Below are 110,760 nucleotides of genomic sequence, written 5' to 3' on the forward strand. Positions count from 1 at the left end.
GCGCCTCCATCACGGCGGCAGAGACGATGTTTTCCGACGCGATCAGCTCGATCTCGTCGCGCTGACGGCCCAGCTCGGACGTGATCGAGCCAAAAAGCTCAGGATCACGGTCCGACAAAGACTGGGTGAAAAAACCTGTGTCACGGAGATTGGCGTTCATGATAGCTCCAAATGTCTGGGGTATTGCTTGCGGATTTCCTATCGGAAACCCTGCAGAGGCAACAGCTTTAAAGCGACGAATTGCACGGCGTGGGCGTCAACTCTGGCCTATTGGGGAAAGGTATGTTTGTTTCGGAACCAAATGTGCAGCACCGGAAACCGGAAAAAATGAAAAAGAGAATCGCTTTTCTCGCAAGCGAGGCTGAAGTCGCGCAATCAGCCCGCGAGGTCCTGGTCGCCAAATACGGAAATGCCGCGCCACGCGATGCGGATGTGGTGGTGGCGCTGGGCGGCGATGGGTTCATGCTGCGTACGCTCAAGAACATGCAGCACCTTGATGCGCCGGTATACGGGATGAACCGCGGGACCATCGGGTTCCTGATGAACACCTATTCTGATACCGATCTCTTGGAACGTCTCGATGACGCCGAGGTGGAGGTCATCAACCCTCTGGCCATGCGCGCGATGGATCAATCCGGTAAAATGCATGAGGCGCTGGCAATTAACGAGGTCTCTTTGTTGCGTGCAGGTCCGCAAGCGGCGCGTCTTAAGATCAGCGTCGATGGTCGAGAAAGGATGGGAGAGCTGGTCTGTGACGGCGCGCTTCTGTCTACGCCTGCGGGATCGACAGCGTATAACTACTCGGCCCATGGTCCGATTTTGCCGATCGGGGCGGATGTGCTGGCCCTCACCGCGATTGCTGCATTTCGACCCCGTCGGTGGCGCGGAGCCTTGCTGCCCAAAACCGCGAAAGTTCGTCTAGATGTTCTGGATGCAGACAAGCGCCCGGTGATGGCCGATGCCGATTCTATTTCCTTTCCTGACATTGATTGGGTCGAAATCTGCTCGGAATCCGAAATCACCCATCGTATTCTGTTCGATCCCGGACATGGCCTTGAAGAACGTCTGATTTCCGAACAATTCACTTAGAATTTCGTCAGTTTTGGAAATTAATTTAGCCTTGTGTGAACAAGTTCACATGCGGGTGAGCGTAGGACAGATATTGTGATCTTGCCTGGAGAACACGCTTAGGTGGGAGTGAGTGGCCACCAAACAGCGTTTTCGACATACTTGCGCATTTTTTGCGCTGGCGAGGGTGGGTGGTGCCACGCTCGTTATCTGAAATCCAGGCATATTTAAGCAAGCGGACCCCGGGCACAAAAACCCGGGGTCGATTTTTTTGGGATCAGCCGGAGGGTGACATTTGTTCCCAAAGAGGCTTGCACATCTGCCCGACTCGCGCCTCGATCGCCGCCGCCGCATCAACCGCCAGATCTTCACGCCAACGACGCGCTGCGATCTGTACATTTATGGGCTGCAGGCCTTTGGGCAATTCTGCCAGTCTTGCCGGAACGCAGGCCGCGGGCAGGCCAAGGAAGTTCATCGCATAGGAATAGACCGCGCAGCCCAGAACCTCATGCACGCCTTCGGCCCCTTCGGTGTCTCGGTCCGGCTTGAAAAAGGGTTGAGGCAGGAACGGTGATAGGACCAGAGGGTAATCTTCAAGGAAGAGGGACCATTCACGGGCATAGTGGCTGCGTTTGGCGAGCATGCGCAGCAGCTCAGTCTCGACGATGGGCGGGAATTCCTGAAAATAGACCTCGAAGATATCCTGGATGGTTTGGGAACCGGCCGCTTGGATATCGGATTTCAGGAGGGTCAGAACCTCGCCCATCAAGGTGCGGTACCCGATGCGACCACATTCGAAGACATCAGGGGGATCGACCTCGTCGACCTGATAGCCCGCATCGACCAGCGCGTCGCGCGCAGTGTCCAACGCCTTTTCGACCTCTGGGTGCAGAGCGTATCCGAATGTGTTCTTGGTAAAGGCCACTTTGATCGGGGTGTCCAAAGCCTCACACCGCCACGGCAGGGGTACATGAAACGGGTCTCGAGGGTCTGGGGCGATCAGGCTGGGCATCGACAGGGACAGGTCGGCTACGGACCGGGTGATCAGGCCCTGAACGGACATGGATTGGGCGAGTATTCCGCGCTCGGTCGTTTGGCTGGGGTTCCAGGCGGGGACGCGACCAAGGCCGGGTTTGACTGTCACCGCCCCGTTGGCGGCAGCCGGAAACCTGAGGCTTCCGCCAATGTCATTGCCATGCGCCAACGCGCCGATCCCGGCCATGACGGCCGCCCCGGCACCGCCCGATGACCCTCCGGCCGAGATATGTCGACCCCAGGGATTGTGCGTGCGCCCATAAAGCGGATTGTCGGTGTCGGCGCGGAAGGAAAACTCGGGCGTGTTGGTGCGACCGATCACGATAGCCCCGGCATTCTGAAGGTTTGACACAACCGGCGCGTCATTAGGGGCGATGACATCCTTCAGCGCCACGACCCCGTTTGTCGTCGCGTGGCCCTTTTGGTCGACATTTATCTTGATGGTCACCGGCACCCCATGCAGCGGCCCGGTCGGTGCCCCGGCCGCCCGCTCTTGATCCAAGGCGCGCGCGCGTTTCAAGGCCTGCTGGCTCAGATCCTCGACCACAGCATTCAGATCGGGATTGACGGCATTCATGCGACAGATGGAGGAGGCAACGGCGTCTTCAGCGCTTACATCGCCGTTGCGGGTCAGGGTGGTCAGCTCAGTGGCGCTGAGTTTCCAGATTTTGCTTTGAGTCATGGGCCCTCACTGTCTTAGCAAGACAGTAAGGGGCCTGTTTCAGGTTGCAAGAGGGCGCGCGCTACTGAGCGTAACCAATCGTCTGTAACGCGTCCTTGATCTCGTCCAGGATGGCGGGATCGTCGATGGTCGCGGGCATCTTGTACTCTTTGCCATCGGCAATCGACACCATGGTGCCCCGCAGGATCTTGCCCGAGCGGGTCTTGGGCAGGCGGTCCACCACCACGGCCAGCTTAAAGGCAGCCACCGGGCCGATTTTGTCGCGTACCATCTTGACGACTTCGTTCGAAACCTCGGCATGGTCGCGGTCGGCACCGGTATTCAGGCACAGGAAACCCACCGGCATCTGGCCTTTCAACTGGTCCGACACACCGATCACCGCGCACTCGGCTACGTCGGGGTGGGCGGCCAGGACCTCTTCCATCCCACCGGTTGACAGGCGGTGGCCCGCGACGTTGATCACGTCATCGGTGCGCGCCATGATATAAAGGTAACCGTCCTCGTCGATCATGCCCGCATCGCCGGTCTCATAGTAGCCGGGGAAGTGGTTCAGGTACGAGCTTTTGAACCGCTCTTCGGCGTTCCACAGCGTCGGCAAAGTGCCCGGAGGCAGCGGCAGCCTAACCGCAATTGCACCCAGCTCGCCCGGTTTCATCGGATGGCCACCTTCGTCGAGGATCTGCACGTCGTAGCCCGGCATCGGCTTGGCCGGTGACCCCAGCTTGATGGGCAGTTCCTCGATCCCCAGAGGGTTGCCTGCAATGGCCCAACCGGTCTCGGTCTGCCACCAGTGGTCGATGATCGGAACGTTCAGCGCATCCTGCGCCCAGGTGATCGTATCGGGGTCGGCGCGTTCACCTGCGAGATACATGGCGCGCAGACCGGACAGGTCGTATTTCCCAATCAGCTCACCCTTGGGGTCTTCACGCTTGACGGCGCGGATCGCGGTGGGGGCGGTGAAGAAACTGCGCACGTTATGTTCGGAGATCACCCGCCAAAAGGTGCTTGCGTCGGGGGTGCCGACGGGTTTGCCCTCGAACACGATGGTAGTGTTGCCGTGGATCAGCGGGGCGTAGCAGATGTAGGAGTGCCCAACGACCCAACCCACATCCGAGGCGGCCCAGAACACATCGCCCGGATCGACATTGTAGATATTCTTCATCGACCAGTTCAGCGCCACCAGATGCCCGGCGGTCGGACGCACAACGCCTTTGGGCGCTCCCGTGGTGCCCGAGGTGTAAAGGATATAGGCCGGATCATTGCCCGCGACCGGCACGCATTCGGCAGGTTCGACGCCGTATTGGAAGCCATGCCAGTTGAAGTCGCGGCCTTCGATCAGCTGTGCCACTTCCTGTTCGCGCTGGAAGATGACGCAGAACTCGGGCTTGTGGCTGGCCAGGTCGATGGCACCGTCCAGCAGAGGTTTGTAGTGAACCACGCGGCCCGGCTCCAACCCGCAGGAGGCGGCTATGATGGCTTTGGGCTTGGCATCGTCAATCCGCACAGCCAGTTCGTTGCTGGCAAAGCCGCCGAACACCACCGAATGCACCGCGCCTAGACGGGCGCAGGCCAGCATCGCTTCGAGCGCTTCGGGGATCATCGGCATGTAGATGATGACGCGGTCGCCTTTTTCAACGCCCTTGGCGCGCAGCGCACCGGCCAGTGTTGCCACTCGGTTCCGCAACTCGACATACGAGATTTCGCGCTTGGTATGGGTGATTGGGCTGTCATATATGATGGCGGTCTGTTCGCCGCGCCCATTTTCCACGTGGCGGTCGACGGCGTTCCAACAGGTATTGACCTGCGCATCGCTGAACCATTCATACAGAGGGGCGTTGTCGGCAAAAAGGGCTTTGCTGGGGGCCGAGACCCAATCAATGCCTTTGGCGGCATCCATCCAGAACGCCTCGGGGTCGTTTTTCCAGCTATCGTAAACGTTTTGATATGCCATCAGGCCCTCCTCCCAAAATCACTGAAATTGTTGTTAGGCAGCGATAGGGCAGTGGGCAAGCGGCGCGAGTGACGGCGCGTCAGTTTATCGCAAAATATTTGCAGGATGGCCGAAAACAGCCTGCAAATTTTTGCAAACCTCAAGATTTTATGGAATTTAGCAGGTTCAAAATAGGATTTTGCAAACCTGCAAATTTATTGGTGCAAAGGGTATTGGTTGAGTCGGACAGCCGGACACCCACAGGATATCTGGCGTTGATCTAGCCGCTCTAGCCGTAGTGGGTTACGGGCGTGCCGGCGATTGCTGCCATGTTCAGCAAGCCTCTGGAGGTGATCGAAGGGGTCACGATATGTGCCTTGTTGCCCATGCCCATCAGGATCGGACCAACTTCGATTCCGTCGGCTTTCATCTTCAGAACGTTGCGCACGCCACTTGCGGCATCCGCATGCGCGAAGATCAGGACATTCGCGGCACCCTCAAGGCGTGAGGCGGGGAAAATACGCTCGCGAAGTTCGGGGTTGAGGGCCGTGTCCAGGTTCATCTCGCCTTCATAGGTGAAGTCGCGCGGTTCGCTGTCCAGAATGGCAATTGCCTCACGCAGTCGCTTGCCTGAGCCTTCGGCCTGGTTGCCAAATTGCGACTGAGAGCAGAATGCAATCTTGGGCTCAAGCCCGAAACGCCGCACGTGGCGGGCTGCGCCCAGGGTAATCTCGGCCAGTTCCGCCGGATTAGGCAACTGCCGTACATGAGTGTCGGCGATGAATAGAGGGCCGTCCTCGAGAATCATCAGCGACAAAGCCCCATGTGGGCGCAGGTCAGGCGTGCCCAGAACCTGTTCGACGTAATTCAAATGCCAGCGGTACTCACCGAACGTGCCACAGATCATGCTGTCGGCTTCGCCGCGGTGAACCATGATTGCGCCAATCGCGGTGGAATTTGTGCGCATGATCGCCTTGGCCAGATCGGGTGTGACGCCGCGGCGCTGCATGATCTGGTGGTATGAGTTCCAGTAGTCGTAGTAGCGCGGATCGTTTTCCGGGTTCACGATCTGCAGATCCTTGCCAGGACGGACGACCAGACCCAGACGCTCACAACGGGCCTCGATCACGTCGGGGCGGCCAATCAGGATCGGAGTTTCGGTTGTTTCCTCAAGGATGGCCTGCGCGGCGCGCAATACGCGCTCATCCTCGCCCTCGGCGAAGACGATCCGGCGGCTTGAGGCTGCGGCGGCCTCGAACACGGGGCGCATAAGAAGGGCAGATTTGAAGACGGTCTGGTTCAGCTTTTCCTTGTAGGCCTCAAGGTCGTCGATTGGACGTTTGGCAACGCCGCTCTCCATTGCGGCCTTGGCGACCGCCGAAGATACGATCCCCACAAGGCGTGGATCGAAGGGTTTAGGGATCAGGTAGTCCGGGCCAAACGTCAGTTGCTCACCCTTGTAGGCAGCGGCGGCCTCGGCGCTTGTGGTGGCGCGGGCCAATTCGGCAATGCCTTCGACGCAGGCAATCTGCATCTCGTCATTGATCTCGGTTGCGCCGACATCCAATGCGCCGCGGAAGATGAATGGAAAACATAGCACGTTGTTGACTTGATTGGGAAAATCGCTGCGTCCAGTCGCGATGATCGCATCAGGCGCGACTTCACGCGCGGCTTCGGGCAGGATTTCGGGCGTCGGGTTGGCCAGAGCGAAGATGATCGGGCGGTTGGCCATTTTCTCGACCATCTCGGGCGTCAGAACATTCGGGCCGCTTAGGCCAAGGAACAGATCTGCGCCGCCAATCACGTCGTCGAGTGTTCGAAGGTCGGATTTCTGGGCGAACTGATCCTTGTGCGGATTCATATCCTCGGCACGACCCTCATAGACCAACCCGTGAACGTCGCACAGCCAGATATTCTCTCGCTTGACGCCAAGTTTGACAAGCATGTTGAGGCAGGCGATCCCGGCCGCTCCACCACCGGTCGAAACGATTTTTATGTCCTCGAACTTCTTGCCGGCGACGTGCAGAGCATTGCGGGCGGCGGCTCCGACAACAATGGCGGTTCCGTGCTGGTCGTCGTGAAAAACGGGGATGTTCATGCGCTCGCGACAAAGCTTTTCGACAATGAAGCAATCGGGGGCTTTAATGTCCTCAAGGTTGATTGCACCGAAGGTCGGCTCCAGCGCGCAGACGACATCGGCCAGTTTTTCGGGGTCGGGCTGGTCGACCTCGATGTCGAAGCAGTCGATCCCGGCGAATTTCTTGAACAGGACGGCCTTACCCTCCATCACCGGTTTCGAGGCGAGGGCACCGATATTGCCCAGACCCAGAACAGCGGTCCCGTTCGATACCACGGCCACAAGATTGCCGCGCGCCGTATAGTGTTCCGCGTTCGAGGGGTCGGCCTTGATCTCAAGACTGGCCTCGGCCACGCCAGGCGAATAGGCGCGGGCCAGATCCCGGCCGTTTGCCATCGGCTTTGTAGCCTTGATTTCAAGCTTTCCGGGCTTGGGATGGGCGTGATAGTCAAGCGCGGCCTGCCGCAAGCTGGGTGTGTCAGACATCGGCGGTAAAGCTCCCTGCAAAATTTGATTTAGCCTTAAACTATTTTTTTCGACTTGGCTATGCCGCGTCTGAAGCTTGGCAAAACCCGACCGTTTCCTTGATTAATTGTCGCAAAATTTTTACAAACCGCAAACTCCTGCGAATTGCTCTGAGATTCCCAAAATGCCCAACGACCTCAAAATGACATCTTCCGAGGTGTTCACGCCATCCCGTTTCCGCTTTGGGGTGGACCGGTTCTGGTTCTGGGTTGCGCTCGGCGTTGCGGCTTTGATCCTCGGGTGTATTGCCTTGTTCCCGTTGCAGGCTGAGGTGTTCAACCAGGAAGGCGGATTGATCGAGACGATCTCGGCGGCTGGCTTGTTTACAGCTGGGGTAGTGGCCTTGGTCAAATATCGAGGGCTATCACGGCTTTATATCGGCGTGGGGTGCCTGCTTCTGGCGGAGCGTGAGCTTGAGGCGGATATTTATGCGGAAGGCTCTGTGCCATTCGCGGTGCTGAGCGGCTTGGACGGGCTGCTGGACATGACAATGGTGCGTGCCGCCTTAGCGATCGTCGTGCTGGGGGGCGTGCTGTGGCATGGCATTCCCAATGCGTGGCGGGCGATCAGGGTTCAGGCGCCCTTCCTGGCGATCTTCGTGTTGGCCGGGCTGGCTGCAGTTGTGGCGCAGGGACTCGAAGAAATCTCGGGCCTGTATGAGGCCACGATGTCCTCGGTTATGAAGACGCGGCTATTTGTTCTGGAAGAAACGCTCGAGATGTATTTTTCGATTGGCATTCTGGCGTCGGTTCTGATCGGATGGCCGAAAGAACCGACTGACGAGAGCTTGCATGACCCAGACAGCGCACGCGGCGAACACCCGCGCTGAAATCCGTTTGCCGACGCAGGAGCTGCGCGACGATATTCCATTCTACACCAAGGTGTTGGGGATGCAGATGGATATGATCTATCCTGCTGACGATCCTCGAACTGCCGTGTTTTCCGGCCATGGCCTAAGGGTGCGGATCGAGAAGGACGCGCCCGAAACCCCCGGCACCTTGCGCATTCTGACCGAAAACCCTGAGGCGTTTGCCAACGGCGACCGGGTTCTGGTCGCTCCGAACGGCACACGTATCGAAATCGAGGACCTCGACCCCCCGCTAGTGATGCCCGAAACGGTGCATTCCTTTGTCGTGCGCAGGCTCAAGGATCAGGCGCCGTGGATCATCGGGCGGGCCGGGATGCATTATCGCGATCTGGTGCCGGATCGTTTGGGCGGGTCGATCATTGCCAGCCATATCCGCATTCCCGATGGTGGCCCCGTGCCGGATATGGTGCATTTCCATAAGGTCGGGTTCCAGCTGATCTTCTGTATCCATGGCTGGGTCGATGTCGTTTACGAAGATCAGGGCGACAAATTGCGTCTGACCGCCGGGGATTGCTTTATCCAACCGCCGGAAATCCGCCACCGCGTGCTTGAGGCCTCGGACAATGTGCAGGTGATCGAGATCGGCGTGCCAGCCGAACATGTCACCGAAATAGATCACGAGATGGAACTGCCGACGCCGCATCTGCGCCCCGACCGGGAATGGCAGGGGCAACGCTTTGTTTACAACCAGGCGAAAGATGCGGATTGGGTGCCGTTCCGACTGCCGGGTTATATCTGCCGCGACACCACAATTGCTGAGAACACTAAGGGCGTTGCCGGTGTTCAGGTCGTCCGGCGCGGGCAGGGCGAGCCGGTCTGGGCCAGCCACGACACTGACATCCATTTCACCTTCGTCATGAACGGAGAAGTCACTCTGGAGGGCGAAGGCCGTGACCCCTATCAACTGGAGCAGGGGGATGCCTTTGTGATACCACCGGGGATGCGCACACGCTTGTCGCAGCCCTCTGACGATGTTGAACTGCTCGAGGTGACGTTGCCGGGGGTGTTCAAGACGGTTCTGGAATAAATGCGCGGTGGGGCTTCTATTCGCCCCTCGTTTTCCGGTAGGGTCTGAATTTCTGACCAACTGATCAAAAATGGGGAATCGCCATGTCGCTTAAAGATGCCGCCTTGAAGGTCCGCGAAAACGCCCACGCACCTTATTCGAAATTCAAGGTAGGCGCGGCGATCCTCTCGGGATCGGGTACGCTCTATGTTGGATGCAACGTGGAGAACGTGGCCTATCCCGAAGGCACCTGTGCCGAGGCGGGCGCAATTGCCGCCATGGTCGCTTCGGGCGAGACCGAGCTGGCTGAGGTCTATGTCGTTGCTCAAAGCCCGCAACCAGTGCCGCCTTGTGGTGGCTGCCGTCAGAAACTGGCCGAGTTTGGCGCGCGGGATGTAAAGGTCACCTTGGCGACAACCGACGGCGCCGAGTTGGAAACCACGATCGGACAGCTTTTGCCCGGCGCATTTGACGCCTCGCATATGCAGGATAGCTGATCGCATGGATGCCCGTTCGATCATCGTTAAACTGCGCCGAAGCGAAGTGCCCACCGGGCCGGAGCTTGCGTGGTTTGCCCAAGGTCTGGCCGATGGCAGCGTCAGTGACGCGCAGGCTGGCGCCTTTGCTATGGCCGTCTGCATGGGCGGGCTGGGCGCGCAGGGTCGTGCTGACCTGACCGTTGCAATGCGAGACAGTGGTGACGTGTTGCGCTGGGACCTGGATGGCCCGGTGATCGACAAACACTCCACAGGCGGTGTTGGCGATTGCGTCAGCCTGATTTTGGCTCCGGCTCTGGCCGAATGTGGGGCCTATGTGCCCATGATCTCGGGCCGTGGCTTGGGCCATACGGGCGGTACGCTGGACAAGCTTGAGGCGATTCCGGGCGTCACCACTCAGATCGGGCAAGAGCGTCTGGCGCAGGTATTGCGCGACACCGGGGCTGCGATTGTCGGCGCGACGGGGCAGATCGCGCCTGCGGACAAGCGTCTTTATGCGGTGCGGGATGTGACGGCGACGGTGGAAAGCCTCGATCTGATCACGGCCTCGATCCTGTCCAAGAAACTGGCGGCGAGTCCTGATGCACTTGTGCTGGATGTCAAAACCGGCAGTGGCGCGTTCATGAAGACCATTCAAGACGCGCACGAGCTAGCTCAGGCGCTGACCGCAACTGCTAACGCTGCCGGCTGCCGAACCTCGGCCGTTATTACCGATATGAACCAACCACTCGCCTCGGCGCTGGGCAACGCGTTGGAGGTGGCCGAGGTCATGAAGGTTCTGACCGAAGGGGGGGCGTCTCCTCTGGCCGAAATCTCTGCCGAGTTGGGTGGGGTGTTGCTGGCGGATGCGGGTATATCTGAAACGATGGATCAGGGCCGCGCCAAAATTGCGGAGATTATCCGGGATGGCCGCGCCGCAGAACGGTTTGGTCGGATGATGGCCGCCGTTGGAGGCCCAGTGCAATTTGTTGATACGTGGTCAAGATTCCTGCCCGAAGCCAGCGTGATCACCGAGGTGGCAGCCTCGCGTGACGGATACGTCACGGCCATTGACGGCGAAGCTTTGGGGCTGGCCGTGGTGGCGCTTGGCGGAGGGCGTCAAGTGGAAAGCGATGTGATCGACCCGGCGGTGGGTTTGTCAAACATGGTACGGCTAGGCGAGCGGATCACCAAAGGCGCGCCATTGGCCGCTGTTCACGCGGCGCGTGAGGACGCGGCGGCTCAGGCGACCCAGAGCGTATTGGCGGCGTTAACGATCGGAGATACTCCGGTTGCCGTGCCCGATCTGGTGCATGAGAGGATCACTGCATGAGCCGCGCCTTTCTCGTCGTGATGGATTCGGTCGGTATCGGCGGAGCACCTGATGCAGGCGCGTTCTTCAACGGGGAGGTGCCTGACACCGGGGCCAACACCCTGGCCCACATCGCGCAAGCCTGTGCCGAGGGGCGGGCTGAGGACGGGCGCAGCGGCCCGCTTGCGCTGCCTCATCTCGATGCGCTGGGATTGGGTGCTGCGACGCGTTTGGCTTCGGGCGACACAACGCCGGGGTTGGCGGCTCAACCGACTGGCCTGTGGGGATGCGCGCGCGAACTGTCGCCGGGCAAGGATACGCCTTCGGGCCACTGGGAACTGGCGGGGCTGCCGGTGCCGTGGGACTGGCACTATTTTCCCGACACACAGCCCGCATTTCCTCCCGATCTGAGTCAAGCAGCAGCGCAAGCTGCGGGGACCGAGGGTATTCTGGGCAATTGCCACGCATCTGGAACAGCCATCATTGCCGAACTTGGGGCCGAGCATATGCGCACCGGCTGGCCGATCTGCTACACGTCCGCTGACAGCGTGTTTCAGATCGCCGCGCATGAGGGAAGCTTTGGCCTCGATCACCTGCTTGCGATGTGCCGAACGCTCGCGCCGCGTCTGCATGAGATGAAGGTGGGCCGTGTCATCGCGCGGCCCTTCGTCGGCTCGTCTGATGCGGGGTTCACGCGCACAACGAACCGCAAGGACTTTGCCATCTTGCCGCCCGCGCCCGTGCTGACGAACTGGGTTCAGGACGCAGGCCGCCGGGTGCACGCCGTTGGCAAGATCGGAGACATCTTTTCGATGCAGGGCATCGACACGCTGCGCAAAGGCTCCGATGCCGAATTGATGGGGCATCTGTCCGACCTGGTGGATGAGGCCGAGGATGGCAGCCTGACCTTTGCCAATTTCGTCGAGTTCGACAGCCTCTACGGTCATCGTCGCGATATAAGCGGCTATGCTTGTGCACTGGAGTGGTTTGACCGGGAAATCGGAGCCATCCTACCCAAGTTGCGTCCGGATGACATGTTGGTATTGACCGCGGATCACGGCAATGACCCCAGTTGGATCGGCACCGACCACACCCGTGAACAGGTGCCGGTCTTGGTGGCCGGGAAAGGGTCAGGCCAGCTCGGTCAAATCCATTTCGCCGATGTCGCCGCCAGCGTTGCCCATCACCTGAGTGTACCGGCGCAAGGGCCGGGAAAGAGCTTTCTATGAGTGTCGCAGACCTTCCGAAAATCGAATTGCACCTGCACCATGAGGGCGCTGCGCCGCCCGCATTCATCCGGCAATTGGCGCATGAAAAACGCATCGATCTGAGCGGCATCTTCAAGCCCGATGGCAGCTATGACTTCCGCGACTTCGCCCATTTCCTCAGCGTCTATGAGGCCGCGTGTGAAGTTCTGAAATCGCCCGAGGATTTCCGCCGTCTGACCTTGGCGATCCTTGAGGAAAGTGCTGCCAATGGGGTGGTGTATTCCGAGACCTTCCTCAGCCCCGATTTCTGCGGAGGTGGTGATCTTCACGCGTGGCGCGACTATCTGAACGCCATTCAGGATGCCGCCGATGAAGCCGAGCGCAAGTTCGACATCACTCTGCGCGGCGTGGTCACCTGTGTCCGCCATTTCGGCCCGGACCAGGCCAAGATCAGCGCCCGGTGCGCCGCTGAAACCGCAGGCGATTGGATCACCGGTTTCGGTATGGGGGGCAATGAATCCATCGGCACTCAGGGCGATTTCAAATGGGCTTTCGATTGCGCCCGCGAGGCCGGTTTGCGCCTTACCTCTCACGCAGGTGAGTTCGGCGGCCCTGAGAGCGTGCGCGACGCGGTGCGCGAGTTGTCTGTTGAACGTCTCGGCCACGGCGTGCGCGCCATTGAAGACCCCGATATGGTGCATGAACTGATCGACCGGGATGTCACGCTTGAGGTCTGCCCAGGATCAAACGTGGTTCTGGGTCTCTACCCGGATTTCGCTGCGCATCCGATTGCGCGGTTGCGCGACGCCGGGGCGAAAGTCACCGTTTCCACGGATGACCCGCCATTTTTCCATACCACTATGCGGCGTGAATATGAGATGTTGCAGGCAGCCTTTGATTGGGATGCCGAAGACTTCGAAGCCCTGAATGAAACGGCCCTGAACGCCGCCTTTTGCGATGAAGACACCCGTGCGCGGGTCAAGAAAAGACTGGAGAACACATGAGCGAACACCTGACCGTCGTTGACCACCCGCTGGTGCAGCACAAACTGACGCTCATGCGGGACAAAGGGACCTCGACCGCCGAATTCCGTCAGCTGCTGCGGGAAATCACGCTGTTGCTGGCTTATGAGGTGACCCGCGAGCTTAAGCTGACCACCCGCCATATCGAAACCCCGATGGAGGAGATGGACGCGCCCATTCTGGCTGGCAAAAAACTGGCCTTGGTCTCGATCCTGCGCGCCGGGAACGGGATGTTGGACGGGGTGCTGGAACTGATCCCTTCGGCCCGCGTGGGGTTTGTGGGGCTTTACCGCGACGAAGAAACGCTGAAACCCGTTCAGTATTACTTCAAAGCGCCAGAGGGCCTGAAAGACCGGTTGGTCATCGCCGTAGACCCGATGCTGGCCACCGGCAACAGCTCGGCCGCAGCGATTGATCTGCTGAAAGAGGCGGGCGCGACCGAGATCCTGTTCCTCTGCCTGCTGGCGGCACCAGAAGGGGTTGCCCGCATGAAAGAGGCCCATCCAGACGTGCATATCGTTACCGCCGCGCTGGATCGTGAACTGAACTCGAAAGGCTATATCATGCCCGGTCTCGGCGATGCCGGAGACCGTATGTTCGGCACCAAGTAAGCACGATCACGATCACTCGCTGCAGATGTTTTGAAGCTGGACCCAATCGCGGTCAGGCAACACCTGTTCCAGCGTGCGTCCGGCCATTGGGTCGGCCTCGATCAGGCCAAGAACCGTTTCCCCTGTCACATCCCGCGCATAGGCATATGGGGTCGAGGGCAGGGCGGCCTGTGCAAAACCTGCCAGTAGCGCCTCATCTGTCAGAGATGGACGGGGTTCCGACAGGACTTGCTCGGTATAGCTGTCGACGATCTCGGGCGTCAGGCCTCCGGTCGTCAGCAGGCGAAAGGCCGAGGAGGCGCCGGTTCGGTCCAGAACATCATCCAACGGGTCTTGAGCCTCGATACGGGCGCGCTCGGCGATGACATAGCCGGCGGCCACGGCGGGATCTTCATGATCCTCGACCAACGCCCGGTTCAACAAGACCGTCCCGCCCGGCAGGCTGAGGCTGTCCTGCACCCCGGCGGGCAGGATGATGATCTGCCGCACGCCCGTACGCTTGGCCAGCCGGTCCAAAGAGGCCTGCGCATCGCGTGAGGCACAGGCCCGCCCCGAAACCCGCTCGATTCGTTTCAGAATCTCGTCGCCGATGTCCTGCCGTTTGACCTCGGGCACGACCGAGACCACGTGGTTTTGCAGTGCCCCGGGCAACCAAAGCAGTAACACCGCCAAAACAGCGGCGACGACGCCTGCAACGCTGAACCAGCGCAACCGACCGGGATGCGGGCGCGACCGGTCGATGGCGCGTTGCAACCGGTCGATAGCCTCGAGCATCGTCTTTTCGCTTTCGGCCAGTTCCAGCGTTTCGTCCGGGTCGCCGTCAGGGTTGAAAATCGCAGGGAAACTGCCCGGATTCTGCCGCTCCAACGCGGCCAGAGACCAGTGCGTCAGCGCCTGGTCATTGAAATCCGAGATCGTCAGGGTCGCCTCACCAATCGAGACCACAACCTCGCGCCGCTGTTCATCGGGCGAGGAGCGCCACAGACCGGTGGCTTCGATCCGCTGGTACTGTTTCAGGGCCGTCATCTGGATTGGGCTGCTCGTGTTTTTCTTTTGCCAAAGCATAGCATGTCGAAATCACGGGGCGCAAACCTGTTGCGCAGGCTTTCAGAAATATGCTGGATGGCACAAGCGCTGTTGCGCGCATCTAACCCGAGGCAGGACATGCAGCCAGGCAAAGAAACGCTCCCCTTTTTGGCCTCGGTGCTGATGGTCTCGGCGATGGCCATTCTTGGCGTGATCGACAACGTGGTGATCCTGCTGGCCGAAACCATCGGGCTGTGGCAGTTCCATCTTAGCCGTGCTGTTTTGATGTTGCCTCTGATCATCGGACTGTCCCTTTTGGGTTTGGGAAGTCTGCGGCCAATACGGCTGCGGTTTGTCCTGCTGCGCAGCGTTTTGATCGCGACGGGCATGCTGTTCTATTTCGCCTCGCTGGCGTTGATGCCGATTGCGCAGGCCCTGGCGGGCTTGTTCACTTCGCCGATGTTCGTGCTGTTGATTTCTGCATTGGGTCTAAGACAGGTCATCGGACCATGGCGCATCGGCGCGGTCCTGCTGGGGTTTGTGGGCATCCTGTGCGTGTTGCAACCCAACCCGACTGAGTTCGACGTCAGGACCTTTTTGCCGGTTGTCGGCGGGTTCTTCTACGCGCTCAGCGTAATTGTCACGCGGACCTATTGCTCGGATGAAAGCACAGTCGCCCTTCTGGCCAACAACATGCTTGTTCTGGGCGTTGCCGGAGCCATCGGCTTGATCGTTTTCACGGCCTTTCCCGCATCCGGACCCGACGGTCCCGAAGGCTTTGTGACCCGTGGTCTGGTCCTCGATATGCGAGCGGCCTTGCCATGGGTCGCAATACAGGCCGTCGGATCGACCGTGGCCGTCTTCATGATGATCAAGGCTTATCAGGTCGGAGAGCCCTCATTCGTTGCCGTGTTCGAATATTCGATCATGATCTTCGGTCCTCTGTTCGCCTGGGTCGCTCTTGGACAGACGATCGGAGTGATGCAGATCTTTGGCATCGGCCTGATCGCAACAGCCGGGGCAGTTCTGGGCTGGAGAGCCAGGCGCGCGGCCCCCGAGCAGGAGGTCGCATGATCATCTCTCGCGGCCGCCGCTATGTGTTTGTGCACATGCCTAAGACGGGGGGAACTTCACTGGCCTTGGCGCTGGAGCAGCGGGCCATGAAGGATGACATCCTGTTAGGAGACACGCCCAAGGCCCTGAAACGGCGGCGCCGCGCCAAGGAACTGACCGCGCGGGGGAGGCTGCACAAGCACGCGACGCTTGCGGATTTAGACGGGGTGTTGCCGGATGGTGTGCTTGAGGAGATGTTTGCTTTCACGCTGGTCCGCAACCCGTGGGATCGCATGGTCAGCTATTACCACTGGCTGCGATCTCAGAGCTTTGCGCATGAGGCAGTCACCCTGTCGCAGCAATTGGCGTTCGAGCCTTTTGTCGTGCACCCGACCATCCGCCGCTCGTTTCAGGACCATCCGGCACGGCGCTACATGACGCGTGCAGATGGTGTTGAACAGTGCCAGCTGTTCATACGGTTGGAACAGTTCGAACAGGACGCTCAAGCTCTGTTTCGCCATCTGGGGTTTGAGGTGGAATTACCCCATATCAACCCCTCGGACCGGCAAGCAGACTATCGGGCATACTATTCCGACAGGTCCGCACAATCCGTGGCAGAAGCCTGCGCAGAAGACATCGAGAGATTCGGCTACGCTTTTGACGTAACGTCCGGCTCATAGTTTCCGATTGGTTGATAAACCCATTCTTGAGAGGCCGTCTGTTGCAGGAAACCCCTCGTTTTAACCCAAATCGGGCGTAAATACGGCCAAACTAAGACGGAAAACCGCTGCGTCTGCTATTTCTTGAGATATGAGTATTTGTGCCAAAAGGGGGTTCGGCACGTGTTGGAAGTAGTGAGTTTTTCGGGTGTTTCCGAGTATCATGACGATGCGGATCTGCCAGTAGCGCTGGACGCAGTGTCATCGCGCAGAGGAGGGTTCCTGCACGGAACCAAAATCGCGACCACCAGTGGATGGAAGCTGATCGAACGTATCGCCGCCGGAGATCTGGTTCGAACGCTGGATCACGGTTTCAAGGAGGTCCGCAGGGTCTCGACCAGTTGGGTCAATATCCCGGCAGGTGAAAGGCGATCTGCATATCTGCCCATCTTTGTGCCTGCGCGGGCGGCTTACAATGGGCGGGCGGTTTGGTTGATGCCGGAACAGGGTGTCGCGCTGGATCGCGGCAAACTGGACCTGACGGATCAAGGTGTAACGGTGGTGCCTGCGCGGATTCTGGACGGAGCCTGTCGGTTGTCCTCGCAGTCGCCGGGATCGTCGTTCGAGGTCACAACCCTGTTCTTCGATCAGGACGAGGTGATCTATATCGAGGGTGGCTTGCAAGCCTATTGCCCTTCTGGGCGCTTCAGCCGCACGTCTGGTCAGGCAAAAGAGTATGCGGTGGCTGACGAAGACGCTGCGACTGCGTTGGTCGGTTCGCTTGCTGCAAGTGGTGAGATTTCCGCACTTGCAAACCCTTTGGGCGCTTTGCCTGCTCCGATCCCGACGGATCCGATTTTCCCGATCCGCCCCGCGGCGGGTATTCGTAGGCCCGGACGCCCGGGTCGACCAAGTGCGCCGGTTCTGTTTCTCCGGCCTGAATGGCAAACCGCTCCGGCTGTTCAGTAAGGAAGACGCAGGCGCAAGGGGAGTTGCGCCTGCGTCGTTGTTTTAAGCGGCTTTGGCGTCCGGGTTGAACCGGCCGTAAAAGCGCTGACCTTTTTCAGCCATTTCACGCAGCAGCAGCGGGCAGGCGAAACGTTCGCCATAGGCCTCGGCCAGCTGATCGCAACGCTCGGCCGCGTAGGGCGTACCGATGATGTCCAGCCAGCTGAGCGGACCACCGGACCAAGGCGCAAAGCCCCAACCCAGAATTGCGCCTACATCACCTTCACGGATGTCTTCCAGAACGCCTTCTTCCAGCGCACGGACGGCTTCCAGAACCTGTGCGAACATCAGACGCTCCTGTACCTCGATCAGGTCAGGCTGCTCGGCGGCCAGAGGGTACTTATCCTGCAGACCCTTCCAATATTCGACGCGCTTGCCCTTCTCGTCATAGTCGAAGAAGCCTGCATTGGCCTTGCGACCCAGACGGCCCTGTTCCTCCATCCAGAAGATCAGATCGTCCGAGGGGCTTTCGGGGTAAGCGTTGCCCATCGCCGCCTTGGTTGCGCGTGCAATCTTGGCACCCAGATCAATTGAGGTTTCATCGGTCAGTTGGATCGGTCCTACCGGGAAGCCCAACTGACGCGCTGCGTTGTCGATCAGGATCGGGCTGACGCCCTCGGTGATCATGCGCGCGCCTTCGTTGATGTAAGGGATGATGCAGCGGTTGGCGTAGAAGAAGCGCGCATCGTTGACCACGATTGGCGTCTTCCGGATCTGGCGTACGTAGTCCAGAGCCTTGGCGACCGCGCGATCACCGGTTTCCTTGCCTTTGATGATCTCGACCAGGAACATCTTCTCAACGGGTGAGAAGAAGTGGATGCCAATGAACTGCTCGGGCCGGACGGAAGCTTTGGCCAGATCGGTGATCGGCAGGGTCGAGGTGTTTGATGCAAAGATGCAATCCTCGGGGATGATCGCCTCGACCTTTTTGGTCATATCGGCCTTGACGCTTGGGTCTTCGAACACCGCCTCGATGATCAGATCGCAGCCTTTCAGATGCTCCAGATCAGGAGTCGGGGTGATGCGGGCCAGCAGGGCCTCTTTCTTCTCAGCCGTGGCTTTGCCGCGCTTGATGCCCTTGTCCATATAGCTTTCGGAGTAAGCCTTGCCCTTGTCGGCGGCAGCCTGATCACGGTCGACCAGAACAACCTCCATCCCGGCCTGCGCCGAGACCAGAGCGATACCGGCCCCCATCATGCCAGCGCCCAGAACGCCGACCTTTTTCACGCGTTGATCGGCCACATCTTTGGGGCGGACCGCGCCTTTCTCCAAGGCTTCCTTGTTAAGGAACAGCGACCGGATCATGGCCGACGACGAGGGGTTCATCAGGACGTTGGTGAACCAACGCGCTTCGATCTTCAGGGCGGTGTCGAAGTCGACCAGCGCCCCTTCGTAGATCGAGCTCAGCAGAGCCTTAGCCGCTGGGAAAGCACCTTGTGTCTTTCCGTTCACCATCGCGTTGGCACCAACGAAAGTCATGAAGCCGGCAGGGTGGTAGGGCGCGCCTCCGGGCATTTTGTAGCCCTTCGCGTCCCAAGGCTTGACCAGATCGGCGTCCTTGGCGTTCAGAACCCATTCCTTGGCTGCCGCGACCGGATCGTCCGAAACATCGTCGATCAGCTGAGCGCCTTTGGCTTTCTTCGGGTCCATCATCTTGCCTTCCAGCAGGACAGGGGCCGCTGCCATCGCACCTACCATACGGCTATAGCGCATGGTACCGCCGCCGCCTGGAAAGATGCCCAGAAGGATCTCAGGCAGGCCGATCTTGGCCTTGGCGTTCGAGGTCATGACGCGGTGATGGCAGGCCAGAGCGATCTCGGTCCCGATCCCGGCGCAGGTGCCGTTGATGGCACAGGCAATCGGTTTGCCGCCCTTCTTGCTCTTGGGGTCCATGCCCGCCAGTTCCATCTTGCGCAGGATGTGGTGGCCGCCCATGACGAAGTCGAACAGCGCCTGCGCCGGTTCATCACCGGCCTCCTGACGGATGGTGGCGAGGGTATTCAAATCCATGCCACCCGCGAAGGAGCCTTCTTTGCCCGAGGTGATAACGATCCCTTTGATCTCATCATCGCTCAGGGCTTGATCGATCAGCTGGCTGACCTCCTGAAAGGCCTCGCGGGTCAGAACGTTCATGGATTTGCCCTGGGCATCCCAGGTCACAAATGCGACGCCGTCTGCGTCTTTGGTCAGAGTGAAATCAGTCATTGTCATCTCCAATCTGGTCAGCCGTCAGCGGGCTGCCGTCTTTCCGGGTGAAAGAGAATCCGTTCTCATCATCCTTCACCATCATGTCTATGTCGCTGTAATAGCCGGTCTCGGTCGGGGTCCGAGTGCCCACCACCAGAAAGGTCGCGGGCGCATCGGTCTTGTTCACAAGGTGATGGCCGTTGGCCTCACCTGCAGGCCAAGCGGCGCAGTCACCGGGCAGCATCTCATGCTCACCATCGTCATCGATCAGCACGCATTTGCCGCTGAGCATGATGGCAAACTCGTCCTGCTCCATGTGGTAATGGCGCAGCGAAGACAGAGCCTGCGGTTCAAGCCGTACGATGTTGACCCCGAACTGGGTCAACCCGCCTGCATCTCCGACGCCCTGGTTGAAGCGGCCTCCGACCGCCTCGACCAGTTTGCCGGGATAAGACGAGCCACCCTTGAACGGGATCTGAGAGAGATCCAGCTTGGGCATCAGACCCGCTCGATAATGGTTGCTGCACCCATACCGGACGCAATGCAGAGCGTAGCCAGACCGGTTTCCTTGTCCTGACGCTCAAGCTCATCCAGCAGCGTGCCGATGATCATCGCACCGGTTGCACCCAGGGGGTGACCCATCGCGATCGAGCCGCCGTTGACGTTCACCAGCGCAGGATCGACGTCGAATGCCTGCTGGAAACGCAGCACGACCGAGGCGAAAGCTTCGTTCACTTCGAACAGGTCCAGATCGCTGATCTGCATGCCGTTATCGGCAAGGATCTTCTCGGTCACCGGAACCGGGCCAGTCAGCATGATGGTCGGGTCGGTGCCGATCTTCGCGGTTGCCTTGATACGGGCGCGCGGCTTGAGGCCGTATTTCTCACCGAATTCCTTGTTGCCGATCAGAACAGCGGCCGAGCCGTCCACGATGCCCGAGCTGTTGCCCGCGTGGTGGATGTGGTTGATCCGCTCCAGATGCGGGTATTTCAACATCGCGACTTTGTCGAAGCCAGGCATTTGCTCACCCATCATCTGGAAGGACGGGTTCAACGCGCCGAGGCTCTGCATGTCAGTGCCGGGGCGCATATATTCGTCGCGATCCAGGATGGTCAGGCCGTTTTGGTCTTTGATGGTGATGACCGACTTCTCGAACCGGTTGTCTTCCCAAGCCTCTGCCGCGCGTTTCTGAGACTCTACGGCCAGCGCATCGGCATCGTCGCGGGTGAACCCATACTCGGTCGCGATGATGTCGGCCGAGATACCCTGCGGTACAAAATAGGTGTCCATTGCCAGCGTCGGGTCTACGGCAATCGCAGCACCGTCGCTGCCCATGGCCACGCGGCCCATCATCTCAACACCACCAGCGATATAGGCGTCGCCCGCGCCGCCTTTAACCTGGTTCGCGGCCAGGTTCACGGCTTCCATGCCCGAGGCGCAGAAGCGGTTGATCGCCAGTCCGGGGATCGACTGGTCGAGGTCCGAGGCCAGAACCGCCGAGCGCGCAAGACAGCCGCCTTGCTCCATCACCTGCGTAACGTTGCCCCAGATCACATCCTCAACGGCGTGACCTTCAAGGTTGTTGCGTTCCTTGATCGCGTTCAGGGTCAAGGCGGACAGGCGCACCGAGGTTACCTCGTGCAGGCTGCCATCCTTGCGGCCCTTGCCGCGCGGGGTGCGCAGGGCGTCATAAATGTAAGCTTCGGTCATGGGTCTTCTCCTTAAGCTCGATCCGACGGGTTGCCGGGCATCAGGTCATAGGGGTGTTTCCAGCCAGGCTGCTCAGACAAACGAGTCAGCCAGGCGTCGATGTTGGGCCAGTCGGCACGGTCAAAGCCGAATGGTTCGGGATAGTAGAGGTAGCCGCAGCAGCTGAGATCGGCGTTGGTCACGCCGTCACCGACTATCCAGTCGCGGCCCTCAAGATGATTGTTCAGAACATCATAGGCCGCTTTCAGACGGCCTTGGTTGAAGGCAATCACATCGGCATTGCGGTGTTCTTCGGGCAGGAAGTTCATCAGAAACCGCGTCATGCCAGCCATCGAGCTGAGTTTGTGGTTATCCCACAGCACCCAGCGAAGGATCTCGTAATTCTCTTCCCGCGTCTTGCCGCCGAACTTGCCGGATTTTTCGGTTACATAAGCCTGAATCGCACCAGATTGGGAGGTTTTGAAATCACCGTCGATCAGGAAAGGCGCTTCGCCCATTACGTTGACGTCCGAGCGGAACTCGGGGCTGCGGGTGACGCCTTTGAAGAAATCGACAAAGACCGGCTCCCACTCGAGGCCGGACATTTCCAGCGCCAGAGCGGCTTTGTATGAATTGCCGCTTTCACCGAAGCAGTGCAGTTTTATGGTCATGCGGTCGCCCCTCCCGTGGCGTTTTTTGCATCGTCCGCCCAAGTTTTTCGGCCTTGGTGCCTAGCGCTTGCGTGCCTCCAATTCGGAATTGAAGAGGCGCAACCGATGGGTCAGGTTGTCTTCGTCAATGACGCTGTTGAAGTTCTCGAACAGAAAAGACAGCGCTTCGCCTTCATCCAACCCTGCCTCACGGGCGAAGCCGCGGAGTTTGCGATAGCCGTCCTCGGTCATGGCGACCGGGAAACGGCGGGTCAGGCGAAAGCGTTTGGGCATTCTGTCTCCTCCGAATAGTAGGGCCCGAGCTGTGATGCCCGAGCCCAGACTTTGATCAGAAGTTCGCCGCGTCCAGAACCATCACAGTGTCTGCGCCGGTCTGAATGCGGGAAAGATGCATCGCAGTCGCGGGCAGGCGGCGGGCCATATAGAACCGGCCGGTGTTGATCTTGGTCTCGTAGAACTCTTTGTCCGAGGCCCCACCGTCCAGCGCGTCTTGAGCGGCCTTGGCCATCTGCGCCCACATCAGGCCCAGGCAGACATGACCGAACATGTGCATGAAGTCATAAGACCCGGACAGAGCGTTGTTCGGGTTCTTCATGCCTTCCTGCATGAAGTACATGCCAGCGGCCTGCAGATCCTTGGACGCTGCTTTCAGCGGTTCGATGAAGGCTTTGTCATAGGCTTCGTTCTGGCCTGCGTTTTCCTTGCAGAAGGTTTTGACCATTTCGAAGAAGGCCATGACGTGCTTGCCGCCATCCTGCGCCAGCTTACGGCCGACAAGGTCCAGCGCCTGAACACCGTTCGCGCCTTCGTAGATCATGGCGATACGGGCATCGCGGGTGTATTGCGACATACCCCATTCTTCAATGTAACCATGGCCGCCATAGACCTGCTGGGCCTGAACGGTCATGTCGTAACCTTCATCTGTCAGGAAGCCTTTGATGACCGGTGTCAGCAGTGAGATCAGCCCATCGGCGTCCTTGTCACTCGAGCGGTGCGCTTTGTCGATCATGGTCGCGCCCCACAGGATAAACGCGCGTGCGCCCTCGGTGAAGCTTTTCTGATCCATCAGGTTGCGGCGGATGTCGGGGTGAACGATCAGCGGATCGGCAGGGCCATCCGGGTTCTTCACACCTGTTACGTCGCGGCCCTGCAGGCGGTCTTTGGCGTATTCAACAGCGTTTTGATACGCAGCTTCTGCCTGCGACAGGCCTTGCATGCCCACACCCAGACGCGCTTCGTTCATCATGGTGAACATGGCGCGCATGCCTTTGTGTTCGTCACCCAGCAGCCAACCGGTGGCCTCGTCATAGTTCATGACGCAGGTCGAGTTGCCGTGGATTCCCATCTTCTCTTCGATCTTGCCGACCGAAACGCCGTTGCGCTCACCTACAGATCCGTCTTCGTTGACGATGAACTTGGGTACGATGAAAAGCGATACGCCCTTGATGCCCTCGGGGCCACCAGGGATCTTGGCCAGAACCAGGTGGATGATGTTGTCGGCCATGTCGTGATCACCGGCCGAGATAAAGATCTTCTGGCCCGAGATTTTATAGCTGCCGTCGCCCTGAGGTTCCGCCTTGGTGCGCATCAGACCCAGATCGGTACCGCAATGCGGCTCGGTCAGGTTCATGGTGCCGGTCCATTCGCAGCTGATCATGTTCGGCAGGTATTTGTTCTTCTGCTCGTCCGAGCCGTGCGCCAGAATGGCCGAAGCTGCACCGTGGGTCAGCCCCTGATACATCGTAAACGCCTGGTTTGCGCCCGAGAACATCTCGCCTACGGCCGTCCCAATCACATAGGGCATGTTCTGGCCGCCATACTCTTCCGGCATGTCGAGGCCAGTCCAGCCGCCTTCTTTCATCTGCTCGAAGGCATCTTTGAAGCCTGTGGGTGTGTAAACGATACCGTTTTCCAAACGGCACCCTTCAGTGTCGCCGACAACATTCAGCGGGTGAAGAACATTGCTGGCGACCTTGCCAGCTTCTTCCAGAACGGCACCGGTGAATTCGGTCTCAAGTTCGTTGTAACCCGGAATGTCAGAGTCCGAGATTTTCAGGACATCATGCAGGATGAACTGCATATCTTTGGTTGGCGCGTTGTAGACGGGCATGTGAAGCTCCCTTAATTCATATGTCCGGAGGGCAGGGCGAAGTTATTCGGCCGCCTTCTTTTCCTGTTTCATCGAGGCGATGACTTTCTCGCCCCAGCGCAACTGCTCTTTCAGATCGTCGATGGCCTGCGTCAGCTCTTCTCGGCGCAATTCCATATCGGCCAGACGTTCGCACGCGATTTCATAGGTGCGCGACATCTGGGTCACCTGCTGGTCGCCCACGTGATACAGGTCCAGAAGCTGGCGAATCTCCTCGAGGCTGAAACCAAACCGCTTGCCGCGCAGAATCAGCTTTAGCCGCGCGCGGTCGCGTTTGGTGAACAGACGCTTCTGACCCTCGCGGATCGGAAATAGAAGTTCCTTCGCCTCGTAGAACCGCAAGGTGCGGGGCGTGACATCATAGGTCTCGCACATTTCACGGATGGTCATCAGATCTTCGGTCATTCGTCATACTCTCGTCACTGGCGTCGTCCGAATAGAGTTGCGCAGTTGCTGGACGCTTTACAACATGTAGGTGACGTTTACGTAATCCAGACGCTGCGTCATTTCTAAGTTGACGTAACTTCCAGTCGCGTAATGACGGGTTTTGCGAAATTTTCTTTCCCTAGGGGCAAGGGAAATTCGCCCTCAGACTGGTCCTAGGACGCGATTCCAAGGTGTATTGCTTGTTCTCACCAGAACCCTAAAGGGCCGGGGTGTTCTACTTGATGGACTTAGCCGTTTGGTCCCGAAGCTGTTTGAGGGCATCCATCGCCTCGTCAAGCTGCGCGCGCTGCTGGCGCAGCTCTTCCATCTGACGATCGGCCATTTCCACAAAAGTTGCCATCTGCGCTTCGTTGCCTTGATCTTCGTAGATCAACAGCCATTGGCGAATCTCTTCCAAAGGAAACCCGAATTTCCGGCCGCGCATGATCAGGGTCATGCGGGCGCATTCTCTGGGGCCATAGTACCGGGATCGCCCTTCACGATCGGGCTGCAAAAGCTCGATATATTCGTAGTAGCGCAGAGTGCGCGGAGTCACGTCGAACTCGGCACACATCTCTTTGAATGACAAACGGTTGTCGGACATTCGGGGTCTCCTCGGCAGCAACCTAGGACGTCATGCGAACAAGCGCAACAGGTGGGCTTGCCCTTTGATCGGATGGCGGCTCATAAAGGGGCAAGACAACAGGATATGATCATGGTCGACAAAGCAAAGCTAGCCCGCCAGTTTATCGAAGCCATTCCGCATGCGCGCGCGATGGGCCTTCATCTTAGCCAGATTGGGGAAGGTGAAGCCGAGATAACAATGCCTTACAATGAGGATCTGATCGGAGATCCGCGCACGGGCGTGATCCACGGTGGCGCGATTTCGACCATCCTGGATACCTGCTGCGGGGCCGCAGTCATGAGCCACCCGTCTTCACCGGGCGGAACAGCGACGATTGATTTGCGCATCGACTATATGCGCGCCGCCACGCCAGGGCAGAGCATCACCGCGCGGGCCAATTGCTATCACATCACCCGAAATGTGGCCTTCGTGCGTGCAACGGCGATGGATGATGATCTTGACCTGCCAGTGGCGACCGCCTCGGGGTCTTTCACTGTTGAGGGGAAGTAACATGGCTCGTTCCCGTCCCGAACCCATGCAAGTGGTCAAACAACGGCGCGACGCCGCCTTGCGCGCTTTGGTCGATGGCGTGCCCTATATCCGGTTTCTCAATATCAGCTTCGACCGGCGCGGGGATGAGCTGACCGGCGTGCTGAACTTTGACGAGAAACTGATCGGCAACCCGTTTCTTCCAGCCCTTCATGGCGGCGTGACCGCGGCGTTCCTTGAGGTAACGGCCGTGATCACGCTGAGCTGGGAGCATATGTTCTCTGACATCGAAAGTGGTGAAATTGATGCCGAGGCCATTGTTACGGATGAATCGATCCGCTTTCCCAAAACCATCGACTTTACGGTCGACTACCTGCGCTCGGGCCTGCCGCGCGACGCCTATGCGCGCGCCTTTGTGAACCGGGCCGGACGGCGATATGCCTCCGTTCGGGTCGAGGCATGGCAAGATAATCATGCCAAGCTGTTTGCACAGGCGACGGGGCATTTCCTGATGCCGCAACAGCCCCGCGAAAAGGGCTGAGAATGCAGGATGCCTCGGCACCCATAACTCATAAAAGGGTGCTGAAGATCGCGGTTCCCATTGTGCTATCGAACGCGACTGTGCCGATCCTCGGCGCGGTGGATACCGGCGTTGTCGGGCAGATGGGGGCGGCTGCTCCGATTGGCGCGGTGGGCATGGGCGCGGTGATCCTGTCCGCGATCTACTGGATATTCGGCTTTCTTCGCATGGGTACCACGGGCCTCGCCGCGCAGGCGCGCGGGGCCGGAGAGACCGCCGAGATGCGCGCCTTGCTCATTCGTGGGTTGATGCTCGGCGGGGCGGCGGGCCTTGTGTTTATCCTTGCCCAGGCCGCGATCTTCAGTGGCGCGTTTTGGCTATCCCCGGCCAGCCCCGAGGTCGAAACACTCGCGCGCTCGTACCTAGAGATTCGGATCTGGGGGGCACCCGCGACCATTGCCCTATATGCGATCACAGGCTGGCTGATCGCCGTCGAGCGGACACGGGGCGTGTTCCTGCTGCAGATATGGATGAACGGTCTCAACATCGTGCTGGACCTGTGGTTCGTTCTGGGGTTGGGCTGGGGCGTCGAAGGCGTGGCGATTGCAACCCTGATCGCGGAGTGGACCGGTTTGGCACTGGGTCTGTGGCTGTGCCGGGACGGGTTTGCCGGGCAAATCTGGCGCGACTGGCCGCGCATTTTCGATGCCACGCGGCTGCGCCGGATGGTGCAGGTGAACGGAGATATCATGATCCGGTCGGTTCTGCTGACGGGCTCGTTCACCACCTTCCTTTTCGTCGGGTCCGATTTGGGAGACGTCAATCTGGCGGCCAATCAAGTGCTGCTTCAGTTCCTTGAAATCACCGCCTTCGCTCTGGACGGATTCGCCTTCTCCGCCGAGGCACTGGTCGGAGGCGCGGTTGGCGCACGGGACCGATACCAAGTACGGCGCGCCTCGGTCATGGCGTCTCAGTGGGGTGTCGGTGGCGCGGTGCTTCTCAGCGCTGTTTTCTTCTTTGCGGGTCCGGCGCTGATTGATCTGATGTCCACCTCTCCCGAAGTACGCGAGGCGGGCCGCACATTCCTGTTCTGGGCGGCTTTGGCTCCGATCATCGGTGTCGCAAGCTGGATGTTCGACGGTATCTACATCGGAGCCACATGGACCCGCGACATGCGCAATGCGATGCTGCAATCAGTGGCAATCTATGTGGTCGCTTTGTTCATTCTGGTGCCCGCGTTCGGCAACCATGGCCTGTGGGCCGCGCTGATGGTTCTGAACCTTGCGCGCGGCGTGACGATGGGCTGGCGTTATCTGAAGCTTGAAGCTCAGGTGGCCTAGAGCAGGGCGAGCAGATTTTCGGGTGGGCGGCCAATTGCGGCTTTATCGCCCGAGATGGCCAGAGGACGTTCGATCAGGATCGGGTTGTCCGCCATGGCTTGGATCAGCTCCGCATCCGGCGCGTCCTTTGAAAGGCCCAGCTCTTTGAACCGCTTCTCGCCCGTGCGCATCATCTTGATGGCGGGCAGGTCCAGCAGAGATTGCACAGTCCGCAATTCGTCGACCGAGGGGGCGTTTTCTAGGTATTTGCGAACCTCGATCTCTGCACCTCGCTCCTCCAGCAAAGCCAACCCCATGCGGGACTTTGAACAACGCGGGTTGTGCCAATATTCGATCACAGCCAATCCTCTCGTTTGCTGCCCACAGCCTGTGCAACGGTGTCAAACCCATCGCGGGTCAATAAGTCATCAAGACCCTTTGCGATATCGGCAGCCAAGGACAGGCCGCCATAGACCATCGCGGTGTAAAATTGCACCGCCGACGCGCCTGCGCAGATTTTGGCGTAGGCTTGTTCCGCTGAGCTGACACCGCCCACACCGATCAGAGGGATTCTGCCGTTGGTCAGCTTACTCAATCGGGCCAGAACGCGGGTAGACTTCTCAAACAGAGGGGCACCGGACAGGCCGCCTTTTTCGTCCTTGTGCGGGCTGCGCAGCCCGTCGCGCGACAGGGTCGTGTTGGTGGCGATGACCGCATCCACGCCCGTTTCCGAGGCCACTTCGGCGATGTCCTGCAATTCATCCTCGGTCAGGTCAGGCGCGATTTTCAGGAAAATGGGCAGAGGGCGCGGCAGTGCATCGCGCGTCTCGATCACACCACTCAACAAAGCGCCAAGGGCCGCCTTGCCCTGAAGATCGCGCAGTTTTTCGGTGTTTGGGGAGGAGACATTGACCGTCGCGAAATCTAGATGCGCGGCGCAATGGGCCAGCACTTTGGCAAAGTCGCCGGGCCTGTCATCGCTATCCTTGTTGGCACCGAGGTTCAGGCCGATCACCGCATCCTTAGGACGGTTGGCCAACCGTTCGGCCATCACTTCCATACCTTCATTGTTGAAGCCGAAACGGTTGATGGCGGCTTTGTCCTCGGTCAGGCGGAACAGGCGGGGTTTCGGGTTGCCGGGTTGCGGGCGCGGGGTCACCGCTCCGACCTCGATGAACCCAAATCCTGCACGGGAGAGAGGGGCCAGAACCTCTCCGTTCTTGTCGAACCCGGCGGCGAGGCCTATGGGGTTGGGCAGGCGCAGCCCTGCGAGTTCGGTCTGTAGACGCGATGACGTCACCGGTCCGGGCGTCGGGGCCAGACCGGCCTGCAGGGCCTTGATCGACAGACCATGGGCTGTTTCGGGGTCCATACGATGCAGGGCGGCGAGGCCCAGTTTCTCGGTCAGTTTCATCCGAAAGACGCGCCTCCTTGCGCGGTGCCGCAGCGGATCAAGCGAGACGTTGCGACGGCGGCCTGACGGTGAACCACCGCAGACCGGTAAACCGGGTCTGTTACCATTTCAAGAAACGCATGAGCTGTAGGATATCGGGCGATGAACACTTCATCCCAAACCTCGTCTTGCGGTCCGATCAATGTGGTCTGAAACGCCCCGCGCCACAGGATCGACGTCCCGATCCTGGCGATAATCGGAGCGGTCTCAGTCCCGTAGTGGCGATAGGCTGCGGCGCCTGTCAGACCCTGATCCGCCAACGCGTGGCCCACCGGGTAGTCGGCCTTGGTGCGAAACCTGACAAGGTTCAGCATCTCGATGGGTTGATCCCGATCCAATGCCTTGAAGGCTTCGAACTGTTCGCGGTCGGGATCAATATAGGCGGTCATACCATCTCGCTCGGGAATTGGTGGGTTTGGCCATCGAAGGGCAGGGGGCGGGACCAGACCACGTCGCTGAGCCGGATTTGGCGGTAGAGATGCGGAAACAACGCCCCACCACGCGACACTTCCCATTTCAAGTCGTCGCCCATGGCGTCAGCGTTGCAGCCAAGCAGTGTCAGACCTTCAACCCCAGCAAAGTGTTTGGCAGCGGTTTCCGCCGCCTGTTCGGCTGTCGAAAAGTGGACGAACCCGTCAGCGATATCAATTGGCGCGCCATCAGTTGCGCCATTTGCCTGCAACGCGGCCCATTCCTCGGCCCGGAATATCTTGTAGATCAGCATGAGGGTCTGATGCCCCGCATAGCCCGTGGAATCAAGCCGGATTTCCCCCTTTGACTCTTCCGCCGCATCAGCGCACGATCCCGAAAAACAATGACAGGGAGTTTCAACATGGTAAGCCGTCTTTTGACGTCGGTCGCGATCCTGGGCCTGAGCGCAGGCATCGCTGCTGCCGACTACAAGCTGACCATTCTGCACACCAACGACATTCACAGCCGGATCGAGTCGATCAACAAATACGACTCCACTTGCGATGCCGAAGATGAAGCCGAAGGGAAGTGCTTTGGCGGCGTGGCGCGCCTGAAAACAGCCGTTGACGCCAAGCGCGCTGAACTGGCGGATGAGAATGTACTGTTGCTGGACGCAGGCGATCCGTTTCAGGGCTCGCTGTTCTACACGACCTACAAAGGTGCTGCCGAGGCTGAGTTCATGGAAGCGATCGGTTATGACGTGATGGCCGTCGGCAACCACGAATTCGATGACGGCCCCGAAGGTCTGGCAGCCTTCATCGACTCGGTTAGCTTTCCCGTCATCTCGGGCAATCTGGACCTGTCGTCTTCGGCCGAGCTGAAGGACAAGGTGCAAAACCACGTGGTGCTTGAGGTGGGTGGCCAGAAGATCGGCATCATCTCGGCCCTGGCCACGGATACGGTGGACACGTCCAGCCCGGGTAAAGACGTCGTTTTTCAGGATGAGGTCGAAAGCCTGAAGGCCGATGTGGCCGCATTGGAAGCCGAAGGTGTAGACATCATCATCGCGCTGAACCACGTGGGTCTGGCTCAGGATATCAAGATCGCCGAACAGGTGCCCGGCCTTGATCTGGTTGTCGGTGGACACTCGCACACCTTGCTGTCCAACACGGATGAGGACGCGGCAGGCGCGTACCCGGTGATGGTGGGCGAAGTTCCAGTTGTTCAGGCCTATGCCTACTCGAAATACCTGGGCGAAATCACACTGACATTTGATGACGACGGCAATCTGATTTCGGCAGAAGGCGAGCCGATTCTGTTGGATGCCTCGGTCACACAGGACGAGGGCATCGCGGCCCGAGTTGCGGAAATGGGCGCCCCGATTGAAGAGATGAAGGGCCGCGTTGTCGCCAGCTCAGCTGCAACCATCGAGGGCTCACGCGATGTCTGCCGTGTGCAGGAATGTGAGATGGGCAATCTGGTTGCAGATGCCATGCTGGCCCGCGTTGCGGATCAGGGCGCTCAGATCGCGATTGCGAATGCGGGTGGTCTGCGTGCCTCGATCGACGAAGGCGAGGTCACCATGGGCGAAGTCCTGACGGTCCTGCCGTTTCAGAACACCTTGTCGACCTTTGAGATCAACGGGCAGGGCGTGATCGACGCGCTGGAAAATGGCGTCAGCCAGGTTGAAGAGGTCAAAGGCCGGTTCCCGCAAGTCGCAGGTCTGACCTTTACATGGGACCCCTCAGCCGCCCCGAACGAAGGGCGCATCACCGAGGTGATGGTTGCCGACGGTGACGGTTTCGTTCCGATTGATCCCTCGGCCACATATCTGGTTGTGACAAATAACTACGTGCGCAACGGCGGTGACGGTTATAGCGTCTTTGAAGGTGACGACAAGAATGCCTATGACTTCGGCCCGGATCTCGCGGATGTAACGGCGGAATATTTGGCCGAAAACGCGCCCTACCAGCCTTATCTGGATGGTCGCATCAAGCAGAAATAAGACCTGAAAAGCCGTGCCCGTTTGGGTGCGGCTTTTTCTTTTGGCTGAAATCGCATCCCGCAACGATCCGGGATTGGACGACGGACTGATGTGCGGACGGTTTGCAATTACTTTGCCCAATGACGCGATGGCGCAGCTATTTGCCGCGCGCCCCGCCAATGCCTTGCCCAAGGTGCCCAACTATAACGTCTGTCCGACTAATCAGGTGCACGTCGTTCGCGCAGGAGATTCTGGTCGTCGTTTGGATGCGTTGCGTTGGGGTTTTCTGCCCCATTGGTACAAGGCCGAAAATGCAGGCCCCTTGTTGATCAACGCACGGGCAGAGACGTTGGCCGAAAAACCCGCTTTCCGCGACGCCTGCCGATCGCGGCGCTGCCTGATCGTGGCGACAGGGTTTTTTGAATGGACCAAGACCCAACAAGGGACGCGCCTGCCATGGTACATCCACCGCAAGGACGGTGCGCCCATCGCCTTTGCAGGTGTCTGGCAGGATTGGGGGCCGGAAGAGGCGCGGCAATCCACCTGTGCCATCGTGACGACTCAGGCGAACCAGAACCTATCGGCCATTCACCACCGGATGCCCTTGATCTTGGAACCCGACGATTGGCCGCTTTGGTTGGGAGAGGCGGGCAAAGGTGCCGCGCGGTTGATGCAACCGGGCGCCGAAGACGTGCTGGAGTTTCATCGTGTCGACCCCGCCGTCAACTCGAATCGGGCGTCTGGCCCGGACCTGATCGAAGTCATCGAGGACTAGCTGCGAATGCGTTCCCCTTGCATGCGCCCAAAAGACAGGCTTTTGGTATGGCATTGAAATTCACAGATCTACCGCAACTCTACGCGCACGGCTTCGATACAGTTATTGACGTCCGCAGCCCGGCAGAATTTGCTGAAGACCACCTGCCGGGGGCGATTAATCTGCCGGTTCTGGACAATGAAGAACGCGCGCGGGTCGGTACGATCTACAAGCAGCAAAGCCCTTTTCTGGCGCGAAAACTCGGGGCGGCGCTGGTGTTTCGCAATGCGGCCAATCATATCGAACACCGCCTCAGCCATCATGAGGGGAACTGGCGGCCCTTGGTCTATTGCTGGCGCGGCGGGCAACGCTCGGGCTCGTTTACATGGACGTTGCAGCAGATTGGCTGGCAGGCGGATGTCGTCGATGGAGGCTACCGGACCTATCGTCGGCTGGTGAAGGCTTACCTGTATGACCAGCCGCTAGCCTTCCAACTGATCGCGTTGGATGGCTACACCGGAACGGCCAAGACCGAGTTGTTGCACCATCTGGATCAACGCGGCGTACAAGTGGTTGATCTGGAGGGGCTTGCCAATCATCGCGGCTCGTTGCTGGGCGAAAGGCCAGGTGGGCAGCCCAGTCAGAAGGCTTTTGAATCCGCCTTGTCAGCCGCCATTTGCGCCCTGGACCCATCTCGCCCTGTGGTGGTCGAGGCGGAGTCGTCGAAAATAGGCGATCGCATCCTGCCGCCCAGCGTCTGGACAGCGATGTGCGCCGCGCCGCGCATTCATATCGACGCGCCTTTGTCCGCCCGGTCGGCTTACCTAGCGCGGGCCTATGACGACATCCTGTCGGATACTGAGCGCCTTCGGGATCGCTTGTCTCCACTGCGATCTCATCGCGGGCATGAGGTCGTGGACGGGTGGTTGAACCTCATGTCGTCGGGCGACAAACAGGCTTTGACGCGAGCGCTGATGGAACAGCACTATGATCCGGCCTACGCCAAATCCCAGAGTCAACACCCGGCAAAGACTTTGGCGCGGATCGAGATCGCGCAGTTGGATGACAATGACCTGAGGGGCGCGGCGGATCGCATCAAAAACACGCTGGATCAGCTTTGAAGCTTCAACCCCGGAGTGTCGGTCAAATGCCCGATCCGCGCAGCCGGGTAACCCGCCGCTCGCAGATCCTGTAGCAGTTTGTCGGCGATCTCGTGTGCTACCGCAGCCAGCAGCCCGCCCGCTGTTTGCGGGTCGAACAACAGCGCTGCCTTGCCTTCCATTGTCAGCTCAGGCGCTATGGAGCGGTTGTCTGCGAAAAGGGTCGATTGGATGCCTGCGTCACTCAGCTCGACGGCTCCAGGCATCACTGGGACGGCCTCAAGATCAAGCACCGCACCGCAATCTGAAGCCTCGCACAGCCCGTTCAAGTGCCCGGCCAAGCCAAACCCCGTGACGTCAGTCATCGCGTGGGCCTCTGCCAGAATACGGGACGCTGCGCCTTGCGGTAGGGTCATCATCTCATAGGCTTGCGCGACCGTTGCGCCCTCGGCCTTTCCGGCCATTTCTGCAGCCATCACAACGCCGCTGCCGATGGGTTTGGTTAGGACCAACACATCGCCGGGCCTGCCGCCCGCCAGGGTGATCGGGTCTTTGGCGCAAAGCCCCGTCACCGTAAAGCCAATCGTCATCTCATCGCCCATTGAGCTGTGTCCGCCGACGATCTCGGCTCCGGCGTCTTGCATGACGTCGCTTACGGTTTGCATGATCTCGGAAAGCGTCCGTTCTTGCAGATCAGAGGACATGCGCGGCAGGATGAGAGTGGCCGTTGCAGCCTGAGGCGCGGCCCCCATCGCCCAAATGTCCCCCAACGCATGGACCGCAGCGATGCGGGTCATCAGGACGGGGTCGTCGGTGACACTGCGCAGGTGGTCCGTGGTCAAGACCTGCCGCGCATTCCCGGTTGTCAGCAGCGCGGCGTCGTCTCCGGGCAGCGCCGTCACGTCTTGACGCAATGGCTCAGGCAGCGCGGACAGCGCGCCGCGCAGCGCGCCACGACCGAGTTTCGCCCCACAGCCGCCGCACATGGGTTTGTCACCAAGCGCCTCGGCCATACCGGCGGCGTGGGCACGCGGGAGGGTGGGGGTCGCCATGGCAGGGAGATCGCGGAACTTGTTCATGAAGCTTTGGTCGATATGGTCCTTCCAATGCCACATCAGAGCGCCGCTGAACGACGTGCCCAGACGCTCGGCCAATGCAGATTTTCCGCCCAATGAAATCAGCTTGAGATAGTCCTTCTGCGGCACATAGCGCTGCATAGTCCCAGCCCCCAGCGCCGCGCGCAGATTGTTGAACAACACGGGGGCCTCGCGCACCGCGTAGACGCCCGCCTTGGGGCGCGGGTTCTCGGTCAGGTGGGCGCAGTCTCCGGCGGCGAAGACGGCGGGATCGCTGGATTGCAGGTGGCCGTTCACGCGGATGAAACCTTCGTACAGGTCCAGCCCGGTCTGCTGGATCCAGCTATAGGGTCTCGCCCCCGCAGCGCCGGTCACAAACTCGGCAGGGATCTGGTGGCCATCGTCCAGTGCGACATGATCTGCGGTGATCTCTTTTATTGAAACTCCCTCGAGCACGTCGATGCCAAGACCGGCCATAGCCTTGCGGATCGTCGCTGCGGCCTTGGGGCCGGTCGCTGTCAGGGCCGAGGCATTGTCGATCAGCGTGATCCGCGCGGGTCTGCCCTTGGTTTTCAGCGCGTGGGCCATGGCCATCGCCAGCTCGACCCCAGCGACGCCTCCGCCTATCACGGCCACCGAGGCAGAGCCGGTGCTGTCCAGATATGCAGACCAACGCGCGGCAAAGGCGCCCAAGGGTTTGGCCGGAACGGCATGGTCTGAAAAACCTGACAGGGCGGGCATGTCCGAGGTGATCCCGACGTTGACCGAGGCGACATCGAATGCCACCGGAGGCCGTCCCGGTACATGCACATGGCGCTGGTCAGTGTCGATCCACTCAACCGCGCCCAGAATGACCCGTGCGCCCGCGAAACGGGCCAGCCGGACCAGATCAATGTCCAGATCAGAGCGGAAGTAGTGACCGGCGACAAAACCGGGCAGCATCCCTGAATAGGGCGCAGTCGGGCCGGGGTTGATCACCGTCACGCGCGCGCCGGGTAGTGGGTCCATGCCCCATTTGCGCAGCAACAGAGCGTGGGTGTGACCTCCGCCAATCAAAACCAGATCACGGGTCAGGGGCAGCGGAGGGTTATGCATCAGGGTCAGTTCGTGCTGTGGTCAGGGACGTCTTCAACCTGCTCGACCGCGTGGGTGGCCCAAAGCTCATCCTCGCCCGCATCCGGCAGATCCTGTGGCTTTTCATGACGATGAATGTGCCATTTGGCAATGAACAGGGCCGTGATCGGGGCCGTCAGGAACAAAAACAGCGTGATCAGCAGCTCATGCATCGACAGTTTGCCCTCAAGCAGCACGGAATGTGCGATCGAGGCCAACAGAACGCCGCCCACACCCAGCGTTGTCGCTTTGGTCGGCGCGTGCAGGCGCGACATGGGGTCCTTCAGCTTGATCATTCCAAACGACCCAACGAAGCCGAAGATACCCGACATGATCAGGAAGGCGGCGATCAGCAATTCGACGAGAAATGTCATGTCGCCCTCACTCGATAATGTTGCCGCGCAGCATGAACCGCGCATAGGCCACTGTTGAAACAAAACCCAGCATGGCGATGATCATGGCGGCCTCGAAGAAGATCTCGGTGCCTTGATCCAGCCCGTACAGGATCATCAGCGCGATGGTGTTGATCACCATCGTGTCCAGCGCCAGAACGCGGGTGCCGACGCCATCGGCGGTGATAATCCGCCACAGGCACATCATGATGGCGGCTCCGAAGCAGGCGAAGGCGAAGTAGATCGCATAATCAATCATTCGAAAATCTCCTTCAGGCGGCGTTCGTAGCGCTGTTTGATCTGATCGCGCACGGCCTCAGGGTCAGGTGCATCGAGGCAATGGACCAGAAGGTTATGCCCCTGCGCCGAAAGATCACAGCTGACCGTACCGGGCGTCATTGTGATTGTCCCGGCTAGTACGGTGATTGCCTCGGGCGTACGCAGTTCAAGCGGGACGCAAATCCAGTTTGGTTGGCGAGCGTCGTCGCGTTTGAACAGGATGATCCGGGCGACGGTGATATTGGCGATAACGATATCCCACAGCACCACCAGAATGTACTCCGCTACCATGGGCCAGTTGCGCAGTTTGGGGCGATCTGGCCAGTAGGGTTGGGTGATGAAGGGAATGATGATCCCCAGAATCAAACCAAAAACGAGCGAGTTCAACGACCCGTTATTGGCAAGCAGAACCCAGACCAGTGTCAGCAGAAAGCTCAGGTGCGGGTGCGGGAATATGCGATGTAGCAGCTTGATCATTCTGCCTCTCCCAATACGGCCGAGATGTAGTCTTCGGGTGTGAACAATTGCTCGGCGGTTTTGCTGGTGTATTCGAGCGCGGGCCCTGCAAACAAGGTCAGCAGGATCAGACCGCCGACCAGACCGAAGACCGATGTAAATGCCAGACCCGGGTGTGGTTCCGGGGTGGGTCGCGGCTCGGCGTCTTCCCCCTCGGGCTGAGGGTTATGGTCCGCGTCGTGGCTTTTCCAGAAGATCAACGTGCCGGCCCGTGCGAGACCAACGATGGTGACAAAGGATCCGATCAGGATGACCGCCCAGACAGAGGTTGCGTCAGGTGCATCCCTGGCCGCATCCAGAACCAGCAGCTTGCCGATAAAGCCGGACAGCGGAGGCATCCCCGCCATGGCAATCGCACCGACGAAAAACAGCGCTGAGATCAATCCGGTCTGCGCCATTGGCTTCGTGGGCGCGATGGCGCCACCACGGCGTTCCATCACCAGATCGGCGACAAGGAACAACAGGGCCGTCGCAAGCGTCGAATGGAACACATAATAAAGCGCGGCTGCACTGGCATCCGGCGTGAACAGCGAAATCGCAATCAACAGCGTCCCCATCGAGGCGATAGCACAGAAGGCCACCATCCGCGCGATATGTTGCGAGCCGAGGATGCCGATGGCCCCGACGGCAAGGGTAACCAGCGCAGCAGGTTGCAGCCAATTGCCGACCAGACCTTGCGTCGCTTCAACCTCGGGTCCGAAGGCCAGAGTGTACATCCGGATGATCGAATACGCCCCAACCTTGGTCATGATCGCAAATAAGGCCGCCACAGGGAGCGGAGCGTTGGCGTAGCTGGCAGGTAGCCAGAAATGCAACGGCAGAACCGCGGCCTTGATACAGAACACCAACAACAGCAACACGGCACCAACCCGCAGCAGCGCGGTATCCTCAGGCGGTATCTCGGCCACACGCAGAGCGATATCGGCCATGTTGAGCGTGCCAGTCACACCATAGAGCGTGCCCAGGGCAAACAGGAACAGGGTCGATCCCAGCAGGTTATAGGCCACGTATTGCACGCCAGCCTTCAGCCTGACCGCTCCGCCACCATGGGTCATCAGACCGTAGGAGGCGATCAGTAGGACTTCGAAGAACACAAACAGGTTGAAGGCGTCGCCGGTCAGGAAGGCCCCGCACACGCCCATAAGCTGGAAATGAAACAGGGCGTGAAAATGCTTGCCACGCTCGTCCCAACCCGAACCGATGGCGTAGAGCACAATGGGGAGGGCCAGAAGGGCGGTCAGCAGAACCATCATGGCTGAAAGCCGGTCCAGCACCATGACAATCCCGAAGGGGGCGGGCCAGTTGCCCAGCTCATAGACCTGAATGTCGCCTCCCGCGGCCTGAGCGGTGATGGTCAGGGCAATGCCCAGAAGGGCAACAACACCCGCGACCGAGAAAATGCGCTGCAGGTCGAGGTGATAGCGCAGGACCATGATAATGAATGGGGCCAGGATCGCAGGAAGGACGATCGGCGCAACGATCCAATGGTTCATGCGTCTTCTCCCGGCGCGTCCACGCTGTCATGCGGGCTCATGTCGATATGGTCATCCTTCGAGGATAGATAGGCCGAGAGCGAGATCATCACAATCACCGCCGTCATCCCGAATGAGATCACGATGGCCGTCAGCACCAGCGCCTGCGGCAGCGGATCGGTATAAGGGACGTCTTCGTATTTGTTCAGAACGGCAGGCGAATTCAGCGCCAGACGTCCGGTTGCGAACAGGAACACGTTCACCGCATAGGTGATCAGCGACAGGCCAAGAATGACCGGGAATGTTCGGCGGCGCAGGATCAGGAAAATCCCGGCGGCGGTCAGAATACCTACGGCAGAGGCAACGAGCGCTTCCATCAGGCCTGCTCCTTCTCTTGTTCTTCTTCCGGCGGAGCATCCCGCAGCGGGTTGATATCCATCGGGAACTCCTGCGCCATGCCCGGCTGCCATGCAAAGCGGGACAGGCTATCCAGCGCCAGCATCACCGCGCCCAGAACAGCGAGGAAAACTCCGGTGTCGAACAACATGGCGGTGGCCCATTCGAACTCTTCCAGGGGGGGCCAGTTGATGTAGCCGAAATCGCTGGTCAGGAAGGGGCGTTCATTGAACCAAGCGCCCAAACCGGTAGCGGCGGCGATCAGCACGCCCCAGCCGATAGTGCCGTGATAGTAGAACCTCTGCCGTTCGATCGCCCAAGTGTAGCCACTGGCCATGTATTGCATCAGATAGGCGATGGCGACGATCAGGCCGGCGATAAAGCCGCCTCCGGGCTGGTTGTGCCCACGGAAGAAGATGTAGGCGCCCACCATCAGGGCAATCGGCATCATCACGCGGGTCACGACGACCATCATCAGCGGATGGGAGTCGCCCGATTGCGGCCAGTGCGGCTTGCGGTTCAGCAGGTAGCCCCGAACATTGCTGCTCAGGACCGCTTCGGTCAGGGCAAAGATGATCAGCGCTGCGATGCCCAGAACGATGATCTCGCCAAAGGTATCAAAGCCCCTGAAATCCACGAGGATGACGTTCACCACGTTGGTGCCGCCACCACCTTTGTACGAGTTGGCAAGGTGGAATTCGGAAATCGTCGGGAAGGCGAAATCACGCAGCATGATCGCATAGACCAGAGCACCTGTCCCAATCCCGGCCACGACCGAGATCGCGGCATCCCGCCAACGCCGAGCGGCGGTACTGTCCCATGGGGTCTCGGTCGGCAGGAAGTTCAGCGACAGCAGCAACAGGATCATCGTCACCACCTCGACTGAGATCTGCGTCAGTGCCAGATCCGGAGCCGAGAGGTAGTTGAACGCAACCGAAACGATCAGCCCGACAACACCAATCAGAACCAGCGACAACAGGCGGTTACGGTGGAACCACATGATGCCTAGCGTTGCGCCCACCAGACAGATCCAGCCAACGATCGGAATGATCTGCGCAGGCAGCGGCACGCGGGTTTCAACTCCGATCGTCCCGGTGGAATAGGCGTAGTAGCCAAGGCCGACGGTAAAGGCGACAAAGATGATCGCATACCGGCTGAGGACACCATTGTGCAGCTCATCTGTGATCCATTGGCTAAGCCGCGTAAACGCATTGATAATGGCCTCGAAAATCACTTTGGCCTCAGGCCGGGGCAGGGTGTTCCAAAGCTGCTGCGCGCGTTTGTGTTGCGACATCAGGAACAGACCGCCCAACGTCGCGACAACGGACATATACAGCGCAGGGGTAAAGCCGTGCCACAGTTTCAGCGAATAATAGGGCAGCTTTTCGCCACCGATCACGGCGCTGGATACGACGGCCACCAGCGGGCCGACGATGGCCGCTGAATAAAGGCCGATCAGCACGACCAGAACGACCATGAAGGCGGGTGCCAGCCAAAGCCCGACCGGAGGGTCATGCGGATGGGCCGGGTAATCCTCGCGCTTTGGTCCAAGGAAGACATGGCTGACAAAGCGGAAGGAGTAGGCCGCCGAGAACAGCGCTGCCAGCAGGGCCAAACCCGGCACCAGATAGTGAGAGTTCAGCCAAGTGGTGTGGACGGTTTCCTCCAGCATCATCTCTTTTGACAAAAAACCGTTCAGCGGAGGCAGGCCGGCCATGGACAAAGCTGCGATGGTGCCGATGGTGAAGGTGATCGGCATCAGATGACGCAAGCCGCCCAGCCGTTTGACATCGCGCGTTCCGGTTTCGTGATCCACGATCCCGGCGGTCATGAACAGCGCGGCTTTGAACGTCGCGTGGTTGATGATGTGGAACACCGCGGCCACGGCTGCAAACTTGGTGCCAAAGCCCAGCAGCATGGTGATCAGGCCCAGATGTGACACGGTTGAGAACGCCAGCAGCGCCTTCAGATCGTCCTTGAACAGCGCGATCACCGCGCCCAGCAGCATGGTCACCAAACCGGTTGTTGCGACGATATAGAACCACGCCTCCGTCCCCGCCAGAACCGGCCACATCCGCGCCATCAAGAACAACCCGGCCTTCACCATGGTGGCCGAGTGCAGATAGGCGGAAACCGGCGTCGGGGCAGCCATCGCGTGAGGCAGCCAGAAATGGAATGGGAACTGTGCTGATTTGGTAAAACAGCCCAACAGGATCAGGATCAGCGCGGGTAGATAGTAGGGCGAGGCCTGGATCAGCTCTTTGTTCTGCAAAATCACGCTGAGGTCATAGGACCCGACGATATTCCCCAAAATCAGCATCCCGGCAATCATCGCCAAGCCACCGCCTCCGGTAACGGCCAGTGCCATGCGGGCGCCTTGTCGGCCTTCGGGTAGGTGTTTCCAATAGCCGATCAGCAGGAATGAACTGAGTGAGGTCAGCTCCCAGAAAATGAGCAAAAGCAGGATGTTATCGGACAGAACAATCCCAACCATAGCGCCCTGGAACAGCAGCAGATAAGTGTAGAACTGCCCCATCGGGTCTTCGCGCGACAGGTAGAACCGCGCATACAGGATGATCAGCAGGCCGATGCCGAGGATCAGCAGGGCAAACAGAAAACCAAGCCCGTCCAGCATGAAATTCGCGTTCAGCCCCAGCCCCGGTATCCAGTCAAACCGCGCTGTCACGACATCGCCGCGCATCACGCTGGGGATATGGATCAGCAACCCCATCAAGGCGAGGAAAGTGGTCAACCCTGCGGCCGAGGCGGCTGCATTTCGTCCCGCCCGTATCAGGAGGGCTGGGAAAACAGCTCCGAGGAAGGGAAGGGCCGCGATGAGGAATAGGGACAAGTGCGATACTCCGGTCTGGGCGGTCAATATGACAGATTTTGTAGGATAATTTAATGATTGTCCAAAAATTGCAAGGTTTTGACAGATGTTAAAAGGTGTATATCGAACCTATCTTTCTGCGTGATAATGACGCGAACTTGATCCTGCTGCCGGAATTCCCCGGGGCGCGATTGCAACCCTTGTGATAGAACCAAGCCATGAGTGCAGGAGAACGCCATATGGCAGACGGGAAAAGCCGAACGCGACGGTGGGTTTTGATGGGCGGGGCAGGCGCAATTGCCGCAGGATTTGCCATTCGTGAGTACAGCCTGATCCCGCAGGATTACTCGGGCGGCCAGCTGGAGGTAACGCAGGCGCATAAGAAGGCCGTCGCTGGGGACGTGTTGCTGGTGGATATCCGCACACCTCGGGAATGGAGGGCCACAGGCGTCGGACAGGGGGCGCAGCCTCTGGACATGCGGCGCGAGGATTTTATTCCGACCCTTGTGCAAATGGCTGGCGGTGACAAGTCCGCCCCTGTGGCTCTGATCTGCGCGCGTGGGGTCCGTTCGGCACGGTTGAGCAATCAACTGACTGCAGCCGGGTTTACCAATATCATTGACGTGCCTGAGGGTATGTTGGGCTCGGCCGCCGGACCAGGCTGGGTGCGGGCCGGTCTGCCGGTTGAGACCTTTGTCGAGGGAGCGTGATGAAATACAAATACTGGCTATCTTTCTGTCTGGCCGCAGCGGCGCAACCAACCTTGGCCGATTGTGGCCCGGATGAAGGTACCTGCGAGATCGCCTCGGGCGCGTATCACATCGAGCTGCCCGAAGCCGAAAACCCGCCACTGGTCGTGTTTCTGCATGGCTACGGAGGCAGCGGCTCAGGAACGATGAACAATCGCAGCATGGTCGAGCCTCTGCTGGCGCGCGGCTATGCGGTGATGGCGCCGGAGGGGTTGGAGCGGCCGGACCGGGGCGGCATTCAAAGCTGGAACTTCTATCCCGGCTTTGGCGAGCGTGACGAAACGGCCTTTCTCAGCGAAGCGGTGGATGACGCCGCTGAGCGGTTTGGCATTGACGGTGAACGCGTTGTTCTAGGAGGGTTTTCCGCCGGCGGCTTCATGGTGAATTACCTCGCCTGCGATGCGCCTGAGACCTTCTCGGCCTATGTCCCCGTCTCAGGTGGCTTCTGGCGTCCGCATCCCGAATCCTGCGCCGGACCGATCCGCATGTTTCACACCCATGGCTGGATCGACAATGTCGTTCCGCTCGAGGGGCGTTTGCTGGGCGGTGGCCGTTTCCATCAAGGCGATATCTTTGCCGGGCTTGAGATCTGGCGCGAGGCAAATGGCTGTGTTGATACCAAGCCCAGCGGGTTCTCGACCACGGGCCAGTTCATGCGGCGCAACTGGATGGGATGTGCCGAGGGCAGCGCGCTGGAATTCGCGCTGTTCCCCGGCGGTCATACGGTGCCCACCGGGTGGGCGGATATGATCCTGGATTGGTACGAAGGATTGCCCGGCGGTTGATTATTCCGCCGGGGTCATGCTGCCCTTGCCCTCGATCAGGCGCTTCAACTCATTCCGATGACGACGGGCCGAACGGGTGATGGCGGGCTCAGCAAAATCCTCACGCATGCCGACCATACGGCGGGCGGTACCAGCCGACACACCGCTGAGCGCCGACAGCGGGATCGCCAGCGCAAGGCTGATAGCAATCGGGGCCAGCCAGACCGAGACCAGCCCGGCCAGAATACCAACGCTCAGCGCGACGCCACTGACGGTTTCCAGCGCGTGGCACAGGACCAGCGTACGCAAGGAATAGCTACCTCCGTCACGCGCCTGCGGAGACCAGCCTTTCTGGATGCCCAATGCGGTGCGGAACACGGCGATCATCTGCTGCACCATCAGGATTGGTGCGTAGAGGATCGACAGGATGACCTCGAAAAGGAACGAGGTGAAGAACCGCCGCCAGCCGCCGAAATCGGAATAGCGCACACCGCTGAGGGGTAGGGCGGCAACGCCCAGAACCTTGGGGGCCAGCAGCATCGCATACATGACGAGAATGATCAGCACATGGCGCGTCTCAGACATCTCCGGCCATTGTGGGAACAGGGGGTTGTCGGGGCTGAAATAATGCAGGACCGAGGCGTCCTCACCCTGACCAATCAACGCCCACATCAGCAACAGCGCAAACCACAGAGGCGACATCAAATAGCCGACCGCCCCGTGGAACATGTGAAACCGCGAGACGGACCGAAACCCGCGCGAGCCCAGCAGTTTCAGATGTTGCAGGTTCCCCTGACACCAGCGGCGGTCCCGCATGGCGTGGTCGATAAGGGTGGGGGGCGTTTCCTCGTATGAACCCCGAATGCGCGGCAGAAACCGCACGGCCCACCCGGCACGGCGCAGCAGACCGGCCTCGACAAAGTCGTGGCTCATGATCAGCTTTTCCTGCCCGTTGAAGGCGCGAAGCTTGGGCAGTCCGGCACAGGTAGCAAAAGCCTTGGTGCGGATTATGGCGTTGTGGCCCCAATAGTTGCCCTCTTGCCCACACCAGCGGGCCAGACCTTCGGCAAAGGCGATACCGTAGACGCCATTGGCGAATTGCTGCATCCGGGCAAAGACGGACTGTGCGCCAATGAGTTGCGGGTAGCTTTGAATCAAGCCTGCGCTGGGATCACGCGCCAAAGAATCAGTCAGCCGAGCAATCGCGCGGCCCGTCATCAGGCTGTCGGCATCCAGCACCAGCATAGCGTCCCAATCCGCACCCCAGCGGCTGACCCAATCGGCGATATTGCCAACTTTCCGGTCAGTATTCTGTTCGCGACGGCGGTAGTAGAGCTTCAGGTCGGGGGCCAGCGTGGTGCGCAAAGCCTCAATACTGGCTTGTTCTTGCGCGGCAATGTCCGGGTCGCGGGTGTCCGAGAGGATGAACATCGCGTATTCATGCTGCCCGCCCCGGGCGCGCAGTTCTTCCAGCATGGTGCGGGCATTGCCCAGCACGAACCACGGCACCTCATTGTAGGTCGGCATCAGCAGGGCAACCCGCAGCGGTTGCGCGCGGTCTTGTCTGACCGGGCGCTCTTGCCTGGACAAAGAGATCATGCCTAGTAGCACGGTGCAGACGGTGAATGAGATCCAGAAGAAGTTGAACGAGATCAACGTTAGAAGGATGGCTTCGACAAGGTTGATGCCTTCGGAGCCGAACCAGTCGCTCATGACCCATAGCAAACCCAATGTGGCTGCCATTGCGGGCGATAAAGCCAGTGCGCGCCAGAACCCTGCAGAGGGGCGGGCACCCGCGGGGACCTGCGCATCCCGGAATCCTGCGCTGAAATCCTGAGCGGGCATTGTCAGCGGTGCCTCGGGTGGCATGATATGCAGGTCGCGGCTCATGCGGTCCAACGGTACAGCCAGACTTCGGAGGCGGGTTGCTTGCCGACAAGCAATTGCGCGCGAAGCTCCACATGGTCTCGTTCGCCCGGCTGGAACGAGAACGCCAAACGCACACCGCCGGTATCGGGGTTGCGCTGCAACACGCCGTCCGAGGTTTCCGCATGAGGCGAATCCGCGAAAATGCTGACTGCCTCCAGATCGTCGAACAGAGGGCTGGGCTCAAAGTCGATCACGGCCAGACGGCCTTCGCCAAAGGTGTTCTCACCCATCGCCGTGTTGATGACCCGCGGCATCGGCGTGCGCTGAGGTTCCTCACCCCAGATCAGGCGGTAGCTCAGGTCTACCTGGCTGCCTGCGGCATAGGGCTCGGCGGGCCGCCAGTAGGCGACGATATTGTCATAGATCTCCTGATCGGCTGGGATCTCGACCAGTGTCACCGAGCCCTTGCCCCAATCGGAGCCGGGCTCGACCCACAGGCTGGGACGCTTATGATAGTTCGCCTCAAGATCCGCGTAGTCCGAGAATTCGCGCTTGCGCTGCATCAGGCCAAAGCCCTGAGGGTTCATGTCCACGAAAGACGAGATTTGCAGACGGGTCGGATTCGCCAAGGGACGCCAGATCACCTCACCCGCGCCGTTGCGGATTAGCAGCCCGTCGCTGTCATGGACAGCGGGTCGGAAATCGTCGAACCGGCTGTGATTGGTCTGATCGAACAGGAACATCGAGGTGCCGGGCGCGATACCCACATGCGGCAGCTCTTCGCGGGGGAAGAGGGTGGCCTCAATATCCATGATGCAATCGGCACCGGCGGTGACGTTAAAGCGATAGGCACCGGTCACGCTGGGGCTGTCCATCAGGGCGTGGACGACCATGTTGCGCTGACCGGGTTCGGGACGTTCCAGCCAGAAGCGGATGAACTCGGGGAACTCCTCGCCATCCGGGTCGCCGGTTTTCAAGGCCAGACCGCGCGCGGACAGGCCGTAGACCTCGTGCAGACCAATGGCGCGGAAATAGCTGGCACCCTGCCAGACGCAGAACTCATCGGTTTTGCCGGGGCGGTGCATTTCCGTGCGCAGGCGCAGTCCTGAGAACCCAAGCGTTTCGTCGATTGGAAGGGTCGGAACCTCTTCGGCCTTGTCGAACATCTCAAGGTCGAAAGCGACCGGCTTGGCCATCCCGTTCTCGACAGTCGTGACCTTAACCGTGCGCGGGAAATACAGGCCGGGGGTGAAGAAATCGACGTTGAAGGGCGTCTCTGTCTCGTACCACAGGGCGCGGTCCAGCCGGAACCGGATCGAACGGTATTGCGTATAAGTCAGGTCTTGCCATTCCTGCGGCACCATCTCGCGCTCGGCAAAGGGGCGGCTGGCCAGTTCTCGGGCCAGTTCGACCACGTCGTTGCGGTCGAACGGAACCTCTGACCCCGAGGCAAAGGTGGCCGGCGCCAGAAACAGCGCAGAGGTTGAGGCCAGAAATGCGCGGCGAGTCAGATTCATTTCTTTGATTTCCATGGTTGGGATTTGAACCAGGCGGCCAGATAGGCCACCCCGATGATCATGGCAAAGCCAATCATGTTAGCGACAAAGACACTGGCAACATCCCGCTCGGTCTGATCCAGCGCGACCCCGATCAGGCGGGCTGCGGCCATTGAGAAAACAAAGACCGCAAGGGATTGCTGCCCCACTTTGGTGATCAGTTTCAGAACCACCTGCCAGATGCGCGCGCCCAATGAGTGCCCGGTGGCGATCAGACGGTGACCATGCTCACCGGCAACGACCCAGCCCAGATAGGCCAGCGACAGGAAGTGGATGTAGCGGAACAGGCCGAACTCGGTTTTTCCACGCAGTTCTTTCGTCAAAGGCCACAGTTCGCGGATTTGTTCGGCCAGGCCGGGAGCCGCGGATTGAACCCACAGGAAAACCTTCCACGACCCGAAGGGTGCGGACAGAACCAGAAATGCAATGGCCGCCCAGATCAGCGTTTTTGATACCGGAGGCGCCGGAATCCAGCCGCGCATAAAGGCGAACCCGGTAAAGAACAGCAGCTGCCAACCGAACGGGTTGAAGAACCATTGGCGGTCCGACCACGGCTCGGCCGGAAGGGCCAGCACTCCGGTCTGGGCAACAAGCCAGATCGCGACCGACGCAGCTGCCATCAGCCAAAAGCTGACGCGGTAGAGGGCCATGTAGAGCGGCATCATCGCCAGAACGACCAGGTACATCGGCAGGATGTCGAAGTAGTTGGGCACATAGGTCAGGGTGAAAATCCCGACCATTTGCGGCAGCGGGTCATTGAAGAAATGCTGCAGGTTCAGCGACGAGACATAGCTTTTTTCAAACAGGCCGGAATTGTCCAGCGCGGCCATGCTCATGGCCACGAAGAAGAACAGACAGATATGCGCCCAGTAGACCTGCCAGATGCGGAACGCCACGCGAGCGGTCCCCATCCACCAGCCTTTGCGTAGGAAGGCACCGCCGAATGCAATGGCCGAGGCCATGCCCGAACAGAACACAAAGATCTCGGTCGCATCCGAAAACCCGAAACGGGCCGGGATCCATTTGGCCCATGGGTCGTTCGGGATATGGGCGATCAGGATGATGAACATCGCGATGCCGCGATAGAAATCCAGCCGCGGGTCGCGCACACGGGCAGTAGGCGCTGCGGCCGAGGCCGCAACAGTCGCAAAATCAGAAGCGGGCGAAACAGTCGCCATACGTTTTCTGTCCTTCTTGGTCTTTTTGTTATTCGGCCGGAACGCTTTGGGCGTCGCCGTTGTCGCGGGCCGCGTTAATCAGGGCGCGGCGCGCGAGTGCATAATTGTCCTCACCACCGGCGCGTTTGGCACGGCGGTCATCCAGAATACGCTCGACCGCATCCAGGCGCCCGGCGCGCAGGCCGGAATCAATTGTGATGCGCTCGAATACATCACGTTGGGCGTGACTGCCACCGGCCAACTGCATGCCCGAGCGGGCGGTCGACAGGAAATCAAACGCCGCGCCGTAGAGACCGTCCCCAAAGGCCTCAAGCCCCTTGGCGGCGGCTATGCCGGGGTCAGACATGCGGATCGGTGTGTCGCCTTGATTGCGCTGCGCGTCTTTCTGGATGCGCTGCAGCATCTTGCCCGTCGCGTCCGAGCGGTTGTCGCCGGTCAGCGCCAGCAGATAATGCAGGTCGGCGAAAATCAGGCAGCCATCTTCGGTCCGGGCAGCGCTGAGATCGGCCAACTCCTCCCAGCGGTCGCCGACATCAATGCCTTCAAGCTCCATCCTGGACAGTAGCGAGGTTGCGTTCGAGATATCGCGATAATCGTCAGTCTTGTCCTTGCGGATATGCTGGTCATAGAGGTCGATGACCTGATCAACCTGACCCAGATCCAGATGCATCAGCGCCTTGTGCCACCAGACGTGATAGCGGAAGTTGTTGCAATGGGCCCAGGCGTCCTCACGCCCCGCCAGCCAATCCAGGCCGAGCTGAGCATTGCCCGTCATCTCGTGAACATGTGCGACCGCGTGCAGACCCCAGGCATCGTCGGACACCATCCACAGTGCCTGACGACCGGCAATCTCGGCCTTTTCGTAGGATCCGGTCTCTTCCAACGCGAAGGAATGACAGCCCAGTAGATAGCCACGGCCCGCATGATCCGGCTCGTAGGCGGGCATGACGCGTTCGATCGAGCGCCGCATGCCTTCCGCGTCGCCCAGCACAAACCGGGTCGCATGGCTGAGCTTCATCGCCAGCGAGTCTGTCGGATGGGCGCGCAGCACCTCTTCGAATTTCTGCACGGCTTGCGAGGGCAGGTCCGCCAGATAGAGGGACAGGGCCTCAACAAATAGCTGCTCTCGCTTCGAGATGGGCTGGCGTTTCATCGCTTCATTGGCGGCGCTCAGCGCGTCGACGGCTACGGGTAGCATCTCGCGTCGGCCCAGAAGAACCATGAACAGGCCCTTGACCGCGTGGCCCAAAGCGAAGTCGGGCTCAAGCTCCAACACTTTTCCCAGATGCTGAGGGGTAATCGCCGCATGCGCCATGAACCCAAGCAGAACACCGTCCCATGCCTCGACGGCCGCCGGGTGGGTCAGAGTGTTCATCTGTCCAAAAACGTCTTGTTTCATACTTGGGTCCAATCTGGTTGCGGTATTTGACACTGTTCGATTTACCAGAGTCTGCGACGGCCTCGTAACAGTATCGACCCTGCTCTCGAATTGGTGAAATCGCGTGTGTGAAAAAAGTGAAAAAAACCGCCGATTCAAGGGCATGTTTCAGCAAGTTGCTGCCGAAACATGCAAGTGTTTCAATCTTCGAACGGGTTTTCAGCGCTTAAAATATCATCAGTATCGGCCCCGAAGACCGGCGGCGCATGCCGATATGTTACAGGCGTGAGCGACAGGTTGAGCGGATTGCCGATCAGATTCACCTCTCCCGGTTGGGCCTGCATGGCGATCTTCATCTGCCGCGCGGCGACCTGATCGGTGTCAAACACCTGATCCACCGTTTGCACCGGGCCGACGGGCACCTTGAGGGCCTCAAGCTCGGAAATCACAGTCGTCGTCGGGCGCTGTTTCATCGCCGGGCGCAGGATAGTGTTCAGTGCGTCACGGTGCTCTAGTCGCGCCGGATTGGTGGCAAAGCGGTCGTCGTCGGCAAGATCGGCGTGACCGATGAACGCGCAGAACCTGCGGAACTGGCTGTTATTTCCAACAGCCAAAATCACGTGACCATCTGCCGTCTCATACACCTCATACGGGACAATATTTGGATGTCCATTGCCGCGTCGCTGAGGTACCTGGCCCGAGGTCAGGTAGTTTGTGCCCTCATTGATCAACCATGAGATCTGGGCATCCACCAACGCAAGGTCGATCTGTTGCCCTTCACCAGTTAGGTCGCGGTGGCGCAGCGCGGCCAGAATGCCGACGGTTGCGTACATGCCGCACATCACATCGGCGATGCCCACGCCCACCTTCATTGGCGCGCCCTCGGGGTCGCCTGTCAGGGACATGATCCCACCATACCCTTGCGCCATCAGGTCATAACCAGGTTTGCTGGAGTTGGGGCCTGTCTGCCCGTAGCCGGAAATCGAGCAATAGACGAGGCCGGGAAGATCCTGCGACAAGCTGTTGTAATCCAGCCCGTATTTCGCCAGCCCGCCGGGTTTGAAATTCTCGATCAGGATATCAGCATGCGAGGCCAGCCGCTTGATCTCGGCTTGTCCTTCTGGCGTCGCAATGTCGATGGCAACGGATTTCTTGTTCCGGTTGGCCGACATGAAATAGGCGCTCAGATCGGAACGGTTGCCCGCTTCATCCTCAACATACGGAGGGCCCCATTGCCGCGTATCATCCCCACCAGTCGAGGGGTTTTCGATCTTGATGACGCTTGCGCCAAGATCGCCCAGCAGCTGGGTGCAGGTCGGTCCGGCCAGAATCCGCGACAGGTCCAGAACCTTTACGCCTTTGAGCGGCCCATTAGATTCGGCCATCATATCCTCCACGCTCGATCTCGGCAGCGATGACGGTAAAGCGGTCGGCTTTGACCGCCTGATCCAGTGCTGCACGCAGTTCTGCGCGGTTGCGGACCGTGTGTCCATAGCCTCCGAACGCGCGGCCCAGGGCGGCAAAGTCATGGCGGTCGAAATCGACCCCCTTGTTGCCCATCTGCCGTTGGCGTTGTTTCAACTCGATCAGGGCGAGGGAGGCGTCGACAAAGACCAAAAAGATCGGGTTGCCGCCCATTTCGGCGGCGGTCGAAAGCTCTCCGGCGACCATAAGGAACCCGGCATCGCCCGAAAAGCTGATCACCGGTCGGTTCGGTTCCGCCAGTTTCAGCCCGATCGCCATTGGAACAGCGCAGCCCATGGTACAAAGGGCCGAGGACTGGATCAGCCCGCGCGGTTCTGAACACTCCCACATCTGGCTGAGGAGGATGCGATGCGCGCCGCTATCCGCCGTTGCCAGAGTATTTGCGGGCAGTGCAGCGCGCGTCTCGGCAATCACACCAGCGGGACCCCAATCGTCATCTTGCGGGAAGGCTTCCGCCAAAGCGGCTTTGACCTTCACGGGTTCTCCGGCAGGCCATGTGGCGCGGGCGGGGTTGCCTTTGGCGATGGCTTCGAGGGTCTGGCCAGTATCGGCGACAAGGTTTAGCCCAGCCTGATGCATGTAGTGATCATTGACCACGGCCGAGATATCGATCACGCGCGTTTCTTCTGGATCCCAGATCTCACGCCAGCCGGGGCGCATTTCGATAGGGTCATAGCCCAGGCACAGAACCAGATCGGCCTGTTCCACCAGCGGGACAAGGTGTTTGTCGGCCAGAGGGGACAGCCCGGCACCGCCCAAACAGAGCGGATGATCTTCGGGCACCACGCCCTTTGCTTTGTAGGTGGTGACGAAGGGGATGCTGAAATGTTCCAGAAAGGCCTGAACCACGCTGCGCGAGTCGTCATAGAGGACATCCAGCCCGATGATCGCAATCGGACGCTCGGCCTCGGCCACCCAGCGACGGGCTTTGGACAGGCAGTCGCCTTCGGGCGCTACAGGGGCAACCTTGGCCAGACGGCGGCGTTTCGTCGATGAGACACGGGTATCCGCGACCGAGATCGGGACGTCGATATGCACCGGACCGGGGCGGGGCTGGTTGGCGAGCGACACCGCCTTGTCGGCGACGATATCCGCGCCCTCGGCGGTGAGGGTAAAGGTCCCTTTGGTGATTGAGCGATAGACTTGGCTGTGGTCCATGACCTGATGCGTGTAGGTCAGCGCCTCATCCGCGTCGACGCAGCCGGTCAGCACGATCATCGGGACCCGGTCTTGCAGCGCGTTGGCAACCACGTTGATCCCGTTCATCGCGCCGGGGCCGAGGGTTGCGACAAGAATCGCGGGCGCGCCATCGCGGTGATGGACGGCTTCGGCCATGAACCCGGCTGCGTTCTCGTGTTTGGTCAGATGAAAGGTGATGCCTGCCTGTTCCAGCGCGTCCACCAGCGTCAGAACCTCGCCGCCCGGCATGCCGAACGCATGGCGGCACCCTGCCTCATACAATCGTTGAGCCAGTAGATCCGCCGCGCGGGGAGAGAGGTCCTGCATCAGTCATGCTCCGAGAAAAAGATATGTGACAGCAAATGTCTGACACACCGGCAAGAGGCAAGCGGGTTCACATCAGTGTGACTATTTGACGGCTGTTTTCGCGATGGATTGAAACTTTTGGTCCAGTTCTGCGGCAATATCGGACAGGGCCTGCCCGCCCTGATCCGCGTAAGGCGCAAACACAAAGCTGGGGGTTTTGTAGGACAAGCGCGCGGTGCCGTCGTCATTTTCGGTGACATAGAAGCGGATCGGCGCCTCGATCATCGCCGCGGTCGAGGTTTCCAGCACCCGCACCGCATAGTCGTTGTTGAACACGCCGATCACGCGATTGCCCGGAATGGTGATCCCACGGGCCGCCGCCGCTTTGGTCGGCCCGGCCTGAGTGACAACGATCAGCCCGTGTTCCTTGACGGCGGCCTTGGTGTCGGCCACCAGCGCGTCATAGGATTTCCCTGTGTCATGAACGGCCCATCCCGGCAGGGCCTGATCCGCAAGGGCAGGCGAGGCTAGCAAGTAGAACGCAGCGCAGATTGCTCTCATCACAGGGTCTCCGTCTTGTTGGTGCCCAACTAGAGCAGGTTTCACCCATCGCTGCATTCACATTTTCGTATAAGTCTTCAGGGTGACCGTTTTTGCAGCAGGTAGATATCCATGATCCAACCATGATCGGCTCGGGCCTGCGCGCGGGTGGTCAAGATGGTTTCGGCTACCTCATCTAGTGGGCCGTGGATCAGGATCTCTTCCTTCATGCCGACATAGGCGCCCCACCAGATATCGAACGCCTTCATATCCAGCGCTTGGAATGAACACTCGCCGTCTAGCATCACGGCCACCTTGGTGGCGTCCGAGGGCCAGCCTTCATCGCGGATGCGGCGGCCAGTGGTAACAACATAAGGCGCGCCGATATCGTTGATGGGAATGGTATGGGCTGCTGTTAGCGCTTGTAGCGCGGTAATCCCCGGAATCACGCGTTTGCGCGGTTGCGGGTCCAGCCGAGAGGCAATCCGAAGCGAGCTGTCATAAAGCGAGGGATCCCCCCAGATCAATAGGGCGATCTTTGAGGCCTCAGGATGTTCCGCCATCGCTTCTTGCCAGCGCAGTGCAATAGCATCGTGCCACTCGTCGACGCCTTGCAGATATCCGTCGTCCGAGCGGCGCTTGGGGATATCGAAATACGCGATCTGCGGAGGCATCTCAGTGACCTTGGCGATGATCTCCTCCCGCAGTCCGGCCAGATCGGCTTTGTTCTCACCCTTGCGCGGGATCAGGATCAGATCCGCCTCGCGGATTGCCTGCGCGCCTTGCAGGGTTAAGTGATCGGGATTCCCGGTGCCAATTCCGACCAGGGACAGCTCATACATCCTCGAACTCCGCCAAGGGCCCATAGAGGATAAGGGCAGGGGCCGTTCCGATCTCGGATTTCAGCGTGTCGGCCAGCGCGCCAATGGTCGAGCGGTGCAGCTTCTGATCCGGTGTGGAAACGGATTCCGCCATCAGTGCAGGCGTACCCAGTGGCAGGCCGTTGGCGTGCAGGGCCTCGACCAGCAGCGGAAAGGTTCGTTTGCCCATGAACACAACGGTGGTCGCCGCCGCATCCGCCAAAGCGGTCAGGTTCAGATCGGGCGGCAGTTGTCCGCTGACATCGTGGCCGGTGACAAACTGCACCCGCCGGGCCGTCAATCTGCGGGTCAGCGGAATACCGGCAGCGGCAGCGGCAGCGATGGCCGAGGGGATGCCGGGGATGATCTCATAGTCGATCCCGGCAGCACGCAGGGCAACGATCTCTTCCTCAAGCCGTCCGAACATGCCGCCATCGCCGGATTTCAACCGCACGACCCGTTGACCGGTCTGCGCGTATTCCACGAGCAGGCGGCTGACATGATCCTGTTTCGGCGAGGGCCGCCCGGCTCGTTTGCCGACGCCCACAAGATCGGCATCCGGTTGCGCGTGGCTCAGAATGGGCCCGCTGCTCAGATCGTCGAACAGAACGGCGTCGGCCTTCTGCATCCGGTCCACGGCCTTCAGGGTCAGCAATTTCGGGTCTCCCGGACCGGACCCGATGAATGACACAAACCCGCTCATGCCGAGGCCTCGGCGATGAGGTGAAAGAACGTACCGGTGACATTGCCACGGCGCGATCCGGTCTGCGGGCCTTCATCCCCTTCAGCATCGAACACACGCGCCAGCGGTGCATCTGGCTGTTCAATGATCGAGGAATAGTGGAACTCATGCCCCCGCAGCGATGCGCCTTGAGCAAATCCGGGCATCGGAGCCAGCAGTTCGGCCCGTCGGTACCCCAGATTGAATTTGCGCTTCTGGTACGAGGTCTGCAGCCCCAGCAATCCGGCCATCTGGTGCGGCACGCCCTCTTTGTCGATCAGAACCTCACCAAGGGCCATGTAGCCACCGCATTCCCCATGCACCGGCTTGCTCTCCGCGTGATTCCGCAAACCGGTCAGGAACGTGTCCGCGGCGGCCAGAGTGCCTGCGTGCAGCTCCGGATACCCACCCGGCAACCAAACCAGATCGGCATCATCTGCGGGGGCTTCATTGGCCAATGGCGAAAACGGCAGGATCTCGGCCCCCGCCGCGCGCCATCCCTCCAACAGATGCGGATAGGTGAACGAAAACGCTGCATCCCGGGCCAGCGCGATTCGTTGCGCCGGAGGCCGCGGCAGCGCGGCTGACGATGGCCCCTTGGGGGCTGAGGAAACCGCTAGTTTGATTGCCTCAAGGTCCACATGCTCCCGCAGGAATGCCGCATAACCCACAATGGCACTTTCCAGATCGGGATGCTCAACCGCTTGGATCAACCCCAGATGACGTTCCGGCAGAGTCAGGTCTCCGCGACGGGGCAATACGCCCAGAACCGGCAGGCCTGCCCGTTCCATACCCAACCGTGTCAACCGCTCATGCCGAGGGCTGGCGCAGCGGTTCAGGATCACTCCGGCAAAGGGCAGATCGGGGTTGTACATCTTGAACCCCAGCGCGGTCGCCGCTGCCGATTGGGCCTGACCGCCCACGTCCAAAACCAATACAACGGGCCAGCCCATGCGTTGCGCGGTTTCGGCACTGGACCCGTGGCCCAGCTCGCCGGGTTTGGCGACGCCATCGAAAAGACCCATCGAGCCTTCGGCCACCACGATGTCCGCCCCTTCGGCCTGATCCGAGATCGCGCCAAGCAGCCCGTCGCCCATCGCCCAACTATCAAGGTTGAACGAAGCTCGCCCCGCCGCCGCGCGGTGAAAGGCCGGGTCGATATAGTCGGGGCCACTCTTGAACGGCTGCACGATCAGGCCATCCTCGGCCAGCGCCCGCAACAGGCCCAGCATCACGGTGGTTTTGCCGGTCCCTGAAGAGGGCGCGGAGATCAAAATGCCCGGAGGGGTCGTCATCGCGTCATTCATCCTCGGGGCTCCAGCTTGACCACGGGCTGTCCGCGCTCTGTGGGCGGTAGCGGCGGTCGTAGCCTTTCGAATACAGGCAGCTCTCGTCGAATCCTTCACCCGCCAGTGCAGGCCCGACCATGATCAACGCGGTGCGCGAAATGCTTTCATCCAGCGCGTCTTTGAGCGTGGCCAGCGTCGCGCGGATGATCCGCTCATCCGGCCAGCTGGCCCGGTAGACGACCGCTACGGGGCAGTCCGCGCCATAGGTAGGGCTCAGATCGGCAATCACCTTGTCCAGATTGCCGATCGACAAATGAATGGCCAGTGTCGCGCCGGTGCGGGCGAAGTTCTCTAGTGTTTCACCTTCGGGCATCGAGGACGCACGGCCCGGGGTCCGCGTCAGAACTACCGATTGCGCGAGGCCCGGCAAGGTCAATTCCGTGCCCAAAGACGCCGCAGCCGCCGCGAAGGAGGGCACGCCGGGGGTGACGCTGACGGGGATGCCCATATCTTTAAGTCGGCGGATTTGTTCACCCATTGCCGACCAGACCGACAGATCGCCCGAATGCAGGCGTGCTACATCCTGGCCGGCCTTATGCGCCGCATCGATCTCGGCCATGATCTGATCCAGATCCATGGGCGCGGTGTTGATGATCTTCGCGCCTTCGGGGCAGTGGCTCAGAATTTCTTCGGGCACCAGAGATCCCGCATAGAGGCAAACGGGGCAGGACACGATGATATCGCGCCCACGCAGGGTCAGCAGATCGGCGGCGCCCGGTCCGGCGCCAATGAAATGAACGGTCATGAGTGTCCTCCGATGGCAATGGCGCATGTCGCCAGCCCGTCGTCCGAGATATGTCTGGGTGAAAGAAGCCGCGCGCCATTCCCGGCGGCGACCAATGCGGATGCTTCGGCCACGCTGCCGGTGCCATAGGTGGCACGGCTGCGGTTCGAACATGTCAGGGTGCGCTGCCCGGCCAGATCGGCTGCGGCAACGAAATGCAAGGGCAGGGCAAGGCCTTCTGCGAAACTGGCCAGAGCCAGGTGGCCCTCTTTGCCGGCAACGGTTGCCAAGGCTTCAACGTCATGCGCAGCGGCGGCGGCTTTATAGGCCGCGCGCAGGCTGTCCACTGTTGCGCTTGATGAAAAGCCAAGGCCTGCGACGATCATAGCGTCACACTCCATTGCACGACCGGATAGGCTGATTTCCACCCACGCCGAGGGCCGAGTGGAGCGGACTGCGCGAGTTCAATCCGCAAAAGATCTCCGCCCAATTCTTCGTGCCAGCGGGCCAGCAGCGCTTCGCTTTCCAAAGTGACGGCATTGGCGACCAACCGGGTGCCTGAGGGAAGGGCATCGCGGAGCCACGCCAAGAGATCGGCGCTGAGACCGCCTCCAATGAACACAACATCGGGCAGAGGCAGACCTGACAGCGCATCCGGTGCCGTACCGTGAACGACATTCAACCGATCTTGCCCCAACGCATCGGCATTGCGCCGGATGCGTTCGGCGCGATCTACGCGGGGTTCGATGGTTGTGGCCGTCAAGGTCGGATCACACATCAGCCATTCAATGCTGATCGACCCCGTGCCGCCACCGATATCCCACAGATGCTCACCGCGTTGCGGGGCCAACGCCGACAGGGTCAGCGCACGGATCGGGCGTTTGGTAATCTGGCCGTCGGTCTCGAAAATCTCGTCGGGTTTACCCGAGGCCTTGGGGAAAACGCGCCCTTCGCCCGCAACCTCCAGCCCGACGCAGACCGGGTGATCGAACGTGCCCAGAAGCGCTTCGGTCAACGAGACCGAGCGCGCGCGTTCACGCGGGCCGCCCAATGCCTCCATCACGTGCAACTGGGTATCGGCGAACCCGGTCTCAGTCAGATAGGTCGCAAGCTCTGCAACGGCGGCACCATTGCGCAACAGGATGATCGCCCTTAGCCTCGGAGACAGGTGCGGTCGCAAACGCGTCAGAGGAGCGGCGTGAAGGCCAAAGGTCTGGGTACCCTCCAACGGCCACCCCAAACGCGCGGCGGCCAGCGAAAAGGTGGATTGGCCAGGTCGGGCGGTCCACTCGGCGGCTTCGAAATTGCGTGCAATCATCGAACCCGCGCCGAACCAGAACGGATCGCCCGAGGCCAGAACCACCGTCGCACGACCCCGAAGCCCGGTCAGGATCGGCAGACCGTCTGAGAAAGGCACAGGCCATTCGATCCGCTCAGCCCCTGTTTCGGGCACCAGTGACAGGTGCCGAGGCGGGCCCATGATGACCTTGGCCCGATCCAGCACTTGACGGTTTGCGGGCGACAGGCCATCAAGCCCATCTTCACCCAGGCCCAGAACGGTTAGCCACGGAGTATCAGACATGACCAACCCCCTGATCCCCAATGTGCTTATTCTGGGCGGCACGACCGAGGCGAACGCTTTGGCCAAAGCCGTTTCCGAACAGGGGCTTGCGGCGATATACTCCTACGCGGGACGAGTCGAGAATCCGCGCCCGCAACCCTTGCCGGTTCGGGTCGGCGGGTTTGGCGGCGTGCAGGGTCTGGTTGCTTATATCCGCGACAACGGGATCAGCCATGTGATTGACGCGACTCATCCATTCGCCTCGCAAATGAGCCGAAACGCGATTGAGGCCTGCCGTGCAGCGCAAACGCCAATGGCCGCGCTGACGCGACCCGCTTGGCGCGTGCAGCCCGGTGATGACTGGCGACACGTTCCCGATATCCCCGCCGCAGTTGATGCGTTGAACGTCGAGGCGCAGCGCGTGTTCCTTGCAGTTGGTCGGGTGCATCTTGAGGAGTTCTCTGCCCAGCCCCAGCATCACTATCTGCTGCGTCTGGTCGATGCGCCCGAAGAGCTGCCCTTGCTGAATGCCGACGTGGTTGTCGCCCGCGGCCCGTTTGCCGAGGCTGACGACCGCGCGCTGATGCAAAGGCACGGGACGCAGTTGGTTGTGTCCAAGAACGCAGGCGGCACGGGCGCGCGGGCCAAGCTGGACGCGGCGCGGGCGCTGGGCCTGCCAGTACTGATGATCGACCGTCCGGTCCTGCCGGAGCGGACCGAGCTGTCGACGATTGCACAGGTTCTGGACTGGCTGGCTCATTCTGGGGTGAACCTCGGGGTGTAGACGATCGGCGCGCCGTCGCGTTCGATCACGCGGGTGCGCGATGATCCGACAATGACCACCGTCTGCATATCCGCCATCTCGGGCGTGGCCTCGGCCAGCGTGGAGATCCGGATCGCTTCGTCCTCGCGCGACACGGCGCGCGCGAACAGGATCAGGCGCTCAGGTTCACATTCATCGCGCAGGATTTCCAGCGTTTTTACAAACCCTTCTGGCCGCGACTTCGAGCGCGGATTGTAAAAGGCCATGGAGAAGTCCGCCTGCGCCGCCAGACGCAGCCGCTTTTCGATCAGGGACCAGGGCTTTAGATTATCGCTAAGGTTGATGGCGCAGAAATCATGCCCCATGGGCGCGCCAGCACGGGCAGACGCGGCCAGCATCGCAGTGATACCCGGCAGCACATCAATCTGAAGGTTGCGCCATTCTTCAGGGCCGTTCTCCAGCGCCTCGAACACTGCAGCGGCCATCGCAAAGACACCCGGGTCACCCGAGGACACAACGACCACGCGCTTCCCCTCGGTAGCCATCTGCAGCGCGTGTTGCGAACGATCGATCTCAACCCGGTTGTCACTGGCATGCAGAGTCAGGCCGGGGCGTTCGGCCACGCGCGCGACATAGGGGATGTAGCCCACCACATCGGTCGCCTCGGCCAGCGCAGCGGAGACTTCAGGCGTGACCAGGTCTTCATTGCCCGGCCCGAGGCCTGCGATCTTGACCCAGCCGCTCATGGCCGTCGCCCTTGACCGTGCACCAGGATGATCGAGAAATAGGGGGTAATCCCCTCGCAATTTTCGGACAATTTGCAGACGCGTTGGTTCGGCATTTGCGCGTATTCTACGATCCACGCGCGGTCATACATTCCGGCGGTCTTGAGCGCGCGCTTCACCTTGTCGATATTGCGTCCAATCTTCATCACGACCAGCGCGTCAGTCTTCGCCATGCGTTCGGCCAGAACCTCTTCGGGTAGGGTGGCGGCAAGAACGGTCAGGATGTCGTCGCCCCATGTGATCGGATCGCCGGTTGCTGTCCAAGCGCCGGACATGCCGGTAATGGCCGGTACGACCTCGACGGGGGCGATGTCGCGCAAGCGGGTATAGAGATGCATGAACGAGCCGTAGAAAAACGGGTCGCCCTCGCAGAGAACAACGACGTCTTCGCCCTTCTCAGCAAGGGTTTTCAGATGCTGCGCGCAGTCCTCGTAGAACGCCGCCAACAACTCATTGTAGCGCGGATCGTTCAGAGGGATCTCGGTTGTGACGGGGTATTCCATCGGGAACTCCACCGCGCCTTCCGGGATCATACCGTTGACGATCTGTCGGGCCTGACCACTGCGGCCCGGCTTTCGGAAAAACGCCACGTGGCGGGCATTGCGCAGCAGGCGGTCGGCCCGCACGCTCATCAGGTCGGGGTCACCGGGGCCGAGGCCAACGCCATATATCTTGCCGGCGCTCATTCGGCGCGGCTCGCGATGGCGTTGATGGCGGCGACGGTGATGGCGCTGCCGCCCAGACGGCCTTTGACGATGCAGGACGGCACCGGCTGCGCCTCCCATAGGGCGTCCTTGGATTCGACCGCGCCGACAAAGCCCACGGGGCAACCTATGACGGCGGCGGGGCGCGGGCAGTCAGGGTCTTCCAGCATGTTCAGCAGGTGAAACAGAGCCGTCGGCGCATTGCCGATAGCGACCACAGCGCCCTCAAGATGCGGGCGCCACAGCTCAAGCGCCGCCGCAGAGCGGGTGTTGCTCATCTCTGCAGCCAGAGGGCGCACGCGCTCGTCATGCAGGGTGCAGATCACCTCATTCTCGGCGGGCAGGCGGAACCGGGTCACGCCTTCGCTGACCATACGTGCGTCACACAGGATCGGTGCGCCGTTTTCCAGCGCGGTACGCGCGGAGGATACAAAACCGGGTGAGAAATGGACGAACTCTTCCAGCCCGACCATGCCAGCGGCGTGAATCATCCGAACGGCGACCTGCTCTTCATCGGCCTCGAACCGGGCCAGATCGGCCTCGGACCGGATGGTTGCAAAGCTTTCCTTGTAGATCGCCGCGCCGTCGGTTTCGTAAGTGTAGGGCATCAGGTGAAGTCCATCGTCATCAGTGTTTCGGGGTCCAGCCCGCGCAGGATTGGCTCATCCTCCGCACGGCCCTGTTTGACAAGATCAAATCGTCCGTTCTGGCCGACTAAAGTCACATCCGCAGGGCCCATCCGAGCGCACCCTTTGGAACAACCCGAGACATGAAGGGTGCCGGGTACAAGCGGGGCCAGTTCGCGCGCGATAATGCGGGTTTCCACTTGCGCCTGCGGGCAGAGCGGTGCCCCGGGGCAAGCATCGGCGGTCATAAGCGGGTTGGTGCCATCCGTGACAAATCCCGGGGCGGGTATCGCCGCCCCGCCTTCCAGCAGGATCAGCCGCCAAGGAGTGACACGCAGGGCAGAGGCGCCGCTGTCGCGGATCAGCGCGTGCAGCTTATTTGCGGGCAATTGCCCAAAGGCCGCACCGTAGAGGCTACCTAGATCGCAAGCGCCTGGTTGTAACGACGCGCCAATTGGTCCGGGGTCGCGGCCCTGCCATTCCGCAGGCAGACCAAAAGCCGCCACGACCCGCGCCATGCGGCGTGTGTCGGACGTGAAGACCTTCGCAAACCACGTGGCCAGAGCAATCAAGTGATCAATGGCCTCGGCCTCGGAGACGACGCGTCCCGTCTGTGCCCCATCTGCGCGCAGGATCAGCCCATCGGCGGAACGCTCCACCCGGATATCGGCCGAGTCCGCCGCCAGCAAGCGCTCCGGTCCCGTGTCGATGGCAAAGCCGAACTTGGCCGGTAGCGCGGGCAACTCGTTCAGGCGGTCGATCAATTCCTGCGTCAGCCGCGCGGTCAGATCGCCCGGCTGGTAGAGCGGTGAGACCAGAATGTTGCGCCGGACCTCAATACCCGGCTCCGCGTCCAACAGCCCAAGCGCGGATAGCTCGGACAGAAATGCCTGGTGTTCACTTTCCTGCACGCCACGCAACTGCAGGTTCGCACGGTTGGTCAGGTCGATTGTGCCGTTGCCGAATTGCTGGGCCAGTTCACACAGACCAAGCGCTTGTGGCGCGGTCAGCCGCGCCAGCCGAGGGCGCACGCGCACCACCAGCCCATCTCCAGACATCATCGGTCGGTGGGCGCCGGGGCACCAACCTTGGACGACTGGTTTTGGGGTGGGCGCGCTCATCCCAGCCCCCCCAGGTCCGCCCGGATCGAGTTGCGCCGGGTGTTCCACAAGCCGGCATCCAGCAGCGCGCGGAACCGGTCCTGCATGGCCTGATGGGCCTGCGGATTGGCCTGTTGCAGGAAAGCATCCACATCTTCATCGCCCAGCGTGGCATCGTGGTAGATGTCGAATAGATGCGGCGCAACGGTACCCGACAGATGCGCAAACGAGGCCATGTGATCCAATGTCGCGGCGATCTCGGCCGCGCCGCGGAAGCCGTGGCGTTGCATCCCGGCGATCCAGTCAGGATTGGCAGCGCGGGCATGGACAACGCGGCTGATCTCTTCCGGCAGGGTACGGGCGCGTGGATTTTCGGGATTGGTGTTGTCCAGGTGATACAGCTGCGCGGTGCCACCCGTGGCCTTCTTGGCGGCGGCAAAACCGGCCTCATGCGTGGCGTAGTCATTGGCCAGCAGCAGGTCTGTTTCGGTCAGGTCCTGCAGGTGAACAAAACTGTCAGCATGCGCCACGCGTTGGGTGATGCCCGCCTTGTCCTGAACGATATTCTCGCCCTCCAGCGCAAAAGAGCTGGCCTCAAGCCATGCCTCACCTGCCTGTGCGCGGGCCTCGTCGGTATAGACCTCGGATAGTTGGGTCATGTTGACGCCATAGCTGCCGGGGGCGGGGCCGAATACGCGGGCCGACGGGGCCTGACCGGCATAGGGGTTCCAGTCGGTCGCCTCATCCCGCGCCGCCAACGCGCGGATGGCCTGACAGTAAAGCGCCGAGAGGGTTGGGAAGACGTCCCGGAACAGGCCCGAGACGCGCAGCGTCACATCCAGGCGCGGGCGGCTGAGGTCGGTTATCGGCAGCACTTCGATCCCCGAGACCCGTTCCGAGCCCTTATCCCAGACCGGTTTCACGCCCAGCAAGTGCAAAGCCATGGCGAATTCCTCGCCCGCCGTGCGCATGGTGGCCGAGCCCCATAGGTCAACGATCAGCCCCTTGGGATAGTCGCCTTCTTCCTGAAGGTGACGGCGGACCAGTTCCTCGGCCAGCTTGACGCCTTGGGTGTAGGCCGCCCGCGTCGGCACCGAGCGGGGGTCGGTGGTATAAAGGTTCCGCCCTGTTGGCAGAACATCCGAGCGACCGCGATAAGGGGAACCGGACGGCCCGGCCTCGATCCGTTTCCCGGCCAGCGCGTCGATAAGAGCGGTCCGTTCCGCATGGGCCGAAGGCGAAGGGTCGAAAGTGCTGGAAACCTCAGGCGCGCGGCCATAGATATGCAGTCCGTCGCCAAACTGGCTTTCTTTGATGTCGCAAACAAAGCGGTCGATTCGGGTTACCGCCTCGGCAGTGCAGGTGGCCTGATCGAGGCCCAGATCGCTCTCCAACCCGATGGCCTGTGCCTCGTCGCGGATATCTTCCTGAAGGCGGTCGCGGCGTTTGGGATCAAGTCCGTCGGCATTCGAGAACTCATCGAGCAGAGATTCCAGCCGCACCATGCGATCCGGAGTGCCGCTTTCCTTCATCGGGGGCGGGATATGGCCCAGCGTTACGGCTCCGATCCGGCGCTTGGCTTGCGCGGCCTCGCCTGGGTCGTTGACGATGAAGGGGTAGATCACTGGCAAGTCGCGGATCAGCGCCTCGGGCCAGCAATTCGCCGACAGAGCAACGGACTTGCCCGGAAGCCATTCCAGAGTGCCATGTGCGCCGATATGGATCAGCGCGTCTGCGCCCAGCCCTTTGCGGAGCCACAAATAAAACGCGACGTAGCTATGGCGCGGGGTGCGAGACAGGTCGTGGTAGTCGTCATCGCGCAGCTCGGGCGTGCCGCGTTCGGGTTGTAGTGCAACCAGCGCGTTGCCGCGACGCAAGGCGGTGAAGTGGAACGCGCCCTCGGTAAAGATCGGGTCGTCCTCGGGCTTACCCCAAACGGTTTGGAGATCGGCGCGCAGTGGCTCGGGCAGGTCTGCCAAGGCTACCTGGTAGTCTTCCAGAGGCCATGAGATGCGCGCGTCTAGCAGGGTTTCAGCAATCGGCTCGGCCGGTGCGGTGCTGTAGCCCTCGGCCTGAAGATCGGTCAGCATCGCCTCGGCCGAGGCCAGAGCGTCCAGACCCACCGCGTGCGCCATTTGCCAGTCTTTGCCAGGATAGGTCGACAGCACCAGCGCGGGCACCTGATCCGCCTTGGGTTTGTCATGCAGGGTCAGCCAGCCGGTGACACGGTCGATAATCGCTTCGATCCGCTCTTGCTCAGCCCGGTGGGCAAAGCGGGAATATTCCAGATGCGGGTCACGTTTGCCCGGTTCTTTGAACGAGGCAATGCCCGCCGAAATGCGCCCGTCCACTTCGGGCAGCACCACATGCATGGCGAGATCAGCGGGGGAAAGGCCCCGTTCGGCCTCGGCCCAAGCCTTGCGGCGGGACGTGGCGAGGGCCATCTGAAACACGGGCACGCCCGCCGCGTCCAAAGGGGATGTACCCGACGCGCCTTTGCCCGAGAAGGAGGTGGCATTGATGATCGCCGAAGGTTTCAGCGTGACGATGTTGTCACGCAGCCATTCAGCGGCAGCAGGAGCTTTGAGGGAGGGGGCGAAGAGGCCCACCGCCTCGAACCCGCGACCCCGCAAGCTGCGGATCACGGTGGCGACAGGGGCCGTGTCCACCGAGGTCAAATAGGCGCGATAGAAGGTGACGACGATACGTTTTGCGTCGCCCGCAAAGGCAGTCTCAACCGGGATCACGCCGCGATCAGGACACCACGCGCCGGATTCGGGCAGAGTTTTGGCCCCCATAACCGGGCCGGCATAAAGCCCCGCCGCCAATGCCATCTGCGCCAAGGCGGCCTGTGCCGCGACTTCGCCGCCTGTGTCGCAGAGATGTGCCAGACGGCGCAGGGTCGAGACGGGCAGGGTGGAATAGTCATCCAGCCGCGGGTCCTCACGCCCGTCGGCGGGTAGGACGGCCAACGCGATGCCCTTGGCCTTCGCCAGCGACAGCACTTGCTGCAGCCCGTAAGCCCAGTAAGGCACGCCGCCAATCAGGCGGATCAGAATGCCCTTGGCGCCCTCCAGCGTCTGCTCCACGTAGGTGTCGACGGACAGAGGATGTTTCAACGCCGTCAGGTTCGCCAACCGCATCGTGGGCATACGCCCATCCGGCCCGCCACCGCGATGCCAGCCCGCCGCGAAAGCGCCAAGGTCGCTGTCCGAGAAGGACAGCACCACCAAATCCGCCGGGCTCTGGCCCAGATCGGTTGGGGTTTCCGTTTCTTCTAACCCGTGGCTTTCGCGGAAGACGACGTGCATAGGTCTTACTCGGCGGCCTCGGTTACACCCGCGAGGATATCGCGGATTTCTCCTTCTTTGATGTCGTCATGCTCGGCGATCACCACCATGCGCGAGCGGCGGTCTTCACCGGGCTCCCACGGACGGTCATACTGGTGACGCACACGAGCACCCACGGCCTGCACCAGCAGGCGCATCGGTTTGCCTTGAACGGCGGCATAGCCTTTGACGCGCAGGATGTTCAGCTCATTGGCCAGACGCTCGATCTTGGCGACCAGATCGGCAGGATCGGATTGTTCCGGCAGATCAACGATGATGCTTTCGAAATCGTCATGTTCGTGATCGTGGTGACCATCGTGATGGCTGGGCCGCGCGTCCATGTCGTCTTCTGCAGCCGCTTCCAGCCCCAGAACGACACGTACATCCACGGCGCCTTCGGCCACTTCGACAACGGGCAGCGGGCGAGGGGCCTCGGCGGCGATGATCTCTTTGGCTTTTGCAACGCCTTCGGGACCGGCCAGATCGGGCTTGGTCAGCAGGATGATGTCGGCGCAGGAAATCTGATCCTCAAACACCTCGGAAAGGGGCGTTTCATGGTCGATCGAATCGTCGGCCAGGCGCTGAGCGTCCACGGCTTCGACATTCGGCGCAAAGCGACCGGCGGCGACGGCCTCGGCATCGGCCAGCGCGATCACGCCATCAACGGTGATTTTGGAACGGATATCGGGCCAGTCGAACGCCTTCAGCAACGGCTTGGGCAGGGCGAGGCCAGAAGTTTCGATCAGGATGTGATCGGGGCGCGGCTCCAGCGCCATCAGGGCTTCGATAGTCGGGATGAAATCATCGGCCACGGTGCAGCAGATGCAACCGTTCGCCAGTTCCATGATGTTTTCCGCCGGACAATCCGGGATCGCGCAGGATTTCAGGATATCGCCGTCGACGCCAACATCGCCGAACTCATTGACCACAACGGCCAGACGCTTGCCCTGCGGGTTCTGCATAAGGTGCTTGACGAGAGTTGTTTTGCCCGAGCCCAAAAAGCCAGTGATCACAGTGACGGGGAGTTTCTCAAGATTGCTCATTTCAGGGCTCCAATCGGGGGAATGCGGGCTGCGCAGTTTTTGCGGAAATGTTCGGGGCGTTCGCGCCATTTGACCAAGCCGTCTTCGGTCGCGAGGTACTTGGTGGCACCGTCAACGATCACGTCGACATGGTCTGTTTCGTTCAGGTGCTCATAGACGAAGGTCCAGCGATCCGGGCCGCCGCGCAGCACGATGGAACAGCCCTCGTTGCAGTTCGACAAGCATTCCACGGCTTTAAGGGTAATCCCTTCCGGCAGCTCCGCCTGTTCAAGCGCCTTGTGCAACAGGGTGCCGGGGCGTTTCTCATCGTCTTCAACGGGCAGCCCGCGACGACAGGTTGTGCAAACCAGCAATTCGACCGGAGCGGTCTCGGTCATGTCTCTCATCCCCCCAAATCCTCATCGTGGGGGACGGGGTTTCATGCGGGTCCCTTGACCCGACACCGGAACACCCCGTCCGGTTTCATCTTCGGGCGCTGGCAGGTCTCCCGGCTTGCGGATGTCAGAGTTGTCCTCTGTCGGATGTCCCGCCTTCCCGGCTTTGCGCCAGTGGCTTGGGCACCCTCTCCGGTCACGGTCGCGGGGGCGGCTGCGTTTGGCGGAAAACCCGTTGACGCATTCCCTTTTCATCTGTTCTCACAGACACCAACATGAGGCTCATGCGGCACGCACCCGCAGCTTGTCAAGCGCGATGCAGCTCAGACCGCTGCGGCACGTTGAAAAGCGACCTGCCAGCGTCGCTAGGCGGCATGAACAGGGCGCTGATGCATGGTCGCATGGCCTCAAATCGCAAACGGAGGCGAAATCCATGAAAGTAGGTTTTATCGGGCTTGGGAATGTGGGCGGCAAGCTGTCAGGGTCATTGCTGCGCAATGGAATCGACCTGACGGTTCATGACCTAAGTTCCGATTTGGTTGAGGCCTTTGTCGCGCAAGGGGCCAAAGCGGCTGAAAGCCCGGCACAGATGATGCGCGATTGCGATGCCGTGATCACCTGCCTGCCTTCGCCTGCGGCCTCGGACGCGGTGATGCAAGAGATGCTGCCTGAGGTCGGCCCCGGTAAAATCTGGATGGAGATGTCCACCACTGACGAGGCCGAGGTCAAGCGGTTGGGTGCATTGGTTCTGGAGCGCGGAGGGGCCGCCGTCGATTGCCCTGTTTCGGGTGGCTGTCACCGCGCAGCGACGGGCAATATCTCGATCTTCGCTGGCTGCGATCGCGACACCTTCGAACGCATTCTGCCCTTCCTTACGACCATGGGGCGGCGCGTTCTGCACACCGGAGAGCTCGGCTCGGCCTCGGTTCTGAAGGTGTTGACCAACTATCTGGCGACGGCCAATCTGATCACCTGTGCCGAAGCGCTGGTCACCGCCAAGGCCGCCGGGATGGATTTGAACACCACCTATGAGGCCATCAAAATCTCGTCGGGGACATCGTTCGTGCACGAAACCGAAAGCCAGGTGATCCTGAACGGTTCGCGCGATATTTCGTTTACGATGGATTTGGTGAAAAAGGATATCGGCCTCTTTCAGGACGTCGCCGACCGCGCCGGTGTTCCGCTGGAAATCAATCCGGTGATGATCAAGATCTTTGAGGATGGCATCGCCCGGTTTGGCGAGCGTGAGCTGTCGCCAAACATCATAAAACGTCTGGAAGAGGCCACAGGCCTGGACATCCGCGCACCGGGTTTTCCTACGGAAATGCAGGACGATGAGCCGGAAGAACCAGGTTACGAGGTTGTGCCTCAGGGGCGTTCCTCGTGAAAACTGAATTCCGGAGCCGGTATTTAGAGGAGGGGGATGTGGAGGCGAGTACCGGAATCGAACCGGTGTACACGGATTTGCAATCCGCTGCGTCACCACTCCGCCAACTCGCCTTTTCAAGTAAAATCAAATACTTGCCGTGGTGTGGTGGGCGTTTTAGCAGCTTTCATCGGGGGCGTCCAGAGGATTGCCGTCGATTTTGGGCCGCAAATCAATATTTGTAAGACCCGGTCTAAACGGATCGTGAACCAGGCTTGCGGCATCTGGGCCGTTGTCGAGTCAGGTCGAGTATGGCACAAGCCAATTACCCAAGGGATTGAAAAGAGAGATCAGATGTCAGATTTCGCAGCCCGGCGCCGCACCATGGTTGATACGCAGGTAAGACCCTCGGATGTGACCAAGTTTCCAATCATCGACGCGATGCTGTCCGTTCCGCGTGAAAGCTTTGTGCCAACGGCGCAGCGCGAAGCGGCCTATGTCGAAGGGTTGATCGATCTGGGCAACAACCGCTGCATTCTTGAGCCGCGCACTCTAGCCAAGATGTTGGATGCGCTGAATATCTCGAATGACGAAATGGTCCTCGATATCGCGTCGGCCTACGGTTATTCGACCGCAATCGCCGCGCGGATGGCGCAGTTGGTGGTGGGCGTCGAATCCGACGAACATCTTGCCTCTGAGGCGCAAAGCGTGCTGACCGAAGAAAACGTCGACAATGCCGTTATTCATGTCGGACCTCTGGAAGAGGGAGCGGCCGAGCATGGCCCTTATGACGTGATTATGATACAAGGCGGTGTCGAACAGGTGCCCGACACGGTACTGGACCAATTGAAGGATCAGGGCCGGATCGCCTGTCTGTTTATGGATGGGCAACTGGGTACGGTTCGCATAGGTCGCAAGGCCGGTGATGTGGTCAGTTGGCGGGATGCTTTCAACGCCAGTGCGCTGGTTTTGGACGGTTTTTCCCAAGAGTGTGCATTTTCGCTATAGTCCGCTGACTGTTGTTTCCACAACCTTGATTAGTTGAACATAAAGACGCAAACTGCCGGAGAGGCAGCGTAATTTCGATTTGAGAGGATTTGGTATGCGTGGAAAGACAGCGGGAAAGCTGGTCAAAGCGCTTGCAGTGACTGCGGCCATTGCCCTGAGTACTGTTCCCGGACGGGTCGTCTGGGCTGACAATCTGACAGATGCGTTCATCGGAGCGTATAACACCAGCGGTCTACTGGAACAGAACCGAGCCCTGTTGCGGGCAGCGGACGAAGACGTGGCAATTGCGCTTTCCGCGCTGCGCCCGATCATCAACTGGACGGTTCAGGTCAGTCAGGATTACACGAGAACAAGAACTGACTCCGTCAGAACAAGCACTGACCCGTCGCGATTCTTCTCGGGTCTCACCCTCAGCCAGCTTCTATATGATGGCGGGGCATCGGTGCTGGGCAAGCAGTCCGCACAGGAAACGGTTCTGTCGACGCGCCAGTCGCTGATTGATATCGAACAGCAGGTTCTTTTCCGGGCCGCAACCGCGTATCTGAGCGTCCTGTTGCAAGAAGAAACGGTCCAGATTCGGCAAAACAACGTCGATCTGTCGAGCGAGGAACTTCGGGCCTCGAACGACCGCTTCGAAGTGGGTGAAGTCACGCGGACTGACGTGGCTCTTTCCGAGGCGCAGCTGGCCAGTTCGCGCGCGGATCTTGCGGATGCCAGAGGGGATCTCAGCACCGCTCAGGCCGAGTATGTTAATGCGGTCGGCAAGTTGCCGGGGCGTACGGCTGGGCAGCCGGGGCTTCCGAATCTCCCACGCTCGCAATCCGAGGCAATCAGCCTCGCGCAGCGCAATCACCCGGCGATTCTATCGGCTCAGCACCAGGTGCGGGCGCTGGATTTGATCGTGCAGCAGCAACGTGCCAACCTTGGGCCCAATGTCAGCCTGAACGCGGATGCGGGTGTGACGCAGCGATATGACAATGATGACTACATCAACGACGCCACGGTTTCGCTGAACTTCAACCAGCCGATCTATGCAGGCGGTCGTCTTGCGGCCAACGTGCGCCGGGCGATGGCAACCCGGGATTCGTCGCGGGCCAATCTGCTGAACGTGCAGAAGAACATCACTCAGGGTGTGACAGATGCCTTTGTCCGGTTCCAAACGGCAACGGCTAGCCTGACGGCCTCAACCGAGCGGGTTCGCGCCTCGCAGGTGGCGTTCGACGGGATTCGCGAAGAAGCAACGTTAGGCGCGCGGACCACGCTGGACGTGCTGACCGCTCAGCAAGATCTTCTGGATGCGCAATTGGCCGAGGTGGCCTCGCGCACCGAACGGTCCTTGGCGGCATACCAGCTGCTGCAGGCGCAAGGCCTTCTGACGGCTGAACGTCTGGGGCTTGCGGTGCAGATCTATGACCCGACGCTGTACTACAATCTGGTCAAAAAGGCTCCGGCGCAGGTCAGCAAGCAAAGCAAGGATCTGGATCGCGTTCTCAAAGCGTTGCGGCGGGACTGATCTATACTACTGGTTGTGACGCCCGACGTGTTTGGCTACACTTGGTCTCAAGAATAGAGCGGTAGAGAACAATGTCGGATAGCGTCATGACCTCAGGTATCGAGGATGTACTGTCGTCGGTAAAACGACTGGTGAGCGAAGACGGTCGCAAAGTGTCGGATGCCGATACTGCGACCGCTCCACGAAAGCCGGGCCGATTGGTCTTGACGGACGCGCTGCGCGTTGGTGACGCGCCAAAATCCGAACCCCTGAAACTGGAACCCAAATACAGTCCCGAGGATTCGGCAAAGCCGATGCTCCTGCGGGCCTGTGATATTGTTCAGCCGGGTGAAGCAGCCAATCACGATGGTGCTGAGGAGGTCGGCGACGAGACCCCGTCGGAAAACCTATCTGGCAGCCTGAGTGCCAAGATTGAAGCCCTTGAGGCCGCCATCGCGCGAACCGAGGACCAATGGGAGCCGGACGGAGACAGCGACGACGCGTATTCCGGCACGCCCTCGAAGGCGCTGCATTGGATACCTGCGCCCACCTTTGAAGAAGAGGATACCGAGGGTGTGGATGCGACTTCAGGCGAGGCGGGTGCCCCAAAAGAAGAGCCGGCGACATTTGTTCGGCATGGGGACACTCCTAAAGTAGACCCAGTCGAAGACGACGCTCCTGGGGAAACGATCGAGGACGAGATCGGGCTGTCTGCGTCCGAGGAGGAGGCCTTGCGTGAGATGATCGCCGAAGTTGTTCGGTCCGAGCTTCAGGGCGCGCTGGGTGAACGCATCACCCGCAATGTCCGCAAGATGGTCCGGCGCGAGATTCACCGCGCGCTGACCGCCAAAGAGCTGGAATAATCGCTCAGGCCTGTTGCGGCGTCTGAGCAAGCTCCAGCAGCAGATCCAGATCCATATGTAGTTCAAGATGGTCTGCCAGATCATCCAGCGCCTGTTCGACTCCGTCTTCATAGGCGTTCTCGGATGTGACACCCAAACGCGATAGGTATTGCGCGCGGAAGGCATCGGATGAGAAAATCCCATGCAGATAGCTGCCCAGAATGCGCCCATTGGCACTGGCTGCTCCTTCAGGGCGTCCTTGCACCTCAAGCCAGGCACGTGCGCAATCTGGCCCTTCGGTGCGGCCCATGTGAATCTCGTAGCCGCTGACGGGTTCGCGATTTGGCAGGGCGCAAGCCTCGGTCAGGGTCACGTGTTTCTTGCCCGCCATGACCGTGTCAACGTCCAGTAGCCCTAGGCCCTCAACCGTGCCGGGGCGGCCATCCACGCCTTCGGGGTCTGAGATCGTTTTCCCTAGCATCTGATATCCGCCACACAGACCTAAAACGTGACCACCACGGCGCACATGTGCGTAGAGGTCGATATCCCAGCCCTGCTTCCGGAAATAGGTCAGATCACCGATGGTCGATTTGCTGCCGGGCAACAGCACCAGATCGACGTCTCCGGGAAGGGGGCGGCCTGCGGGAATGATCTCGACACTGACGCCGGGCTCAGCCGAAAGCGGGTCCAGATCGTCGAAATTGGCCATGCGCTCCAACTGAGGCACCACAACCTTGCAGGCCCCACCGGTATGAGAGCGGATGTCCATCATATCTTCGGCGGGTAGTTTCCATGCGTCGTGGAACCAGGGAACAACACCCAGGCAAGGCCAGCCGGTCCGCGCGGCGATATCATCGCGCCCTTCATCAAACAGAGATACATCGCCTTTGAAGCGGTTGACGGCAAAGCCACGGATCATCGCCAGATCGCCCTCGTCCAGCACGGCCTGAGTGCCCACGATCTGCGCAATCACGCCACCCCGGTGGATGTCGCCCACCAGCACCACAGGAACCCCGGCGGCGCAGGCAAAGCCCATATTGGCGATGTCTCCTTTGCGCAGGTTGGTCTCAGCCGGGCTGCCCGCGCCCTCAATCAGGACCAGATCAGCGTCGCCACAAAGCCGGTCAAAGCTTTCCAGCGCGACCCCCAGCAGTTTGGATTTGTCCTTGCGGTAATCGCCGGCCTTCATCGTGCCTGCGCGCTGGCCCTGAACGATGATCTGCGCGCCGGTATCCGTTTCGGGTTTTAGCAGGATCGGGTTCATATCCGTATGCGTCGGGCGTTTGGCTGCGCGCGCTTGCAGGGCCTGCGCGCGTCCGATCTCGCCTCCGTTTTCTGTCACAGCTGCGTTGTTCGACATGTTCTGCGGCTTGAACGGAGCGACCTTCAGACCGCGCCGCGTGAATGCCCGCGCCAGCCCGGCAACCAGAACCGATTTGCCGACATTGCTGCCGGTGCCTTGAATCATGATGGCGCGAACCATTGGCGTCTCCTATACGTTGGGGGCAAATGACCTGATTTGACGCCAAAGGGAAAGCCCCAGATGAACACGCCTGCGCATCTTTTGATCGGCGCAGCCGCCTTTGCGCGGCCTGCACGCGGGCGCATACTTTGGGCGGCCGTGCTGGGGTCGCTGTTGCCGGATCTGTCGCTGTACCTGATGGCAGGAGTATCGCTGCATATTCTGAACATTCCACCCCATGTGGTGTTCGATGAACTCTATTTTTCACCGCAATGGCAGACGGTTTTCGCAATCGACAACTCGTTCATCCTGTGGGGGCTGGCACTGGCGCTGGGGCTCTGGCGGGGATGGCGGGTCCTGACGGTTGCGGCGTCGGCCGGATTATTGCATCTGCTGATGGATTTCGGTCTGCATGCGGGGGACGGGCGCCCTCATTTCTGGCCGCTGAGCGATTGGGTCTTTCACAGTCCGGTCAGCTATTGGGACACGTCGCATCACTCGATTTGGGTCATGCCGGTGTCAATTGCGCTTTGCGTCGGCTCTTATGTCGTGCTTTGGAGCAGGGGGCTTTCGTTGTCCGCAAAGCTCTTCTTCGCGCTGCTGCTGGCGGCCGAGATCTGGGTCGCACGGCAATGGGTTCTGTTTTTCTAAAGCGTTTCGGGTTTTCCTGAAGCGTCATGTGACATGAATATCCCGAGAACGCTGAAAGCGTGGCAGGGTATTCGTGTCACAGGTGTAACCCGGAACGCTATAGACAGAGCCAAAGAAAAACGCGCCCCAAAGTCTGGAGGCGCGCTTTTTCGTAGTGAAATCGCCTTGGATCAGGCGGCTTCGGCTTGTTGGGCGGCGTTGCGACGCTCGCTTTCTTCGCGTGACAGGGCGACGGAAGTCCGCACACCACGGCCAACGAAGTCCATCAGTCCGCTAACAACCCGCTCGTTCGGGTCAATACCCGCGCAGGACAGCACCTCGCGACCATCGCGCGAGCGGGCCCAGCGGGCGATTTGTTCGGGGCCGTTGCCGTATTTCTTATCATCGGCGATGGCATCATCCAGTGCGGCCAGCACAACAGCCGCGAAAAGTTTACGCGCACGATTGCCTTGCTCATTGTTAAAGGCAGTGCCGTCAACGAAATCTCTCATCTCGTCTTCCTTGTTGTTCTTGCTCTTGCATTTTCGGCGTGACGGTCCTTATGACCTATTAGCTCCGATTCGGATACAGCTAAAATGCATAGTTGCGTTGCGTCATTTGCATGGCTTGCTGCATGTGCAGCACTAGGTGTCGTTGTCTTGTCAGGGATGGTCCTGCCAGATATAGGGACGACAACTGACGCATCAACCGTTTGTGAAGGAATTATGTCATGCCCAAGATCAATGGGAACGAAATTCGCCCCGGCAACGTGCTTGAGCATAATGACGGGCTGTGGGCGGCTGTAAAAGTAGACCACGTAAAGCCCGGTAAAGGCGGTGCTTTTGCACAGGTCGAATTGCGCAACCTGCGCAACGGGTCTAAATTGAACGAGCGGTTCCGGTCGGCGGACAAGGTCGAGCGTGTGCGGCTGGAACAGAAGGATCAGCAGTTCCTGTACGAATCCGACGGCATGCTGGTGTTCATGGATGCAGAGACCTATGAGCAGATCGAACTGCCTGCCGACCTACTGGGCGAGCGTCGCCCGTTTCTGCAGGACGGCATGACCATCGTGGTCGAGTTCTACGAATCCGAGGCGCTGAACGCCACGCTGCCCCAAAAGGTCACCTGCCAGATCGTTGAGACCGAACCGGTGGTCAAAGGTCAGACTGCTGCGAACTCGTTCAAACCGGCGGTTCTGGACAATGGCGTCAAGGTCATGGTGCCTCCTTTCGTGGGGCAGGATGAGATGATCGTGGTGAACACCGAAACCATGGAATATTCCGAGCGCGCCTGATCGCCGCCATATGCATTCGCAAAAGACCGCGCCAGCCTGCCGCTGCGCGGTCTCTTCATGCGCGGTGGCGATAGCGTGTCGGGTCGGGGCCAAACAGCTCTAACATTAGCTCATATTTGATCCGGTTGGCGCTGACTTGCCGGTAGAAGGCGATCAGGAAGGCCGTCGGCCCCTGAATGCGGCCGAGGCCACTGGTGGCGGCAACAACGGTCCCCACATCGGTTTTGCCTTCAAGCACCAGCCAGCCGCCCAACATTAATATTCCAACGGTGCCCGCGCCGTTGATCACGCTCAGCAAGAACTTGGCCGAAAGCTTCCACAGAAACATTCGTTTGCGGGTTTCATAGATGTCGTCGAAGAGGGCGTTGATATCCTGCTCAACCGCTTCAAGGTCCTCTGTCGTTAGCTGATCTGTCGCACTGCGCAGGATGCGGACACGTTCGGCCACGAACACATTCACTTTGCGCTGCGAGACCAGAACGATGATGATCTGCGGCACGATCATCGAAAAGGCGATCAGGCCCAGCCCGGGTTGCGTGGATGAGATGTAACCGATCACACTGATCAACGTGCCAATCTGAACCACCGGGTCCGAGAATGCGCCGCCTGCGAATTTGCCCAACTCCTCCGCTTCGGCCGAGATTGCGGTGGTCATGGTGCCCTTGCGCACGCTCTCGCCGGTTTCGTTGATGTCTGAGGACCGCCAAAGCAGACGTTGGCGGATCAGGCGGATCATGTCCTCACCCAAAGTACCGGCGCGGTAGCCCAGAACCCATTTCAACGCGAGGCTCAGCAAGATCACCCCCATCATGCCAAGCCCCAGATAGACCAGGCGTTCCGCCCCAACATCGAGCGAGGTCAGATGGTTAACGATTGCGCGTTGAAACTCCAGCGGAACAGCGGCCAGAGCGGCCACGGCCACCGAGAGTAGGATCAGTAGGATCTGACGCCCGGCGCTTGCGCGCCAGATTGCGGAATAAAGTCTGAGCATGCGGGTATCCGGTTCATTCGAATAGCCGCACTGTGGCAGGGCAGGGACCGGGGTTCAAAGGGTCAGCGTTGAGACCGTTTTGGTCACGTGCCGATTGGGCAACAAGTATCAGTCGATCAGACGGATCGTGGCAGCGTCGGCCTGCAAGTCACCGGTTGCCCGATCAAAGCGCAGATAGGCTATGGCGTGGCCGCCAGATTGCGTGAACAGCGTGCCCACCGGCTTGCCATTGGCTTCAATTGCGCTGCCCACAGGGGCTGCCCCGTCGATGGCGACGCGACACAGTCCTTTGCGCAGCTCAGTCTTGTGTTTCATGCGCGCGGTCACTTCCTGACCAACATAGCAGCCCTTTTTGAAGTCGACGCCTCGCAGCGGCTCAAATCGGGATTCGAGGATATAGCTGTCGGGGTGCAATTCGATGCCGGTTTCGGGGATGCAATGGCGCACGCGGATTGCTTCCCAATCGGTACCATCATCGCTTTCCGTCGACGCGATGTAAGCCCGCCAACCCAAGTCAGGATGGCGCGGGTCAGGCAAGGCGCCCTCTGGCGCAGGCCCGGTGCCGCGCTGCAGGTTCAGATCCGAGACCTCGATCGCCACATCCGCCCGCAGCTTGTACATGCTCAGCCGTTTGATCAGGCCATCCGCCAACGACTCGGCCACGTCCAGCAACACCGCGTCGCCGTCGCGTTTCAGGAAGAAATCGGCCAGGTATTTGCCCTGCGGCGTCAATAGCGCGGCATAGACCAGCCCTTCATCCAGCCCGCTGATGTCATTGGTGATCAGGTCCTGCAAAAAGCTCTCGGTATCCGAGCCGGTCAGGCGCAGTATGCGACGGGTTGGCATGGCGTGGTCCTTATCATCTGCCTCGGCCCCGAGATATAGGGAGTTTTGCGGTCAAGACCAGTGGGTTTCGGCGCTTTGCAACGCCCGAACTAGCTGTCTGTCTGCGGTTTTCTTGGGCTGTCAGGCGCTGTTTCGGCCACCTCCTGCGCCGCGTCGGGATGCAGCGTTGTGCGCAGCTCGACAATGGATTTCCCCAATCGGAAGGGCGCGGCAAAGCTGACAAGACACAGCGCCACGATCTGCAGAACAAGAATGTGGGCGTTGGCCTGCAGATACTCCCATTCATCTTTCAGCTTGCTGACCTGCTCGATCAATTCGTCGTAGCTTTGGGCGAGGATCAAATAGTCCCCAGCAATCGCGGGGACTTTGCGGCGCATATTGTCGATGGCGGTTTGGGTTTCGTCATCCAGCGAGGTGAAGACCAGAAATTGTTCGATATCGAAGGCGTTGGCTTTGGCGGCCATCTCCTCCATCTCGTCCTTGTCTTGCCGGCCGAACAAGAAGTGCAAACCCTGCAGGGGGGCGACCTCATTCGTGACGGCGATGAAAAGAGGCAGATCGGTATTGCTGGCGGTTGAGGCCGACAGAAACTCGACCTTTTCGCACAAGACGCCGGTGTCGGGGTCATAGGCCGGGTCGCAAAACCGCAACCGGAAACGCGCCGCATCGCGGTCAAAGGCCGAGGACGCCGCGTATGCCACATCTATCTGCCGATCCAGCCGCGAGCTGTCGGATGTATAAAGCCCTGCCAGGACGGCCACCAAGGCACCGATCCCCCCGAGGACGACCCAAACCAGATCGGCCAGCTTCCACGCCCTGTGCCCGGCCGGTTTGCGAAACAGAAAGCCCGTTCCAACCGATCCGATCAGGAAGAACAGGATCAGCAGAGGCAATTGGTTTTCGGTCACAAATGTCATGAGACAAGTTTAAGTGGTCCGCCCCCTCACGCAACAGCGATCACGCGCAGTTGTTTCGTCTTTCAGGATGATCATACTGGGTGGAAAGAGGTGGGAGGTTTTGATGACAAAGCATATTGTCCTGATCCACGGCGCGTTTGCCGGCCCTTGGTGCATGGAGGACTACGCCGGTTTCTTCCGTGACCGCGGTTGGACGGTTCACACCCCGGCGCTGCGGTATCACGATGCCGACCCTAAGGTTGAGCCAGACCCGGGGCTGACCGATACAAGCGTCATGGACTATGCGGATGATATCGCTGCGTTGGTTGAAGGGCTCGACAGCAAACCCGTGCTGCTGGGCCACGCTATAGCCGGTGTCGTGGCGCAACAGGTCGCCGCGCGTGGCCTGGCCAGCGCAATCGTTCTGATCAACCCCAACGCCGCCTGGGGCACTCTGCCCGCGACCGACGATGAACGCGCCGTGCCGCGTGCGTTGATGGAGGGTGGGGCCTTCTGGAAGCAGCCCATGCGGGTCGATTTCGATCTCATGGCCCCGTTCGCGCTGAACAAGCTGCCCGAGGCGCAACAACACGCGGTCTTCGATCGGCTTGGTCCGGAAAGCGGGCGGGTGATGTTCGAGATGTTCTTCTGGATGTTCGACGACCACCACGCGATGAAAGTGGATATCGACAAGGTCGAATGCCCCGTGCTGATCGTGTCCGGCACCGAGGACCGGGCCGTGAACCCCAACACCTGCCGCGCCTTAGCGGACCTCTACGGAGACCTTGCGACCTTTTTGCCTGCCGAAAACCACGCACATTTCCTGTTCATGGAACCGGGATGGGAGGGGCCAGCCGCACAGATCGCGGACTGGCTGGATCAAAAGGTGGGGTAGGGCGGCAGGCTCGTTAGTTATTGGTAGAGAATGTACTCTGTGGTCGCCATTTCAGGGTACCGTCGCTGTCGCGGTGGCATCGTAACAGGCGTTCCTGCACGGTGGAAATTGTGTCGGTGACGGTGTTGTCGCCGACCAGCAGGACAAAGGCGTCTTCGGAATAGGCCAAGCCTTCGTAGTAGCAGAACCGGCTCTCGGCCCCATCCGGTATGGGCGATGCAAGGCTAAGCGTTTGCTGCGCGGCGGCGGTCGAGGCCAGTACGGCCAGCGCCAGACCTAGGGTAAGTGTTTTCATGTCGTCCTCCCGTTCGAAACTCTGTTCGTGGTTAGATTGGGTCTTGGACGCTCGGAACCTCAAATGTCGTTCTTGGATGACGGTTTGAGGGTAAGTGTGAACGGGATCAACGGGTTAGGCAAGGGGGTTGCGGTGTGCCGGGCTGAAGCCCGGCCTACGGGGATATCGCTGAGATCGGACGCCGGGATTGTGGTGGTGTAGGATGGGTGTTTACACCCATCTGGAGGCGGGAAATTTGATGGGTTGGAAACCCATCCTACGCTTGCTTCGGGGGGCGAAGATGCCGCGCGTTATCGACTTACATGGGCGAGAAGGATTGCTTGGGAATAGTTAGGCAGACTCACTAAGAGGGCCAAAATAGCTTTCGTAAGCTATGTTCAGCATATTCTGATAGTGAAATGAGGCTTCGTATGAAATCGTGCTGACAGCAATGTTAGGTCGATCGCCAAGCCAGATTGAGAAATCCCCGTCGTGTGTTTTGGATATTGGCGAGAACTCAAGGTGCGCGACTAACCCATCTACGTAAACTCTAGCGAAAGGTACCTGCTTCTCGTTTTTGCCATCTGAACTTGGTTGTAATTTCGTATCAATGATGGGGGAATGATTGTGTGCTTCTCCCTTGGTAGACAACTGGATAAGTGACACTGGAAGTTCCAAGCATGAGGTTCTCTGCTTCAAGATGGCATCTCGCGCCATTACCTCAACTTCCTCGGGAAGCTGAAAGTACTTCATATCAGCTATTTGGGAAACACTAGCTCGCCATGCGATACTCCAAAAAAACCTCCAGATGGCTTCCTGATTGATTTTTTTGACGGTACGTAGGCCATGGTCTGGCAGGTACGGGCCAATCGGCTCGAAAACCGGTGGCACGATTCCCCAACCTGACCACACCAATTTCGCTCGTCTCAGTTCCTTTATAGCTACGTCATCGATCGCGCTTAGAATGTCTTCGCCGGCACGTGTCACTAGTGAAGCGTCATACCAACTCGTCCAACGCCTTCTATGGCCTTCACCTTTTGTCGACTGAAGAAGCGGCTCACCGTTTATTGCAGGACGAGTGAAGGCTTGCGGTAAAATATGGCATTTGACGAGCTTGTCGGTCTTCCCAGTGAGGAGGCAGGTGCCGATTTTCTTGTTAGCCACTAAACATCCAACTCTTCCACAAACCGCGCGTTCTCTTGAATATATTGGAACCGCAGTTCGGGCTTCTTACCCATCAGACGCTCAACCAGGTCGCCGGTCTCGCCGGGTTCGTCCTCGTCGATGGTAACGCGGATCAGTTTGCGGGAGGCCGGGTCCATTGTGGTTTCTTTCAGGTCCTTGGCGTCCATCTCGCCCAGACCCTTGAAGCGCGAGACGTCGATTTTGCCTTTGCCGCCCAGACCTTTCTCAAGCCACTCATCCCGCTCGGCTTCGTCTAGGCAATAAACGCGTTTCGCGCCTTGGGTCAGGCGATAGAGAGGCGGGCAGGCGAGGTAGAGGTGGCCCGCGTCGATCATTGGCCGCATTTGGGTGAAGAAAAACGTCATCAGCAGTGAGGCGATATGCGCCCCGTCCACATCAGCGTCGGTCATGATGATGATCTTGTCATAGCGCAGGTCGTCGACGTTGAACTTGGTGCCAAGGCCCACACCCAGAGCTTGGGTCAGGTCGTTGATCTCGGCATTGGTGCCCAGTTTCGAACTGGCCGCGCCCAGCACATTCAGGATTTTGCCGCGCAGGGGCAAAAGGGCCTGTGTCTTGCGATCGCGACCCATTTTGGCAGAACCGCCCGCCGAGTCGCCCTCGACGATGAATAACTCGGTGCCGTCGCGTGTTGAACTAGAGCAATCCACCAGCTTGCCGGGGAGACGAAGTTTCTTAGTGGCGGATTTGCGTTGTGTTTCCTTCTCGGCCCGTCGGCGCAGACGTTCCTCAGCCCTCAGGATGAGGAAGTCCAGAATCGCGCCGGCAGATTTCGTGTCAGCCGCCAACCAGTTGTCGAAATGGTCACGGACCGAGTTTTCGACCAGCCGCTGTGCCTCGACCGTTGCAAGACGATCCTTGGTCTGGCCGACGAATTCGGGCTCGGAGATGAAACACGACACCAGCGCGCAACCGCCGGTGATCAGGTCGTCGCGGGTGATCTGACCGGCTTTCTTGTTGTTGATCAGCTCACCGTAGGCCTTGATCCCCTTGAGAACCGCCGCCCAGAATCCGGCCACATGGGTGCCGCCTTCGGGCGTAGGGACGGTGTTACAGTAGGATTGAATGAACCCGTCGCGCGAGGGCGTCCAGTTGATCGCCCATTCGACCTTGCCGGGGGTTCCGAATTTCTCGTTAAAGTCCACGGTGCCGGCAAAGGGCTGCTCAGCATAGGTCGAGGAGCCGTTCATCGTCTCCTTCAGATAGTCCGACAGGCCGCCGGGGAAGTGAAAGGTGGCTTCGGTCGGGGTCTCGCCGTCGTCGATGGCGGATTTCCAGCGGATTTCCACGCCCGAGAATAGGTAAGCCTTGGAGCGGATGGATTTGAACAGCCGCGCAGGTTTGAACTTGTGGTGACCGAAGATCTCGGCATCCGCATGGAAGGTTACGGTCGTACCGCGCCGGTTCGGCGCCGCGCCGACCTTTTCGACTGGACCCAGAGGGATCCCACGCGAGAATCGCTGCTCGAACAGCGTTTTGTCTCGCGCCACCTGCACGACCATCGAATCCGACAAGGCGTTCACAACCGATGCACCCACGCCGTGCAGACCGCCCGAGGTCTGATAGGCCTTGCCCGAGAATTTACCACCCGCGTGCAGGGTGCACAGGATGACCTCAAGCGCGGATTTTTCGGGGAATTTGGGGTGCGGGTCGATCGGAATACCGCGCCCGTTGTCGCGTACCGTCAGGGCGTAGTCCGCGTGCAACTCAACCTCGATCCGGTTGGCGTGACCAGCGACCGCCTCGTCCATGGAGTTGTCGAGGATCTCAGCGACCATGTGGTGCAAAGCGCGCTCATCCGTGCCGCCGATATACATACCGGGGCGTTTTCGGACCGGCTCCAACCCTTCAAGCACCTCGATCGAGGAGGCGTCGTAGGTGGCGGTCGCGCTGGGCGTCAACAGATCGTCGGGCATCGGTGCTGCTCTTGTTTTTGAGTTTCCCCCATTATGGCAGGTGATGTGGGTCGGGGGAAGAGGGACCCGAGGTGTTGTGGATGGATTGCCTAAATGCCGGCGATTGACATCCTACAAAGACAGCCAAAGCGTCCCATCCCTGTATCCGCCACGCACGGAGTATTCCGGTTGCAAAACCGCGCCAAACTCCTCGGCCCAGTCGCGGAAGCGGTCGTTTGATACGACGATTGCCCCATAATCTTTAGCAACTTGCAGCACCAGGGGGTCGGCGGGCGTGCCGCTTTGGGCCACCGTGACGCGATCCTCGGGCAGGTTTAGAAGATCGGCAAGGGCGTTGTGGTGCAAGTAGCGGCCCTTGATCTTGTAGCCCACGTTAGCGTCGAAGACTACGCGGGGCGTTAGACCGGCGCCGGTCAGTTTCTCGACTACTTCTCGCACCGTTTCTATGCGAGGCTCGCCATCCTTCCAATGCATGACATTCGATCCATCAACAACAGCCCAGCTGCGAGGCTTGCGTTTGAGCCATCGTGGCAGGATCAAAAGCGCACTGGCTATGGCGCAAGGGGCAGCTAGCAAAAGCCAATCGGTAGAAATCAGAGAAAGGACGGCAAAGGCAGTAGCGGCGGAGGATAGAAGAAAAGCAAAAATGAGAATACGCACAGTGGCCTCTGAAAATGAATCGCGTTTAAGGTGAGAAATCTGGACGGAGTTCAATCCTTTTGGCATCTGTTTTCAATTCCGATTGATTGTTCGCCTCAAATGTAGCCAAGCTGTGTGTGACCTAAAGTGTTCAAGGAAAAAGGGGCCTCGTTTCAATGAGCTGGATCAAGACCGTGCCATTTCAGGAAGCGACCGGTAAGCTAAAAAAGTTGTATGATCGGGTAACTGGGCCCGACAATAACGTGGACAACATCATGATGGCGCATTCCTTGCGTCCGCATTCGATGGAAGGCCACATGACGCTGTACAAGAATGTGCTGCACCATTCGGCCAACACGATCCCCAAATGGTTTCTGGAGACGCTTGGCGTTTGGGTTAGCGCGTTGAACACCTGTTCCTATTGCGTCGAGCATCACTTCAACGGTCTGCAACGGCTACTGACCGATCCGCCAAGGGGGGATGCGATCCGCGCGGCGATTGAGGTGGGCGATCCAAAGGCCGCGCCTTTGAACGAGGCGCAGATCGCAGCGATGCACTATGCGCGCAAGTTGACCGAAGCACCTGGCGACATGGTCGAGGCGGATGTCACAGCCCTGCGCGACGCTGGGTGGGACGACGGAGAAATCCTCGAGATCAATCAGGTCTGCGCCTATTTCAACTATGCCAACCGGACGGTCTTGGGGCTTGGCTGTTCGACAAAGGGGGACGTTCTGGGGCTGTCGCCTAGCAACTCGGACAATCCCGATGATTGGGGACACCGCTAGTCTGGTCATCTCGGAAACCCCGGTTTTTTCGTCGAAATTCGCTCCAATTTGATCCCAATCAACGCAGGATCTTGCGCTTTCTGCTAGCTCGTTCTCAAGACAAGAACAACAAGAGGACAGCCGAATGGAAACGACCGCCCAGAAGAAACCCGAAGCCGTTAACATCAAGGTAGTGCCCACACCTGCACCCGAACCGGCCGTACCCAGCGCCGAGAAAATTCGGCACGCGTTCGAAAGCGGGAAGTACCCTTATGGTCGCAAGATGGCGCGCAAGGATTACGAGGCGCAGAAGGCCAAGTTGCAGGCCGAGTTGCTGAAGGTTCAGCATTGGGCTCAGGATACGGGTCAGCGTTTCGTGCTGTTGTTCGAGGGTCGCGACGCTGCGGGTAAGGGCGGTACGATCAAGCGCTTCATGGAACACCTCAACCCGCGTCAGGCGCGTGTCGTCGCGCTGAACAAGCCGACGTGGGAGGAGAAAGGCCAGTGGTACTACCAGCGCTACATTCAGGAGTTGCCCACCGTTGGCGAAATGGTGTTCTACGACCGCTCCTGGTACAACCGTGCGGGCGTTGAGCGGGTGATGGGCTTTTGCGATCCCAACGAGTATCTGGAATTCATGCGTCAAACCCCGGATTTGGAACGGATGCTGGTGCGCTCGGGCATCAATCTCTACAAATACTGGTTCTCGGTCACGCAGGAAGAGCAACAGCGCCGCTTCAAGAGCCGTGAAACCGATCCGTTGAAACAGTGGAAGCTGTCGCCCATCGACAAAGCGAGCCTGGACAAGTGGGACGATTATACCGAGGCGAAAGAGGCGATGTTCTTCTACACCGACACCGCTGACGCGCCATGGACCGTCGTCAAATCTAACGACAAGAAACGCGCGCGCCTGAACTGCATGCGCCATTTCCTGTCGACGCTGGATTATCCGGACAAGGACGCCTCGGTCGTCGGCGAACCTGATCCGCTGATCGTCGGTCAGGCGCATCATGTGATTCACCGCTCGGATCATATTCTGGGAACGGCGCTGCACCCGGACGCCAAATCCAACTAAAACGCAAAGTGGAAAGAAGCCGTTGAGTGAAAACATTCAACGGCTTCTTCATTTGGTTGGCATCTCTCTGAAGTATCACCTTGAGTTTTTAACTTCTGCCTTGATTTTGGGCAGGGCGCGGGCCTATGGCTGGCGAGATGACGAAAGTGATGACATATCCCGCCCATTTCCGGGCGATTGCTGTGCTTGGACTGCCGCTGGTTGGCGGGCATTTGGCGCAGTTCGCAATCGGCCTGACCGATACAGTGATGCTCGGCTGGTACGGGGTTGAGGCCCTGGCCGCAGTGACACTGGCAAGCAGCTACTACTTTGTGTTGTTCCTATTTGGGGCCGGATTTGGCTGGGCCGTTATGCCCATGGTGGCGACGGCCGCCGCAGAAGAGGGCGAGACCAACATCCGCCGCTCGACCCGCATGGGCTTGTGGCTGTCACTGCTCTATGCCGCGCTGATGATGCCGCTGCTGTGGTGGTCCTATCCAATCCTGATTGCCCTGAAACAGGAGCCGCAGGTGGCGCAGACCGCCTCGGAATATCTTCGCGTTGCAGGATGGGGGTTGTTTCCTGCGCTGCTGGTGATGGTGCTGAAGTCTTATCTGGCCGCGTTAGAGCGTACTCAGATCGTGCTATGGATCACCGTGATCGCTGCGGTCGTGAATGGCGTCACGAATTATGCATTGATCTTCGGCAATTGGGGTGCGCCCGAGCTTGGGGTCATGGGGGCAGCGATTGCGTCCGTGGTGACACAGATCGTGTCTCTGGTTGCGGTTATCATCTATGCGGTTCGGGTTCTGCCGGAGCATAGTTTGTTTCAACGCTTCTGGCGCCCGGACTGGGATATGTTTGGCCGGGTTCTGCGGCTGGGCGTTCCGATTGGCTTGACCACACTGGCCGAAGTCACGCTGTTTGCGACCTCAGCGATAATGATGGGGTGGCTGGGGCAGGTGCCGCTGGCGGCGCATGGGATTGCGCTCAACCTCGCTTCGGCGACTTTCATGGTGCATCTGGGCCTGTCAAATGCGGCGACCATTCGCGCGGGCAATGCGCTGGGCCGCCGCGACCGCGCGCATCTGGAGCGTGGCGCGATTGCGGTTACCGGCATGTCTCTGGTCGTGTCCGTGCTGACGATCATACTGTTCCTGACTTGTGCCGAGCCTCTGATCTCATTGTTTATGGAGGCCGACAACGCGCAGCGCGGCGAGATTTTGGCGATTGGCACAGGCCTTTTGGCCATGGCAGCCCTGTTTCAGCTGGTCGATGGTGCGCAGGTTATAGCGCTGGGCCTGCTGCGCGGGTTGCAGGATGCACAAGTGCCGATGATCATGGCGGCACTCAGCTATTGGGTGATCGGAATCCCGGCCTCTTACTATTTCGGCTTCGTGCAGGGCATGGACGGAATCGGCGTCTGGATGGGTCTCGTGCTTGGGCTGGCCTTTGCAGCCGTCCTGCTGATGGCACGGTTCTGGATGCGATCTGTCCGCGAGGTTGGCGTACCGGCCGAGTAGCCCTCAGCCGCCCTTCAGCCGGTCCGCTTTCTTGCGCACCAGAACCGAGCGCAGATCGTGCATCGCCATCAACAGCCGGTCGGTCACTTCTTCAAGCTGTTCTTCCGACGCTTTGGACTGCGCCCATTGCGTGGTCAGGTTTAGGTAGTCGACGGCTCGAAAAATATCATCGATATCGCGCTGGGCCAGCAGGGACTTGCGCGCGTCCATCCAGCGGGCGATCTCGGCCTTGTCAGCCTCGGTCAGGCTGCGTTGACCATGTGGCTTGACCTCTCCGTTGCGGATGTTGATGACCGCGATCTGATCCATCTCGATCCGCTGCTGCCGGTTCTCGGTGTCAATCTTGAACACCACGGCCCCGTTTTCTCTGACGCGGAAATAATACTCTGGCAGCTCTGCGGTCATGCGTGGCTCCGGCTTAGGTCAAAGAGGCACAGAAACGCTGGATACGCGTGCAGGCTTCGATCAAGGCCTCATCCGAGGTTGCGTAGCTGACTCGGAAGTTCGGCGACAGGCCAAAGGCTGCACCGAAGACGACGGCAACGTCATGTTCTTCCAATAGGGCGGTGGCAAATGCCTCATCCGAGTCGATCACCCTACCTTGCGGCGTGGTTTTGCCAATCAGCCCCGCGATTGAGGGGTAGACGTAAAACGCGCCCTCGGGCGTTGGGCAGGTGATTCCGTCGATGGCGTTCAACATGCCGACGACCAGATCGCGGCGGCGTTTGAATGTCTCATTGTTGGGGGCCAGAAAGTCCTGCGTGCCGTTCAACGCCTCTACCGCTGCCCATTGGCTGACCGAGCAAGGGTTAGACGTAGACTGGGACTGGATTTTGCGCATAGCGGCAATGATCTCGACCGGACCGGCGGCATAGCCGATCCGCCAGCCGGTCATCGCATAGGCTTTGGAGACGCCGTTGCAGGTCAGCGTGCGATCATAGAGGCCGGGTTCAACCTCGGCTGGGGTGCAGAATTCGAATCCGTCATAGGCGAGGTGTTCGTACATATCGTCCGACATGATCCAGACATGCGGGTGGCGCATCAGAACGTCGGTCAGCGCTTTCAACTCGTCCCGGCTGTAGCCCGCGCCTGTGGGATTCGAGGGCGAGTTGAAAATGAACCACTTGGTCTTGGGGGTGATCGCGGCTTCAAGTTGTTCGGCCGTCAGTTTGAAGCTGTTTTCCAACGTGGTCTCGACCACAACAGGCGTTCCGCCTGCCAGCAGAACCATATCGGGATAGCTGACCCAATAGGGCGCCGGGATCAGAACCTCATCGCCTTCGTTCATCGTTGCCATCAGCGCGTTGTAGAGCGTCTGCTTACCGCCCGTTCCGACCGAGATCTGCGCGGGCGTATAGTCCAGCCCGTGATCGCGTTTCATCTTGGCGCAGGCCGCCTGTTTCAGCTCGGCAATGCCATCGGGCGCGGTGTATTTGGTCTTGCCCGCAGCGATGGCTGCGACAGCTGCATCCTTGATGTTCTGCGGCGTATCGAAATCCGGCTCACCCGCGCTGAGGGCGATGATATCGCGCCCGGCGGCTTTCAACTCGGCCGCTTTTGCGGTCATCGCGACGGTCGGAGAGGGTTTTACGCGTGACAATGTCGCAGACAGGAAACTCATGAGCGGCCTCGGTTTGTATGTTCAACTTGTCTGTCATAGGGTGCGCCCGATTGACGATCAAGCTGTATGACACACCAGAATTGGAGACCCCGATGAACGACGAAACCGACTGGTACGGACCGGATGCTGCAACGTTCGGAGACAGACTGGCCGGGGCGCGCGAAGCGGCGGGGATGACGCAGTCACAATTAGCACGCCGTCTGGGGGTCAAGAAGGCGACGATCGCGGCCTGGGAAAACGACCTGTCCGAACCGCGCGCCAATCGCTTGTCGATGATGGCGGGCATGATCAATGTCTCGATCATGTGGCTGCTGACCGGGGAAGGCGAGGGCATGGAGGCCCCGGTAGAAGAGGGCGAAGCCAGTCTGGAACTGGCGGGCGCGGTTGCCGAATTGCGTGCCATTCGTGGCGAGATGCGGGCCAGCGCGGAGCGGGCCGCCCGGTTGGAAAAGAAACTGCGTTTGATGCTGGAGCAGGACAAGAATGACTGAAACACGCGAGGTTCGGATCAAACGCCTGCAGATGCGCTCCATGCGGCGGGGGATCAAAGAGATGGATCTGATCCTGTCGGCATATGCCGAGCGCAATCTGAACGCGATGGATGCGGCCGGGCTGGACTTGTATGACGCGCTTCTAAAGGAAAACGATCAGGACCTGTATCAATGGGTCACAGGGCAGGTGAATACGCCTGATCCTTTTGCTGAACTGATCTCGGATATCGCGCAAACGTTTCAAAAATAAAGAAAATCAGACTTAACCGATTTTTCGGAAATTCAGGTCATCGTGTCTGAAACGACACGACTGAATCGGAGGGTCGGATGAGTATGGAAATGCAGGTCTCTGCGTCTGGGGCCAAAGGCTTCATGACCAGTTATCTTGAGGCGCTCGCGCTGGTCGAGCGTCTGCATCGTCTGTTGCTGGATGTCATCAAGGATGAGTTCGAACGGGTGGGCGTGCTTGAAATCAATGCGGTTCAGGCGCTTTTGCTGTTTAACATCGGCGATCATGAGGTGACCGCCGGCGAATTGAAAAGCCGCGGCTACTATCAGGGTAGCAATGTCAGCTACAACCTCAAGAAACTGGTCGAGATGGGGTATATGCACCACCAGCGCTGCGAGATTGACCGGCGCTCGGTCCGGGTCCGTCTGACACCTAAAGGCCGCGAGATTCGCGATATCGTGTCCGAGCTGTTCCTGCGCCATGCCGAAGGGTTACAGAACCGCGGCGTTCTGGGGTCGGAAGGGATTGAAGATATCACCACTTCACTGCGTCGGGTCGAACGCTATTGGACGGACCAGATCCGCTATATTTACTGATCAGAGGCTTGGGATAGGATGATCCCTTGCAGCTCTCGGATCAGTTTGCGGGTCATGGCGTCCTCATAGGCCTCAAAACCCAGTGCAACCTCGACAAACGCATCAGGGCCGAGGATGACCCAAGCGTTGTAGTAGGCGGACAGCTCTCCAATCTGGACATCCCTTTGGTCGCCATAGTTGGAGTCGTCGACACCGATCACCAAACCGTTGATGGTGATGCCGTTGTCCTGCAGCAGCGCCTTGGCTGCGCGTGGGTGGAGGCCGAGATTGTGTTTCCCATCTCCGGACAAATCCAGAGTGCGCTTCCAACACTCCGGTTGTTGGTTCAGGAGGTCCGCGCCAAACAGCATCGCATCGCCCACGGCTGTGCCTTGCGGCGCGGCGCTGCGGGTCACGTCGCCCAGTCTTGCCGCGATCCTGCCTAGATCAGATTCGGTGCGGATTTCGGTCCATTTTACAAGCACGCGCTGATGGCCGGGTTCGCTCCACTCGAACACGGCCAGGCGAACGGGATATGCCGGGTTTGCCAAAAGGATTTTGCGGATTTCAGGGCGTCGCAACGCAGCGGCCAAACCATCGATCTGCAACCTGTACTCGTGAACGTCCACAGAGCCGGACACATCCAACCCAAGCGCCAGAGCTTGACGGCATTGCGCCGAAACGGATCCTGCTAAAAGGCAAACAACAAGCGCGAGCAACCTTGTCATCTATGGCCTGTTTCTTGCAGAGATCCCAATTGCAGGCCGCTCAATTCTCGTTCCAGCTTGCGGCGCATGGCACGCTCAAAGTCTTCAAACCCCTGCGCGATTTCAAGAAAAGCACCCGGTCCGTGCAGGACGTTTTCTTCGAAGAAAGGAACCAGAAATAACTCGCCCTCGAAATCGGCGGCATTGATCACCAACCCGTTCACCGTGACAGCGTCGAAAGGGAAATGCTTGTAGGCGATTTTGGGGCCATAACCATCATTGTTCGCCCCGTCGCCGGACAGATCGATGGTTTGAAACAGACAGTCCGGACCATCCTTTAGCATAGTGGCCCCGTAAGCCAGCGCATGCCCCATTGCGGTGGCAGACCCGGAATCTGACCGCTCGGACTGGCTGATCCGGGTTGCCGCGGCCAGCAGGTCGCCTTCGTTTTCGATCAACTTCCAGGGTAAGACAACGTGCTGGGTGGATCGGCCGCTCCATTCATAAACGGCCAGCGCAACAGGGGCGGGAGACGAGAAAAAAGCGGCCTGAACCTCGGGCGCGAGCATCGCGGCGGCAAGGCCCTGACGTTGCAGCGCATCCTCGGCCTGATCTACGGAGACCGAGATATCCAACGCCAGCAAAAGGGCCAACCGGCAGTCTTCGGCCTGCGCGGGGCTGGCCAACGCGGCCAGCCCCAGTGCTGTCAGAGTGCGGATCACCAGTGCCCGGTACTCTCCATGCTGCTCCATGGCTCGGCGGGCTCAAGTGCGTCACCGTTCTGCAGCAGTTCGACCGAGATATTGTCGGGCGAGCGAATGAACGCCATCCGACCATCGCGAGGAGGACGGTTGATCACGACGCCATTGTCCTGCAGGTGCTGGCAGGTCTCGTAGATGTTGTCGACGCCATAGGCGAGATGACCGAAATGACGACTGTCACTCGGCAGCGCATCGTCACCGTCCCAGTTATAGGTCAGCTCGAGCGGGCGATCCTCCTGCCCGGGAGGGGCCATGAAGATCAGCGTGAACCGGCCTTGTTCACTTTCGTGGCGGCGCGTTTCCTTCAGGCCCAGCAGCTCGTAGAACGCCATAGATTTCTCAAGATCCTTCACGCGGACCATGGTGTGCAAATATCTAAGCCCCATCTTGGCCTTCCTCCTTTTCTTCGCTTGATGCGCAGCTTAGCGCGGTTGCGCGAGGTGTCGAGAGGGGCCGGGAACACGATTTCGAACTTCGCGCGGTTTACGGCAGATATCGCGGTTCCAGTGGTGGAGTTGACGATATATAGTGGGCATCGACTCATTCTTGGAAAGGATAATTTCATGCCTCTGTCTGCCGACCAACTGGCCGAGATCGAAGCGCAGCGCGCGCAATCGCATCCAACTCGCCGCGTTGTTGCACCGGGCATGGAAGACCATCTGTACACGGCCCATCAGGTGTTGGACCACGGTTTTGTCCGGGTCATCGACTATATGGGCGACGATGCAGCCATTTGTCAGGCGGCGCGCGTGTCCTACGGCAAGGGCACCAAATCCGTGCAAAATGATGAGGGCCTGATCCGCTATCTGATGCGTCACTGGCATTCGACGCCGTTTGAGATGTGCGAGATCAAGCTGCATGTAAAGCTGCCGGTTTTCGTCGCGCGCCAGTGGATTCGCCACCGGACCGCCAATGTGAACGAATACTCGGCGCGCTATTCGATTCTCGACCGTGAGTTCTATATTCCCACCCCTGACCACGTGGCCGCGCAGTCCGAGGTCAACAACCAGGGTCGAGGGTCCGCCTTGGAAGGGGAAGAGGCCGCGCGCGTGCTGGAAATCCTAAAGGCCGACAGCGCCCGCTGCTATGACAATTATGAGGCGATGATCAATCAGGACGGGCAACAAGGTTTGGCGCGCGAACTGGCGCGGATGAACCTGCCCGCAAACATCTATACGCAGTGGTATTGGAAGGTGGACCTGCACAATCTGTTCCACTTCCTGCGTCTGCGCGCTGACCCGCATGCCCAATACGAGATCCGGGTCTATGCCGATATGATGTGCAAGATCGTCGCCGATTGGGTGCCTTTCGCCTATAGGGCGTTCGAGGATTATCGGCTGGGTGCCGTTAACCTCTCGGCCCAAATGGTCGACAGTCTGCGTCGGATGTTGGCAGGTGAGACTGTGACCCAGGAGAACTCGGGCATGACGGCGCGGGAATGGCGTGAGTTCGAGGGCGTAATCCGCAAGGATTGAGGCTCAGAAGCATATCTTTTGTATATACGTTTTGTCATGAAGCTGTTACATTGGCTTCATGACTTATCTGTTTCGCCTGATCCCATTGTGTCTTGTGCTGGCGTCACCGACGCAGGCCAAATCGCCCATAGCCGAAATCCTGTGTGAAGCGACCCCTCGGCTGCAAGAGAAACTGACCCACCAATTCGGCGCCGAACGCGTCGCGACCGGAATGCGCGGGCCCGAGCAGATCATGGAGGTCTGGAGCAGCGACCGCGGCGACTGGACCATGGTCGTTACTTACGCGACAGGAACGTCCTGCATCGTGGCAATGGGCGAAGACTGGCATGCCCGCACCAAAGAAAAATCGACACGTGGGTAACGCCGATTGCTAGGGAATATTTGGCTGACGGCCTGAAATTGGCCGTCAGCCTTGATTGGAAACACCCCACATCTGGCGGGGTGGAAGTTACAACGGCTTCAAATCAGCTGCCATCTGGCGGCCGTCACGCCCGTCCTGCAACTCGTACGAGACTTTCTGATTGTCTGCGAGTCCGGTGAGGCCGGATCGTTCTACGGCCGAGATATGAACAAACACATCTTTGCCCCCCTCATCAGGGGCAATAAACCCATAGCCTTTTGTAGTGTTAAACCATTTCACGGTGCCGGTTGGCATGTCCCGTGTCTCCTTCTACTTGCGCATTGTCCCACAAATTGGTGGGGGCTGTGTCGACGTCATGGCGTACCGGGCTGATTTCTGGGTCAGATACAGTCCGAAACGCACGTTTCGTCTTTTTCAACATTGCACGGTAAAGTAAAAAATCAAGAATTACCGCTGGAAACCAACCAGTTTGCATAAAAAAGTTACAAATGCAGGAGCAGCTCAAAAATGCGCCTTTATGGTTTGAAAAACTGCGATACGTGCCGTAAGGCGCTGAAATCGCTGCCAGAAGCGAATCTCGTGGATGTAAGAGCAGACGGAGTTCCGGCTGAGACCCTTTCGCAAGCTTTTGCCGCGTTCGGCGAGGCTTTGCTCAATACACGGTCAACAACCTGGCGTGGATTGGACGATACCGAGCGCGCGCGGCCACCGTTGGAGTTGCTGGCCGATCACCCAACGCTGATGAAGCGCCCTCTGATCGAAAAGGACGGAGAGTTGTTTCTGGGTTGGACCGCTGAAACGCGGTCCTCTCTTGGTGTTGCGTAGCCGCGTACCTATCTGCTGATACGAACTGTAAGGGAAGTTACATGCGAAACGCTGCCATGATTTTGGGCGTCATCGCCGGTTTGATCGGTATGATTGTCGGGTTTTTCGGATATGGCTATGTCGAAGCCATCAAGCATTTTGGCGATATCGAAGGGATTGCCGAGCAGGTGGATAACCCCGACCTGATTCAGGCGGCCTCGATCCTTGCGCCTCTGTTGGCGATCGCGGGCGGGGCCATGGCCCATGCGCGGGCGTTGATTGCTGGGATCCTGCTATTGGCCTCGGCTGCTGGGATGTACTACGCGTTCGGTTTCGGCGTTTTCACCATGTTCCCAATCGCTTTTGCCGCAGTGGCCGGGGTGCTCGGGCTCGTCGCGGGAAAACCGGACGAACCCAAGGCTCATTTCTGAGTTATTTCAGGCGCAGGATGCGATCCAGCGACAGCGGGCCTGCGCCATTGATGACCATCACCAAGAACAGGAAAGTCCACATAGTGCGCTGATCCACCAAATCAGGCGCCGCATTGAACAGGCTTCCGAGTTTCACGCCATGGCCGGTCACGTCGACAATGGTCTGCACCCAGACAAACCCGATCATTGCGACCGCGGCCAGACGCGTGAAAAGACCAACCAGCAGCAGTGCGGGCAGGACAAACTCGGCTACGGTGCCAAGGAAGATTACGATCCGCTGGAAGAACGTCATCTGCGTGACGTCCCACAGCACGGCTTCGGCAGCTTTCGGAAAGATCTGCCCAAATGCACCACTGGAGGGCGAGAAGATCGACCCATCAATCTTTAGCATCGCCGAGTTCCAGTAATAGACGAGCAATACAGCGATAAACACGAGCCGGGCGAGGGTTGGCGTCAGCCAACCGGACGTATGGTCCACCTTTCCCAAAACGGAGTTGTGGATTGAGATGAGCGCAGTCATGACTCCAGCCTTTCGATAGTCACAGAGGTTATTGCACCGCCTTGCAAAAGCAGTGCCAGAGTGGTTCCAAGATCAAAGTCGGGCGTGTCAGCAGCGGTTTTTTCGAACGCGCTGCCGATGGTGTCGCCCGCTTGCATATGTGCGATCCAGTCTGCGCCGCCTTTTGGCAATAGATGCGGGGCGGGATCATATTCGGGGCGGGTGACTAGAACGTCCTCAGCCTGAGCCACCGGTTTTGGGGCGTCCGCTTCCGAATTGTAGCGCCAGATCGCGTTGATCGGCCAATCCGACCGGATCACCCGCATCGCCGGGGCAAAACTCAGCCGCGCGCGCATCACGTCTTCGGGGGGAACGTCCAGCGCATCGGCGGGCGCAGGCGTGCTGTCTGCCGCGTGGTAAGAGTGGCGCAAGGCAAGTTCCAGCCGCGCCATATCGGCAAGGTAGCCCAGATGGGACAGCTGAGGCATTCCGGCGACAAAGGTGGGAAACTCCTCACCATAGAACATCATCAACGGGGATGTAGGCGGGTGCTGGCGTAGGAAAATGCCCGAAAGGCCATCCATATTCTGCGGCCCCAGCAGCTTGGTGATCACGGGAAAGGCCTGCTGCATAGCCTCGGTCAGTGAGACAGCAACATTGTTGCGATAGACGCTGAACCGACAGCCAGCGGGTTGGTTTTCGGAATCCAGCAACCCTTCCGGGACTGGGGTAGAGGCGTCCAGAAGCGCGGCGCGGAACTGGGTTTGCGACACGCTCATGCCGGGATCCGCTCCAGTGCCGCCTGGGCGCGCACGGCCTCGTCCCGCAGGACCGGCCAGTCGGGGACATCCGTGTCCCACTCGACCAGAAGCGGCTTTGGCCCCGACCGATCCAGAACATAGTCCAAAAGCGCCCAGACCGGATCAACGACCTCACGTCCGTGGCTGTCGATCAGCAGAGGTTTACCGTGGTCGTCTTCGCCTTCATCGTGACCGCCGAGGTGAATCTCACCAACCTTTTCAAGCGGATAGGCATCGATATAGCCTTGGGGCGAGAAGTCCAGATTGGTGGCGGAGACAAAGACGTTGTTCACGTCCAGCAACAGCCCGCATCCGGTTCGGTTCGAAACTTCGCGCAGGAAATCGGGCTCGGACCAGGTGCTTTCCTCAAACGCCAAATAGCTGGAGGGGTTTTCGAGCAGCATTTGCCGTCCAACCACCTCTTGTACATGGTCGATATGATCGCAGATGCGGGTCAATGTGGCATCGGTATAGGGCAGGGGCAGAAGATCGTTCAGGAAGTGGCTGTCATGGGTCGACCAGGCCAAATGCTCAGAGAAGCTGGCCGGGTTCAACCAGCCGACTAGATGTTTCAATCGCGCCAGATGGTCGGCATCCAGCGGGCCTTCGCCGCCGATGGACAGGCCAACACCGTGGACCGAGATTGGGAATTGTTCTGACAGATGGCGCAGTTGCGCCAGCGGACGACCGCCGTCTCCCATGTAATTCTCGGCATGGATTTCCAGCCATGCGACAGGCTGTGCGTGTTCAAGGATCTGTGCAAAGTGCTGCGGTTTATACCCAACACCCGGCGCTGCGGGCAGTCGGTTCGACCTGAGTGCGTCGTCCAGCATGAGGCAGTTCCTTATGATCACGTGAAAAGGGGCGGGCGAATTGGCCCGCCCCTTGGATCTCGTATGGCAGATATTATGCCGGCAGGTCGCGGTTCAGTTCTTCCAGCGAACCTTTGCGCGGGGTGCCGTCTGCCTGTGCAGGCAGTTCGATATCGGCGCAGGTGCCTGCATCAACCAGAGTCCAGGCGTTGCCCTGATAGTCAACGGTCGAGGTGCCCGCGCATGTGGTGCCGGGGCCTGCGGCGCAATCGTTCTGACCGGCCAGCGAAACGCCATAGCATTTCTCTTTCGCTTGTGCGGAGGCGGTGGTTGCTGCGCCCGAAACGGCGGCTGCGACTGCTGTTGCGATAACCAGGGATTTGGCTGTGTTCGACATCTCGGTAATCCTTTTGATGACTGCGTATGTCTGCTTGTGACAATGACAAAGGTAACGACTAGTGAGCCACAGTTAAATTCACGAGGCCGTGTCTCACAAGCGCGTCAGGCATTGTCATGCCCTCTTGCAGGTTAACAAATTGTTTTTGAATTGAAAAATGGAAAATGTTTCAATCCGGCCCCGTTTTCAGGGCCGGATGAGGGGTCAGAAACTGACTTATGTTACAGCAGGTCTGGCGGGGTGGCTGCCTTGGACAGCTCATTTGTTACAGTCTCAAGAGATTGAACCTGTGTTTGTTTTTGGCCCAGACGGCGGACACTGACGGTGCGCTCATCCACTTCGCGGTGACCCACGGCCAGAATGACCGGAACCTTGCCGACCGAGTGCTCGCGGACCTTGTAGTTGATCTTTTCGTTGCGGATATCTGCCTCAGCCCGGACACCAGCGGCGCGGAGCGTTTCAACAACTTCGGCGACGTAATCATCAGCATCCGACGTGATTGAGGCCACAACGACCTGTCGTGGCGCCAGCCAGAACGGCAACTTACCCGCGTGTTCTTCGATCAGAATGCCGATGAACCGTTCGAACGACCCAAGGCAGGCCCGGTGCAGCATGTAGGGGCGATGCTTGGACCCGTCCGCGCCTATAAAGTTCGCATCCAGTCGCTCGGGCAAGTTGGGGTCGACCTGAAGCGTGCCGCATTGCCAGTTCCGGCCGATGGCATCTGTCAGAGTGAACTCCAGCTTCGGACCGTAGAACGCGCCTTCGCCTTCGAGGACCTCATACTCATACCCAGCGGCCTTGCAGGCATCGCCCAAGGCTTTCTCGACGAAATCCCAGCTTTCATCGCTGCCGATCCGCTTTTCCGGACGGGTGGACAGTTTGATAGTCCAGTCGTGGAAGCCAAGGTCGGCATAGACCTTCGACAGGAAGGCGATGAACTTCGCGGTCTCGGATTCGATCTGATCCTCTGCGCAGAAGATGTGACCATCGTCCTGAGTGAAGCCGCGCACCCGCATGATTCCGTGCAGCGCGCCCGAGGGCTCATAGCGCGCGCAGGAGCCGAACTCGGCCATGCGCAGCGGCAGGTCGCGATAGGATTTCAGGCCCTGATTGAACACCTGCACGTGGCAAGGGCAGTTCATCGGCTTCAAAGCGTTGATCGCCTTTTCGCGGGCATGCTCTTCGTCGACTTCAACGATGAACATGTTTTCCTGGTACTTGTCCCAGTGGCCCGAAGCCTCCCACAGTTTGCGGTCTACGACCTGTGGGGTGTTGACCTCGACATAGCCGTCACGGTCCTGCATCCGGCGCATGTAGTCCTGCAGGGTGGTGTAGATTTTCCAGCCGTTGGGATGCCAGAACACCTGACCCGGAGCCTCTTCCTGCATGTGATACAGGTTCATCTCTCGGCCCAGCTTGCGGTGGTCGCGCTTGGCGGCCTCCTCCAGCATGTTCAGGTGCGCTTTGAGCTTTTCCTTTCCGGTGAAGGCTACGCCATAGATGCGCTGCAACATCGCGCGGTCGCTGTCGCCACGCCAATAGGCGCCCGCAATGCTCATTAGCTTGAAGGCGTCGCCCGGCAGTTGACCGGTGTGCTGCAGGTGCGGGCCGCGGCATAGATCCTGCCAATGGCCGTGCCAATACATGCGCAGAGGCTCATCACCCGGAATGGCTTCGATCAGCTCGACCTTATAGGGCTCGTTGTTGGCCTTGTAGAATTCGATCGCACGGTCACGCTCCCAGACCTCGGTTGTGACGGGGTCTCGCTTGTTGATGATCTCTTTCATCTTTTTCTCGATGAGGCCGAGATCTTCGGGCGTGAATGGCTCTTCGCGGTCAAAGTCATAGTACCAGCCGTTTTCGATAACGGGTCCGATGGTGACTTTGGTCGCGGGCCAGATTTCTTGCACCGCGCGGGCCATGACATGCGCCAGATCGTGGCGGATCAACTCATTGGCCTGCGCTTCATCCTTCATGGTGTGGATGGCGATTTGGGCATCTGCATCTATGGGCCATTGCAGGTCCCAGTGCTGACCATTCACTGTGGCTGAGATGGCCTTTTTCGCCAGCGAAGTTGAGATATCGGAAGCCACCTGCGCAGGCGTTACACCTGCGTCATAGGAACGTGCATTGCCATCGGGAAAGGTGAGAGAGACGGATTTTGAATCCAGGGCCATATCGGCTCTCCTCGTCGGTTTGGCGCCCACTGAACGCCCGGTTGCGGGTATCGCCAATTAAGGTTCTGAAAACAGTAATTTTTCTGGACGTTTCGGCGTCACTCGTCACTGTTTTGTGGCTTTTGGCGACAATAAAGCCACGAGGCGTCTCATATAGCGATTGTCAGGGCGGTGCAATCACTGTCATGCACCGTATGGCCCGCCCTCCTGTAAGTCGCCGAACACTGCCCATGCCTCGTGGCAGGCGTTTGCTAGTAGTTTGTCATCCTCGGGAATGCTGTTCTTGAAATTGGGGTAGGACATGCGGTCGCCCAAGTTCATCAGCACGGTCACAAGGTGGTTACGCGGTATGAATGCCCGGTAGCGATAGTCGCCGTCCGGTGTTTCGATAACGCGGCCATCCATGCCGTATGGGCGCAGAAGTTCGGCGTCCTGAGCGCGGCGGAACCGAAGACAGACGCGAGACCCCATGTTCAGCCCACTAGTTTTGCCGTCCTCATCCTTTGCAACGGCAGAGAAAAAGCCCGATCCCTCGGGCGTCGAGAATGCTACCCACATATGCAGGTCCTCCTAATTTTTTGGAAAAGGGCGCATTTTTTATCAAATACAATTAGGGTCGTCAACTCGAGGGGGCTTACGTGCGCGGGCGCATGGCCTGTAGGCACAAACCCAAACCTCTACACCTGGCAGGAGCTAGGTGATGGTTGGAGACTATTCGTCGTCATCCAGTTTTGCCTCAATCACCTTCTGTTGAGCCAATCTTTCTGGAAGGCGGTCGCTGATGTCTTTGAGCCGCTGTGTTGGATTGACGCTCATACCTACAGTTCCGCTGTGGGTGTGCGTGATGCTAACGCCATCAGCGCGTCCGAATGCTTGGTCCTGAGCTAGGGCCAGCAAGGCAATTTGTTCTTTGCCCGAAAGTTTTCCTGATACAAATTCACCATTCTCATCTCGGCGATTGAAGAGTTCGTCCATCGACAACAGATCGTTCATGCGTTTCACAGCGATCTCGCCGTTCGACTGGATCAACTTTCTTGTCTCGGGGTCCAGCTTGGGTCGCCCACCCGGATTACCGGACTGACCGGGCTTGAAGAGCGGTGTTGGCATAGTGGACTCCTCTGTTCTCAGAAGGTGAAGGCACCAAGAGATAAGTATATCTTTTGTATAGCATAATGGATGCCAAATTGCGATCATTTGCGCACTCTATAGGCGCACCAGATAAGGCCGCATTTATGTCTCTCTCTCAAATTTCCTAGGGATGCTGTACAAATGCATTCAGGATTAGCGTAGCCGTGGCTTTCGTCATCGTGGGCTGAACTGTTGTTCGCCACCTATCTATCCGAGAGGTTGAGGTAAGTGAGGCAGATTAATGTGTAACCTCTATTCGAATACGACCCCGGCAGATGCGATGCGGCAGCTATTCGACGTCGCTTTAGAAAAAGACAGGCTCGGAAACGCGGAACCGCTTCCAGCAATCTACCCAAAGCACATGGCGCCTATCGTCAGGAAAGACGAAGACGGGGCGCGTGAACTCGTGTCTCTGTCCTGGGGGTTTCGAACGACCAAGAAATCAAAAAAGACTGGCGCCATCCTGCAACCTCATGCCTGGAACAATGCGCGGGACGACAAGGTCCTGAAGAGCGGGCTGTGGAAGAACAGCTTCGAAGAGCGCCGTTGTCTCGTACCTGCAAGTTCGTTCTGCGAGGCGCAAGGGCGCGATCCAGCCACATACCACTGGTTCGCGCTCAAGGGCTCCGGGGCTCGCCCACCATTTGCGTTTGCCGGGATGTGGCAAGTATCGCGATACGAAGGCAAAGAAGGGCGAGAAGAGGTTCCAGCGTACACAGTGATAACCACCTCAGCGAATGACATTGTGCGTCCGATACATCCGCAGAGAATGCCAGTCATTCTCCGTTCTAGTGACTATGAGGTCTGGTTGGATGGCAGCGCGGCGCAGGCCTTTGAACTGCTAAAGCCCTATGCCTCAGATGAGATGGATATCGTCAGATCGGGCGTAGGAGAAAAGTCTGACACTAGTCTTTGAACTGGATGGTGTTTGAGAGAGTTCCCGTCAATGAATGTCCGCTTACAATCTCGCCTCAGACATCCGACGATTTTTGTGAGATGACTGCTTCGAGCCCAATGCGGAAGTGACACGGCGCTGACCCTCGCAGCTGCGGCAACGCTACGGTTGAAGCCGATAGCCGCATCGCAGAAGGAAAAGCTGCCGTTCGTCCCAACCGCAGCAGGTTTTTGGCGGCCAATGTCTCACTTGCGGACAAAACGAACCTTCAATCGAAGATTCTGAACGTCCGCTCTCCTATTCCTGAGCGTGTAAGTGTTTCGCCCATTCCTTACTGAAGTTGCCGAGTGGGCAGAGATGATCATAGAGGTGTTGTCCCAGATCAGTCGACGCATATCCTTCGGCAACGCGATGAACAAATCCCGCCGCTTGAAGCTCCTTCAGTCGGGTGTTGAGTGCCGCAGGTGAGATTGTTTCGCATTCTTCTTGCAGCTTTCGGAATGTGCATGGGCCAGCCTCGCTCAACGTCCAAAGGACTCCCATAGCCCAATGCCGTCCAAGCAGGTCGAACAGAGCCATAATGGGCGCGCCGCTTTTTGAGCCACGAACAGGCTGACCTGGTATCGGTATCTTAGTCACTTGCTATACTTTCTGTAGCAACCTATATTGCTATGCAATTTGTAGCAACCCCAGCCGGTATTGCCAATGATCAAGACACACACTTACGAAATCCGTGATGATCGGTTCAAACGCAGCATCAAACTGGATGAGCCGATCGATCAAATCTGGACAGGCGGCAAATGGACAGAAGGACCGGTGTATTCTCCGGCGTTCAGATGCCTGATTTGGAGCGACATTCCTAATGATCGACGGCTCCGGTGGGACGAACTAACCGGAGCAGTCGGAGACATCCGCTCAGGCCTCCGATGCTACACGAATGGCTCAACGCTCGACCGGCAAGGGCGGATCGTGGCTTGCGAGCATGGGACGCGCAGTGTCACCCGGATTGAGCATGATGGGTCGGTTACGACTCTGGCCAGTCATTTCGAGGGAAAGCGGTTCAACAGCCCCAACGATGTTGTGGTGCGATCAGATGACACGATCTGGTTCAGTGACCCGGCCTACGGGATCGAGTCTGACTACGAAGGGTTTCAGGCAGACCCAGAGCTTGACGGTGAACATGTCTATCGTCTCGATCCGGCCACCGGCGATGTCACACAAGTGACTACTGACTTCGCCTGTCCAAATGGACTTGCATTTTCGCTAGACGAGCAAACGCTGTATATTGCTGACAGTGGTGGCACGCGTTACGCAAGCGGAGAGCATCATATCCGCGCGTTCTCCGTGGGTGCAGACGGCAAGCTCTCAGGCGGGGATGTCTTTGCTGAATGCGAAGAAGGCGTCTTTGACGGATTTCGGCTCGATAACCAAGGCCGTATCTGGACGAGCGCAAAGGACGGCGTTCATTGTTACCACCCGGATGGCACACTGCTGGGCAAGATTTTCGTCCCAGAAGAGGTCTCGAATGTTTGCTTTGGCGGGCCGAAACGCAATCGCCTGTTCATTACCGCCTCCACAAGCGTATATGCAGTCCTCCTGCCAACAACTGGCGCTTTTCTGTTCTGATGGCAGAGGCAACTATGCTGAAGACCTTAACGGGCCGCGCGTTTCGTCTTGTCCAAGGCGCACAATTGAGAGTTACCAATACCTTCGGCTCTCAGGTAATCGACGCGCGGGCGTTCATGGCTGATGACATCGACTTAACCGCGTTCTGGGCCAGCAAGGCAATACGGTATCAGTCCCGTGCAAACCTGCGGGCAACCGATGCTCCGGTTCCGTCTCCGACAGCTGTAATCAGACAGACTTTATCGTTCCCGGCAGCTCTCCTTTGGGAAAGCGCAGCTCGTATCAAGCTGCTCTAAATCAAAGATTTCATATCCGCAGCGAATGTCGGAAACGCATAAAGCGAGGACTTGAGATCGCTGGCAGAGATGCTGTGACGCATGGCCATGGCAAAGAGATGGATCAGTTCGTCACCGTGATGGCCCAGAATATGAGCACCCAGAACTTGATCGGTACTCTTGTCGACTAAAACCTTGGACCAGGCTGCCGTTTCCGCATAGGTCTTGGTGGAAAACCAACCGGACATATCAGAATCCGTAACTGAGACATCGAGACCCTTTTCCCGCGCTTCGGCTTCGTTCAGGCCAACGGTGCTGAGCGCTGGAACGGTGTAGACGGCGCTGGGGATCACGCTGTAATCCGGCCTTTTTGTTGGTCCATGCACGATGTTGTGGCCGACAATCTGACCCTCATACGTTGCGATGGGAGAAAGTTGAGCGGAGCTGATGACAGCATCGCCCGCAACCCAGACTGAAGAGTTGGAGGTGGACCGCATCGTATCGTCGATCAGAATGCGCAGTCCGTCATGCTCGACACCGGCGGCATCGAGGTTAAGCCCGTCGATATTGGCGACGCGGCCTGCGCCGTTGACGGCGCGCTCGGCCAAAAGACTTTGATTTCTCCCGTCATGTTCGAATTCAACGCGCAACCCGTCGGCAGTCTTCTCGATTGCCGTCACCGATACTCCGGTTTTGACCGCTACGCCCAGCCGTTCGGTTTCCGCTTGCAGAGCCGAGACGGCGTCGCTGTCCATACGTGGCAGCAACTGTGGCAACGCTTCAAGGATTATCACCCGCACACCGGCTCGTGCGAAGACGTGACCGAACTCCATGGCAATGACGCCGCCGCCAATGAAGACAACTTCTTTCGGTAGTGTCGCATCGGACAGAACCTCGTCGGACGTGATCATGTGCTCGCTGCCGGGAATAGGCAGAGGCCTTGGCTTCGATCCTGTTGCGATAACGATGTCCTTGCCATGTATAATCTGACCGTCGACCTCAACCTCGTTCGGCCCGACAAAACGCGCAGTGCCTCGAAAGACATCCCCGCGTTTTTCGGCCAGCGCCTGCATGGCTTCAGGGATGAAACCAATCAGATTCTTCTCTCGCTCGATCAGTTTCGCCCAATTGAGCTTTGGCTTGCTGACTTCGATCCCGTGGATGGGCGCTTGTTCGATCTCGTGCATTGCATGGGCAGCTGCCACAAGAACTTTTTTTGGCGTGCAGCCGCGATTGGGGCAGGTCCCGCCAAAATCGCGCGCTTCGATAAAGGCAATGGATTTTCCGGCTTCATGTGCCACGGATGAAACACCGAACCCGGCATTGCCCCCACCAATAATGATCACATCATATGACTCGCGCATATTGTTACTCCTCTCGTTCTAATTTCCGATTGCGGATCTTTGTCTATGGAGATCACGTGGCGGAACCGAAACTTTCGGTGTGGCTCTGCTCGGCGGGAACGCCTTGGCTTTCCAGGTCAGCCTGCACGTCGCCCATGAAACTGACTGGTACGCACAAAAAGTAATGCGCGTCAGGTTTTTCGATCAGTCGAGCAAGCAACGCTCCGGTGACGCGTCCCCGGGAATTGTATTCGTGGCCATAGACATCTCCAGTTGCCGGTCTGCTAACGGTTAGGCAAGCTCACGCGCGATATGACGTGCCTGGGCCTGAGCTGAGGCAACCGAAGCTTTGTGACGCTCATCGGCAAATTCCTGATACTCGGCCGCAGCTTCGAACATGCGTTCTGCGCCCAGGTACTTGCGCAATGTGCTGATATGCGCAGAAAGGTGGCCCGAGTCATTGCGAATCCCACCGTTCTCAAAGCCGAATTCGCCAGCCGATGTCAGCAGCACCAGTGTTTTTCCGGACATGATCGGTTCCAGAGGGAAGTCACCGCGCGCCAAGTCAAACGTAAATGTCTTGTTGATCCGGATGATCTGATCAAACCAAGCCTTCAGGGCTGCGGGCATGCCGTAGTTGTACATGGGCGTCGAAATCAAAAGGATGTCGGAGCGGTCGATCTCGTCGATCAGCGTATCAGACAAGCTGATCAAAGCGCTCTGTTCAGGAGTGCGTTCCTCTTCTGCTGTAAAGACGGACGCGATCCAATCGTTGGAAATGAAATCCGGCGGGGTCATTCCGACGTCACGCACAATAATTTCGACGTCCGGATCAACCGTTTTCCATTCTTCCACGAAACTGTCCGCCAAAGCGCGGGAAATGGAGTTATAGGCCGCAACAGGGTTATCGGTGCGGCGCACGCTGGCGTCAATTCTCAGTATTGTGGTCATCTTGTCACCTAGTCAGTTTGCAATGAACCATTCAAAGGTGAAGCCAGAGACGCGTAGGTACAAATGAAGAGAATTCTGAATAGAGTGAACTGACCTCAGCCATCTCTAATCGCTAAAAAAATCTTCTCCAGATAAGACGCCGTCGCTAGTACATCCGCGTCCCTGTTTGCGCCGCCGCTCAAGGATAGGCTAACCCCCGGTCTCCGTTCTCCAAATGGAATGGAAATTGTTGGCGCATTGAGGAAAGCGGCTTTCATCGATACCGACAGGATACGGGCGTTTTCCCGTGCAAAGACCCCTTTATCGCGGGTCACGGCTTGAACAGACGGCGGGTACGACGGCAATGTCGGGTAAAGCAGCATCTTCCCTGCCAGTTCCCTGCCAAAGTCTGAGATGAGTGCCCGCCGGATTTCCAGCAATGCCTGCAGATCTGTGTCAAGGATTGAAGCCGCCTGAGTAAGGCGATCCTGCACATTTGGGTCCAGTCTGGCCTGCTGATCTCCGACCAGATTTGACAGAAGACGAAAGGCTTCGGCACTCACCAGCGTTCCATAGGTTTGGAAGACCTCCGTGACACGAGTAAAACTTCGGATATCAACCCTTTCCAATTCGACGCCATACTCGGACAAATGCTGCTGGGCCTGTTCGTACATAGCCTTAATTTCCGGGGTAAATCCCACCAGGGCGTCTTCCCTCAGGCACAGAATATGACGGCAGGCGTGCCCGGTTTCTTTGCAATCCGACAAAACGCGATCTACAGCGCAAATCTGACTGACGTTAAAAGCGAGTGAGCCTGGCATATCCAGAGAAGGCGCCAGTGGTAAAATCCCGGCGCTTTCATAGCGGCCCATAGTTGGGCGAAACCCCACAAGGCCCTGACAGGCGGCCGGAATGCGCACGGAGCCGGAGGTGTCTGTGCCCAAGGCGATGTCGGCCAAGCCTAAGGCAACGGCTGACGCCGACCCGCTCGAGGATCCTCCGGGTACCATTGTGCTATCCAACGCATTCAGAGGGGTACCGAAATGCGGATTAACTCCGAGCCCGGAGAAGGCGAACTCCGACATGTTCACATGGCCCATAATGATCGCGCCCGCAGAACGGAGCCTGGCCACGATTGGGGCGTCGTTGTCTGCTGGTTGAGGATCGATGGCCAAAGATCCCGCATGGCTTCGGAGCGCTTGCACGTCGATATTGGCCTTCACCGCAAGAAACTGGCCGTCCAACGGGCCAAGCAGACTCCCTGCGGCCTGCCGCGCGGCGGCAGATCGGGCATCCTGCAACAGTCTATCTGGCGCAACGCTAAGGAATACCTCGCGCTGCGTATCGAGCGAAGCCAGGAAGTCGCGCGCCCGTTGAAGGATATTCATGTCGTCAGGACCGGAGCCTTATAATAAGGCAGTTCTTCAACCCGTACGCTTTGCCGGTCTGCCTCATATTGCGCGCGCACGTGCTGCGCGATCTCTCCGAGAGTGGCGAACCAGACGTCACCCCTGTTCAAGATGGTTTCCATCCATTCTTCCACCTGCCGCCACCGCGCCAAACGCCCGGTCAAGAAGGGATGCCAAATACCGATCCAGAAGCCACCTTCTTCGTACTGGGCTTCGAATTCCTCCCAAAATGGGGTCAGCCCGGCGCGTGGCCCGGCGACGGGCATCATGTAGCCAATCTCCTCAAAATGGGCGAATTGCGGCCAGTCGTCGGTCCCCCAATGCGGTGGAAGTTCGACCAAAGTCCGCCCGCCGGATCGCATGAGATATGGCACATCATCCGCCATCAGCGAACTGTCATAGTCGAATTCATGCTTGTTCAGCAGGTCGATGACGGCTTGCGTCACATTGTAAACCGGTGCGCGATAACCTTTTGGCACATTGCCCAAAACCCGCTTATGCGACTCCAGCGCGCGTTCAAACCAATAGGCTTGTTCGGACGGGCTGTGGTTTGTCGGGTCTTCGTGCAAATAGCCATGATGACCGATTTCATGACCATCTTTCAGGATGGCTTGCATAGCATCTGGATATTGCTCCACGACCCATCCTGGGGCGAAGAAGGACTGTTTCAGCCCGAGACGTTTGTAAGTTTCTAGAATCCGAGGGATGGCAACCGTCGGCCCGTAGCGCCCCATGGAGATCGGATAGAGGCGATCATGCCCGTCGACCGGCTTTGCGATATGGATCAGGCTGTCCGCATCGATATCAAAGGTGATCGCACAGGCGCATCGCGCGCCGTTTGGCCAGATTATTTTCTTCTGCATGGTTTTGCTCCTCTGTCACAATTGCGGGGCGTTGTTCGTCAGCCAATCGTCATACCAGCGCTGCAATGCGGATTTGACGGCGGCATATTCACTGTCGCTCAGCCTTTGATCAGCGGCGCGCTGCATGCAGTCGGCGATGTTTTGAAGAATTGTCTTTTCGTCGCACTTTTTGGCTTCGCCGTGCGAAACGGCCAGTTGTCCGCCGGTGAAGACGCTATGGATATCCGTGGATTTTGCCGAGCTGACCAACAGCTCAACCGGATCAATGCCAGGGTTTAACCAGGGACCTTCAAGACGGTCCAGGCGCAGGATCACAAAGTCGGCGCGTTTGCCGACGGACAGGCTTCCGATGCTGTGATCCATACCCATCAAACGCGCGCCACCTAAAGTGGCCATGTCGAAAACATCCTTCGCGGTCAGGCTAGGGTTCGCCCGATCACTTGACCAATAAAGGCTTTGCGCTAGACGCATTTCGGCGAACATATCGTCATCGCCTGCCAGGCTGGTCCCATCCATCCCCAGTGCGAGGTTAATGCCCATCCGGTTCATCAATGCCGCGGGTGCAATGCCGGACCGCAGCCGCAAATTGGAGCTGGGATTGCAGACAATATGCGCGTGTACCTCGGCCACTCGCGCCAGATCTTTTTCGTCCGCCCAGACCATATGCGCCAAGGACAAGCCGTCAGTGAGCAGGCCAGCTTCGCCCAATTCTGCGATGGCACCCTGAAAACTCCAGGCTGTAGCCGACAGGTGTTGCAGCCGAGACTCCTCGGCATGGGTGTGTATGCGCTGGCCGCTTTCGCGAACTTCCCTGGCGATGTCGCGCAGGGTCTCTTGGCCCGTCCAATGCGGTGCCGTGGGGCCAAACCATACATCAGCGCATTCAGAAGCCGCGTATTCGCCATGCATCCGGGACAGAAGTCGTACAAAGTTTTGCGGTTCAATACGTGCGCGCGCAACGTGCTGGCGTTGCAGTTTGCATCGCAGAACTTCGGGCAAGGTGGTCAGAAACGACTGGCTTTGCCCATATGGATGCACAAGCTGGTTGTGCCATCTCTCGCCCGGCGCGATGGCACAGGACAGGCCAAGCCCATTATATACGGCGATTTTGCCCCTTATCTTCGCTTCGGCAATGGCCGCTGTCTGACCCGCGGTGCAGGCATCCACAACAGCCGTTACCCCATTCTTCAGCAAGCGCATTGCCGCGTATTCGGTGGCGAGGCGCGGCGCAACGTCAGCTGCGCCAGCGGAGGCGAAAATCCAAGGCTCTAAGAGGTCATCCCGTATCCCTTGGTTGATCAGGTTCACCCCATAGCAATGGTGATGCGCATTCACAAACCCGGGCAGGATCGCCGTGTTTGTGTCTGAGTGCACCCTTGCACTGGGATAACGTGACTTTAATACTGCCTGAGGCGCCAAGCCACCTATTCTGCCGTCTAGAACATAAAGAGCGAAGTCGTTGTGACTGTGGAAGGCATCTTCGATGATCCAACGGGCAGAAAATATGTCGCCGCCATCATCCGTCATGAACAACAAATTCCAGCGCGCTGGGTTTGCCTTCGTCTCCGTTGACTGGAGTGATATCTTGCGGGCAGGCCGACATCACGGCGTAGACTGGCATCTCAGCTTTGAATGTCATGTTATCCCCCGCCTTTGACACTGGCGCAGCCCAGGCAAGGCTGCCATCAGGATGAACTGGGACGTTCATCCACAGATTGAAGGGAGCTGGCACATGCGGTGCTTTTTTCCCGATAGCAAGCAAGGCCTGCCTCAAGTTGTCGGCGCAATTGTCGTGGTAATCAGTGACGCCTAATTGCTTGTACCGGTTGGGATCGCAAGCGGCGACCGTTGTGTCATGAACACCCGGTGATGTGTCTTGGGTCAGCGTCAGAAGAGGATTGCGCAGATTGCTGACCAACGTGTCACCGACCTTTGGGAAAACAGACAGAAGATCCGTATGCACATGCGGCATAGACAAATATTCTTGCAGCTCTGCCGCATTGAACGCCCAGAAATCGCAGACTTGCCAGCCGGTCGGATTGGTGATGGTCAATGTCTGCCCGGCTGTCAAATGCACCGCGACACCGCAACGTGCTGGCACTGTATACCGTTTTGCAATGACCGGGACGCCGTCGGCAGAGACCGTGCTGTCCAGAGTTTGATTGAAACCATCGGGTTGGGAAGGGTCAAAACTTTGCATGCGCAAAAACTCCTGATTAGGGGTTTAGAAACGCATGCTTCTCGGCAATTTAGAAATGACAAAAATTCAAGCGACGGATTAGATCGTTGCGGACGCGCTAATCTTCAAAAAATCTTTGACCGACAGCGCTGTCGCGAAACTCATCTGCTTGGTCCAATAGCCATTCCCGGAACACACGAACGCGTGCACGATTGGCGTAAGTTTCCGGGCAGACGAGAAAATAGCTCTTGTTCTTCAATGCAGTGTCAAAGGGGGCGACCAGCATATTGCGTTCCAGAAAACGCGCGGCGGCCAAAAGGCTGACCAGGGCCACACCATGACCATCGCTTGCCGTTAGCAAGCAGATGTGTTCCTCGGAATAGGTAACATAGGGCTCGACATCACCAGTCTGCAAGCCAGCCGCGTCCATCCAGCGCTCCCAACTCGGATCCGCATCGGAAAACCCGCTCCATTGGTATTCGATCAGACGAGACTTCAGAACATCTTCGGGAGAGCTCAGTGACTTCGCCTTTTCAACGCTGCAGACAGGGGCTACCCAGTCATTCAAGACCCAAGCCACATTGCTGTCAGGATAATCGCCAAAGCCATACCGAATGGCCACATCCACATCGCTGGACTTGAAATCCACCAGCTGATCGCTTGACAGAACCCTTACCGAAATCTCCGGGTATTTCTCGTAAAAGCCTCGCAGCCGTGGGCTAAGCCAGTTGGCGGCAAAAGACCCGGTGGTTGAGATTGTCAATGTGCCCGCAAGGTCGTCTTCCTCCAGCGCGAGAGAGGCGGCTTCGATGTTCTTGAAGGCCTCAATGATGTGGGGCGCGTAGTTGGCCCCATCCTCCGTCAGTTTCAAGGCGCGGGTCAGCCGGTGAAACAGGAGCACCCCAAGTTGATCCTCCAGCGATTTGATCTGATGGGAAATTGCAGTCGGAGTGACGCACAATTCATCTGCGGCATCCTTGAAACTCAGATGCCGGCAGGCCGCTTCGAAGGCCTGAATGCTTTTCAACGACGGTATCTTCGCCATGACGCGCGGCTTTGCCCTCCTGATGCGATGCTATTTCGTCGCTCTACTCTAACCCGATTGCCAGTTCACATGTGGGCGAAATTCTCAGCCGTGAGGTGAAAACATCTAATTTGAGAAGATAGGACATTCTCTCTTGAATTTGCGTGAAAGTTGGGAGGTTGTCTTGGATCCATTTTTGAAAGTCACCGGCATCGACAAGTCGTTTGGCGCCGTTCGCGCATTGCACAACGTCAATCTACTGGCCTCGAAGGGCGAGTGCATCGCGATTTTGGGCGAGAACGGAGCGGGGAAAACCACGTTCGCAAGCGTTTTGATCGGTCTGTATCAGCCCGATAGCGGTGAAATCAAATTGGGCGGAACACCTATTTCGGTGACCAGCCCAGCAAAAGCTATTGAGCATGGGATCGGCATGATCCACCAGCATTTCAGCCTGGTCGGCGCAATGACTGCCGAAGAGAACATTCTGATCGGCTTGCCCCGCACAAAGAGGGGGGCCCAAGCGCGGGCGCGCATCCGGCAGCTTTGCAGCGACTTTGACTTTAACGTCGATTTCGACATCCGCGTCACGGAAATGCCTGTGGGCATGAAGCAAAGGGTGGAAATCCTTAAGGCGCTGTTTCGCGATGTATCGATCCTGATCCTGGATGAACCCACCAGCGTTCTTGCCCCGACCGAAGTCGCGCCGTTTCTCAAAGGGGTGCGCAAGCTGGTCGCCAACGGCTGCCTCGTCTTTTTCATCAGCCACAAGCTCGATGAAATCCGCGAAATTGCCGATCGCGTCATGGTAATGCGCCATGGGCGTGTCGAGGGTGTTCTTCCGGTTGCGACCACGCCCATGGCCCAGATGTCAGCGCTTATGATGGGAGAAACGTCGACCAGCGAAACGGTCGGGATGCCCAAGGCCAAAAAGGCGCGCAACGACACCAGCTCAGCACCGGACGCTCTGGTTGTCTCTGATGTCTGCCTGACCGATCCAGGCGGCGCGGAAATCCTGCAGAATGTGACGCTCTCCGTAAAGGCTGGCGAAATCCTTGGAATCGCCGGGATCGACGGCAATGGCCAGACGGAGTTGAGCGAGGTGATCACCGGCCTCAAAAGGCAAACCAGCGGCGCCATCCATCTTAGTGGCACGGAGATATCAAGCGCCTCCATCGCTTCGCGCATTGCAGATGGCATAGGCTTCGTGCCCGAGGACCGCCATGCCGAAGGCTTGGTCCTGTCGCTCAGTGTCGAAGAAAATATGGCCTTTCGATCCATTGGCGAAGACAGCTTCATGTCTGGCGGTCTGATTTCCCGGCGCGCGATGCACGAGATCGCAAGCGACGTGGTTGCGGCCTTTGACATTAGGCCCCCTGACCCAAAATTGAACGCCTCGGCTTTATCCGGTGGCAATCAACAAAAAATTGTTCTGGCCCGTGAAGTGGCCCGGGCGCGCAATCTCTTGGTCGTCGTACAACCAACGAAAG

General features: G+C 59.2%; 114 protein-coding genes, 1 tRNA gene, 1 pseudogene and 1 riboswitch (1 of these 117 only partly in view). Of the genes and pseudogenes, 41 read left to right on the forward strand and 75 right to left on the reverse strand.

What is annotated here, in order from left to right; translation table 11 throughout:
* A pseudogene (gene glyA / locus ACXAH8_RS00005) lies at window positions 1-160 on the reverse strand (serine hydroxymethyltransferase); the annotation flags it as partial.
* A gap of 122 nt (window positions 161-282) precedes the next feature.
* On the opposite strand from glyA, the gene ACXAH8_RS00010 reads away from it, so the two are divergent.
* Window positions 283-1,089 (forward strand): NAD kinase, encoded by an 807-nt coding sequence (locus ACXAH8_RS00010; protein ID WP_475215113.1) that lies wholly within the window; start codon window positions 283-285, stop codon window positions 1,087-1,089.
* Between the two features lie 256 nt (window positions 1,090-1,345).
* Here ACXAH8_RS00010 and ACXAH8_RS00015 read toward each other — a convergent pair whose 3' ends face one another.
* From ACXAH8_RS00015 to ACXAH8_RS00025, 3 genes are all read right to left on the reverse strand, one after another.
* A complete protein-coding gene (locus ACXAH8_RS00015) occupies window positions 1,346-2,785 on the reverse strand; it encodes an amidase family protein (protein ID WP_475215115.1) in 1,440 nt (479 codons plus the stop codon).
* Between the two features lie 61 nt (window positions 2,786-2,846).
* Complete coding sequence (gene prpE / locus ACXAH8_RS00020) at window positions 2,847-4,736, reverse strand: propionate-CoA ligase PrpE (protein ID WP_475215117.1); 1,890 nt, start codon at window positions 4,734-4,736, stop codon at window positions 2,847-2,849.
* Between the two features lie 268 nt (window positions 4,737-5,004).
* Window positions 5,005-7,278 (reverse strand): NADP-dependent malic enzyme, encoded by a 2,274-nt coding sequence (locus tag ACXAH8_RS00025; RefSeq protein ID WP_475215119.1) that lies wholly within the window; start codon window positions 7,276-7,278, stop codon window positions 5,005-5,007.
* 181 nt (window positions 7,279-7,459) lie between these two features.
* Between ACXAH8_RS00025 and ACXAH8_RS00030 the strand changes: the two genes are divergently transcribed.
* The 7 genes from ACXAH8_RS00030 to upp all read left to right on the forward strand — a co-directional run bounded on the left by ACXAH8_RS00030 (window position 7,460) and on the right by upp (window position 13,820).
* Entirely contained in the window at window positions 7,460-8,146 is a 687-nt protein-coding gene (locus ACXAH8_RS00030; protein WP_475215120.1) for a hypothetical protein, read from the forward strand.
* Complete coding sequence (locus tag ACXAH8_RS00035) at window positions 8,109-9,212, forward strand: cupin domain-containing protein (protein WP_475215122.1); 1,104 nt, start codon at window positions 8,109-8,111, stop codon at window positions 9,210-9,212. The genes ACXAH8_RS00030 and ACXAH8_RS00035 overlap by 38 nt, the downstream gene beginning before the upstream one ends.
* A gap of 83 nt (window positions 9,213-9,295) precedes the next feature.
* Window positions 9,296-9,688, forward strand: a complete 393-nt coding sequence (locus tag ACXAH8_RS00040) for a cytidine deaminase (RefSeq protein ID WP_475215124.1) — start codon at window positions 9,296-9,298, stop codon at window positions 9,686-9,688.
* 4 nt (window positions 9,689-9,692) lie between these two features.
* Entirely contained in the window at window positions 9,693-11,000 is a 1,308-nt protein-coding gene (locus ACXAH8_RS00045; protein WP_475215125.1) for a thymidine phosphorylase, read from the forward strand.
* A complete protein-coding gene (locus tag ACXAH8_RS00050; protein ID WP_475215127.1) occupies window positions 10,997-12,208 on the forward strand; it encodes a phosphopentomutase in 1,212 nt (403 codons plus the stop codon). Before ACXAH8_RS00045 ends, ACXAH8_RS00050 begins: the two co-directional genes overlap by 4 nt.
* Window positions 12,205-13,191 carry an adenosine deaminase gene (locus ACXAH8_RS00055; protein ID WP_170676674.1) on the forward strand — a complete coding sequence of 329 codons (987 nt, stop codon included), beginning with the start codon at window positions 12,205-12,207 and terminating at the stop codon, window positions 13,189-13,191. Before ACXAH8_RS00050 ends, ACXAH8_RS00055 begins: the two co-directional genes overlap by 4 nt.
* Window positions 13,188-13,820, forward strand: coding sequence for a uracil phosphoribosyltransferase (gene upp / locus ACXAH8_RS00060; RefSeq protein ID WP_170374268.1), 633 nt, complete (start codon window positions 13,188-13,190; stop codon window positions 13,818-13,820). Before ACXAH8_RS00055 ends, upp begins: the two co-directional genes overlap by 4 nt.
* A gap of 12 nt (window positions 13,821-13,832) precedes the next feature.
* Here upp and ACXAH8_RS00065 read toward each other — a convergent pair whose 3' ends face one another.
* Window positions 13,833-14,846, reverse strand: a complete 1,014-nt coding sequence (locus tag ACXAH8_RS00065; RefSeq protein ID WP_475215129.1) for a hypothetical protein — start codon at window positions 14,844-14,846, stop codon at window positions 13,833-13,835.
* Window positions 14,847-14,984: 138 nt separating this feature from the next.
* Between ACXAH8_RS00065 and ACXAH8_RS00070 the strand changes: the two genes are divergently transcribed.
* The 3 genes from ACXAH8_RS00070 to ACXAH8_RS00080 all read left to right on the forward strand — a co-directional run bounded on the left by ACXAH8_RS00070 (window position 14,985) and on the right by ACXAH8_RS00080 (window position 17,527).
* Window positions 14,985-15,920: a DMT family transporter gene (locus tag ACXAH8_RS00070; protein ID WP_475215130.1), complete on the forward strand. Its 936-nt coding sequence runs from the start codon at window positions 14,985-14,987 to the stop codon at window positions 15,918-15,920.
* Window positions 15,917-16,579, forward strand: coding sequence for a sulfotransferase family 2 domain-containing protein (locus ACXAH8_RS00075; RefSeq protein ID WP_475215132.1), 663 nt, complete (start codon window positions 15,917-15,919; stop codon window positions 16,577-16,579). Before ACXAH8_RS00070 ends, ACXAH8_RS00075 begins: the two co-directional genes overlap by 4 nt.
* 162 nt (window positions 16,580-16,741) lie before the next feature.
* Window positions 16,742-17,527, forward strand: a complete 786-nt coding sequence (locus ACXAH8_RS00080; protein ID WP_475215134.1) for a Hint domain-containing protein — start codon at window positions 16,742-16,744, stop codon at window positions 17,525-17,527.
* A 42-nt stretch (window positions 17,528-17,569) separates the two neighbouring features.
* On the opposite strand, the gene ACXAH8_RS00085 is transcribed toward ACXAH8_RS00080, so the two are convergent.
* The 8 genes from ACXAH8_RS00085 to ACXAH8_RS00120 all read right to left on the reverse strand — a co-directional run bounded on the left by ACXAH8_RS00085 (window position 17,570) and on the right by ACXAH8_RS00120 (window position 25,292).
* A complete protein-coding gene (locus ACXAH8_RS00085; RefSeq protein WP_475215136.1) occupies window positions 17,570-19,771 on the reverse strand; it encodes a 3-hydroxyacyl-CoA dehydrogenase NAD-binding domain-containing protein in 2,202 nt (733 codons plus the stop codon).
* Window positions 19,764-20,252, reverse strand: coding sequence for a cupin domain-containing protein (locus tag ACXAH8_RS00090; RefSeq protein ID WP_475215137.1), 489 nt, complete (start codon window positions 20,250-20,252; stop codon window positions 19,764-19,766). The genes ACXAH8_RS00085 and ACXAH8_RS00090 overlap by 8 nt, the downstream gene beginning before the upstream one ends.
* Entirely contained in the window at window positions 20,252-21,463 is a 1,212-nt protein-coding gene (locus ACXAH8_RS00095) for an acetyl-CoA C-acetyltransferase (protein WP_170488591.1), read from the reverse strand. The genes ACXAH8_RS00090 and ACXAH8_RS00095 overlap by 1 nt, the downstream gene beginning before the upstream one ends.
* An 11-nt stretch (window positions 21,464-21,474) precedes the next feature.
* Window positions 21,475-22,113 (reverse strand): glutathione S-transferase family protein, encoded by a 639-nt coding sequence (locus ACXAH8_RS00100; RefSeq protein ID WP_170552697.1) that lies wholly within the window; start codon window positions 22,111-22,113, stop codon window positions 21,475-21,477.
* 60 nt (window positions 22,114-22,173) lie between these two features.
* Complete coding sequence (locus ACXAH8_RS00105; protein WP_170374251.1) at window positions 22,174-22,386, reverse strand: hypothetical protein; 213 nt, start codon at window positions 22,384-22,386, stop codon at window positions 22,174-22,176.
* 55 nt (window positions 22,387-22,441) lie between these two features.
* The gene (locus ACXAH8_RS00110; RefSeq protein ID WP_475215139.1) at window positions 22,442-24,223 is read right to left on the reverse strand and encodes an acyl-CoA dehydrogenase C-terminal domain-containing protein; all 1,782 of its coding nucleotides are present in this window, start codon (window positions 24,221-24,223) and stop codon (window positions 22,442-22,444) included.
* Between the two features lie 42 nt (window positions 24,224-24,265).
* Complete coding sequence (locus ACXAH8_RS00115; RefSeq protein ID WP_475215140.1) at window positions 24,266-24,667, reverse strand: MerR family transcriptional regulator; 402 nt, start codon at window positions 24,665-24,667, stop codon at window positions 24,266-24,268.
* Between the two features lie 256 nt (window positions 24,668-24,923).
* Window positions 24,924-25,292 carry a MerR family transcriptional regulator gene (locus ACXAH8_RS00120; protein ID WP_170374244.1) on the reverse strand — a complete coding sequence of 123 codons (369 nt, stop codon included), beginning with the start codon at window positions 25,290-25,292 and terminating at the stop codon, window positions 24,924-24,926.
* Window positions 25,293-25,403: 111 nt separating this feature from the next.
* Here ACXAH8_RS00120 and ACXAH8_RS00125 point away from each other — a divergent pair, with 111 nt between their 5' ends.
* From ACXAH8_RS00125 to ACXAH8_RS00135, 3 genes are read left to right on the forward strand one after another with little or no spacing between them, the layout of a single operon-like run.
* Window positions 25,404-25,823 carry a PaaI family thioesterase gene (locus ACXAH8_RS00125; protein WP_170465671.1) on the forward strand — a complete coding sequence of 140 codons (420 nt, stop codon included), beginning with the start codon at window positions 25,404-25,406 and terminating at the stop codon, window positions 25,821-25,823.
* Window position 25,824: 1 nt separating this feature from the next.
* A complete protein-coding gene (locus ACXAH8_RS00130; protein WP_475215142.1) occupies window positions 25,825-26,343 on the forward strand; it encodes a PaaI family thioesterase in 519 nt (172 codons plus the stop codon).
* Between the two features lie 2 nt (window positions 26,344-26,345).
* Window positions 26,346-27,662 (forward strand): MATE family efflux transporter, encoded by a 1,317-nt coding sequence (locus ACXAH8_RS00135; RefSeq protein WP_475215143.1) that lies wholly within the window; start codon window positions 26,346-26,348, stop codon window positions 27,660-27,662.
* On the opposite strand, the gene arsC is transcribed toward ACXAH8_RS00135, so the two are convergent.
* From arsC to ACXAH8_RS00155, 4 genes are read right to left on the reverse strand one after another with little or no spacing between them, the layout of a single operon-like run.
* Window positions 27,659-28,000, reverse strand: a complete 342-nt coding sequence (gene arsC, locus ACXAH8_RS00140) for an arsenate reductase (glutaredoxin) (protein ID WP_475215145.1) — start codon at window positions 27,998-28,000, stop codon at window positions 27,659-27,661. The genes ACXAH8_RS00135 and arsC overlap by 4 nt on opposite strands.
* Window positions 27,997-29,055: a quinone-dependent dihydroorotate dehydrogenase gene (locus ACXAH8_RS00145; RefSeq protein ID WP_475215146.1), complete on the reverse strand. Its 1,059-nt coding sequence runs from the start codon at window positions 29,053-29,055 to the stop codon at window positions 27,997-27,999. The genes arsC and ACXAH8_RS00145 overlap by 4 nt, the downstream gene beginning before the upstream one ends.
* Window positions 29,052-29,483 (reverse strand): DUF1330 domain-containing protein, encoded by a 432-nt coding sequence (locus ACXAH8_RS00150; protein WP_475215148.1) that lies wholly within the window; start codon window positions 29,481-29,483, stop codon window positions 29,052-29,054. Before ACXAH8_RS00150 ends, ACXAH8_RS00145 begins: the two co-directional genes overlap by 4 nt.
* The gene (locus ACXAH8_RS00155; protein WP_170374228.1) at window positions 29,480-29,818 is read right to left on the reverse strand and encodes a DUF952 domain-containing protein; all 339 of its coding nucleotides are present in this window, start codon (window positions 29,816-29,818) and stop codon (window positions 29,480-29,482) included. Before ACXAH8_RS00155 ends, ACXAH8_RS00150 begins: the two co-directional genes overlap by 4 nt.
* A 108-nt stretch (window positions 29,819-29,926) precedes the next feature.
* Here ACXAH8_RS00155 and ACXAH8_RS00160 point away from each other — a divergent pair, with 108 nt between their 5' ends.
* The 3 genes from ACXAH8_RS00160 to mnmH all read left to right on the forward strand — a co-directional run bounded on the left by ACXAH8_RS00160 (window position 29,927) and on the right by mnmH (window position 33,364).
* On the forward strand, window positions 29,927-31,510 hold the full coding sequence (locus tag ACXAH8_RS00160) for a bifunctional metallophosphatase/5'-nucleotidase (protein ID WP_475215149.1): 1,584 nt from the start codon (window positions 29,927-29,929) through the stop codon (window positions 31,508-31,510).
* An 88-nt stretch (window positions 31,511-31,598) separates the two neighbouring features.
* Entirely contained in the window at window positions 31,599-32,264 is a 666-nt protein-coding gene (locus ACXAH8_RS00165; RefSeq protein ID WP_475216250.1) for an SOS response-associated peptidase, read from the forward strand.
* 47 nt (window positions 32,265-32,311) lie between these two features.
* The gene (gene mnmH / locus ACXAH8_RS00170) at window positions 32,312-33,364 is read left to right on the forward strand and encodes a tRNA 2-selenouridine(34) synthase MnmH (RefSeq protein ID WP_475215150.1); all 1,053 of its coding nucleotides are present in this window, start codon (window positions 32,312-32,314) and stop codon (window positions 33,362-33,364) included.
* On the opposite strand, the gene selD is transcribed toward mnmH, so the two are convergent.
* From selD to ACXAH8_RS00205, 7 genes are read right to left on the reverse strand one after another with little or no spacing between them, the layout of a single operon-like run.
* On the reverse strand, window positions 33,355-35,514 hold the full coding sequence (gene selD, locus ACXAH8_RS00175; protein ID WP_475215152.1) for a selenide, water dikinase SelD: 2,160 nt from the start codon (window positions 35,512-35,514) through the stop codon (window positions 33,355-33,357). The genes mnmH and selD overlap by 10 nt on opposite strands.
* A 5-nt stretch (window positions 35,515-35,519) precedes the next feature.
* Complete coding sequence (locus ACXAH8_RS00180; protein WP_170374220.1) at window positions 35,520-35,906, reverse strand: Na+/H+ antiporter subunit G; 387 nt, start codon at window positions 35,904-35,906, stop codon at window positions 35,520-35,522.
* 7 nt (window positions 35,907-35,913) lie between these two features.
* Entirely contained in the window at window positions 35,914-36,183 is a 270-nt protein-coding gene (locus ACXAH8_RS00185; RefSeq protein WP_152457439.1) for a K+/H+ antiporter subunit F, read from the reverse strand.
* Complete coding sequence (locus ACXAH8_RS00190) at window positions 36,180-36,677, reverse strand: Na+/H+ antiporter subunit E (protein ID WP_170467657.1); 498 nt, start codon at window positions 36,675-36,677, stop codon at window positions 36,180-36,182. Before ACXAH8_RS00190 ends, ACXAH8_RS00185 begins: the two co-directional genes overlap by 4 nt.
* Complete coding sequence (locus tag ACXAH8_RS00195; RefSeq protein WP_475215153.1) at window positions 36,677-38,212, reverse strand: monovalent cation/H+ antiporter subunit D; 1,536 nt, start codon at window positions 38,210-38,212, stop codon at window positions 36,677-36,679. Before ACXAH8_RS00195 ends, ACXAH8_RS00190 begins: the two co-directional genes overlap by 1 nt.
* The gene (locus tag ACXAH8_RS00200) at window positions 38,209-38,568 is read right to left on the reverse strand and encodes a Na+/H+ antiporter subunit C (protein WP_170374216.1); all 360 of its coding nucleotides are present in this window, start codon (window positions 38,566-38,568) and stop codon (window positions 38,209-38,211) included. Before ACXAH8_RS00200 ends, ACXAH8_RS00195 begins: the two co-directional genes overlap by 4 nt.
* Window positions 38,568-41,438, reverse strand: a complete 2,871-nt coding sequence (locus ACXAH8_RS00205; RefSeq protein ID WP_170767037.1) for a monovalent cation/H+ antiporter subunit A — start codon at window positions 41,436-41,438, stop codon at window positions 38,568-38,570. Before ACXAH8_RS00205 ends, ACXAH8_RS00200 begins: the two co-directional genes overlap by 1 nt.
* A gap of 218 nt (window positions 41,439-41,656) precedes the next feature.
* On the opposite strand from ACXAH8_RS00205, the gene ACXAH8_RS00210 reads away from it, so the two are divergent.
* Both ACXAH8_RS00210 and ACXAH8_RS00215 read left to right on the forward strand, forming a co-directional pair.
* Window positions 41,657-42,127, forward strand: coding sequence for a rhodanese-like domain-containing protein (locus ACXAH8_RS00210; RefSeq protein ID WP_475215155.1), 471 nt, complete (start codon window positions 41,657-41,659; stop codon window positions 42,125-42,127).
* Entirely contained in the window at window positions 42,127-42,951 is an 825-nt protein-coding gene (locus ACXAH8_RS00215; protein WP_170688950.1) for an alpha/beta fold hydrolase, read from the forward strand. The genes ACXAH8_RS00210 and ACXAH8_RS00215 overlap by 1 nt, the downstream gene beginning before the upstream one ends.
* Here the strand turns inward: ACXAH8_RS00215 and mdoH are convergent, their stop codons facing one another.
* The 13 genes from mdoH to cbiE all read right to left on the reverse strand — a co-directional run bounded on the left by mdoH (window position 42,952) and on the right by cbiE (window position 57,657).
* Window positions 42,952-44,820, reverse strand: coding sequence for a glucans biosynthesis glucosyltransferase MdoH (mdoH, locus tag ACXAH8_RS00220; RefSeq protein ID WP_170374208.1), 1,869 nt, complete (start codon window positions 44,818-44,820; stop codon window positions 42,952-42,954).
* Window positions 44,817-46,316: an OpgD/OpgG family glucan biosynthesis protein gene (locus tag ACXAH8_RS00225; RefSeq protein ID WP_475215157.1), complete on the reverse strand. Its 1,500-nt coding sequence runs from the start codon at window positions 46,314-46,316 to the stop codon at window positions 44,817-44,819. Before ACXAH8_RS00225 ends, mdoH begins: the two co-directional genes overlap by 4 nt.
* A complete protein-coding gene (locus ACXAH8_RS00230; RefSeq protein ID WP_475215158.1) occupies window positions 46,313-47,533 on the reverse strand; it encodes an OpgC family protein in 1,221 nt (406 codons plus the stop codon). Before ACXAH8_RS00230 ends, ACXAH8_RS00225 begins: the two co-directional genes overlap by 4 nt.
* A 28-nt stretch (window positions 47,534-47,561) precedes the next feature.
* Window positions 47,562-48,932 (reverse strand): tetratricopeptide repeat protein, encoded by a 1,371-nt coding sequence (locus tag ACXAH8_RS00235; protein WP_475215160.1) that lies wholly within the window; start codon window positions 48,930-48,932, stop codon window positions 47,562-47,564.
* A 179-nt stretch (window positions 48,933-49,111) separates the two neighbouring features.
* A complete protein-coding gene (locus ACXAH8_RS00240) occupies window positions 49,112-50,296 on the reverse strand; it encodes a CaiB/BaiF CoA transferase family protein (protein WP_475215161.1) in 1,185 nt (394 codons plus the stop codon).
* Window positions 50,283-51,902 (reverse strand): thiamine pyrophosphate-binding protein, encoded by a 1,620-nt coding sequence (locus ACXAH8_RS00245; protein ID WP_475215163.1) that lies wholly within the window; start codon window positions 51,900-51,902, stop codon window positions 50,283-50,285. Before ACXAH8_RS00245 ends, ACXAH8_RS00240 begins: the two co-directional genes overlap by 14 nt.
* Before the next feature lie 81 nt (window positions 51,903-51,983).
* A complete protein-coding gene (locus ACXAH8_RS00250; RefSeq protein ID WP_475215164.1) occupies window positions 51,984-52,442 on the reverse strand; it encodes a DUF302 domain-containing protein in 459 nt (152 codons plus the stop codon).
* 77 nt (window positions 52,443-52,519) lie between these two features.
* A complete protein-coding gene (gene cobF / locus ACXAH8_RS00255) occupies window positions 52,520-53,263 on the reverse strand; it encodes a precorrin-6A synthase (deacetylating) (RefSeq protein ID WP_475215166.1) in 744 nt (247 codons plus the stop codon).
* Complete coding sequence (cobA, locus tag ACXAH8_RS00260) at window positions 53,256-53,984, reverse strand: uroporphyrinogen-III C-methyltransferase (RefSeq protein WP_475215168.1); 729 nt, start codon at window positions 53,982-53,984, stop codon at window positions 53,256-53,258. Before cobA ends, cobF begins: the two co-directional genes overlap by 8 nt.
* Window positions 53,981-55,309, reverse strand: coding sequence for a cobyrinate a,c-diamide synthase (locus tag ACXAH8_RS00265; RefSeq protein ID WP_475215169.1), 1,329 nt, complete (start codon window positions 55,307-55,309; stop codon window positions 53,981-53,983). Before ACXAH8_RS00265 ends, cobA begins: the two co-directional genes overlap by 4 nt.
* Entirely contained in the window at window positions 55,302-56,096 is a 795-nt protein-coding gene (gene cobM / locus ACXAH8_RS00270) for a precorrin-4 C(11)-methyltransferase (protein ID WP_475215171.1), read from the reverse strand. Before cobM ends, ACXAH8_RS00265 begins: the two co-directional genes overlap by 8 nt.
* On the reverse strand, window positions 56,093-56,461 hold the full coding sequence (locus ACXAH8_RS00275; protein WP_475215172.1) for a cobalamin biosynthesis protein: 369 nt from the start codon (window positions 56,459-56,461) through the stop codon (window positions 56,093-56,095). Before ACXAH8_RS00275 ends, cobM begins: the two co-directional genes overlap by 4 nt.
* Complete coding sequence (gene cbiE, locus ACXAH8_RS00280; protein ID WP_475215173.1) at window positions 56,458-57,657, reverse strand: precorrin-6y C5,15-methyltransferase (decarboxylating) subunit CbiE; 1,200 nt, start codon at window positions 57,655-57,657, stop codon at window positions 56,458-56,460. The genes ACXAH8_RS00275 and cbiE overlap by 4 nt, the downstream gene beginning before the upstream one ends.
* Here cbiE and ACXAH8_RS00285 point away from each other — a divergent pair.
* Window positions 57,656-58,420, forward strand: coding sequence for a cobalt-precorrin-6A reductase (locus ACXAH8_RS00285; RefSeq protein WP_475215174.1), 765 nt, complete (start codon window positions 57,656-57,658; stop codon window positions 58,418-58,420). The genes cbiE and ACXAH8_RS00285 overlap by 2 nt on opposite strands.
* Here ACXAH8_RS00285 and cobJ read toward each other — a convergent pair.
* From cobJ to ACXAH8_RS00320, 7 genes are read right to left on the reverse strand one after another with little or no spacing between them, the layout of a single operon-like run.
* Window positions 58,393-59,145: a precorrin-3B C(17)-methyltransferase gene (gene cobJ, locus ACXAH8_RS00290; RefSeq protein WP_170688937.1), complete on the reverse strand. Its 753-nt coding sequence runs from the start codon at window positions 59,143-59,145 to the stop codon at window positions 58,393-58,395. The two genes, ACXAH8_RS00285 and cobJ, sit on opposite strands and share 28 nt — an antisense overlap.
* Window positions 59,142-59,870: a precorrin-2 C(20)-methyltransferase gene (locus ACXAH8_RS00295; RefSeq protein WP_170688936.1), complete on the reverse strand. Its 729-nt coding sequence runs from the start codon at window positions 59,868-59,870 to the stop codon at window positions 59,142-59,144. The genes cobJ and ACXAH8_RS00295 overlap by 4 nt, the downstream gene beginning before the upstream one ends.
* Window positions 59,867-60,496: a precorrin-8X methylmutase gene (locus ACXAH8_RS00300; protein WP_170374179.1), complete on the reverse strand. Its 630-nt coding sequence runs from the start codon at window positions 60,494-60,496 to the stop codon at window positions 59,867-59,869. The genes ACXAH8_RS00295 and ACXAH8_RS00300 overlap by 4 nt, the downstream gene beginning before the upstream one ends.
* Entirely contained in the window at window positions 60,496-61,635 is a 1,140-nt protein-coding gene (gene cobG / locus ACXAH8_RS00305; RefSeq protein WP_475215176.1) for a precorrin-3B synthase, read from the reverse strand. Before cobG ends, ACXAH8_RS00300 begins: the two co-directional genes overlap by 1 nt.
* Complete coding sequence (gene cobN / locus ACXAH8_RS00310; RefSeq protein WP_475215178.1) at window positions 61,632-64,925, reverse strand: cobaltochelatase subunit CobN; 3,294 nt, start codon at window positions 64,923-64,925, stop codon at window positions 61,632-61,634. The genes cobG and cobN overlap by 4 nt, the downstream gene beginning before the upstream one ends.
* A gap of 5 nt (window positions 64,926-64,930) precedes the next feature.
* On the reverse strand, window positions 64,931-65,986 hold the full coding sequence (gene cobW / locus ACXAH8_RS00315; protein WP_475215179.1) for a cobalamin biosynthesis protein CobW: 1,056 nt from the start codon (window positions 65,984-65,986) through the stop codon (window positions 64,931-64,933).
* Entirely contained in the window at window positions 65,983-66,363 is a 381-nt protein-coding gene (locus ACXAH8_RS00320; protein WP_475215180.1) for a DUF1636 family protein, read from the reverse strand. Before ACXAH8_RS00320 ends, cobW begins: the two co-directional genes overlap by 4 nt.
* Before the next feature lie 83 nt (window positions 66,364-66,446).
* Window positions 66,447-66,650, reverse strand: a riboswitch (cobalamin riboswitch).
* Window positions 66,651-66,676: 26 nt separating this feature from the next.
* Here ACXAH8_RS00320 and ACXAH8_RS00325 point away from each other — a divergent pair.
* A complete protein-coding gene (locus ACXAH8_RS00325) occupies window positions 66,677-67,747 on the forward strand; it encodes an NAD(P)-dependent oxidoreductase (protein WP_475215182.1) in 1,071 nt (356 codons plus the stop codon).
* A 39-nt stretch (window positions 67,748-67,786) separates the two neighbouring features.
* Here ACXAH8_RS00325 and ACXAH8_RS00330 read toward each other — a convergent pair.
* A tRNA-Cys gene (locus tag ACXAH8_RS00330) sits at window positions 67,787-67,860 on the reverse strand.
* Window positions 67,861-68,080: 220 nt separating this feature from the next.
* Here ACXAH8_RS00330 and ACXAH8_RS00335 point away from each other — a divergent pair.
* From ACXAH8_RS00335 to ACXAH8_RS00345, 3 genes are all read left to right on the forward strand, one after another.
* Entirely contained in the window at window positions 68,081-68,734 is a 654-nt protein-coding gene (locus tag ACXAH8_RS00335; RefSeq protein WP_475215183.1) for a protein-L-isoaspartate O-methyltransferase family protein, read from the forward strand.
* A gap of 94 nt (window positions 68,735-68,828) precedes the next feature.
* Window positions 68,829-70,247 (forward strand): TolC family outer membrane protein, encoded by a 1,419-nt coding sequence (locus tag ACXAH8_RS00340; RefSeq protein WP_170666384.1) that lies wholly within the window; start codon window positions 68,829-68,831, stop codon window positions 70,245-70,247.
* 71 nt (window positions 70,248-70,318) lie between these two features.
* Window positions 70,319-71,089: a hypothetical protein gene (locus ACXAH8_RS00345; RefSeq protein ID WP_475215185.1), complete on the forward strand. Its 771-nt coding sequence runs from the start codon at window positions 70,319-70,321 to the stop codon at window positions 71,087-71,089.
* Between the two features lie 4 nt (window positions 71,090-71,093).
* Here ACXAH8_RS00345 and ACXAH8_RS00350 read toward each other — a convergent pair whose 3' ends face one another.
* Window positions 71,094-72,551: a cobyric acid synthase gene (locus ACXAH8_RS00350; RefSeq protein WP_475215186.1), complete on the reverse strand. Its 1,458-nt coding sequence runs from the start codon at window positions 72,549-72,551 to the stop codon at window positions 71,094-71,096.
* 60 nt (window positions 72,552-72,611) lie between these two features.
* Here ACXAH8_RS00350 and ACXAH8_RS00355 point away from each other — a divergent pair, with 60 nt between their 5' ends.
* The gene (locus ACXAH8_RS00355) at window positions 72,612-73,181 is read left to right on the forward strand and encodes a cobalamin biosynthesis protein CobQ (RefSeq protein ID WP_475215187.1); all 570 of its coding nucleotides are present in this window, start codon (window positions 72,612-72,614) and stop codon (window positions 73,179-73,181) included.
* Window positions 73,182-73,351: 170 nt separating this feature from the next.
* On the opposite strand, the gene ACXAH8_RS00360 is transcribed toward ACXAH8_RS00355, so the two are convergent.
* Complete coding sequence (locus tag ACXAH8_RS00360; RefSeq protein WP_108785849.1) at window positions 73,352-73,672, reverse strand: DUF6280 family protein; 321 nt, start codon at window positions 73,670-73,672, stop codon at window positions 73,352-73,354.
* 218 nt (window positions 73,673-73,890) lie between these two features.
* On the opposite strand from ACXAH8_RS00360, the gene efp reads away from it, so the two are divergent.
* On the forward strand, window positions 73,891-74,454 hold the full coding sequence (gene efp, locus ACXAH8_RS00365) for an elongation factor P (RefSeq protein WP_170700249.1): 564 nt from the start codon (window positions 73,891-73,893) through the stop codon (window positions 74,452-74,454).
* A gap of 55 nt (window positions 74,455-74,509) precedes the next feature.
* Here the strand turns inward: efp and ACXAH8_RS00370 are convergent, their stop codons facing one another.
* The 3 genes from ACXAH8_RS00370 to ACXAH8_RS00380 all read right to left on the reverse strand — a co-directional run bounded on the left by ACXAH8_RS00370 (window position 74,510) and on the right by ACXAH8_RS00380 (window position 77,208).
* The gene (locus ACXAH8_RS00370) at window positions 74,510-75,445 is read right to left on the reverse strand and encodes an ABC transporter transmembrane domain-containing protein (RefSeq protein WP_475215189.1); all 936 of its coding nucleotides are present in this window, start codon (window positions 75,443-75,445) and stop codon (window positions 74,510-74,512) included.
* A 108-nt stretch (window positions 75,446-75,553) separates the two neighbouring features.
* Complete coding sequence (ygfZ, locus tag ACXAH8_RS00375) at window positions 75,554-76,291, reverse strand: CAF17-like 4Fe-4S cluster assembly/insertion protein YgfZ (protein WP_475215190.1); 738 nt, start codon at window positions 76,289-76,291, stop codon at window positions 75,554-75,556.
* An 89-nt stretch (window positions 76,292-76,380) separates the two neighbouring features.
* Entirely contained in the window at window positions 76,381-77,208 is an 828-nt protein-coding gene (locus ACXAH8_RS00380) for a hypothetical protein (protein WP_475215191.1), read from the reverse strand.
* A 103-nt stretch (window positions 77,209-77,311) separates the two neighbouring features.
* Here ACXAH8_RS00380 and ACXAH8_RS00385 point away from each other — a divergent pair, with 103 nt between their 5' ends.
* Window positions 77,312-78,082 (forward strand): alpha/beta hydrolase, encoded by a 771-nt coding sequence (locus ACXAH8_RS00385; RefSeq protein ID WP_475215193.1) that lies wholly within the window; start codon window positions 77,312-77,314, stop codon window positions 78,080-78,082.
* A gap of 13 nt (window positions 78,083-78,095) precedes the next feature.
* Here the strand turns inward: ACXAH8_RS00385 and ACXAH8_RS00390 are convergent, their stop codons facing one another.
* From ACXAH8_RS00390 to ACXAH8_RS00405, 4 genes are all read right to left on the reverse strand, one after another.
* Window positions 78,096-78,377, reverse strand: a complete 282-nt coding sequence (locus ACXAH8_RS00390) for a DUF1496 domain-containing protein (protein WP_170676585.1) — start codon at window positions 78,375-78,377, stop codon at window positions 78,096-78,098.
* A 330-nt stretch (window positions 78,378-78,707) separates the two neighbouring features.
* Entirely contained in the window at window positions 78,708-79,520 is an 813-nt protein-coding gene (locus ACXAH8_RS00395; protein WP_475215195.1) for a hypothetical protein, read from the reverse strand.
* Window positions 79,520-81,478, reverse strand: coding sequence for a DNA topoisomerase IV subunit B (gene parE, locus ACXAH8_RS00400; protein ID WP_170639495.1), 1,959 nt, complete (start codon window positions 81,476-81,478; stop codon window positions 79,520-79,522). Before parE ends, ACXAH8_RS00395 begins: the two co-directional genes overlap by 1 nt.
* Before the next feature lie 111 nt (window positions 81,479-81,589).
* On the reverse strand, window positions 81,590-82,204 hold the full coding sequence (locus ACXAH8_RS00405; protein ID WP_475215198.1) for an NYN domain-containing protein: 615 nt from the start codon (window positions 82,202-82,204) through the stop codon (window positions 81,590-81,592).
* 89 nt (window positions 82,205-82,293) lie between these two features.
* Between ACXAH8_RS00405 and ACXAH8_RS00410 the strand changes: the two genes are divergently transcribed.
* The 3 genes from ACXAH8_RS00410 (at window position 82,294) to ACXAH8_RS00420 (ending at window position 85,458) form a co-directional block, all read left to right on the forward strand.
* Entirely contained in the window at window positions 82,294-82,902 is a 609-nt protein-coding gene (locus ACXAH8_RS00410; RefSeq protein WP_475215200.1) for a carboxymuconolactone decarboxylase family protein, read from the forward strand.
* Between the two features lie 124 nt (window positions 82,903-83,026).
* Entirely contained in the window at window positions 83,027-83,956 is a 930-nt protein-coding gene (ppk2, locus tag ACXAH8_RS00415; protein ID WP_170639497.1) for a polyphosphate kinase 2, read from the forward strand.
* 149 nt (window positions 83,957-84,105) lie between these two features.
* Complete coding sequence (locus tag ACXAH8_RS00420) at window positions 84,106-85,458, forward strand: MATE family efflux transporter (protein ID WP_475215202.1); 1,353 nt, start codon at window positions 84,106-84,108, stop codon at window positions 85,456-85,458.
* Between the two features lie 3 nt (window positions 85,459-85,461).
* Here the strand turns inward: ACXAH8_RS00420 and ACXAH8_RS00425 are convergent, their stop codons facing one another.
* Window positions 85,462-85,863 carry a hypothetical protein gene (locus tag ACXAH8_RS00425; RefSeq protein WP_475215203.1) on the reverse strand — a complete coding sequence of 134 codons (402 nt, stop codon included), beginning with the start codon at window positions 85,861-85,863 and terminating at the stop codon, window positions 85,462-85,464.
* Window positions 85,864-85,876: 13 nt separating this feature from the next.
* Window positions 85,877-87,079, reverse strand: coding sequence for a pyridoxal phosphate-dependent aminotransferase (locus ACXAH8_RS00430; protein WP_475215204.1), 1,203 nt, complete (start codon window positions 87,077-87,079; stop codon window positions 85,877-85,879).
* Window positions 87,080-87,171: 92 nt separating this feature from the next.
* Between ACXAH8_RS00430 and ACXAH8_RS00435 the strand changes: the two genes are divergently transcribed.
* From ACXAH8_RS00435 to ACXAH8_RS00445, 3 genes are all read left to right on the forward strand, one after another.
* On the forward strand, window positions 87,172-87,570 hold the full coding sequence (locus tag ACXAH8_RS00435; RefSeq protein ID WP_170459087.1) for a helix-turn-helix transcriptional regulator: 399 nt from the start codon (window positions 87,172-87,174) through the stop codon (window positions 87,568-87,570).
* Window positions 87,563-87,820 (forward strand): succinate dehydrogenase assembly factor 2, encoded by a 258-nt coding sequence (locus tag ACXAH8_RS00440; RefSeq protein WP_170721662.1) that lies wholly within the window; start codon window positions 87,563-87,565, stop codon window positions 87,818-87,820. Before ACXAH8_RS00435 ends, ACXAH8_RS00440 begins: the two co-directional genes overlap by 8 nt.
* A 77-nt stretch (window positions 87,821-87,897) precedes the next feature.
* A complete protein-coding gene (locus ACXAH8_RS00445; protein WP_475215206.1) occupies window positions 87,898-88,395 on the forward strand; it encodes a MarR family winged helix-turn-helix transcriptional regulator in 498 nt (165 codons plus the stop codon).
* Here ACXAH8_RS00445 and ACXAH8_RS00450 read toward each other — a convergent pair.
* From ACXAH8_RS00450 to ACXAH8_RS00460, 3 genes are read right to left on the reverse strand one after another with little or no spacing between them, the layout of a single operon-like run.
* Complete coding sequence (locus ACXAH8_RS00450; protein ID WP_475215208.1) at window positions 88,389-89,102, reverse strand: DUF1194 domain-containing protein; 714 nt, start codon at window positions 89,100-89,102, stop codon at window positions 88,389-88,391. The genes ACXAH8_RS00445 and ACXAH8_RS00450 overlap by 7 nt on opposite strands.
* Window positions 89,099-89,833 carry a DUF1194 domain-containing protein gene (locus tag ACXAH8_RS00455; RefSeq protein WP_475215209.1) on the reverse strand — a complete coding sequence of 245 codons (735 nt, stop codon included), beginning with the start codon at window positions 89,831-89,833 and terminating at the stop codon, window positions 89,099-89,101. Before ACXAH8_RS00455 ends, ACXAH8_RS00450 begins: the two co-directional genes overlap by 4 nt.
* Window positions 89,800-90,228: a VOC family protein gene (locus ACXAH8_RS00460; RefSeq protein WP_170374130.1), complete on the reverse strand. Its 429-nt coding sequence runs from the start codon at window positions 90,226-90,228 to the stop codon at window positions 89,800-89,802. The genes ACXAH8_RS00455 and ACXAH8_RS00460 overlap by 34 nt, the downstream gene beginning before the upstream one ends.
* 177 nt (window positions 90,229-90,405) lie before the next feature.
* Between ACXAH8_RS00460 and thyX the strand changes: the two genes are divergently transcribed.
* Window positions 90,406-91,317, forward strand: coding sequence for an FAD-dependent thymidylate synthase (gene thyX / locus ACXAH8_RS00465; protein WP_475215211.1), 912 nt, complete (start codon window positions 90,406-90,408; stop codon window positions 91,315-91,317).
* A 58-nt stretch (window positions 91,318-91,375) separates the two neighbouring features.
* Window positions 91,376-91,678, forward strand: coding sequence for a hypothetical protein (locus tag ACXAH8_RS00470; RefSeq protein WP_475215213.1), 303 nt, complete (start codon window positions 91,376-91,378; stop codon window positions 91,676-91,678).
* Window positions 91,679-91,765: 87 nt separating this feature from the next.
* Here the strand turns inward: ACXAH8_RS00470 and ACXAH8_RS00475 are convergent, their stop codons facing one another.
* Window positions 91,766-91,972 (reverse strand): cold-shock protein, encoded by a 207-nt coding sequence (locus ACXAH8_RS00475; protein WP_008758035.1) that lies wholly within the window; start codon window positions 91,970-91,972, stop codon window positions 91,766-91,768.
* A 213-nt stretch (window positions 91,973-92,185) separates the two neighbouring features.
* Between ACXAH8_RS00475 and ACXAH8_RS00480 the strand changes: the two genes are divergently transcribed.
* Window positions 92,186-92,503, forward strand: a complete 318-nt coding sequence (locus ACXAH8_RS00480) for an ArsC/Spx/MgsR family protein (protein ID WP_475215214.1) — start codon at window positions 92,186-92,188, stop codon at window positions 92,501-92,503.
* A 41-nt stretch (window positions 92,504-92,544) separates the two neighbouring features.
* The gene (locus ACXAH8_RS00485) at window positions 92,545-92,913 is read left to right on the forward strand and encodes a hypothetical protein (protein WP_475215215.1); all 369 of its coding nucleotides are present in this window, start codon (window positions 92,545-92,547) and stop codon (window positions 92,911-92,913) included.
* A 1-nt stretch (window position 92,914) separates the two neighbouring features.
* Here the strand turns inward: ACXAH8_RS00485 and ACXAH8_RS00490 are convergent, their stop codons facing one another.
* The 7 genes from ACXAH8_RS00490 to ACXAH8_RS00520 all read right to left on the reverse strand — a co-directional run bounded on the left by ACXAH8_RS00490 (window position 92,915) and on the right by ACXAH8_RS00520 (window position 98,708).
* Window positions 92,915-93,433, reverse strand: a complete 519-nt coding sequence (locus tag ACXAH8_RS00490) for a DoxX family protein (protein WP_475215217.1) — start codon at window positions 93,431-93,433, stop codon at window positions 92,915-92,917.
* Window positions 93,430-94,191 (reverse strand): HvfC/BufC family peptide modification chaperone, encoded by a 762-nt coding sequence (locus tag ACXAH8_RS00495; protein ID WP_475215218.1) that lies wholly within the window; start codon window positions 94,189-94,191, stop codon window positions 93,430-93,432. Before ACXAH8_RS00495 ends, ACXAH8_RS00490 begins: the two co-directional genes overlap by 4 nt.
* Window positions 94,188-95,045 (reverse strand): MNIO family bufferin maturase, encoded by an 858-nt coding sequence (gene bufB, locus ACXAH8_RS00500; protein ID WP_475215220.1) that lies wholly within the window; start codon window positions 95,043-95,045, stop codon window positions 94,188-94,190. Before bufB ends, ACXAH8_RS00495 begins: the two co-directional genes overlap by 4 nt.
* Before the next feature lie 73 nt (window positions 95,046-95,118).
* Entirely contained in the window at window positions 95,119-95,421 is a 303-nt protein-coding gene (locus ACXAH8_RS00505; RefSeq protein WP_170374122.1) for a BufA1 family periplasmic bufferin-type metallophore, read from the reverse strand.
* A gap of 221 nt (window positions 95,422-95,642) precedes the next feature.
* Window positions 95,643-97,601 carry a threonine--tRNA ligase gene (gene thrS / locus ACXAH8_RS00510; RefSeq protein ID WP_475215222.1) on the reverse strand — a complete coding sequence of 653 codons (1,959 nt, stop codon included), beginning with the start codon at window positions 97,599-97,601 and terminating at the stop codon, window positions 95,643-95,645.
* A 183-nt stretch (window positions 97,602-97,784) separates the two neighbouring features.
* The gene (locus tag ACXAH8_RS00515) at window positions 97,785-98,159 is read right to left on the reverse strand and encodes a hypothetical protein (protein ID WP_475215223.1); all 375 of its coding nucleotides are present in this window, start codon (window positions 98,157-98,159) and stop codon (window positions 97,785-97,787) included.
* 153 nt (window positions 98,160-98,312) lie between these two features.
* Entirely contained in the window at window positions 98,313-98,708 is a 396-nt protein-coding gene (locus ACXAH8_RS00520) for a hypothetical protein (protein ID WP_475215225.1), read from the reverse strand.
* 262 nt (window positions 98,709-98,970) lie between these two features.
* Between ACXAH8_RS00520 and ACXAH8_RS00525 the strand changes: the two genes are divergently transcribed.
* Entirely contained in the window at window positions 98,971-99,645 is a 675-nt protein-coding gene (locus ACXAH8_RS00525; protein WP_475215227.1) for an SOS response-associated peptidase, read from the forward strand.
* 276 nt (window positions 99,646-99,921) lie between these two features.
* Here ACXAH8_RS00525 and ACXAH8_RS00530 read toward each other — a convergent pair whose 3' ends face one another.
* Window positions 99,922-100,203 carry a winged helix-turn-helix transcriptional regulator gene (locus tag ACXAH8_RS00530; RefSeq protein WP_353392144.1) on the reverse strand — a complete coding sequence of 94 codons (282 nt, stop codon included), beginning with the start codon at window positions 100,201-100,203 and terminating at the stop codon, window positions 99,922-99,924.
* Between the two features lie 126 nt (window positions 100,204-100,329).
* On the opposite strand from ACXAH8_RS00530, the gene ACXAH8_RS00535 reads away from it, so the two are divergent.
* Entirely contained in the window at window positions 100,330-101,250 is a 921-nt protein-coding gene (locus tag ACXAH8_RS00535; RefSeq protein WP_475215228.1) for an SMP-30/gluconolactonase/LRE family protein, read from the forward strand.
* Window positions 101,250-101,546 carry a DUF1989 domain-containing protein gene (locus ACXAH8_RS00540; RefSeq protein ID WP_475215230.1) on the forward strand — a complete coding sequence of 99 codons (297 nt, stop codon included), beginning with the start codon at window positions 101,250-101,252 and terminating at the stop codon, window positions 101,544-101,546. The genes ACXAH8_RS00535 and ACXAH8_RS00540 overlap by 1 nt, the downstream gene beginning before the upstream one ends.
* Here the strand turns inward: ACXAH8_RS00540 and ACXAH8_RS00545 are convergent.
* The 7 genes from ACXAH8_RS00545 to gcvA form a co-directional block, all read right to left on the reverse strand.
* Complete coding sequence (locus ACXAH8_RS00545) at window positions 101,543-102,889, reverse strand: dihydrolipoyl dehydrogenase family protein (RefSeq protein ID WP_475215231.1); 1,347 nt, start codon at window positions 102,887-102,889, stop codon at window positions 101,543-101,545. The two genes, ACXAH8_RS00540 and ACXAH8_RS00545, sit on opposite strands and share 4 nt — an antisense overlap.
* 270 nt (window positions 102,890-103,159) lie before the next feature.
* Window positions 103,160-103,819 carry an FMN-dependent NADH-azoreductase gene (locus tag ACXAH8_RS00550; protein ID WP_353392153.1) on the reverse strand — a complete coding sequence of 220 codons (660 nt, stop codon included), beginning with the start codon at window positions 103,817-103,819 and terminating at the stop codon, window positions 103,160-103,162.
* Window positions 103,820-103,914: 95 nt separating this feature from the next.
* On the reverse strand, window positions 103,915-105,186 hold the full coding sequence (locus tag ACXAH8_RS00555) for an amidase family protein (RefSeq protein ID WP_475215233.1): 1,272 nt from the start codon (window positions 105,184-105,186) through the stop codon (window positions 103,915-103,917).
* The gene (locus ACXAH8_RS00560; RefSeq protein WP_353392157.1) at window positions 105,183-106,070 is read right to left on the reverse strand and encodes a polysaccharide deacetylase family protein; all 888 of its coding nucleotides are present in this window, start codon (window positions 106,068-106,070) and stop codon (window positions 105,183-105,185) included. The genes ACXAH8_RS00555 and ACXAH8_RS00560 overlap by 4 nt, the downstream gene beginning before the upstream one ends.
* Window positions 106,071-106,085: 15 nt before the next feature.
* The gene (locus ACXAH8_RS00565) at window positions 106,086-107,444 is read right to left on the reverse strand and encodes an amidohydrolase family protein (RefSeq protein WP_475215237.1); all 1,359 of its coding nucleotides are present in this window, start codon (window positions 107,442-107,444) and stop codon (window positions 106,086-106,088) included.
* A gap of 142 nt (window positions 107,445-107,586) precedes the next feature.
* Entirely contained in the window at window positions 107,587-108,270 is a 684-nt protein-coding gene (locus ACXAH8_RS00570; RefSeq protein WP_475215239.1) for a DUF1989 domain-containing protein, read from the reverse strand.
* 97 nt (window positions 108,271-108,367) lie between these two features.
* Window positions 108,368-109,294 carry a transcriptional regulator GcvA gene (gene gcvA / locus ACXAH8_RS00575; protein WP_475215241.1) on the reverse strand — a complete coding sequence of 309 codons (927 nt, stop codon included), beginning with the start codon at window positions 109,292-109,294 and terminating at the stop codon, window positions 108,368-108,370.
* Between the two features lie 163 nt (window positions 109,295-109,457).
* Between gcvA and ACXAH8_RS00580 the strand changes: the two genes are divergently transcribed.
* Window positions 109,458-110,760, forward strand: the 5' portion of a protein-coding gene (locus ACXAH8_RS00580) for an ABC transporter ATP-binding protein (RefSeq protein WP_475215242.1). It continues 227 nt past the right edge of the window; only the first 1,303 of its 1,530 coding nucleotides appear in the window; its start codon is at window positions 109,458-109,460; the stop codon falls past the right edge of the window.

Source organism: Ruegeria sp. ABV3_008, from assembly GCF_056161185.1.

Coding starts and splice junctions, on each gene's coding strand:
- ACXAH8_RS00235 (WP_475215160.1), bottom strand. CDS start 48,932: ATGAAACAAGACGTTTTTGGACAGATGAACACTCTGACCCACCCGGCG.
- ACXAH8_RS00505 (WP_170374122.1), bottom strand. CDS start 95,421: ATGTCGAACACAGCCAAATCCCTGGTTATCGCAACAGCAGTCGCAGCC.
- ACXAH8_RS00335 (WP_475215183.1), top strand. CDS start 68,081: ATGTCAGATTTCGCAGCCCGGCGCCGCACCATGGTTGATACGCAGGTA.
- ACXAH8_RS00030 (WP_475215120.1), top strand. CDS start 7,460: ATGACATCTTCCGAGGTGTTCACGCCATCCCGTTTCCGCTTTGGGGTG.
- ACXAH8_RS00405 (WP_475215198.1), bottom strand. CDS start 82,204: ATGCCAAAAGGATTGAACTCCGTCCAGATTTCTCACCTTAAACGCGAT.
- mnmH (WP_475215150.1), top strand. CDS start 32,312: ATGGCATTGAAATTCACAGATCTACCGCAACTCTACGCGCACGGCTTC.
- cobF (WP_475215166.1), bottom strand. CDS start 53,263: ATGTATGAGCTGTCCCTGGTCGGAATTGGCACCGGGAATCCCGATCAC.
- ACXAH8_RS00515 (WP_475215223.1), bottom strand. CDS start 98,159: ATGTGGGTAGCATTCTCGACGCCCGAGGGATCGGGCTTTTTCTCTGCC.
- ACXAH8_RS00540 (WP_475215230.1), top strand. CDS start 101,250: ATGGCAGAGGCAACTATGCTGAAGACCTTAACGGGCCGCGCGTTTCGT.
- ACXAH8_RS00485 (WP_475215215.1), top strand. CDS start 92,545: ATGCGAAACGCTGCCATGATTTTGGGCGTCATCGCCGGTTTGATCGGT.
- ACXAH8_RS00550 (WP_353392153.1), bottom strand. CDS start 103,819: ATGACCACAATACTGAGAATTGACGCCAGCGTGCGCCGCACCGATAAC.
- cobN (WP_475215178.1), bottom strand. CDS start 64,925: ATGCACGTCGTCTTCCGCGAAAGCCACGGGTTAGAAGAAACGGAAACC.
- ACXAH8_RS00195 (WP_475215153.1), bottom strand. CDS start 38,212: ATGAACCATTGGATCGTTGCGCCGATCGTCCTTCCTGCGATCCTGGCC.
- ACXAH8_RS00320 (WP_475215180.1), bottom strand. CDS start 66,363: ATGACCGAGACCGCTCCGGTCGAATTGCTGGTTTGCACAACCTGTCGT.
- ACXAH8_RS00475 (WP_008758035.1), bottom strand. CDS start 91,972: ATGCCAACCGGCACCGTGAAATGGTTTAACACTACAAAAGGCTATGGG.
- ACXAH8_RS00120 (WP_170374244.1), bottom strand. CDS start 25,292: ATGTCCGACAACCGTTTGTCATTCAAAGAGATGTGTGCCGAGTTCGAC.
- ACXAH8_RS00340 (WP_170666384.1), top strand. CDS start 68,829: ATGCGTGGAAAGACAGCGGGAAAGCTGGTCAAAGCGCTTGCAGTGACT.
- ACXAH8_RS00530 (WP_353392144.1), bottom strand. CDS start 100,203: ATGGCTCTGTTCGACCTGCTTGGACGGCATTGGGCTATGGGAGTCCTT.
- ACXAH8_RS00410 (WP_475215200.1), top strand. CDS start 82,294: ATGAGCTGGATCAAGACCGTGCCATTTCAGGAAGCGACCGGTAAGCTA.
- cobJ (WP_170688937.1), bottom strand. CDS start 59,145: ATGAGCGGCTGGGTCAAGATCGCAGGCCTCGGGCCGGGCAATGAAGAC.
- ACXAH8_RS00370 (WP_475215189.1), bottom strand. CDS start 75,445: ATGCTCAGACTTTATTCCGCAATCTGGCGCGCAAGCGCCGGGCGTCAG.
- ACXAH8_RS00385 (WP_475215193.1), top strand. CDS start 77,312: ATGACAAAGCATATTGTCCTGATCCACGGCGCGTTTGCCGGCCCTTGG.
- ACXAH8_RS00440 (WP_170721662.1), top strand. CDS start 87,563: ATGACTGAAACACGCGAGGTTCGGATCAAACGCCTGCAGATGCGCTCC.
- ACXAH8_RS00215 (WP_170688950.1), top strand. CDS start 42,127: ATGAAATACAAATACTGGCTATCTTTCTGTCTGGCCGCAGCGGCGCAA.
- ACXAH8_RS00420 (WP_475215202.1), top strand. CDS start 84,106: ATGACATATCCCGCCCATTTCCGGGCGATTGCTGTGCTTGGACTGCCG.
- upp (WP_170374268.1), top strand. CDS start 13,188: ATGAGCGAACACCTGACCGTCGTTGACCACCCGCTGGTGCAGCACAAA.
- thyX (WP_475215211.1), top strand. CDS start 90,406: ATGCCTCTGTCTGCCGACCAACTGGCCGAGATCGAAGCGCAGCGCGCG.
- ACXAH8_RS00015 (WP_475215115.1), bottom strand. CDS start 2,785: ATGACTCAAAGCAAAATCTGGAAACTCAGCGCCACTGAGCTGACCACC.
- ppk2 (WP_170639497.1), top strand. CDS start 83,027: ATGGAAACGACCGCCCAGAAGAAACCCGAAGCCGTTAACATCAAGGTA.
- ACXAH8_RS00155 (WP_170374228.1), bottom strand. CDS start 29,818: ATGCTGATCTACAAGATATTCCGGGCCGAGGAATGGGCCGCGTTGCAG.
- gcvA (WP_475215241.1), bottom strand. CDS start 109,294: ATGGCGAAGATACCGTCGTTGAAAAGCATTCAGGCCTTCGAAGCGGCC.
- ACXAH8_RS00425 (WP_475215203.1), bottom strand. CDS start 85,863: ATGACCGCAGAGCTGCCAGAGTATTATTTCCGCGTCAGAGAAAACGGG.
- ACXAH8_RS00285 (WP_475215174.1), top strand. CDS start 57,656: ATGACCAACCCCCTGATCCCCAATGTGCTTATTCTGGGCGGCACGACC.
- ACXAH8_RS00355 (WP_475215187.1), top strand. CDS start 72,612: ATGAACACGCCTGCGCATCTTTTGATCGGCGCAGCCGCCTTTGCGCGG.
- ACXAH8_RS00115 (WP_475215140.1), bottom strand. CDS start 24,667: ATGACCGAAGATCTGATGACCATCCGTGAAATGTGCGAGACCTATGAT.
- ACXAH8_RS00045 (WP_475215125.1), top strand. CDS start 9,693: ATGGATGCCCGTTCGATCATCGTTAAACTGCGCCGAAGCGAAGTGCCC.
- ACXAH8_RS00050 (WP_475215127.1), top strand. CDS start 10,997: ATGAGCCGCGCCTTTCTCGTCGTGATGGATTCGGTCGGTATCGGCGGA.
- ACXAH8_RS00265 (WP_475215169.1), bottom strand. CDS start 55,309: ATGAATGACGCGATGACGACCCCTCCGGGCATTTTGATCTCCGCGCCC.
- ACXAH8_RS00535 (WP_475215228.1), top strand. CDS start 100,330: ATGATCAAGACACACACTTACGAAATCCGTGATGATCGGTTCAAACGC.
- cobG (WP_475215176.1), bottom strand. CDS start 61,635: ATGAGCGCGCCCACCCCAAAACCAGTCGTCCAAGGTTGGTGCCCCGGC.
- ACXAH8_RS00055 (WP_170676674.1), top strand. CDS start 12,205: ATGAGTGTCGCAGACCTTCCGAAAATCGAATTGCACCTGCACCATGAG.
- ACXAH8_RS00430 (WP_475215204.1), bottom strand. CDS start 87,079: ATGAGTTTCCTGTCTGCGACATTGTCACGCGTAAAACCCTCTCCGACC.
- ACXAH8_RS00025 (WP_475215119.1), bottom strand. CDS start 7,278: ATGTCTGACACACCCAGCTTGCGGCAGGCCGCGCTTGACTATCACGCC.
- bufB (WP_475215220.1), bottom strand. CDS start 95,045: ATGCTGGACGACGCACTCAGGTCGAACCGACTGCCCGCAGCGCCGGGT.
- efp (WP_170700249.1), top strand. CDS start 73,891: ATGCCCAAGATCAATGGGAACGAAATTCGCCCCGGCAACGTGCTTGAG.
- ACXAH8_RS00300 (WP_170374179.1), bottom strand. CDS start 60,496: ATGCCCTACACTTACGAAACCGACGGCGCGGCGATCTACAAGGAAAGC.
- ACXAH8_RS00525 (WP_475215227.1), top strand. CDS start 98,971: ATGTGTAACCTCTATTCGAATACGACCCCGGCAGATGCGATGCGGCAG.
- ACXAH8_RS00200 (WP_170374216.1), bottom strand. CDS start 38,568: ATGGAAGCGCTCGTTGCCTCTGCCGTAGGTATTCTGACCGCCGCCGGG.
- cobW (WP_475215179.1), bottom strand. CDS start 65,986: ATGAGCAATCTTGAGAAACTCCCCGTCACTGTGATCACTGGCTTTTTG.
- ACXAH8_RS00225 (WP_475215157.1), bottom strand. CDS start 46,316: ATGAATCTGACTCGCCGCGCATTTCTGGCCTCAACCTCTGCGCTGTTT.
- ACXAH8_RS00570 (WP_475215239.1), bottom strand. CDS start 108,270: ATGCAAAGTTTTGACCCTTCCCAACCCGATGGTTTCAATCAAACTCTG.
- ACXAH8_RS00145 (WP_475215146.1), bottom strand. CDS start 29,055: ATGAAACTGACCGAGAAACTGGGCCTCGCCGCCCTGCATCGTATGGAC.
- ACXAH8_RS00560 (WP_353392157.1), bottom strand. CDS start 106,070: ATGCAGAAGAAAATAATCTGGCCAAACGGCGCGCGATGCGCCTGTGCG.
- ACXAH8_RS00085 (WP_475215136.1), bottom strand. CDS start 19,771: ATGACTGATTTCACTCTGACCAAAGACGCAGACGGCGTCGCATTTGTG.
- ACXAH8_RS00065 (WP_475215129.1), bottom strand. CDS start 14,846: ATGACGGCCCTGAAACAGTACCAGCGGATCGAAGCCACCGGTCTGTGG.
- ACXAH8_RS00245 (WP_475215163.1), bottom strand. CDS start 51,902: ATGCAGGACCTCTCTCCCCGCGCGGCGGATCTACTGGCTCAACGATTG.
- ACXAH8_RS00075 (WP_475215132.1), top strand. CDS start 15,917: ATGATCATCTCTCGCGGCCGCCGCTATGTGTTTGTGCACATGCCTAAG.
- ACXAH8_RS00095 (WP_170488591.1), bottom strand. CDS start 21,463: ATGACCGAAGCTTACATTTATGACGCCCTGCGCACCCCGCGCGGCAAG.
- ACXAH8_RS00480 (WP_475215214.1), top strand. CDS start 92,186: ATGCGCCTTTATGGTTTGAAAAACTGCGATACGTGCCGTAAGGCGCTG.
- ACXAH8_RS00520 (WP_475215225.1), bottom strand. CDS start 98,708: ATGCCAACACCGCTCTTCAAGCCCGGTCAGTCCGGTAATCCGGGTGGG.
- cobA (WP_475215168.1), bottom strand. CDS start 53,984: ATGAGCGGGTTTGTGTCATTCATCGGGTCCGGTCCGGGAGACCCGAAA.
- ACXAH8_RS00275 (WP_475215172.1), bottom strand. CDS start 56,461: ATGATCGTCGCAGGCCTTGGCTTTTCATCAAGCGCAACAGTGGACAGC.
- ACXAH8_RS00555 (WP_475215233.1), bottom strand. CDS start 105,186: ATGAATATCCTTCAACGGGCGCGCGACTTCCTGGCTTCGCTCGATACG.
- ACXAH8_RS00445 (WP_475215206.1), top strand. CDS start 87,898: ATGAGTATGGAAATGCAGGTCTCTGCGTCTGGGGCCAAAGGCTTCATG.
- prpE (WP_475215117.1), bottom strand. CDS start 4,736: ATGGCATATCAAAACGTTTACGATAGCTGGAAAAACGACCCCGAGGCG.
- ACXAH8_RS00350 (WP_475215186.1), bottom strand. CDS start 72,551: ATGGTTCGCGCCATCATGATTCAAGGCACCGGCAGCAATGTCGGCAAA.
- ygfZ (WP_475215190.1), bottom strand. CDS start 76,291: ATGCCAACCCGTCGCATACTGCGCCTGACCGGCTCGGATACCGAGAGC.
- ACXAH8_RS00450 (WP_475215208.1), bottom strand. CDS start 89,102: ATGACAAGGTTGCTCGCGCTTGTTGTTTGCCTTTTAGCAGGATCCGTT.
- ACXAH8_RS00240 (WP_475215161.1), bottom strand. CDS start 50,296: ATGGCCGAATCTAATGGGCCGCTCAAAGGCGTAAAGGTTCTGGACCTG.
- ACXAH8_RS00035 (WP_475215122.1), top strand. CDS start 8,109: ATGACCCAGACAGCGCACGCGGCGAACACCCGCGCTGAAATCCGTTTG.
- ACXAH8_RS00495 (WP_475215218.1), bottom strand. CDS start 94,191: ATGAGCGTGTCGCAAACCCAGTTCCGCGCCGCGCTTCTGGACGCCTCT.
- ACXAH8_RS00360 (WP_108785849.1), bottom strand. CDS start 73,672: ATGAGAGATTTCGTTGACGGCACTGCCTTTAACAATGAGCAAGGCAAT.
- ACXAH8_RS00345 (WP_475215185.1), top strand. CDS start 70,319: ATGTCGGATAGCGTCATGACCTCAGGTATCGAGGATGTACTGTCGTCG.
- ACXAH8_RS00180 (WP_170374220.1), bottom strand. CDS start 35,906: ATGACATTTCTCGTCGAATTGCTGATCGCCGCCTTCCTGATCATGTCG.
- ACXAH8_RS00010 (WP_475215113.1), top strand. CDS start 283: ATGTTTGTTTCGGAACCAAATGTGCAGCACCGGAAACCGGAAAAAATG.
- ACXAH8_RS00460 (WP_170374130.1), bottom strand. CDS start 90,228: ATGGGGCTTAGATATTTGCACACCATGGTCCGCGTGAAGGATCTTGAG.
- cobM (WP_475215171.1), bottom strand. CDS start 56,096: ATGACCGTTCATTTCATTGGCGCCGGACCGGGCGCCGCCGATCTGCTG.
- ACXAH8_RS00380 (WP_475215191.1), bottom strand. CDS start 77,208: ATGACATTTGTGACCGAAAACCAATTGCCTCTGCTGATCCTGTTCTTC.
- ACXAH8_RS00125 (WP_170465671.1), top strand. CDS start 25,404: ATGGTCGACAAAGCAAAGCTAGCCCGCCAGTTTATCGAAGCCATTCCG.
- ACXAH8_RS00070 (WP_475215130.1), top strand. CDS start 14,985: ATGCAGCCAGGCAAAGAAACGCTCCCCTTTTTGGCCTCGGTGCTGATG.
- ACXAH8_RS00490 (WP_475215217.1), bottom strand. CDS start 93,433: ATGACTGCGCTCATCTCAATCCACAACTCCGTTTTGGGAAAGGTGGAC.
- cbiE (WP_475215173.1), bottom strand. CDS start 57,657: ATGTCTGATACTCCGTGGCTAACCGTTCTGGGCCTGGGTGAAGATGGG.
- ACXAH8_RS00100 (WP_170552697.1), bottom strand. CDS start 22,113: ATGACCATAAAACTGCACTGCTTCGGTGAAAGCGGCAATTCATACAAA.
- mdoH (WP_170374208.1), bottom strand. CDS start 44,820: ATGAGCCGCGACCTGCATATCATGCCACCCGAGGCACCGCTGACAATG.
- ACXAH8_RS00295 (WP_170688936.1), bottom strand. CDS start 59,870: ATGAGCGCCGGCAAGATATATGGCGTTGGCCTCGGCCCCGGTGACCCC.
- ACXAH8_RS00110 (WP_475215139.1), bottom strand. CDS start 24,223: ATGCCCGTCTACAACGCGCCAACCAAAGATATGCAGTTCATCCTGCAT.
- ACXAH8_RS00250 (WP_475215164.1), bottom strand. CDS start 52,442: ATGAGAGCAATCTGCGCTGCGTTCTACTTGCTAGCCTCGCCTGCCCTT.
- ACXAH8_RS00435 (WP_170459087.1), top strand. CDS start 87,172: ATGAACGACGAAACCGACTGGTACGGACCGGATGCTGCAACGTTCGGA.
- thrS (WP_475215222.1), bottom strand. CDS start 97,601: ATGGCCCTGGATTCAAAATCCGTCTCTCTCACCTTTCCCGATGGCAAT.
- parE (WP_170639495.1), bottom strand. CDS start 81,478: ATGCCCGACGATCTGTTGACGCCCAGCGCGACCGCCACCTACGACGCC.
- selD (WP_475215152.1), bottom strand. CDS start 35,514: ATGCATAACCCTCCGCTGCCCCTGACCCGTGATCTGGTTTTGATTGGC.
- ACXAH8_RS00160 (WP_475215149.1), top strand. CDS start 29,927: ATGGTAAGCCGTCTTTTGACGTCGGTCGCGATCCTGGGCCTGAGCGCA.
- ACXAH8_RS00150 (WP_475215148.1), bottom strand. CDS start 29,483: ATGACCGCCTATATTGATCCCGACCGCGAACAGTTCGAAGCCTTCAAG.
- ACXAH8_RS00130 (WP_475215142.1), top strand. CDS start 25,825: ATGGCTCGTTCCCGTCCCGAACCCATGCAAGTGGTCAAACAACGGCGC.
- ACXAH8_RS00165 (WP_475216250.1), top strand. CDS start 31,599: ATGTGCGGACGGTTTGCAATTACTTTGCCCAATGACGCGATGGCGCAG.
- ACXAH8_RS00210 (WP_475215155.1), top strand. CDS start 41,657: ATGGCAGACGGGAAAAGCCGAACGCGACGGTGGGTTTTGATGGGCGGG.
- ACXAH8_RS00455 (WP_475215209.1), bottom strand. CDS start 89,833: ATGGAGCAGCATGGAGAGTACCGGGCACTGGTGATCCGCACTCTGACA.
- ACXAH8_RS00135 (WP_475215143.1), top strand. CDS start 26,346: ATGCAGGATGCCTCGGCACCCATAACTCATAAAAGGGTGCTGAAGATC.
- ACXAH8_RS00040 (WP_475215124.1), top strand. CDS start 9,296: ATGTCGCTTAAAGATGCCGCCTTGAAGGTCCGCGAAAACGCCCACGCA.
- ACXAH8_RS00325 (WP_475215182.1), top strand. CDS start 66,677: ATGCAGCTCAGACCGCTGCGGCACGTTGAAAAGCGACCTGCCAGCGTC.
- ACXAH8_RS00105 (WP_170374251.1), bottom strand. CDS start 22,386: ATGCCCAAACGCTTTCGCCTGACCCGCCGTTTCCCGGTCGCCATGACC.
- ACXAH8_RS00390 (WP_170676585.1), bottom strand. CDS start 78,377: ATGAAAACACTTACCCTAGGTCTGGCGCTGGCCGTACTGGCCTCGACC.
- ACXAH8_RS00090 (WP_475215137.1), bottom strand. CDS start 20,252: ATGCCCAAGCTGGATCTCTCTCAGATCCCGTTCAAGGGTGGCTCGTCT.
- ACXAH8_RS00230 (WP_475215158.1), bottom strand. CDS start 47,533: ATGGCGACTGTTTCGCCCGCTTCTGATTTTGCGACTGTTGCGGCCTCG.
- ACXAH8_RS00470 (WP_475215213.1), top strand. CDS start 91,376: ATGACTTATCTGTTTCGCCTGATCCCATTGTGTCTTGTGCTGGCGTCA.
- ACXAH8_RS00545 (WP_475215231.1), bottom strand. CDS start 102,889: ATGCGCGAGTCATATGATGTGATCATTATTGGTGGGGGCAATGCCGGG.
- ACXAH8_RS00185 (WP_152457439.1), bottom strand. CDS start 36,183: ATGATTGATTATGCGATCTACTTCGCCTTCGCCTGCTTCGGAGCCGCC.